General features: G+C 35.2%; 117 protein-coding genes and 1 tRNA gene (1 of these 118 cut by a window edge). 56 read left to right on the top strand and 62 right to left on the bottom strand.

Going from position 1 to position 115,343, the window contains the following annotated elements; translation table 11 throughout:
* Positions 1-54: 54 nt before the first annotated feature.
* On the top strand, positions 55-1,956 hold the full coding sequence (locus tag H7355_RS14590; protein ID WP_186649156.1) for a DUF6311 domain-containing protein: 1,902 nt from the start codon (positions 55-57) through the stop codon (positions 1,954-1,956).
* 77 nt (positions 1,957-2,033) lie between these two features.
* On the opposite strand, the gene H7355_RS14585 is transcribed toward H7355_RS14590, so the two are convergent.
* From H7355_RS14585 to H7355_RS14570, 4 genes are all read right to left on the bottom strand, one after another.
* Positions 2,034-2,978 (bottom strand): malate dehydrogenase, encoded by a 945-nt coding sequence (locus tag H7355_RS14585; protein WP_186649153.1) that lies wholly within the window; start codon positions 2,976-2,978, stop codon positions 2,034-2,036.
* Between the two features lie 96 nt (positions 2,979-3,074).
* Positions 3,075-3,815, bottom strand: coding sequence for a bifunctional demethylmenaquinone methyltransferase/2-methoxy-6-polyprenyl-1,4-benzoquinol methylase UbiE (gene ubiE, locus H7355_RS14580; protein WP_186649151.1), 741 nt, complete (start codon positions 3,813-3,815; stop codon positions 3,075-3,077).
* A gap of 19 nt (positions 3,816-3,834) precedes the next feature.
* Positions 3,835-4,476: a bifunctional adenosylcobinamide kinase/adenosylcobinamide-phosphate guanylyltransferase gene (locus H7355_RS14575; protein ID WP_186649148.1), complete on the bottom strand. Its 642-nt coding sequence runs from the start codon at positions 4,474-4,476 to the stop codon at positions 3,835-3,837.
* The gene (locus tag H7355_RS14570; RefSeq protein ID WP_186649146.1) at positions 4,466-5,470 is read right to left on the bottom strand and encodes a M28 family peptidase; all 1,005 of its coding nucleotides are present in this window, start codon (positions 5,468-5,470) and stop codon (positions 4,466-4,468) included. Before H7355_RS14570 ends, H7355_RS14575 begins: the two co-directional genes overlap by 11 nt.
* 1 nt (position 5,471) lies before the next feature.
* On the opposite strand from H7355_RS14570, the gene surE reads away from it, so the two are divergent.
* From surE to H7355_RS14555, 3 genes are read left to right on the top strand one after another with little or no spacing between them, the layout of a single operon-like run.
* Complete coding sequence (gene surE / locus H7355_RS14565) at positions 5,472-6,251, top strand: 5'/3'-nucleotidase SurE (RefSeq protein ID WP_186649144.1); 780 nt, start codon at positions 5,472-5,474, stop codon at positions 6,249-6,251.
* On the top strand, positions 6,248-7,345 hold the full coding sequence (locus H7355_RS14560) for a KamA family radical SAM protein (RefSeq protein WP_186649136.1): 1,098 nt from the start codon (positions 6,248-6,250) through the stop codon (positions 7,343-7,345). Before surE ends, H7355_RS14560 begins: the two co-directional genes overlap by 4 nt.
* Entirely contained in the window at positions 7,326-8,129 is an 804-nt protein-coding gene (locus H7355_RS14555) for an SDR family NAD(P)-dependent oxidoreductase (RefSeq protein WP_186649126.1), read from the top strand. Before H7355_RS14560 ends, H7355_RS14555 begins: the two co-directional genes overlap by 20 nt.
* A 90-nt stretch (positions 8,130-8,219) precedes the next feature.
* On the opposite strand, the gene H7355_RS14550 is transcribed toward H7355_RS14555, so the two are convergent.
* Positions 8,220-8,471, bottom strand: a complete 252-nt coding sequence (locus H7355_RS14550; protein ID WP_186649337.1) for a lipocalin family protein — start codon at positions 8,469-8,471, stop codon at positions 8,220-8,222.
* Positions 8,472-9,166: 695 nt separating this feature from the next.
* Between H7355_RS14550 and H7355_RS14545 the strand changes: the two genes are divergently transcribed.
* A complete protein-coding gene (locus H7355_RS14545) occupies positions 9,167-10,936 on the top strand; it encodes an amidohydrolase (protein WP_186649116.1) in 1,770 nt (589 codons plus the stop codon).
* Between the two features lie 89 nt (positions 10,937-11,025).
* On the opposite strand, the gene H7355_RS14540 is transcribed toward H7355_RS14545, so the two are convergent.
* Both H7355_RS14540 and H7355_RS14535 read right to left on the bottom strand, forming a co-directional pair.
* The gene (locus H7355_RS14540) at positions 11,026-11,904 is read right to left on the bottom strand and encodes a DUF4436 family protein (RefSeq protein WP_186649113.1); all 879 of its coding nucleotides are present in this window, start codon (positions 11,902-11,904) and stop codon (positions 11,026-11,028) included.
* Positions 11,905-12,040: 136 nt separating this feature from the next.
* Positions 12,041-13,318 carry an MFS transporter gene (locus H7355_RS14535; RefSeq protein ID WP_186649111.1) on the bottom strand — a complete coding sequence of 426 codons (1,278 nt, stop codon included), beginning with the start codon at positions 13,316-13,318 and terminating at the stop codon, positions 12,041-12,043.
* 321 nt (positions 13,319-13,639) lie between these two features.
* Between H7355_RS14535 and H7355_RS14530 the strand changes: the two genes are divergently transcribed.
* On the top strand, positions 13,640-14,194 hold the full coding sequence (locus H7355_RS14530) for a hypothetical protein (RefSeq protein ID WP_186649109.1): 555 nt from the start codon (positions 13,640-13,642) through the stop codon (positions 14,192-14,194).
* 8 nt (positions 14,195-14,202) lie between these two features.
* On the opposite strand, the gene H7355_RS14525 is transcribed toward H7355_RS14530, so the two are convergent.
* A complete protein-coding gene (locus H7355_RS14525; RefSeq protein ID WP_186649107.1) occupies positions 14,203-14,817 on the bottom strand; it encodes a hypothetical protein in 615 nt (204 codons plus the stop codon).
* A 299-nt stretch (positions 14,818-15,116) separates the two neighbouring features.
* Between H7355_RS14525 and H7355_RS14520 the strand changes: the two genes are divergently transcribed.
* Both H7355_RS14520 and H7355_RS14515 read left to right on the top strand, forming a co-directional pair.
* Positions 15,117-15,323: a hypothetical protein gene (locus tag H7355_RS14520; RefSeq protein WP_186649104.1), complete on the top strand. Its 207-nt coding sequence runs from the start codon at positions 15,117-15,119 to the stop codon at positions 15,321-15,323.
* A 526-nt stretch (positions 15,324-15,849) separates the two neighbouring features.
* Positions 15,850-16,257, top strand: a complete 408-nt coding sequence (locus H7355_RS14515) for a hypothetical protein (protein ID WP_186649102.1) — start codon at positions 15,850-15,852, stop codon at positions 16,255-16,257.
* A 63-nt stretch (positions 16,258-16,320) separates the two neighbouring features.
* On the opposite strand, the gene metE is transcribed toward H7355_RS14515, so the two are convergent.
* The 8 genes from metE to H7355_RS14475 all read right to left on the bottom strand — a co-directional run bounded on the left by metE (position 16,321) and on the right by H7355_RS14475 (position 26,868).
* Positions 16,321-18,618 (bottom strand): 5-methyltetrahydropteroyltriglutamate--homocysteine S-methyltransferase, encoded by a 2,298-nt coding sequence (metE, locus tag H7355_RS14510; protein WP_186649100.1) that lies wholly within the window; start codon positions 18,616-18,618, stop codon positions 16,321-16,323.
* A 318-nt stretch (positions 18,619-18,936) separates the two neighbouring features.
* Positions 18,937-20,298: a leucine-rich repeat domain-containing protein gene (locus tag H7355_RS14505; RefSeq protein WP_186649098.1), complete on the bottom strand. Its 1,362-nt coding sequence runs from the start codon at positions 20,296-20,298 to the stop codon at positions 18,937-18,939.
* 319 nt (positions 20,299-20,617) lie between these two features.
* Complete coding sequence (locus H7355_RS14500) at positions 20,618-21,037, bottom strand: hypothetical protein (RefSeq protein WP_186649096.1); 420 nt, start codon at positions 21,035-21,037, stop codon at positions 20,618-20,620.
* Positions 21,038-21,317: 280 nt separating this feature from the next.
* Positions 21,318-22,295: a murein tripeptide/oligopeptide ABC transporter ATP binding protein OppF gene (gene oppF / locus H7355_RS14495; protein ID WP_186649094.1), complete on the bottom strand. Its 978-nt coding sequence runs from the start codon at positions 22,293-22,295 to the stop codon at positions 21,318-21,320.
* Positions 22,292-23,257: an oligopeptide/dipeptide ABC transporter ATP-binding protein gene (locus H7355_RS14490; protein WP_186649092.1), complete on the bottom strand. Its 966-nt coding sequence runs from the start codon at positions 23,255-23,257 to the stop codon at positions 22,292-22,294. Before H7355_RS14490 ends, oppF begins: the two co-directional genes overlap by 4 nt.
* Before the next feature lie 20 nt (positions 23,258-23,277).
* Complete coding sequence (gene oppC, locus H7355_RS14485) at positions 23,278-24,204, bottom strand: oligopeptide ABC transporter permease OppC (RefSeq protein ID WP_222435730.1); 927 nt, start codon at positions 24,202-24,204, stop codon at positions 23,278-23,280.
* A gap of 14 nt (positions 24,205-24,218) precedes the next feature.
* Positions 24,219-25,139: an oligopeptide ABC transporter permease OppB gene (gene oppB, locus H7355_RS14480; protein ID WP_130607322.1), complete on the bottom strand. Its 921-nt coding sequence runs from the start codon at positions 25,137-25,139 to the stop codon at positions 24,219-24,221.
* 73 nt (positions 25,140-25,212) lie between these two features.
* A complete protein-coding gene (locus tag H7355_RS14475) occupies positions 25,213-26,868 on the bottom strand; it encodes a peptide ABC transporter substrate-binding protein (RefSeq protein WP_186649090.1) in 1,656 nt (551 codons plus the stop codon).
* 222 nt (positions 26,869-27,090) lie between these two features.
* Here H7355_RS14475 and H7355_RS14470 point away from each other — a divergent pair, with 222 nt between their 5' ends.
* The gene (locus H7355_RS14470; protein WP_186649088.1) at positions 27,091-27,471 is read left to right on the top strand and encodes a hypothetical protein; all 381 of its coding nucleotides are present in this window, start codon (positions 27,091-27,093) and stop codon (positions 27,469-27,471) included.
* 4 nt (positions 27,472-27,475) lie between these two features.
* Here H7355_RS14470 and metH read toward each other — a convergent pair whose 3' ends face one another.
* The 5 genes from metH to H7355_RS14445 form a co-directional block, all read right to left on the bottom strand.
* Positions 27,476-30,982, bottom strand: coding sequence for a methionine synthase (gene metH, locus H7355_RS14465; RefSeq protein ID WP_186649085.1), 3,507 nt, complete (start codon positions 30,980-30,982; stop codon positions 27,476-27,478).
* A 2-nt stretch (positions 30,983-30,984) separates the two neighbouring features.
* A complete protein-coding gene (locus H7355_RS14460; protein ID WP_186649084.1) occupies positions 30,985-31,275 on the bottom strand; it encodes a 2Fe-2S iron-sulfur cluster-binding protein in 291 nt (96 codons plus the stop codon).
* A 41-nt stretch (positions 31,276-31,316) separates the two neighbouring features.
* The gene (locus tag H7355_RS14455; protein WP_186649083.1) at positions 31,317-33,179 is read right to left on the bottom strand and encodes a bifunctional homocysteine S-methyltransferase/methylenetetrahydrofolate reductase; all 1,863 of its coding nucleotides are present in this window, start codon (positions 33,177-33,179) and stop codon (positions 31,317-31,319) included.
* A gap of 187 nt (positions 33,180-33,366) precedes the next feature.
* A complete protein-coding gene (locus H7355_RS14450; RefSeq protein WP_186649081.1) occupies positions 33,367-34,092 on the bottom strand; it encodes a response regulator transcription factor in 726 nt (241 codons plus the stop codon).
* The gene (locus tag H7355_RS14445) at positions 34,052-34,948 is read right to left on the bottom strand and encodes a sensor histidine kinase (RefSeq protein ID WP_186649078.1); all 897 of its coding nucleotides are present in this window, start codon (positions 34,946-34,948) and stop codon (positions 34,052-34,054) included. Before H7355_RS14445 ends, H7355_RS14450 begins: the two co-directional genes overlap by 41 nt.
* A 40-nt stretch (positions 34,949-34,988) precedes the next feature.
* On the opposite strand from H7355_RS14445, the gene H7355_RS14440 reads away from it, so the two are divergent.
* From H7355_RS14440 to H7355_RS14420, 5 genes are all read left to right on the top strand, one after another.
* Positions 34,989-37,364, top strand: a complete 2,376-nt coding sequence (locus tag H7355_RS14440; protein WP_186649076.1) for a lytic transglycosylase domain-containing protein — start codon at positions 34,989-34,991, stop codon at positions 37,362-37,364.
* A 33-nt stretch (positions 37,365-37,397) separates the two neighbouring features.
* Entirely contained in the window at positions 37,398-38,195 is a 798-nt protein-coding gene (gene phnC / locus H7355_RS14435; RefSeq protein ID WP_222435729.1) for a phosphonate ABC transporter ATP-binding protein, read from the top strand.
* Positions 38,195-39,487 carry a phosphonate ABC transporter, permease protein PhnE gene (gene phnE / locus H7355_RS14430; RefSeq protein ID WP_222435728.1) on the top strand — a complete coding sequence of 431 codons (1,293 nt, stop codon included), beginning with the start codon at positions 38,195-38,197 and terminating at the stop codon, positions 39,485-39,487. Before phnC ends, phnE begins: the two co-directional genes overlap by 1 nt.
* Entirely contained in the window at positions 39,488-40,144 is a 657-nt protein-coding gene (gene lipB / locus H7355_RS14425) for a lipoyl(octanoyl) transferase LipB (RefSeq protein WP_186649074.1), read from the top strand.
* Between the two features lie 443 nt (positions 40,145-40,587).
* Positions 40,588-41,124 (top strand): response regulator, encoded by a 537-nt coding sequence (locus tag H7355_RS14420; protein WP_186649072.1) that lies wholly within the window; start codon positions 40,588-40,590, stop codon positions 41,122-41,124.
* Positions 41,125-41,130: 6 nt separating this feature from the next.
* Here H7355_RS14420 and H7355_RS14415 read toward each other — a convergent pair whose 3' ends face one another.
* Complete coding sequence (locus tag H7355_RS14415; protein WP_186649069.1) at positions 41,131-42,309, bottom strand: cation:dicarboxylate symporter family transporter; 1,179 nt, start codon at positions 42,307-42,309, stop codon at positions 41,131-41,133.
* Between the two features lie 115 nt (positions 42,310-42,424).
* Between H7355_RS14415 and H7355_RS14410 the strand changes: the two genes are divergently transcribed.
* The 7 genes from H7355_RS14410 to H7355_RS14380 all read left to right on the top strand — a co-directional run bounded on the left by H7355_RS14410 (position 42,425) and on the right by H7355_RS14380 (position 49,161).
* Positions 42,425-43,204 carry an exodeoxyribonuclease III gene (locus H7355_RS14410; protein WP_186649067.1) on the top strand — a complete coding sequence of 260 codons (780 nt, stop codon included), beginning with the start codon at positions 42,425-42,427 and terminating at the stop codon, positions 43,202-43,204.
* Positions 43,205-43,224: 20 nt separating this feature from the next.
* A complete protein-coding gene (locus tag H7355_RS14405) occupies positions 43,225-44,019 on the top strand; it encodes a transporter substrate-binding domain-containing protein (protein ID WP_186649065.1) in 795 nt (264 codons plus the stop codon).
* A gap of 644 nt (positions 44,020-44,663) precedes the next feature.
* Entirely contained in the window at positions 44,664-45,074 is a 411-nt protein-coding gene (locus H7355_RS14400; protein ID WP_186649063.1) for a hypothetical protein, read from the top strand.
* A gap of 865 nt (positions 45,075-45,939) precedes the next feature.
* Entirely contained in the window at positions 45,940-46,344 is a 405-nt protein-coding gene (locus H7355_RS14395) for a hypothetical protein (RefSeq protein ID WP_186649061.1), read from the top strand.
* A 732-nt stretch (positions 46,345-47,076) separates the two neighbouring features.
* Complete coding sequence (locus tag H7355_RS14390) at positions 47,077-47,484, top strand: hypothetical protein (protein WP_186649059.1); 408 nt, start codon at positions 47,077-47,079, stop codon at positions 47,482-47,484.
* Between the two features lie 745 nt (positions 47,485-48,229).
* The gene (locus H7355_RS14385; protein WP_186649056.1) at positions 48,230-48,604 is read left to right on the top strand and encodes a hypothetical protein; all 375 of its coding nucleotides are present in this window, start codon (positions 48,230-48,232) and stop codon (positions 48,602-48,604) included.
* Positions 48,605-48,750: 146 nt separating this feature from the next.
* Complete coding sequence (locus H7355_RS14380; RefSeq protein ID WP_186649054.1) at positions 48,751-49,161, top strand: hypothetical protein; 411 nt, start codon at positions 48,751-48,753, stop codon at positions 49,159-49,161.
* A 43-nt stretch (positions 49,162-49,204) separates the two neighbouring features.
* Here the strand turns inward: H7355_RS14380 and H7355_RS14375 are convergent, their stop codons facing one another.
* Positions 49,205-49,702 carry a YajQ family cyclic di-GMP-binding protein gene (locus tag H7355_RS14375; RefSeq protein ID WP_186649052.1) on the bottom strand — a complete coding sequence of 166 codons (498 nt, stop codon included), beginning with the start codon at positions 49,700-49,702 and terminating at the stop codon, positions 49,205-49,207.
* A 232-nt stretch (positions 49,703-49,934) separates the two neighbouring features.
* On the opposite strand from H7355_RS14375, the gene H7355_RS14370 reads away from it, so the two are divergent.
* Complete coding sequence (locus H7355_RS14370) at positions 49,935-50,267, top strand: DUF4286 family protein (protein ID WP_186649050.1); 333 nt, start codon at positions 49,935-49,937, stop codon at positions 50,265-50,267.
* Here the strand turns inward: H7355_RS14370 and H7355_RS14365 are convergent.
* The 6 genes from H7355_RS14365 to H7355_RS14340 form a co-directional block, all read right to left on the bottom strand.
* Positions 50,249-50,584 (bottom strand): Rieske (2Fe-2S) protein, encoded by a 336-nt coding sequence (locus H7355_RS14365; RefSeq protein WP_186649047.1) that lies wholly within the window; start codon positions 50,582-50,584, stop codon positions 50,249-50,251. The two genes, H7355_RS14370 and H7355_RS14365, sit on opposite strands and share 19 nt — an antisense overlap.
* Positions 50,585-50,607: 23 nt before the next feature.
* The gene (locus H7355_RS14360) at positions 50,608-51,894 is read right to left on the bottom strand and encodes a SufD family Fe-S cluster assembly protein (RefSeq protein WP_186649038.1); all 1,287 of its coding nucleotides are present in this window, start codon (positions 51,892-51,894) and stop codon (positions 50,608-50,610) included.
* Positions 51,895-51,899: 5 nt separating this feature from the next.
* Positions 51,900-53,351, bottom strand: a complete 1,452-nt coding sequence (sufB, locus tag H7355_RS14355) for a Fe-S cluster assembly protein SufB (protein ID WP_186649036.1) — start codon at positions 53,349-53,351, stop codon at positions 51,900-51,902.
* A gap of 23 nt (positions 53,352-53,374) precedes the next feature.
* Positions 53,375-54,124, bottom strand: a complete 750-nt coding sequence (sufC, locus tag H7355_RS14350) for a Fe-S cluster assembly ATPase SufC (protein ID WP_186649033.1) — start codon at positions 54,122-54,124, stop codon at positions 53,375-53,377.
* A 33-nt stretch (positions 54,125-54,157) separates the two neighbouring features.
* The gene (gene sufU / locus H7355_RS14345) at positions 54,158-54,724 is read right to left on the bottom strand and encodes a Fe-S cluster assembly sulfur transfer protein SufU (protein WP_186649030.1); all 567 of its coding nucleotides are present in this window, start codon (positions 54,722-54,724) and stop codon (positions 54,158-54,160) included.
* Positions 54,725-54,850: 126 nt separating this feature from the next.
* The gene (locus H7355_RS14340; RefSeq protein WP_186649028.1) at positions 54,851-56,104 is read right to left on the bottom strand and encodes an aminotransferase class V-fold PLP-dependent enzyme; all 1,254 of its coding nucleotides are present in this window, start codon (positions 56,102-56,104) and stop codon (positions 54,851-54,853) included.
* Between the two features lie 154 nt (positions 56,105-56,258).
* Between H7355_RS14340 and H7355_RS14335 the strand changes: the two genes are divergently transcribed.
* Positions 56,259-59,144 (top strand): AarF/UbiB family protein, encoded by a 2,886-nt coding sequence (locus H7355_RS14335; RefSeq protein ID WP_186649026.1) that lies wholly within the window; start codon positions 56,259-56,261, stop codon positions 59,142-59,144.
* 3 nt (positions 59,145-59,147) lie between these two features.
* Here the strand turns inward: H7355_RS14335 and H7355_RS14330 are convergent, their stop codons facing one another.
* Positions 59,148-60,080: a DUF2797 domain-containing protein gene (locus H7355_RS14330; protein WP_186649024.1), complete on the bottom strand. Its 933-nt coding sequence runs from the start codon at positions 60,078-60,080 to the stop codon at positions 59,148-59,150.
* Positions 60,081-60,197: 117 nt separating this feature from the next.
* Between H7355_RS14330 and H7355_RS14325 the strand changes: the two genes are divergently transcribed.
* Positions 60,198-62,171, top strand: coding sequence for a lytic transglycosylase domain-containing protein (locus tag H7355_RS14325; RefSeq protein WP_186649021.1), 1,974 nt, complete (start codon positions 60,198-60,200; stop codon positions 62,169-62,171).
* 40 nt (positions 62,172-62,211) lie between these two features.
* A tRNA-Ser gene (locus H7355_RS14320) sits at positions 62,212-62,301 on the top strand.
* Between the two features lie 79 nt (positions 62,302-62,380).
* On the opposite strand, the gene H7355_RS14315 is transcribed toward H7355_RS14320, so the two are convergent.
* Together H7355_RS14315 and H7355_RS14310 are read right to left on the bottom strand one after the other, a co-directional pair.
* Positions 62,381-63,337, bottom strand: coding sequence for a tyrosine-type recombinase/integrase (locus H7355_RS14315; RefSeq protein ID WP_186649011.1), 957 nt, complete (start codon positions 63,335-63,337; stop codon positions 62,381-62,383).
* A gap of 931 nt (positions 63,338-64,268) precedes the next feature.
* A complete protein-coding gene (locus tag H7355_RS14310) occupies positions 64,269-64,967 on the bottom strand; it encodes a hypothetical protein (RefSeq protein ID WP_186649009.1) in 699 nt (232 codons plus the stop codon).
* A 227-nt stretch (positions 64,968-65,194) separates the two neighbouring features.
* Between H7355_RS14310 and H7355_RS14305 the strand changes: the two genes are divergently transcribed.
* From H7355_RS14305 to H7355_RS14280, 6 genes are all read left to right on the top strand, one after another.
* Positions 65,195-65,404 carry a hypothetical protein gene (locus tag H7355_RS14305; RefSeq protein WP_186649007.1) on the top strand — a complete coding sequence of 70 codons (210 nt, stop codon included), beginning with the start codon at positions 65,195-65,197 and terminating at the stop codon, positions 65,402-65,404.
* A 61-nt stretch (positions 65,405-65,465) separates the two neighbouring features.
* Positions 65,466-65,714, top strand: a complete 249-nt coding sequence (locus tag H7355_RS14300; RefSeq protein ID WP_186649005.1) for a hypothetical protein — start codon at positions 65,466-65,468, stop codon at positions 65,712-65,714.
* 8 nt (positions 65,715-65,722) lie between these two features.
* Complete coding sequence (locus H7355_RS14295; protein WP_186649003.1) at positions 65,723-65,974, top strand: hypothetical protein; 252 nt, start codon at positions 65,723-65,725, stop codon at positions 65,972-65,974.
* Between the two features lies 1 nt (position 65,975).
* The gene (locus H7355_RS14290) at positions 65,976-66,575 is read left to right on the top strand and encodes a hypothetical protein (RefSeq protein ID WP_186649001.1); all 600 of its coding nucleotides are present in this window, start codon (positions 65,976-65,978) and stop codon (positions 66,573-66,575) included.
* Positions 66,572-66,829, top strand: a complete 258-nt coding sequence (locus tag H7355_RS14285; RefSeq protein ID WP_186648999.1) for a hypothetical protein — start codon at positions 66,572-66,574, stop codon at positions 66,827-66,829. The genes H7355_RS14290 and H7355_RS14285 overlap by 4 nt, the downstream gene beginning before the upstream one ends.
* Positions 66,814-68,214 carry a terminase large subunit domain-containing protein gene (locus H7355_RS14280; protein WP_186648997.1) on the top strand — a complete coding sequence of 467 codons (1,401 nt, stop codon included), beginning with the start codon at positions 66,814-66,816 and terminating at the stop codon, positions 68,212-68,214. Before H7355_RS14285 ends, H7355_RS14280 begins: the two co-directional genes overlap by 16 nt.
* A gap of 7 nt (positions 68,215-68,221) precedes the next feature.
* Here the strand turns inward: H7355_RS14280 and H7355_RS14275 are convergent, their stop codons facing one another.
* Together H7355_RS14275 and H7355_RS14270 are read right to left on the bottom strand one after the other, a co-directional pair.
* Positions 68,222-68,560 carry a hypothetical protein gene (locus tag H7355_RS14275; RefSeq protein ID WP_186648994.1) on the bottom strand — a complete coding sequence of 113 codons (339 nt, stop codon included), beginning with the start codon at positions 68,558-68,560 and terminating at the stop codon, positions 68,222-68,224.
* A gap of 26 nt (positions 68,561-68,586) precedes the next feature.
* Positions 68,587-69,039 (bottom strand): hypothetical protein, encoded by a 453-nt coding sequence (locus H7355_RS14270; RefSeq protein WP_186648992.1) that lies wholly within the window; start codon positions 69,037-69,039, stop codon positions 68,587-68,589.
* A gap of 142 nt (positions 69,040-69,181) precedes the next feature.
* Between H7355_RS14270 and H7355_RS14265 the strand changes: the two genes are divergently transcribed.
* The 15 genes from H7355_RS14265 to H7355_RS14195 all read left to right on the top strand — a co-directional run bounded on the left by H7355_RS14265 (position 69,182) and on the right by H7355_RS14195 (position 85,323).
* A complete protein-coding gene (locus tag H7355_RS14265) occupies positions 69,182-70,003 on the top strand; it encodes a hypothetical protein (RefSeq protein WP_186648990.1) in 822 nt (273 codons plus the stop codon).
* Between the two features lie 19 nt (positions 70,004-70,022).
* Positions 70,023-70,520, top strand: coding sequence for a hypothetical protein (locus H7355_RS14260; RefSeq protein WP_186648988.1), 498 nt, complete (start codon positions 70,023-70,025; stop codon positions 70,518-70,520).
* 310 nt (positions 70,521-70,830) lie between these two features.
* Entirely contained in the window at positions 70,831-71,898 is a 1,068-nt protein-coding gene (locus tag H7355_RS14255) for a hypothetical protein (RefSeq protein ID WP_186648986.1), read from the top strand.
* Positions 71,899-71,964: 66 nt separating this feature from the next.
* Positions 71,965-72,348, top strand: a complete 384-nt coding sequence (locus H7355_RS14250) for a 3TM-type holin (RefSeq protein ID WP_186648984.1) — start codon at positions 71,965-71,967, stop codon at positions 72,346-72,348.
* Positions 72,345-72,587, top strand: coding sequence for a hypothetical protein (locus H7355_RS14245; RefSeq protein WP_186648975.1), 243 nt, complete (start codon positions 72,345-72,347; stop codon positions 72,585-72,587). Before H7355_RS14250 ends, H7355_RS14245 begins: the two co-directional genes overlap by 4 nt.
* Complete coding sequence (locus H7355_RS14240; protein ID WP_186648972.1) at positions 72,574-74,052, top strand: hypothetical protein; 1,479 nt, start codon at positions 72,574-72,576, stop codon at positions 74,050-74,052. The genes H7355_RS14245 and H7355_RS14240 overlap by 14 nt, the downstream gene beginning before the upstream one ends.
* A 15-nt stretch (positions 74,053-74,067) precedes the next feature.
* The gene (locus H7355_RS14235) at positions 74,068-74,349 is read left to right on the top strand and encodes a hypothetical protein (RefSeq protein WP_186648970.1); all 282 of its coding nucleotides are present in this window, start codon (positions 74,068-74,070) and stop codon (positions 74,347-74,349) included.
* On the top strand, positions 74,349-75,266 hold the full coding sequence (locus H7355_RS14230; protein WP_186648968.1) for a hypothetical protein: 918 nt from the start codon (positions 74,349-74,351) through the stop codon (positions 75,264-75,266). The genes H7355_RS14235 and H7355_RS14230 overlap by 1 nt, the downstream gene beginning before the upstream one ends.
* 1 nt (position 75,267) lies before the next feature.
* Positions 75,268-78,033 (top strand): hypothetical protein, encoded by a 2,766-nt coding sequence (locus H7355_RS14225; RefSeq protein WP_186648966.1) that lies wholly within the window; start codon positions 75,268-75,270, stop codon positions 78,031-78,033.
* Between the two features lie 68 nt (positions 78,034-78,101).
* Positions 78,102-80,006 carry a portal protein gene (locus H7355_RS14220; protein WP_186648964.1) on the top strand — a complete coding sequence of 635 codons (1,905 nt, stop codon included), beginning with the start codon at positions 78,102-78,104 and terminating at the stop codon, positions 80,004-80,006.
* Position 80,007: 1 nt separating this feature from the next.
* Complete coding sequence (locus tag H7355_RS14215; RefSeq protein WP_186648962.1) at positions 80,008-81,366, top strand: hypothetical protein; 1,359 nt, start codon at positions 80,008-80,010, stop codon at positions 81,364-81,366.
* A gap of 295 nt (positions 81,367-81,661) precedes the next feature.
* Positions 81,662-82,387: a hypothetical protein gene (locus H7355_RS14210; RefSeq protein WP_186648960.1), complete on the top strand. Its 726-nt coding sequence runs from the start codon at positions 81,662-81,664 to the stop codon at positions 82,385-82,387.
* Entirely contained in the window at positions 82,377-83,657 is a 1,281-nt protein-coding gene (locus H7355_RS14205; protein ID WP_186648958.1) for a hypothetical protein, read from the top strand. Before H7355_RS14210 ends, H7355_RS14205 begins: the two co-directional genes overlap by 11 nt.
* Positions 83,654-85,069: a hypothetical protein gene (locus tag H7355_RS14200; RefSeq protein WP_186648956.1), complete on the top strand. Its 1,416-nt coding sequence runs from the start codon at positions 83,654-83,656 to the stop codon at positions 85,067-85,069. Before H7355_RS14205 ends, H7355_RS14200 begins: the two co-directional genes overlap by 4 nt.
* A complete protein-coding gene (locus H7355_RS14195; protein ID WP_186648953.1) occupies positions 85,066-85,323 on the top strand; it encodes a hypothetical protein in 258 nt (85 codons plus the stop codon). Before H7355_RS14200 ends, H7355_RS14195 begins: the two co-directional genes overlap by 4 nt.
* On the opposite strand, the gene H7355_RS14190 is transcribed toward H7355_RS14195, so the two are convergent.
* From H7355_RS14190 to H7355_RS14090, 21 genes are all read right to left on the bottom strand, one after another.
* Positions 85,320-86,840, bottom strand: coding sequence for a DUF5906 domain-containing protein (locus H7355_RS14190; RefSeq protein ID WP_186648950.1), 1,521 nt, complete (start codon positions 86,838-86,840; stop codon positions 85,320-85,322). The two genes, H7355_RS14195 and H7355_RS14190, sit on opposite strands and share 4 nt — an antisense overlap.
* A gap of 87 nt (positions 86,841-86,927) precedes the next feature.
* The gene (locus tag H7355_RS14185) at positions 86,928-87,428 is read right to left on the bottom strand and encodes a hypothetical protein (RefSeq protein ID WP_186648948.1); all 501 of its coding nucleotides are present in this window, start codon (positions 87,426-87,428) and stop codon (positions 86,928-86,930) included.
* On the bottom strand, positions 87,367-87,891 hold the full coding sequence (locus tag H7355_RS14180) for a deoxynucleotide monophosphate kinase family protein (protein WP_186648946.1): 525 nt from the start codon (positions 87,889-87,891) through the stop codon (positions 87,367-87,369). The genes H7355_RS14185 and H7355_RS14180 overlap by 62 nt, the downstream gene beginning before the upstream one ends.
* Positions 87,888-88,115 (bottom strand): hypothetical protein, encoded by a 228-nt coding sequence (locus H7355_RS14175; protein WP_186648944.1) that lies wholly within the window; start codon positions 88,113-88,115, stop codon positions 87,888-87,890. Before H7355_RS14175 ends, H7355_RS14180 begins: the two co-directional genes overlap by 4 nt.
* A 299-nt stretch (positions 88,116-88,414) precedes the next feature.
* Positions 88,415-88,633, bottom strand: a complete 219-nt coding sequence (locus tag H7355_RS14170; RefSeq protein WP_186648942.1) for a hypothetical protein — start codon at positions 88,631-88,633, stop codon at positions 88,415-88,417.
* A 12-nt stretch (positions 88,634-88,645) separates the two neighbouring features.
* Complete coding sequence (locus H7355_RS14165) at positions 88,646-88,840, bottom strand: hypothetical protein (RefSeq protein WP_186648940.1); 195 nt, start codon at positions 88,838-88,840, stop codon at positions 88,646-88,648.
* Positions 88,841-88,861: 21 nt separating this feature from the next.
* Positions 88,862-89,227, bottom strand: a complete 366-nt coding sequence (locus tag H7355_RS14160) for a membrane protease subunit (RefSeq protein ID WP_186648938.1) — start codon at positions 89,225-89,227, stop codon at positions 88,862-88,864.
* 35 nt (positions 89,228-89,262) lie between these two features.
* Entirely contained in the window at positions 89,263-89,751 is a 489-nt protein-coding gene (locus H7355_RS14155; RefSeq protein ID WP_186648936.1) for a hypothetical protein, read from the bottom strand.
* Between the two features lie 2 nt (positions 89,752-89,753).
* A complete protein-coding gene (locus tag H7355_RS14150) occupies positions 89,754-90,041 on the bottom strand; it encodes a hypothetical protein (protein WP_186648934.1) in 288 nt (95 codons plus the stop codon).
* Positions 90,042-90,048: 7 nt separating this feature from the next.
* Complete coding sequence (locus H7355_RS14145; RefSeq protein ID WP_186648931.1) at positions 90,049-90,192, bottom strand: hypothetical protein; 144 nt, start codon at positions 90,190-90,192, stop codon at positions 90,049-90,051.
* A gap of 5 nt (positions 90,193-90,197) precedes the next feature.
* Positions 90,198-90,422: a hypothetical protein gene (locus H7355_RS14140; RefSeq protein ID WP_186648930.1), complete on the bottom strand. Its 225-nt coding sequence runs from the start codon at positions 90,420-90,422 to the stop codon at positions 90,198-90,200.
* 67 nt (positions 90,423-90,489) lie between these two features.
* Positions 90,490-90,837, bottom strand: a complete 348-nt coding sequence (locus tag H7355_RS14135; RefSeq protein WP_186648928.1) for a hypothetical protein — start codon at positions 90,835-90,837, stop codon at positions 90,490-90,492.
* A 39-nt stretch (positions 90,838-90,876) separates the two neighbouring features.
* Positions 90,877-91,356, bottom strand: coding sequence for a hypothetical protein (locus tag H7355_RS14130; RefSeq protein WP_186648926.1), 480 nt, complete (start codon positions 91,354-91,356; stop codon positions 90,877-90,879).
* A complete protein-coding gene (locus H7355_RS14125; protein WP_186648925.1) occupies positions 91,334-91,690 on the bottom strand; it encodes a hypothetical protein in 357 nt (118 codons plus the stop codon). Before H7355_RS14125 ends, H7355_RS14130 begins: the two co-directional genes overlap by 23 nt.
* Before the next feature lie 108 nt (positions 91,691-91,798).
* On the bottom strand, positions 91,799-92,596 hold the full coding sequence (locus tag H7355_RS14120) for a PD-(D/E)XK nuclease-like domain-containing protein (protein WP_186648923.1): 798 nt from the start codon (positions 92,594-92,596) through the stop codon (positions 91,799-91,801).
* A 40-nt stretch (positions 92,597-92,636) separates the two neighbouring features.
* Positions 92,637-93,041, bottom strand: coding sequence for a hypothetical protein (locus H7355_RS14115; RefSeq protein WP_186648921.1), 405 nt, complete (start codon positions 93,039-93,041; stop codon positions 92,637-92,639).
* Between the two features lie 51 nt (positions 93,042-93,092).
* On the bottom strand, positions 93,093-95,081 hold the full coding sequence (locus tag H7355_RS14110) for a DNA polymerase (protein ID WP_186648919.1): 1,989 nt from the start codon (positions 95,079-95,081) through the stop codon (positions 93,093-93,095).
* Positions 95,082-95,100: 19 nt separating this feature from the next.
* A complete protein-coding gene (locus H7355_RS14105; protein WP_186648917.1) occupies positions 95,101-95,373 on the bottom strand; it encodes a hypothetical protein in 273 nt (90 codons plus the stop codon).
* Between the two features lie 158 nt (positions 95,374-95,531).
* On the bottom strand, positions 95,532-95,669 hold the full coding sequence (locus H7355_RS14100) for a hypothetical protein (RefSeq protein ID WP_186648915.1): 138 nt from the start codon (positions 95,667-95,669) through the stop codon (positions 95,532-95,534).
* Between the two features lie 169 nt (positions 95,670-95,838).
* The gene (locus H7355_RS14095) at positions 95,839-96,300 is read right to left on the bottom strand and encodes a glycosyl hydrolase 108 family protein (RefSeq protein WP_186648914.1); all 462 of its coding nucleotides are present in this window, start codon (positions 96,298-96,300) and stop codon (positions 95,839-95,841) included.
* Positions 96,287-96,517 (bottom strand): hypothetical protein, encoded by a 231-nt coding sequence (locus tag H7355_RS14090; protein WP_186648913.1) that lies wholly within the window; start codon positions 96,515-96,517, stop codon positions 96,287-96,289. Before H7355_RS14090 ends, H7355_RS14095 begins: the two co-directional genes overlap by 14 nt.
* 1,926 nt (positions 96,518-98,443) lie before the next feature.
* On the opposite strand from H7355_RS14090, the gene H7355_RS14085 reads away from it, so the two are divergent.
* Together H7355_RS14085 and H7355_RS14080 are read left to right on the top strand one after the other, a co-directional pair.
* Positions 98,444-99,298: an Abi family protein gene (locus H7355_RS14085; RefSeq protein WP_186648912.1), complete on the top strand. Its 855-nt coding sequence runs from the start codon at positions 98,444-98,446 to the stop codon at positions 99,296-99,298.
* 396 nt (positions 99,299-99,694) lie between these two features.
* Positions 99,695-100,216, top strand: coding sequence for a GNAT family N-acetyltransferase (locus tag H7355_RS14080; protein ID WP_186648911.1), 522 nt, complete (start codon positions 99,695-99,697; stop codon positions 100,214-100,216).
* A 400-nt stretch (positions 100,217-100,616) separates the two neighbouring features.
* Here H7355_RS14080 and H7355_RS14075 read toward each other — a convergent pair whose 3' ends face one another.
* The 6 genes from H7355_RS14075 to H7355_RS14050 all read right to left on the bottom strand — a co-directional run bounded on the left by H7355_RS14075 (position 100,617) and on the right by H7355_RS14050 (position 106,402).
* A complete protein-coding gene (locus H7355_RS14075) occupies positions 100,617-101,537 on the bottom strand; it encodes a hypothetical protein (protein ID WP_186648910.1) in 921 nt (306 codons plus the stop codon).
* Between the two features lie 82 nt (positions 101,538-101,619).
* The gene (locus H7355_RS14070) at positions 101,620-102,288 is read right to left on the bottom strand and encodes a hypothetical protein (RefSeq protein ID WP_186648909.1); all 669 of its coding nucleotides are present in this window, start codon (positions 102,286-102,288) and stop codon (positions 101,620-101,622) included.
* Between the two features lie 569 nt (positions 102,289-102,857).
* A complete protein-coding gene (locus tag H7355_RS14065) occupies positions 102,858-103,301 on the bottom strand; it encodes an RICIN domain-containing protein (RefSeq protein ID WP_186648908.1) in 444 nt (147 codons plus the stop codon).
* 148 nt (positions 103,302-103,449) lie between these two features.
* Positions 103,450-104,304, bottom strand: coding sequence for an alpha/beta fold hydrolase (locus tag H7355_RS14060; RefSeq protein WP_186648907.1), 855 nt, complete (start codon positions 104,302-104,304; stop codon positions 103,450-103,452).
* Between the two features lie 5 nt (positions 104,305-104,309).
* Positions 104,310-104,693 carry a hypothetical protein gene (locus H7355_RS14055; protein ID WP_186648906.1) on the bottom strand — a complete coding sequence of 128 codons (384 nt, stop codon included), beginning with the start codon at positions 104,691-104,693 and terminating at the stop codon, positions 104,310-104,312.
* 134 nt (positions 104,694-104,827) lie between these two features.
* Positions 104,828-106,402, bottom strand: a complete 1,575-nt coding sequence (locus H7355_RS14050; RefSeq protein ID WP_186648905.1) for a methyl-accepting chemotaxis protein — start codon at positions 106,400-106,402, stop codon at positions 104,828-104,830.
* Positions 106,403-106,840: 438 nt separating this feature from the next.
* Here H7355_RS14050 and H7355_RS14045 point away from each other — a divergent pair, with 438 nt between their 5' ends.
* The 8 genes from H7355_RS14045 to H7355_RS14010 all read left to right on the top strand — a co-directional run bounded on the left by H7355_RS14045 (position 106,841) and on the right by H7355_RS14010 (position 115,101).
* Positions 106,841-106,999, top strand: a complete 159-nt coding sequence (locus H7355_RS14045) for a hypothetical protein (protein WP_186648904.1) — start codon at positions 106,841-106,843, stop codon at positions 106,997-106,999.
* Between the two features lie 319 nt (positions 107,000-107,318).
* Positions 107,319-108,380, top strand: a complete 1,062-nt coding sequence (locus H7355_RS14040) for a M12 family metallopeptidase (RefSeq protein WP_186648903.1) — start codon at positions 107,319-107,321, stop codon at positions 108,378-108,380.
* Positions 108,381-108,897: 517 nt separating this feature from the next.
* Positions 108,898-109,416, top strand: a complete 519-nt coding sequence (locus tag H7355_RS14035; RefSeq protein WP_186648902.1) for a hypothetical protein — start codon at positions 108,898-108,900, stop codon at positions 109,414-109,416.
* Between the two features lie 10 nt (positions 109,417-109,426).
* Positions 109,427-110,224: a dioxygenase family protein gene (locus tag H7355_RS14030; protein WP_186648901.1), complete on the top strand. Its 798-nt coding sequence runs from the start codon at positions 109,427-109,429 to the stop codon at positions 110,222-110,224.
* 149 nt (positions 110,225-110,373) lie between these two features.
* Positions 110,374-111,147, top strand: coding sequence for a hypothetical protein (locus H7355_RS14025; RefSeq protein WP_186648900.1), 774 nt, complete (start codon positions 110,374-110,376; stop codon positions 111,145-111,147).
* Positions 111,148-111,164: 17 nt separating this feature from the next.
* Complete coding sequence (locus H7355_RS14020; protein ID WP_186648899.1) at positions 111,165-113,036, top strand: S8 family serine peptidase; 1,872 nt, start codon at positions 111,165-111,167, stop codon at positions 113,034-113,036.
* Between the two features lie 25 nt (positions 113,037-113,061).
* Entirely contained in the window at positions 113,062-113,727 is a 666-nt protein-coding gene (locus H7355_RS14015; RefSeq protein ID WP_186648898.1) for a hypothetical protein, read from the top strand.
* Between the two features lie 339 nt (positions 113,728-114,066).
* Positions 114,067-115,101 (top strand): hypothetical protein, encoded by a 1,035-nt coding sequence (locus H7355_RS14010; protein ID WP_186648896.1) that lies wholly within the window; start codon positions 114,067-114,069, stop codon positions 115,099-115,101.
* Here the strand turns inward: H7355_RS14010 and H7355_RS14005 are convergent.
* A protein-coding gene (locus H7355_RS14005) for a peptide MFS transporter (protein WP_186648893.1) crosses the window boundary here: on the bottom strand, positions 115,098-115,343 show its 3' end. Its footprint extends 1,086 nt past the window's final position; the window shows 246 of its 1,332 coding nt (coding positions 1,087-1,332); the start codon falls outside the window, past its right edge — the gene reads right to left on this strand; its stop codon occupies positions 115,098-115,100. The genes H7355_RS14010 and H7355_RS14005 overlap by 4 nt on opposite strands.

Raw genomic sequence — 115,343 nt, 5'->3', positions numbered from 1 at the left:
AATTTACTGGAATTTTATTGCGAAAGTTATTAAAAAATCTAAGAAAGGTTTTCAATGTCAGCAATATATGATGTGAAATTTTTTTCTGTACTCGCAAAAATAAGAAGTAAAAAAGCTTTACTTTTACTGTATCTACTTGCATCAATTATTATTGGTTATGCAATTTATGTGAATCAAGTGTCTTGGTTGGATTTTAATTGCAATCATGGTCGTTATTCAAATTCCTGTATTTATAAAATACAGAGGCTTTATTTAGTACCAGTTTTAGGTATTATAGGTTGTATATTTTTTCTATTTATAGATAAAGTTTTGATATTTTTAATTATGTTAAATAAAAAATTAGAGAATTTATCGTTAAAAGTACATGCAAAAATACTTATTATTTATTCTCTTGTGCTTTCTATTTTTTTATTTGGATTTCGCTTTTCCTTTTATATATTAGATCCCAGACGTATTGAATGGATTAGTCATTTTGGCAGAGATTTAAGTCTTAATTTTTTAAGCTGGCATATATTTAGGGACTCTCCTTGGAGTTTTCCACTTGGTTATATTGAATCCATAAATTATCCGGATGGTATTTCAATTGCATATTCAGATCCAACGATGTTATTTTGCGTACTTTTTAAATTATTAAATCCTTTACTTCCAAGTTATTTTCAATATCTAGGCATTTGGTATTTTTTAAATTACGCTTTACAGGGTTTATTTGCAGCTTTGATATTTAAAAATATAAAATGCTCTCTAAAATTAAAACTCTTAGCAGTTCCATTTCTCATTTTTTCGACTGTTTTGTTGGATCGTGTCTCACATTTAACACTCAATGCCCACTGGCTTATTTTAGCAAGTTTTTATCTTTATTTATCCAGTGAAATGAGCAACAAGAAAAAAATAATATGGCATTCTATTATCGTCTATATAACGGTTTGGTTACATCCGTATCTAACGTTTATGTTATTTTCGCTTTTTTCAGCTCTTATTTTGAAAATCTATTTTACAGATAAAAAGCAATTCAAATTTTTATCATTCTTGTTTACTTTCACTTTTATATCTGTCTTCATTTCATGGTATATCATTGGATATTTTCATCTCGGACATATAGTGGATGATCTCAATTTATCTTATCGCTCAAATCTTAATACCTTTATAAACTCAATGGGGAAATATGCATTATTAAACCCTTTACCTTCTACAGGAGGTGATTATGAGGGTTCGGCATATTTAGGGTTAGGCCTTCTAATGATTTTAGTTGTTTTACTCTTTGAAAAATGGCCAAAGCAGAAATATATTTTTAATAAGGAAAATAAATATCTGCTTTGGATCATAGTTATTCTTACCTTATTAGCTACAGGATTGAATTTTAAATTTGGAAATATTACAATATTAAATATTTCAAAAACATTTTTAATTGATTATATTTTTATAGTCTATCGATCAATGGGGCGATTTATTTGGCCAGTTTATTATTTTATTATTATATTTAGTTTATTGTCACTAATCTTTCGTGAAAGATCGATCTATAAAAAATATATACTATTTATTATTGCGCTCATAATTCAACTTATTGATCTTTATCCTTTATATAAACCAGTAGCACTTAATCTTGCAAATGGATTTTCAGTTAAGCGAGATTTTTCACCCTGGGTAAAATTTATGGGCGCAGATAAAAATAAACTTATTTTTTATCCAAATCAAGAATATTTTTATGAAGATTTCTGGTTATTGTCTAAGGAATATAAATATTCAACAAATATTGGTTATTTTGCAAGAATAGATTTACATAAATTTAAAGAAAATGAAAAGAATGTTTATAAAAATATTGTAGGTGGATATATTCCAAGAGATACTGTTTATGTTGTCTTAAAAAATGAGATGAAACTTTTTCCGACCGATCAGAAAAATAAGAATTTAGAGTGTGAAATAATACAGGAATTTTATGCATGTAAGAATAAAAACTAAGAATAAAAAATTCTTGTTTTAAATAAAAAAAAGCTCTAAAATAAAGAGCTTTTTTTATTTAAAACTTTATAACTAAGTTAAATACTGCTCAAAGCAATTTTTCTCACTTCCAGATAAGCAGTGTGTGCCGCTTTTAAAGCTGCTTTTTCATCGGACGAGAGGTCGATTTCAAAAACCTTTTCAGCACCTTTATTTGTTAATTTAACCGGAACACATAGGCATGCACCTTCAGAAATATCGTATTCACCTTTGAGTTCTACTGAACAAGGTAAAATGCGTCCTTGATTGAGAACGATACTTTCAACCATTGCTGTCACACCAAAACCAGGAGCTACCCATGCGGAAGTGCCAATAAGTTCAGTAAGTTCAGCTCCTCCGCGTTTGGTTCTGCTGACGACATCAGCAATTTGTTCTGCTTTTAGCAATTTATTGAGTGGTACGCCGCCCACAGTAGCTGTACTTGTGATAGGAACCATATCTTTATCAGTGTGTGCGCCTAAAACTATTGCAGAAACATCTTTTATATGAACATTTAATGCACGAGCAATATTTGAGCGAAAGCGAGAAGAATCAAGAACTCCTGACATTCCTATCACTCTTTCTCTTGGGAAACCTGTTACTTTTTGTGCCACTGTGAGCATAGCATCGAGAGGATTTGAAACAATAATTACGATGGAATTTGGAGCATATTGTTTTACATTTTCACAGACAGTTTTTACAATGCCAGCATTAATACCAACAAGCTCTTCACGAGTTTGTCCAGGTTTACGTGGAACACCTGCTGTGATGACGACTATGTCCGAGTCTTGCATATGAGAAGAGTCGTCTGTTGAAGTAAAGCTAGCATTGAAGCCCGCAAATGCTCCTCCTTGTGAAAGATCCAAAGCACGTCCTTGCGCAACATTTGGTTTTAAGTCAATGAGAACGAGATCCCCAAGCTCTTTTTGTGCACACCATTGAACAACGGATGCTCCCACATTTCCACCGGCACCCACAACTGTAATTTTTGGTCTCTTAAGCATTTTTTAGCTCCTTGTTAAAGAAACAGGCAATTCGTAAGTTAACTCGTTTGGCATAATGCTCGCTTTTTTTAATCAAAACAAGCAGCGCATAAATTTTTAACTCTTTTTAACAGCTTTGAAAAGTCGTGTTGCGCCAGTGAGCCAGCATTTTTGCTCAATTTCTATAAAACCCATTTCTTTAAGAGTATTTTTAAATTCATCTCCATCAGGCATAGTTGATACACTATTTGGCAGATATTCATAAGCAGATTTATCTGAGAAAAGACCTGCAATTTTAGGCAATATTTTTTTAAAATAAAAATCAAATAACTTAGACATAAATGTATTTTTAGATGGAAAAAATTCGAGAATAAATAAAGTACCAGATGGTTTTAAAATTCTATGAAACTCTTGCAATGCTTTTTCTCTTTGATCGACATTTCTAAAACCAAAAGAAATGGTAACAGCATCCGCAGAGTTAGAATTTACCGGAATGCTTTCAGCTGAAGCTTGGATAAAATGTATATGTGAGAATTTTGCTTTCCCTCTTGCCTTTGCCTGCTCTAGCATTCCGTTTGAAATATCAAAACCAGTAAGATTGGTATAATCATTTCTAAGAATTGCTGTGGAAAATAATACATCGCCAGTTCCGCAGGCAATATCATATAAAGTTCCTGATTTATTTTCTACTTTAGGGAGTTTTTTAATCATATAATTCCGCCACCGGATGTCTTGACCAGCGGAAAGTAGACGATTTAGAAAATCATATTTCCTAGATATTTTATCGAACATTTTTTGAACTTGAAGGGATTTATCGCTTAAAATCATGGATTGATTGTTTTCATTTTCAACTTTCATAATTAACCTCAAAAAATATTTATTTAAAATTTAATTCAGAAAAAATATATTCAGCATTTATTATGCCTAGCGGCGAAAATCCATTTTGCATTTTCATGTTAGAATTTTTTAAAAGAAGATTCTGACTGGCAATACTGAATGAAATTAATTTTGCAGCTTCGGCAAACAATTGATTTATATATCCCATAGCCTCGCGAAAAAGTCTTCCACTTTCTGAGCTTGGTACGACACCTTCTCCCACTTCGTTCGAAACTACAAGTACAGGAAGGTTTAAATTTTGTATTTCTTTTAAAAGATGGATCGACTCTGTTTCTAAATGTTTTAACAATTGAATTTGAGAATAACTTTGGAAATTTTTGCTCAATTTCCAACCCATCCAGAGGGTCAAACAATCCATTATTAATACTTCTGGATTTTCTTGTTTACAAATAGTTGCTACATCATCAATTTCCATTGGATATTCAATAGTCAACCAATGGCTTGGTCTTCTCTCTTTGTGGCGAAGAATGCGGTTTTCCCACTCAGGTGAGTTTTCAATTTGTCCACCTGTTGCATAGTAAGCAACAGATCGCCAATGGGCAGCACAGTTTTCAGCGAATTGACTTTTGCCAGAATGGGCTCCGCCTAATAGAAGAGCAATAGTTGATTGATTATTTTCCATTTTCAATCCTTTTGCTAGAAAGAAAGGATAAAAGCGATTGGCCAAAATTTGCTAAATTTTTAACTGATATTATTTCTTCTGTATCTTTCATTGTGTGCCATTCTTTTAAATTTGTCCAATCAATAATATGGAGATAAGGAATATTTAGATCTTTAAAAGGAATATGATCATCTTCCATTGAAAGCCAAGATTTTTTTATATCAATATTTTTGGCTGTTAGAATAAATTTTTCTGCATAAGTATTATCAGAACCATTGGACATAAAAAGTTTTTGATTTTTATGTCCAATCATATCAAGAACAATTGTTAAATTGATGGGCTTATTTTCAAATAACTTTATATTATTTTTTGTTTGCACATATTGTTTTACAAACTCTCTTGATCCATATAGGTTATCTTGTATTCCTAAAATATAATTTCCTTCATCCCAATTTGGTAAAAATGCTTCTTCTCCATCAAAAAAAACGAGTGTTATAGAGCAACGTCCTAGAGTTCCTGATTTAAAGTTTTCTTTTTTAAGCATGCGAGCAAACTCTAACATTAAAACGGTCGAAGAACCTCCGTCATTTGCACCAATAAATTTAAAATCTCTAAAAAATTTTGTGTCATAATGGCCACCAATTATAATAGAACAATTTTCTTTACCGTTTAATGTTGCAATAATATTATATCCATCAACAAGTTTTAATTCTTTGTCATTTTTATTTTTTCCACCGAAACGTAAAGATTCTAGATTTGGTGCGTTTACCTTAAACCTCTGTTTTGTTGTTTTCCATCCAAGTTTTTTAAGAGTGAGCTCTAAACTTTGAGCAATTTTAGTTTGATTTTCACTTCCCATAGGGTGTGGATTTAAAGTATACCAAGCAAGCGACTTACTCATATTGTCTTCTGAGAATTGAGTCGAGTTTTGATAAGTTAGGGGTTGAGCTTTGGCAATTGCTCCTCCGAACGGAACCATCCATAATATTACCCAAAACAACGAGGTTTTTTTCACAATGCATCTTCTCCTCTCAAATGACGATGGTTATAAGGCAAAAGGTATGCAAGTTCTTATGAGCCATCTCAAATCCTTAGGTCACAAAATAACAGTTGTTGCTCCAAATGGCGAACGCAGTGGAAAATCCCATGCAATGACCTTTTATGAACCCATTCGCGTAAAGAAAATTTCTGAAGAAGTTTATGCAGTTGACGGCACACCAGCGGATTGTGTGGCTCTGGCATTAGGACAAATTCTAAAGGATGATAAACCTGATTTCGTCATTTCTGGTATCAACCATGGCATGAATGTTGGAATTGATGTCAATTACAGCGGCACGGTGGGAGCAGCAACTGAGGCAGCCATGATTGGCTACAAAGCAATTGCCGTGTCTGCTGATTCAGATAATCGAGGAGGCTCGGAACAGGATGTGGACGAAGCATTTTTAAAAGCTGCCCAGCTTGTGGGGCAAGTTTTAGAGCATGCACAAAAACTTGAATGGCCTCGGCTTGAAATACTCAATATCAATGTCCCTATCTGTGCAAAAACAGCGGCCATTGCGGACTGTGGTGGAGAATCCCTTTATGTCCCTAACTTCGACGAAATGACTCCTAAGGACAATAAGAATATAAAAATCTATCTGATAGGTGGTGTTTCTCGCTTTGAACCACAAGATATGTCTCAAGATGTTTCTTTAGTATCGAGTGGAATTGCAACCTTAAGCTTTGTTCAAGCGAAGCAAAGCAGTACAGAAAGTAACAAAAAACTAGAAAGGTTTCTTGGTAATCTGAAATTATGATATCTGAAAAAAACTGGGCAAAAGAATTAGCAAAATCTTTGATTAACTTGAATCAATTGGCAGAGAAATCTATTGTTCCTGCGAGTGATATACAAGATTTGCAAAAAGTAAAAGACACATTTGATATTCGTGTGCCGCATATTTTTATCGAAGATATTGTTAAGGGTAATAAAGCCCTTGCGAAACAATTTATTCCTTCTAAAAACGAAATTATATTTTTGCCTGAAGAATTAGATGACCCAATCGGCGATTCCCGTTGGTCGCCCGTAGAAGGGATTGTCCATCGTTATCCAGATCGGGTTTTATTTAAGCCCACTTATCTTTGTGGTGTCTACTGTCGATTTTGTTTCAGACGGAATAAAGTTTCTGACTCAGCAAACAATATCAAAAGTGATAATGCCAAATTAGCAATTGATTATATTAAGTCTCATCCAGAAATTTGGGAAGTTATTTTAACGGGAGGTGATCCCTTAGTCTTAACCGATAAAGTATTGCACAATTTATTAAAAGAAATTTCATCAATTGAACATGTTAAAGTCATACGTTTTCACACGCGTATTCCTTCCGTGCTACCTTCAAGAATTAACGATTCACTTATTCAGATACTTAATGAAACAAAAAAGAGTATTTGGATCGCTGTGCATATGAACAGTTCGGAAGAATTTACGGCTGAAGCAAAAGCTGCTCTCGCAAAATTGATTGACAACGGAATACCAGTGGTGCTCCAATCCGTTTTATTAAAGGATATTAACGATACGAATAATAAACTCGTTTCTTTATTAAAGACTGCCATAGAAAATAGAGTGAAACCTTATTATATCCATTATCCAGATTTAGCTAAAGGAACAGAGCATTTTCGTATTCCATTAAAGCAAGCAATTGATCTTATGAAAAGTTTGCGTGGGAAAATTTCTGGGCTTTGTATTCCTCATTTAATAATTGATATTCCAGGTGGAAATGGGAAAATTGCTATAAATACCCACACAGCAAGAGAAAGCGAAAAAAATACTTGGGAATTTGAAAGTCCGCTTGATGGTTCTATAATCACTGTTCAGTATCCTCAAGGAGAAGAACATGGCGAAAACTCTAAATGATATCTTTTTAAGCAACGAAACAAAATTAAAAAATAAAACGGCTCTTGTGACAGGAGCCAGCTCAGGAATCGGTCTCGCTACGGCTGCTTGGCTTGCTCGTGAAGGAGTGCATCTGAACCTTGTGGCGAGACGACGCGATAAATTAACAGAATTAAAAAATGAAATTCTCGATTTGTATCCTGATTTAAGAATAAATCTAATACCTCTCGATCTTATGCAGAAAGATTTTCTTTCTGTGCTTGAAAATGAAAATGCTCTTGATGTTGATATTTTTATAAACAATGCGGGTCTCGCACGTGGTCGTGATAATGTTTCTGAATTAAACTTCACAGATCTCGAAGAAATGATCGAAACAAACGTAACTGTGGCATTTAAATTGGCATCGGTTGTATCACGAAAAATGCTTAAGAGAAGCGGTGGACATATTGTAAATTTAGGAAGCATTGCTGGACATTACAGCTATACAGGTGGATCTGTATATTGTGCGACTAAATTTGCTGTGCGTGCATTTAGCGAAGCTTTGCGCCAAGAATTTCATGATAAAAATATTCGTGTTTCCTTAGTTTCGCCTGGGATGGTTAAGACTGATTTTAGTCTCGTGCGTTTTCATGGAGACAATGAAAAATCTCAAGCTGTTTATGATGGGGTAAAGGCATTGAATTCAACAGATATAGCGCGGGTTATCTTGCAAACCTTAAAGGAGCCAGAACATGTGAACATCGATGAAATTATTGTTTTGCCTTTGGTGCAGGCGCCTGTCAGTTATAAAGTAAAACGGGAATAGAAAAGAGTTTTGTAGTCTCTAATTTATTGCTCACACAGCATGAGAATGAGAAAGAAATGCCTGAGGATTTAAACTTATTATGCACGTTTATCATAAATAATCTTTGAAAGTTGTTATGAAATTAAAGCTAACAATTAAATTTCGCCCACTGGGATCTTTGGGGTCAATTTTTGCTTTTCCAATAATATCGTTGCTGCTGCCATCTATTCTGTTGAAAGTATTAAGCACTTTAATTGTCCCATCATTATTTAAAGAATAATGAGCTGTTGAAGAGTCACAATTTTTTTGAAATTTTGTTTCTAGGCGTGCTTGCTCATGCCAAGTTCCTAAATATTTATTTATATCAAATTTAAACTCCGATGCTTTTTGGTCATTTTTTACTCATTGATCGGAATAAATATTTTGAGAAAAAAATGTAATGAGTGGATATAGTGCTAATTTTAAATATTTAATCATAAAAGTATCCTACTTATGATATGCTTGTTAACTTTGAATTTATATTTACAGATTAAAAATTTTTTTCTTGCTCTCACAAAAACCGTCATAATTATTGTTTTTTTATAATTGTGGTTTTTCAATTTAAAAACCATATATTATTGTTTAAGAATTATGTGGTTATTTAAAAAATGCTCTGAAAATAAAACACATTTTATTGAATTGTATAGTTTGTCAAGTTAGATACATCGGAGATGTCATAGAATAAATTAAGTATGATTTCTTAACTAGGTATATTTTTGTTCAAAGAAAAACAATTTTTTGTAAAAAGCATTTATTTGAAAATTGAAAATTTCAGATTGAGTATTGACAAGATAGGTTTTGATATAGTTTATTGTTCTTGCTCATAACTTGTTTTCTGTTTAAGTAAACAGGTATTTAGTTATTATTTATATTAAATATCTATCATTATTTTTAGTGTTTTTTATTTATATTTCTTGATGTTTCTGGAAATTATTATTTTATTGTAAATATTATTTAAATATTAATATCAAGAGAGAATTTTTTAAAATACATTTCTGCGAATTATATGAGGAATTTTTATGAAAAAATTAAATTATGCTTTGATTGGATTCGTTGCTTTATTGCTAATTACTTATCATCCGCTCTCCTTCCCAAATAAAATTAAAAATGCTGATCTATTAATTTACAATGGAAAAATATTTACTGCACAAAGACAAAAGCCGTTTGCACAAGCCGTTGTGGTTCAAGATGGAAAAATAATTTTTGTAGGAACGGATACACAAGCAAAAAAATGGGTAGCCAAAAAAAAGATTAATTTAGAAGGTAGAGTCCTTCTTCCAGGCATGATAGATACTCATGCTCACCCGATTCAAGGTGGATTTTCAGAATTAGTTGGATTTTCTTTACATGGTGAGTTATTAACTATCCCAGATTTAAAAACTAAAGTAACAGAAGCTATCGCAAACAAAAGTGCATTTATTGATGATGTCATATATATTAATAGTGTATCTACAAATTATTGGTCTAATATTGACGATTTACATTCTCTATTTAACGCAGATGAATTTATTGGTACACCTATTGTATTAGCAGGTGATGATGGGCACACGGCATGGGTTAATCAAGCAATGCTAGAGAAATCTGGTATTTCTAAAGCATTTATTTCAGGGTTAACTGAGAGAGAACAAAAATTTTATGGAAGAGATTCACAAAATAATCCAAACGGTTTTGTGTCAGAAGAAGGATTTGATACAGTTAGAAAAAATGTTTCTTTACCTGACAATCAATTGATGCTTAAAGCAGGACAGGCTGCCATAAATTATTTCAACTCGCAAGGAATTACTGCTTGGGTAGACGCTATATCAAATGCTTATCCTACTGAACCTATGTTTACGATGAATCCTTCATTAAAACATTTAGGAGCTATTCCTATATATGAAAAACTTGCAGAAATTAAAAAACTGACCGTCCACGTTGGTGCCTTAGTTGCAAGTCCAAAAGCTGACTTAGCTGATTTAAAAACGATTGAATTAATACGTGAAAAATATAAGCATGTCGAAAATTTTTCCATACTGGGAGTGAAAATTTTTGCAGATGGGGTACCAGAATACCCAACACAAACTGCAGCTTTATCTAAACCTTATAGTAATAGCGGAGCTATTGTACCAACTATTATAAATCCTTCTACTTTTGGATTATTTGTGACCGAAGCAGATAAGAGTAATTTATTAGTACATATCCATGCCATTGGCGATAAGGCTGTTAAAATTGCGTTAGATGGTGTTGCTTCAGCTCGCAAAACGAATGGCAACAGTGGGATATATCATACTGTTGCGCACCTTCAATTTGTAGATCCAAGTGATTTTTCTCGCTTTAAGAAGCTCGGGGTCGCAGCTTCAATGCAGTTATTGTGGGCGGTACCAAATCCATCTACTGTAGATCTCCTTAAACCATATATCGATGCACAAATTTATCGATATATTTATCCAACTAAATCTTTAATAAGCTCTCAAGCTCTTGTAGTCGGCGGCAGTGATTGGCCAGTTTCGAGCGCAAATCCATGGGAAGCTATAACACGTGCCATAACAAGAAAATCAACAGGAAGCGCAGAACTTATTCCTGAAGAGAAAGTAAAATTAGAAGATATGCTTTATGCATATACAATTGATGCTGCCAATGCTATACGGATGCAAGATAAGATTGGTTCGATTGAGATTGGAAAATTTGCAGACTTTACCTTGCTAAATCAAGATATATTTGAAATATCATCTGAAGATTTATTAAATACAAAATCTCTTTGGACAATGTTTAATGGAAAAATTGTTTATATGGCTGATAAAAAAGTTTAAATTAATCATGACATAGTTGATGAAAACATCAACTTCTCATTGGAACTAGTGCCTGTCAAGTTAATAGTTAAACGAGAATAGGAAAAGATTCAGGTTGTTTCCAATTTATTACGCACAATCCAGTAATATGCTGTAAATACCATACAGAATGCAATAATAAATTCATTGATAAAAAATCCGATAAAATCGATAAAAACACCCATATATGGAATCATAGGTGAAATATTGCGAATAAGAGGAAGTGTAAAAAGAAGACCTGCAATAAAACCAAACGTACCTATTTCAGGTTTCATTTGACTTTTAGCAATACTAATTGTCATAAAAACGACTACTAAAGATAAAACCCACATCGAAATAATATTTATCATAGCAATTATTCTTGTGGATAAAGGGCGTTCAATATAAGTTTCTAATGTTAGAATATTTTGATTTGGTTTTGATATATCATGAGTTATTATATTATATCCGCGAATGGAGCAGAAATCGCAATTATATTTGAACGGAATATTTTCAATGGTGCCGTTTGCATTCACTCTGTCTAAAAAAAACAGTAAATTAATTTTGTATTTGTCAAAGGGATAGTAAAAGTGATCGACGATATCGTCCAATTGGTAACTTGCTGAGAGTCCATTGTCAAATGCCGCATAACGCTTGTTGCCTTTTATTGTTAAAATAGATTCGCCAAAGTTTAATAAATCTATAAAGTTATATTCATTTTTTAAAGTTCCGTTTGGAGATACAAGTTTTGGTGGGAAAAAAAGCTGAGTCTTTGAGCTGAGAACAGCATTCACATCATCAAATGACAACATGTTAATTTGTACTATTGGGAGATCTCCATTTTCGATATCAAGTGACTTTACCGCGCGGGTTTGCCCTAATAAAATAACAGTTAAGATTAGCAAAATACATAGTTTCGCAAATAGATTTTTATAAGAACAAAGCATATATGAACCTTTGCAAAATTTCATTTCATTGATTTACCTTAACTTAAGTATAATGGTATTTTTATTAAAAGAGGGAATGTGTCTGAATTTTGATAGGGAGGGAGATAAAGACGTTTTTCAGTACTCGTTTTTTATTAATTAAAAAAACATAGCTGTGAAGTTAATTTTCTTTATTTCCGATCTTATCAAAAGCCAATTCCAAAGGATTATTATTTTTCGTTTGAATGCTTGGCACAGAGCCAATAAAATAGCGGACACAAAAAATAAAGAGAGCGACTAGAAAAGAGTAAATTGCTACATAAAGCCAATAAGTGTTATAATTGCCAAATAAACTATAAATTTTTATGCCCAAGCCACCACCCAGAGACTCGCCCAAAGCTGTGCTAATAGTAACTAAACTAATCCAAACATTTCTGTTTTCATGACCACAAACTTGAATTGCGAAGACTTCAAGTGATGGGCCAAATAGGATTTCAGCTAAACTAAAAGTGATTATAATAGCTATAACAAAAAGAATATTTATACTGTTGAAGTAGATTAAAATAAATGAAATTGCGAATGCAATAGCAGAACGATATAGATTTTTTGTAGGATCTCCTTTATCAATTTTGTGAGTTAGATTCGTAATAATTAATTGAAAAGCAATTATCAATACAGACATAGCTACATAATAATTTCCAAGTAACATTTTATTGTTTAACTTAACTCCAATATGTAATGAAAAAGCATTATATAACTGGCCATAGAGAGACCAAATAAGGATATTGATAAGAACAAAAAGCAAAAATGATTTATTTTTCAAAAAATGGAGATAGGTGTGAAACCCGGTAGATAGAGGCGCCGTTTTTTTACTCGAAACTGAAATATCTTTTTTCTTAAAGAGATAACAAAAAATAATGATTGGGATAATGTAAAAAATAGCATAAGATACTAAAATTGTTTTCTCATAATTTCTATCTAACATATTTAAAGCAAAAGGTTGGGCAATTGCACCTGCAATATTGACAGATGTGATTATTATAGAAAATATTTCACTTTTGTTATCAGCTTTTTCGGAACTTTCTATAGTGAAAACCTTGCTCGAAATACTATTAATTGAGATGCCAAGCCCAGTAAGCAGAAGAGAGAGGATGATCAAATAATAATTATCCGAAATTGCAAAGCTTAGAAAACCAAAGGCTGCAAACAGACATCCAATGACGATCCCTTTTTCTGCGGCCAATTGATCCAAGTAGGGTGCAATTATGACCTTTAAAGCTCGATAGGAACTGGTGAAAAGAAAAATCACAATTGCAATTTGCGACGGGTCTAAATTGCGTTTCGTCAATATAATAGCGAGTGTTGACACAATTCCTATAAAAGGGATTTGTGATATAAAATAGTGCATAAATATTAAAAAATAGTTTTTTTTCGTTAATAAACTCTTTAGATATTCCATTGATTTTCCTTTGAGTTTTCTAAATCTATATAAAAATATTATATAGATTTAGAAAATTATAATCAACAGTTAAATATATATATTTATTATTAATATTTTTATAAAATAAAATTTATTAAATAATTTTATTTTATTTTTTTAAAAATATTATAAATAAATAGTAATAAATTTTCATATCTATTATTTTTTTCTGCTAAATTATGAAATATAAAATGGTAACCTATTGGAAAATTTTAAATTTATAAATTAAGAGATTTGATATTTTTTAAAATAAGAGTTATATAAATATTGTTAAAATTGAGTTTTGATATGAGGTATAATATGCTCGAGATATTATCAAATAAATATTCTAGAAACGATGGTATATTTTATATAACAGAAAAAACTGCTCCAATTTCAAACAAAATTTTTAATTCACATTACTCATATACAATAAATTCAATAATCCAATCAATTATCGATGACGTTGACGATATTTTTAAATGTGTAGGAAATCAAGAGCAATTGCTATATGCTAAATCAATTATAATACCTGCGTTAATAACGGACAGAATTATATATTTTAAAAATGGAAAATTCAAATGTGATCATAAAGCATTTCATGTTCATTGTGGAGAAAATAAATTTATAAATTCTAAATACACTGCTCAAGCAGCTACATCGATTGCTTATAAATGTTTAAAGGATGATGATCCAAATGATATAATTATAGGTTTCGATTATGTGCAAAAACGCTCAAAAAAATATATTCAAGAACGTAAAGAAATAATAAGAAAAGCTATTAATGAAATTATGACAGCACCTTATGCTGAAAGCGAGGATGATAAATGTTCTGTTGATTATTCAATTATAATCAGGATAGAAAGTTTTTCATAAAGTTATATTTATGAAAATTGATTTTTTACTTCTTCACTTAACTTAAGCATTTTAAAATGTTCTTTAATAATATTTAATTTTCCATCCAGCAGCAATTGCTCGTCGGATGGATCTAAATCTCTTCGAGCTTCTAAAAATAGCTTTACAAAGATTAAAAACTCATCCTCTTTTTTCAAAAGATTCTCATAGTCAAGTAAAAGCAAAAATTTGGCTATACGCAATATACAACTTAAATTCTTTTTAATATCCGAATGCAAAGCGGACTTCTTTCGGATCATTTCGAACAGCATTTTAAATTCTTCATCGAGCCCGTGACTTAGAAAATTTAAGACATCCAAATAGTCTTCTATTTTTTCATGATTTCGAAAAGTGTCTTCTTCTTCAATTTCTTTTACGAGATCAGAAACTTTTCTTCCCTGTAGACGCGCAAGACACGAGACGACACGGTAAGGTGGCGATTCGACATCGGCATTAGCATATTTTCCTGCATTTGCAGTCGAGACTTCAAGATATTTGGCAATTTGTGCAATGGTTAAATTATTTTCTTTACGTGTTTTATTTATTTCCTCTGCAATTTTAGTTTTTATAGGTGAGCTTTTAGCGCTAAAAACTTTTTTTTTCATAAATTTAAAACCTTAATTGACATAAAATCAACAATCTGGTACAAAATAAATATCATATTTCTGCAATTTATTTCTCATAAATGAGAAAAATCTTAATGGGGAAACTTTTGAAAAAAGTTTAATTAAAAAAAAGAGCACACTGTGTGTACCCTTCTCTGCAACCTTAGGATACATAGCTGTGCTCAAAATGTAAAGGAGTGCACATCTATTAACGATATAATTATTGTCTAGTAAAATAAAAAATTATTTATATATTGATATTAAATTATTTATTTATTAAAAAATCTTAAGGAGCTAAAGTGAAAGTTGAAAATTTTGAAATTATGAAAAGAGAAGCTTTAGATATGATTAAGTGTTTAAACAGTTCAGACTTAAGAATTAATGATCTAAATTTATATTATGAACTTGGAGCAAAAGCATCTTTATTTATAGAGTTGTTGAATGACGTTAGCGATGCAGAACAGCTAAATGAAGATTTAGACTTAGAAGACTTTAACGATCTTTGAGTGGATAATTCCACTCAAAATCAATTATGCAAAAACTCGATTTTCTTATGATTATAAATCTTCTAAATATAATAAAATAAATCTATCTGTCTATTTAATTTCCTTCCTTATTTTTAATTCAAAATGGTTCTTATCCCTAGAAGGAGTGAAATTTTTGACTTTGTTTTTTCGTAAAAAATAATAGCATCAATTAATCAGTCAATCAAGAAATTATTTTATAAATAAATAATATAAAAAATAAAAAATTAAATTAACAAATTAAACATTAACATCTATTACTTATGGTGTGTCATAAATAAAATAAAAATAATATAAAATTATATGTAATATTTTTATAGACTAGTTTGATAAAAATAAGATAAACATTTTATATTTATCTTGACAAAAAAATATTTTCAATTTATTTCAATTCATGAATTCAATCCTTTATTTAATATTTATTAGTTATTATTTTTATGATTGATTCACTTTGGGTTATAATATTTGTTAATCCTAAATTTAACTTTTTATGGTAGAGGAATTACTAATGTTAAAGAAAAGTATTTTATTGGCTCTGGTTGCTATTTCTAGTTCAAGTTTTGCAAATAATTTAGCAGAAGGTATCTGGCAAACTGAATTTGTTTCTTCAATTCATGGGCGTCCAGTAGTTGAAATTAAAAAAGATTCTGTCGATCTTTATATAGATAATCGTTGTCGTTTCAATCAAGTCGGTGACCCTGGTATTTGTACAATGAACTTAATTATTCCTACAACAACAACATTAGAATATGTCTACAGTTCACATGATGGAGCAAAAAAAGTTTATAATTTAAGAGGAACAAAATTTTCAATTGTTGAGAGCAAGGGAATTCCTACTCGTTTAATCGTTGAAGAAGGCGGCTTTATTAAATACTCATTGCCTGTAAAAAAGGCTTCGAGTGTCTATAGTTATTAATTTTTAAAATTAATCCTTAGAAACAAAAGCGAATCGATCTAATTGGTTCGCTTTTGTTTTTTGTCAAATTGCTTCGTATTTTTTTCTGAGATCTTTTGCAGCTTCTGTCATATTCTTTAAAGCAATTTCCACTTCAGGCCAATTTCGAGTCTTTAACCCACAGTCAGGATTTATCCAAAGTCTATCAGCTGGAATATATTTTAAAGCATTTTCAAGGAGATTTTTTATATCACTTTTCTCTGGTATGCGTGGAGAATGTATATCATAAACTCCTGGTCCAATTTCATTAGGGTATGAATAATTTTCAAAGGCTTCTAATAGTTCCATATTTGAACGTGAGCATTCAATTGTTATAACATCGGCATCTAAGTCAGCAATGGATTTAATAATATCATTGAACTCTGAGTAACACATATGTGTGTGAATTTGTGTGGAATCTTTTACTCCTGAAGAAGACACACGGAAGCAATTGACGGCCCAATTTAAATACTCTTGCCATTCTGATTTTTTTAATGGTAGGGCTTCACGAAAGGCTGGCTCATCGATTTGGATAATTTTTATTCCAGCATTTTCTAAATCATTTACTTCATCTCGCAAAGCGAAAGCAATTTGCAATGCTGTTTCTTGCGCAGGTTGATCGTCACGTACAAATGACCATGAGAGAATGGTAACAGGACCTGTGAGCATTCCTTTAACTGGTCGTTTTGTTAATGATTGAGAGTATTTTGCCCATTCTGTTGTCATTGGTTTTGGGCGGGAAACATCTCCAAAAATAATAGGTGGTTTTACACAGCGGGATCCATAACTTTGCACCCAGCCGTGTGAAGTAAATACGAATCCTTCTAAAAGTTCCCCAAAATATTCGACCATATCATTGCGCTCGGCTTCCCCATGCACGAGAACATCTATATTTAGGGTTTCTTGTTTCGTTATTGTTTCTAAAATATGAATACGGATTTCTTGGGTATAGGTTTCAAGATCTATTTTACCGTTTTTAAGTTTCTGCCTAATAGAACGAATATCTTGTGTTTGAGGAAAGGAGCCAATTGTCGTTGTCGGGAATAGTGGTAATTTAAGAATCTCTCGTTGCTTTAGAGCACGTTCACTATATTTGCTTTTTCTTTCAGAATCACTTAACGAAATTTGTGATATTCTTTTTTTAACTTCTTCATTGTGCACTCTTTTTGAAACACTTCTGCCTTTTAATGCTTCATTTATCTCGTTAAGTTTTATTTTACCTTTATCTGATAAGTTGTTACTTAAGATATCTGCGCAGAGTTTTATTTCGCCAACTTTTTGTTTTGCAAATGCAAGCCAATTTTTAATTTCGCTATCAAGCTTATTTTCTTGTTCAAGATCAACAGGGCTGTGCAAAAGGGAACAACTGCTTGCAAGCCATAATTTTTGCCCAAAAATTTTCTTAGCTTCTTGCAGCTCATTTGTGATTTTTAGAATATCTGCTTTCCAAATATTTCTTCCATTTATAATTCCAAGTGAAAGAATTTTATCATTGGAAAAATTTTTTAAAATAGCTTTCAATTGTTGTGGTGCTGAGCAAAGATCCACGTGGAGACCATGAATAGGTAATTTGTTTATTAGATCGAGATTTTCTTCAACTGATGAGAAATAGGTCGTCAACAGAATTTTGAAATTTTTAAAGTCTAATTTTTTATATGAAGTTGAAAAGGCATTTTTCCATTCAGCCGAAATTTCTAAAGATAAAATAGGTTCATCTAACTGAAGCCATTCGATATTTTTAAGAGATAGTTGTTGAAAAATTTCATTGTAAGCTTGGGTTAAGTTGCCTAAAAGATCAAGTTTATTAAAATCCTTATCAATTGCTTTACCAAGCCATAAATATGTAAGTGGGCCAATTAAAACTGGCTTTATTTTGTAGCCAAGTGAATTTGCGTGATCAATCTGATCAAACAGTGAATTTAAAGAAATTTTAAATTCTTGGCCTTTAATAAACTCAGGCACTATATAGTGATAGTTAGTATTAAACCACTTTGTCATTTCGCAAGCTCTGGTGCTCTTATAAAGTGGAGCTTGCCCACGTGCCATGCAAAAAACTGTATTTAAGTTTATATCAACATTTTTATCGATGAAACGTTCTGGAATATTACCCAATAATATACTGGTATCAAGGACGTGGTCATAGTTGGCAAAATCACCTACAGTTACATAACTCAAGCCTGCTTCACTCTGAATTTTCCAATTATTTTCTTTTATTTTTTTTTCAATCTCTTCTAATTGCAGTGCAGTTAATTCACGTTTCCAATAAGATTCGACCGCTTTTTTTAATTCACGTTGACCGCCAATTCTTGGGTATCCTAAAATATGCGTACAAATATCACTCATGACAAATCCTTCGTATATAAAATTTTATTTAATTTATTTAATAATCTTTATTGAATTTTATTATAAGAGACTATGTCGGAGAGTGTATAAATAAAGATTAAACATGTCTTTAAGGAATGATGAATAGGAAAGCAAATATGACATAAATACAACCCCGCTTTAGCTAAATTTTTTAAGCGCTTGCAAGCTGTTTTTCAAATGAGCGCTGTTATGGATCAGTCTAACAGAATTATTTATCTACGCAATAGCAAATGTTTTGTTTTTTCAATGAAAATTATTTTTGCGCCATTTTTCTGCAATGTAAAAAATATTTTTGTTTCATTCCTCAACGCAATAATTGATTGTACTTTGTTCTGATCTATTTTCTATTTTTGTATTATATTTAAAAATATCTTTTGGCAGACATTGTAAAGGATTTTGGGATATATTTAAACTTTCTAAGGAAATGAGCTGATCAAATAGACCTTTGGATAAGAAGTTTAAATTATTGCCACTTACATTGAGAAAAACTAAATTTGGTAATTTTGAAAAAATTCCTGATGGTAAAACTTTTATATTATTGCCAGAGAATCCTAAATTAACAAGTTTGGTATTCTCATCGAATGCATTTTCAGGGATTTCTCGAATAAAATTGTCATTTATTTCAAAGCTGATAAGTTCTTTAAAATGACTTAAATTTAATGGGAAAAAAGTAAAATTGTTATTTGATAATTCTATCGATTGAAGATTAGTTACGTTTTTAAATAATTCAGGATCTAAATAACTGAGTTCGTTATTGTATAGAGAAATCCAACTCAAATTTGGACTGTGATCAAATGTACCTAGAGGTAAATTTGAAATTCTGTTTTCCATAAGCCAAATCGTTTCGAGATTACTCAGATTGCGAAATGCATCCTTTGGAATAGTTCTAAGATAATTATTTCCAAGTATAAGCCAGTTTAAGTTGCTCAATTTATCAAATATTCCATGTGGTAAATAAGATATATTATTATTGTCTAAATTGAGAGTGCGTAAATTTACAAAGCCAGTGATAGGACTTAAATCAGATATTTTTAAGCCATATAAATTTAAGCTGCTCTTTGTAACTTTTTGCAAGTCACAAGTTTGTGAAATAGCGCGTGCTGTTTTGAAAGCTTCATTTGAGCTGTCAAAATAAGAACACCAATCTCTAAAAGTATAGTTTAAAAGAACTGTAAATTCCGAGATTTTTTTATCATCTATGTCAACGATATTATATTGACAGCTCGTTGCTGTGGTTAAGTTCAAATTATTGATTTCCGAAACTATGCTATTACTTTGGAATTTAAAGTTAATTTTCTTGCACATTTCATGGGAATCATTTGAGCTATTTATTTTAAAGTTTGTATTATAATCTTCAATGTTTGCAATTTGTGAAGAGTCAATTTGGATTTCAAAATTTTGCAATTCACTCAACTCACCTGTAACACCTCCTGTGGTAGAAAGTCCGTTGATAGTTAAAGCAGATTTTGCTTTAAAAAGTCCATCAGCATCTTTAACAAGATAAATATTACTGTCATATTTTTTTAGTGAAATCTTGTTTTCTTGAATGCTTTCAGTGGAAGTTAAATAGTATTGGTTTAATTGCTGAGCATAAGTCATATTTGAAAGGCAAAAAAATGGAAGTAAATAAACCATACGACTACGATTTTCTTTTTTCACGCTGAACTCCTCTTAAATATTCGATTAAGCACATATTCGTGCAAGAATTTGTTAAAGTATTAAAAATAAATTTTCAATATATAAGTATTTTAAAAAATCACTTCAAAATAAAAATTAATTTTGTAATTTTAGTAATTTATATATTTTTAGTCATTTTTTTTAAGATTTTATATTCTAAACTTACGAATTGGAATGGTTTTCAGCTCTATTTTAGATTCAATGTACATTCTTTTTATAATCTAAACTGAATTTATAAGATATATTGAAAAATAATTCCGTCAAATAAATAATCTATTTAACGGAAATTAATATCTTTGAACTACCTGTTTCCTTGTGATCCATTCCCAGTTTTAGTACTTCCGCTATCATTGCTTTGCCCGCTTCTTGAGTTTCCACTGCTATCGCTACTTTGCCCACCGCTTTGTCCGCTACTTTGTCCACCACCTTCGCTGCCTTGTCCACTGCCTTGTCCACCGCCTTGTCCACCGCCTTGTCCACCGCTACCACTGCCGCCACCGCCACCGCCGCCGTGGCCGCCACCACCGCCGCCGCTACCACCGCCACCGCCGCCGTGGCCGCCACCACCGCCGCCGCTACCACCGCCACCGCCGCCGTGGCCGCCACCACCGCCGCCGCCGCCGCCGCCACCGTGGCCGCCACCTGCAGCAATGACTTGTGTTATGTATCCAAACGTGAGTAAAAGTGCAGATACTATTAAAATTTTCTTTTTAATTTTCATAACCTCCCCCTATATGATCAATTTAGAAACAAGTGAGTTTTTTTATCGGCATTTTTTTTTGTTTTTAAATATAAAGAGAATTTGCCTATTTTTTGATTTTTATAAATGTATTTTATATAATAAAAAATTAAAATATATTTTATATTATTTGAGAAAATCTAAAAATATTTTTTAATTTTATTGAATTTTTTATATAAATAAATTTGATTATTAGAAATTCAAATTTATTTTATCGGATTCAGTTAAATTTTAGCTTTATGATATAGAAAATATACGTGAGTTAATTTACCTTTAAACAACTGACTTGTGCGCCACTAATGGATGATTTGAGTTCTGGCTCTATTTCAGAACATTTTTTTTCAGCCAAAGGACAGCGTGTCCGGAAGCGGCATCCACTCGGAGGGTTGATCGGAGAAGGGAGATCTCCCTGAAGGATCTGCACAACCTTTTTTCTTTCGAGCTCAGGATCTGGTATAGGGACAGCTGATAAAAGGGCAATCGTGTAAGGGTGTTTTGGATTTTTATAAATCTGTTCACGCGTGCCAATTTCGACAGGACGGCCTAAATACATTACTAAAATACGATCACTAATATGTTTAACTACACTTAAATCATGGGCAATAAATATAAGAGTGAGACCAAGTTCGCGTTGAAGTTTTTTAAGTAAGTTAACAATTTGCGCTTGAATAGAAACATCGAGAGCACTCACGGGTTCATCACAGACAATGATTTTGGGTTCCAAAATAAGCGCTCTGGCAATACCAATTCGTTGGCACTGACCTCCGGAAAATTCATGTGGATATTTGTTAATATGTTCAGGTATAAGTCCTACGAGACTCATCATATTGGCAACTTTTTCTTTGACCTCATTGTTTGTTAACTGAGGAAAAAAAGTTCTAAGCGGTTCTGCAATTATTTGTCCAGCTGTCATACGTGGGTTAAGTGATGCAAGAGGATCTTGAAAGATCATTTGTATGTCTTTACGTGCATTGCGTAATTGTGTTTTATTCAGCGCTAATAAATTTTTGCCTAATAGAGTTATAGTACCTTCAGTTGAAGGTAACAAACGCATGATGGCTCTAGCCAGAGTTGATTTACCACAACCAGACTCCCCAACGACCCCAAGTGTTTCTCCCTTATACACTTCTAAAGTAACACCATCGACAGCTTTTAAATTTACTTTTTGAAAAAAAGTTCCTTTTTTAGAAATAGGGAAATGAACTTTTAAATTTTTAACACTCAATATGGGTTGATTCATTGCGCATTCTCCCTATAGCATGCTTTTTTACGATCATGACTTAAAGTAACTAAAGGCGGTGGTTTTATGGAACATTTATCTGTTGCATATTCACAGCGCTCTTGAAAAGGACAGCCAATTGGTAAATTAAGTAAACTGGGAGGATTGCCAGGAATCGTTGGTAAATCAGTATAAGTTTCGTCAGTCAAACGAGGAATAGAACGTAGTAAACCTTGTGTATAAGGATGCTGAGGATTGTAAAATATATTATCTACAGAACCGTATTCCATGGTACGGCCTGCATACATAACCATGACATTATTGCAAATACCAGCAACAACACCTAAATCATGGGTGATTAAAATAATCGCTGTGTCGAGATCTTTTTTGAGATCCTGTAATAAGTTAACAATTTGAGCTTGTACGGTTACGTCAAGTGCAGTGGTGGGTTCATCAGCAATAAGAAGGTCCGGTTTGCATAAAAGACTCATAGCAATCATGACTCTCTGCCGCATGCCACCAGAGAACTCATGGGGGTACATATCAATTCTATTCTTTGCTTCAGGAATACGCACCATGTCGAGCATATTGATAGATTCTTTTTTGGCGTCTGCATAGCTTAAATTTTTATGCAGCATAAGCACTTCTGTCATCTGCTTTGAAATGCGCAAATAGGGATTGAGAGATGTCATCGGATCTTGGAAGATCATTGATATTTTATCGCCACGAATTTTATTTAATTCATTTTGCTTCAGACCTATCAATTCCTTATCATGAAATTTTACACTGCCAAAAGTCTTACCATTTTGTGCAAGTAATCCCATTATACCAAGAACAAGTTGACTTTTTCCTGAGCCGGATTCTCCCACAATACCAAGCGCCTCTCCTTTATTTAAAGACAGGCTTATTCCATTTACAGCATTTACAACTCCATCATTGGTTGAAAACGCAATACTTAAATTATGAACACTGAGCAAAGACATAACATTATTTCTCCAAATACTTAGCGATCTTTTGGATCGAGTGCATCGCGTAATCCATCCCCAATAAAGTTAAAACAAAATAAAGTAACAACTAAAAATGAAGCAGGAAACACCAATCGCCACCAAGCGACTGTCACGTTTTGCGCTCCATCATTGATTAGAACTCCCCAGCTTGTCGCTGGTTCTTGCACGCCTAAGCCAAGAAAGGAGAGAAAAGATTCAGTGAGAATGACTTGTGGAATGGTTAAAGTAACATAGACAATAACGATGCCTAAAATATTTGGAACAATATGACGGAAAATTATGATGGGGGAACTCACTCCACCTGCATGGGCTGCCTCTATAAATTCTTTACTTTTTAAGCTTAATGTTTGTCCACGTACTATACGTGCCATATCAAGCCAATTTACAGCACCAATTGCAACAAATATTAAAAATATATTACGACCAAAAAAGGTCATTAAAAGAATTACGAAAAACATAAAGGGTAGAGAATATATAATATCTACTATGCGCATCATAATATCATCGGTTTTACCACCGATATATCCAGATGTTGCGCCATAAGCAATCCCAATTACAATACTCACTACGCTTGAAATAATCCCGATCATAAGCGACATTCTTCCACCGTAAAGGGTACGGGCAAAGACATCGCGGCCGAGATCATCGGTGCCAAAAAAATGCAGAGTGGAAAAGTTTGGGGGAAGCCCAATGGAATCCCAATCTGTATCTGCCATTTGATAATGCGATAAATAAGGTGCAAAAATAACGGCTAATGCGATCAAAAATAAAATAATAAGACTGACAACCGACGCTTTATTTTTACTTAGTCGATTGAATGCATCTTTCCAGAGGCTACGCCCTTTTACTTCTAAATTTGTATTGAGAGCTTGCATCGTGAGAGCTTTTTTATTTAATCCTGCGGTTGTTGGTATGACTGACATAATTCACCTATTTCTTAATATTTAATTTTTGGATCTATAACAGCGTAAAGTACATCAACAATAAAATTAAATGCAATAATGATTGCAGCAAATAGGATAACGGTACCTAATACCAACGTGTAATCTCGATTTAATGCACCTTTCGTAATATAACTTCCAAGTCCTGGCAGACTGAAAATTTGCTCAATCACCACTGAACCTGTGATAATGCCCGCGGTAGCAGGTCCTAAATAGGAAACGACGGGGAGAATTGCTGGGCGAATAGCATGTCTAAAAATTATGACACGATTGGGAATCCCTTTAGCTTTTGCAGTACGAATATAATTGCTTTTTAATACTTCAATCATACTTCCACGCATAATTCTGCTGATAATGGCGATTTGTGGAAGTGCAAGCGCTGTCACAGGCAATATCATACTGGTCAATGCGCCATCATTCCAACCGCCTGCGGGCAGCCAATGCAAGATAACAGCAAATAAAAGTGTCATCATTGGTGCGGTAACAAAAGAAGGAATGGAAATTCCAGTCATAGACATTCCTGTTGCCATGTAATCGATCCATGTATTTTGTTTAAAAGCAGCTAGCGAACCAATAGCAATTCCAATAAGAACAGCTATCAAAATTGCCCAGCCACCTAACCACACAGAAACAGGAAAACCTTGAGCAATCAGCTGATTCACAGTCCAATCTGGATATTTAAAGGATGGGCCAAAGTCACCTTTCATCAACGACCAAATATAATCTAAATATTGAATAAAAATGGGATCGTTTAAATGATATTTTGCATCGAGATTTGCTTGCACCGCAGGTGTTAGAACTCTTTCACCTGAAAAAGGTCCACCGGGGGCAAGGCGCATAAGGAAAAAGGAAAGAGTGACTACGACAAGAAGAGTCGGTAAAGCACCAAAAAATCTTTTTATAGTATATGAAACCATAACTAACCAGCCTTTAGATAAATAAGATCAGGGTTTAATAGCTCGATTTTTAAATTAAACCGAGCTTATAGGACTAACGTTCTGCTGTTGTTTGCTTTTCGATAATATAAAAATCTTTCGATTTTTGTCTATCTTGAGCGTTTTTACCTGAATAACCACCTAAATGTGATTTGACTAAATGGCTCGACACATAAGTAAACAATGGAACTACAGGATAATCATTCATCATTATGGCAGATGCCTGACGCAAAATTTCTGCTCTTTTTTTCAGATCCATTTCAACTGCTGCTTGTTTAATAAGGGCGTCGTATTTTTTATTTGAATATTTTGAATTATTTTGTTTGTGAGTGGACTGAAACAAGTCAGTAAAGGAACTCGCATCATCGTAGTCAGCAATCCAGCCATCACGTGCCACTTGGAAATTGCCTTGAATACGGTCTTGAATAAAAACTTTCCATTCTTTATTTTCGAGAGTTACTTTAGCGCCTAAGGTTTTTTCCCAAATAGAAGCTAAAGCAGTGTATATTCTTTTATGATTAGCAGCTGTATTATATGTAATGGCGAATTTAAGTGGATTTTCCTTAGAATAGCCCGCTTCTTTATACAATCGCTGCGCTTCGGCAACTTGCTTTTCCCTTGGCCAATCTGCCCATTCGGGTTTGTTCTGTTTATAATCACTGGTGCCCCATGGAACAATGTCATAACTTGGGAGTTCGCCTCTTCCAGAAATTTTTTCGGTTAAGAGCTTTCTATCGATAGCCATCGACAGAGCTTTACGCAGTTTAATATTGTCTTTAAAAGGCGGTTTTTGCGTGTTAAAATCAAAATAATAAATACTTAAATAGGGGTTAGCTTGCACTTCCTTACCTACGGTTTTCTTGAGCAATTGGAATTTGTCAATTGGGAACTCTTTGGTGAAGTCGATTTGTCCTGTTTGGTACATTTGCAATTCGGTGTTTACGTCTACAATTGGCCAATAGTTTACTTTTTCGATTACCGTTTTAGCATTGTTCCAGTAGTGCGGGTTGCGTTCAGCAGTAATTTTGTCCCCAACTTTCCAATAGGTGAGTTTATATGAACCACTTGAAACTAAGTTTTCGGGTAGAGTGAATTGGTCACCGTGTTTAAGAACATTTTCTTTTTTTACAATAGATAACGAATGATAAGCAGTGAGTTTAAGGAAAAATGGCGTAATCCGTATGAGCGAGATTTGCACCGTTTTTTTATCCAATGCCTTTATACCGAGTTCAGTTGGTTTTAATTTACCAGCGTTGATAGCGTCAGAATTTTTCACCATGTTAATAAAATCAGCGTAAGTTGAACCTGTCTTAGGATCGGTTAAACGTTGGTAAGAAAACACAACATCATCAGCGGTGATTGGAGAGCCATCAGAAAATTTTGCATTGCTGCGGAGATGGAAGGTGTAAGTTAATCCATCTGCGCTTACTTCCCATTTGTCAGCGACGCCTGGTGCGAGTTCACCTGCTTCTGTGGTGGAAAGCAAACCTTCATAAATATCGTCCGCAATACGGCTGCTCACAACATCTTGCATTTTTTGTGGATCCAGTGATGGCACTTCATCACCAACTCCCACATTTAAAATTTGTTTTGCCGCTAATTTTGTTCCCGCAGGAACTTCTGCAGCAAAAACTGATTGAGAAAAAGTGGCAAGTGGAAGTAGGGCTGCGCTTAGTAGATAGCTATATGCAAAAGATTTATGTTGAGCCATATTGATTTCTCCAATAAACAAGGAACAATATTTGACGCGACCGGAACGCTAAAATTTTTACTTATTGACTTACTAGCCGATTTTTTTTCGGGTGTCAATGAAAATTCGCTGCATTAATATTCCATTTTTAAAGTTCTAGACAATTTAAACAGTATGCAAGAGAATAGAGAAGTATTTAAATAAGTAAAACTTATATTCTTTTATTCAATAAGGAGAAAACTAATGCCCATCCGTTTTTTTTCTTGTGTTGCTTTTATTTTCAGCGTCGTTTGTATTCATTTTGCAACCTTCTACTTTTTTGCGAATGACAGTCCAATTGCCTATACATTTCTAAGTTTAGTTAATTTTTTATTGTGCTTAGCTATTTCATTTGAATGCTTCGTTCATATATTTGTCTTAAAATTCTCAGTCACACGCAGTATAATTGTTGAGGCGTTACTCATTGCTATTTGTTCGATTGCTATAAATCAATGGTATGGTTGGGTTACATTTGCTGCAATGTTTGCAATTATTCTTTTGTCTATTGGGCAGCAAATTCTCGACTCGCATTATTTAAAAGAGGAAGAAGAATTAAAAGAATTAAGAAAAATGAATTTTAAATAAATTTTTAGGTTGAAAAGTAACGGGCTTGTGGGTGCCAGCACACTAGAGCACTTGTGGTCATCTCAGGAGCCATTTGAAATGCTTCAGAAACTCGAACAGCAATTCTCTCTGCATCTAATAACTTTAATAATGGAATATTGCTTTCCATATCTGGACAGGCAGGGTAACCAAAAGAATAGCGAGAACCTTGATATCCTTGACTAAAAAGTTGCCGCAATATTTTAGCATCTTTATTAACAATACCAAGTTCAGTTCGGATACGCTTGTGAATGAGTTCAGCATAAGCTTCCGTGAGTTCTGTACCAATACCATGCAAATAATAATACTCAGAAAATTTTTCTTGCTGATAAAGAAGGCTTGTTTCCTTTGAGAGTTCTTCTCCTAAAGTTACAATTTGTACAGCTAACGTATCTATTTCTCCAGAAGATTCATTACGTAAAAAATCGGATATGCACAGTCTGCGACCTGAGCTTTGGCGGGGAAATTCAAATTCTGCAATTATTTCTCTTTTTTGCGGTGGAATATTTGCATTTGTATTTAAGGCATAAACTAGAACTTTATTTTTTCGAGAACACGCAGGATAATATCCATAAATTGCTTTAGGCTGAATTTTTTTAGTTTCAATCAATTCCTGTTTCATTTTTTTATAAAGAGGATAAGCTTTTTCATTTAAAATTTGATCGAATTCAGCGTCGCTTTTGTTACCTTGTGAAAAGCCCCAACGGCTGCGAATAAGAGCAAATTCATCAAGAAACTCAAAAATATTTTCAAGCGGTTCTGTTATTATTTTTGTACCCCAGAAAGGTGGGGAAGGAATTTTTTCATTTTTACGTACCCAAGAACTCTGTAAATATTCATCAAGAGAGATTTTTGCTTCACCTTTTCGAATTATTTTAATCGTTGAATCGTTTTCTTCTTTATTTTCTTTTGGTGTTGCTTTGGAATTTTTGCGAATAGTGTTGATCTCTTCTTTTGTGAGATTTCCTTTTTTACCAGCCAGTCCTTCCATTATTTTTAAACCTTCAAAGGCATCAAACGCATAGAAGACAGCGCCTTTATAGGTTGCTTGGCAATCATTTTCAACAAATTCACGGGTGAGGGCTGCTCCCCCCAAAATAACCGGGATGCTAAATCCTTTATCGTTCATATATTCAAGGTTTTCTTTCATGATAACTGTTGATTTTACGAGTAATCCACTCATACCAATAGCATCAGCATCGGAACCGCGATATTTTTCAATTATGCTTTCTATGGGTTGTTTGATTCCTAAGTTAACAACTTCAAAACCATTATTGGAAAGAATGATTTCAACTAAATTTTTGCCAATATCATGAACATCCCCTTTTACTGTGGCAAGAATTATTTTTCCTTTGCTATAACTTGATTTTTTTTCCATAAAAGGTTCAAGAAATTTCACTGCTGTTTTCATAGCTTCAGCACTTTCAAGGACGAAAGGCAATTGCATTTCTCCTGCACCAAAACGTTCGCCTACCACTTTCATACCATCAAGTAAAATCGTATTTATTATTTGCAATGGAGAATATTTTTGCAGAGCATCTTGACAATCTTCAGAAATATACTGCTTTTCTCCATCTATAATATCGATTTTCAATTTATCCTCAATAGACATTGTCGAACGCTTGGAAATAGCTTCAGAAATTTCTTTTTTAACATTTGAAAATTTGGCTAATATTTTTTTCAAAGGATCATAGTCTTCTCTGCGATTGTCATAAATAAGATCGGTAAATAATTTTCTATCCTCTTCTTCTATTTTTGCAACTGGAATTATTTTAGATGCATTTAATATTGCTAAATCAAGACCATTTTTTACCGCATAGTAAAGCATCATGGAATTGAGCATTTGCCGTGTGAAGGGATTGAGACCAAAACTCACATTGGATAATCCTAGAATTGTTCTCACACCAGGAAATTTTTCTTTTATTTTTTTTATACCATCTAACGTTGCAATAGCTGATTTTCTAAATTCTTCGTCACCGCTGCCTAAAGTAAAGGTCAATGGATCGAAAATAAGATCACCAGGGTTTATTTTAAATTCACTAACAACAAGATTATATATTCTTTCTGCAATAGATAATTTTTTTTCAACCGTTTTTGCCATGCCTTCTTCATCAATCGTTAAGGCAACAACAGCGGCACCATATTCTTTACAATAGGATAATATCTTTCTTGCTTTTTCTTCGCCATCTTCAAAATTAATAGAGTTTACGATACATTTCCCAGGGGCAATTTGTAAGGCTTTTTCTATCACGCCGACTTCGGTTGAATCGATCATCAATGGAATATTCACTTGTGTAACAAGTTTTTTAAGAAATTTCTCCATATCTTCTGTTTCGTTACGAGATACATATGCGACACAGACATCAAGAATATGTGCGCCTTCTTTAAGTTGTCCTTTGGCTATTTGCACAAGTCCATCATAATCATTTTCTGCAAGTAAATCACGGAATTTTTTTGAACCATTGGCATTGGTACGTTCACCAACATAAAGTGGTTTTGGTTCTAAATTTAACGAAACAGAAGAGTATAAACTGCTCACGCATCTTTCAGGATTTATATTACGAATTCCTACAGGCAATCGATTGGCTAAAGTAACTAGCTCCTTAATATGTTCTGGAGTTGTACCACAACAGCCACCAACGACATTTAAGGAAAAATCCTTTGCCATATCTGTTACTTTTTTAGAAAAATCGATAGGGCCTAAGGGATATACTGTTTTTCCACCAATATTTTGTGGCAGACCTGCATTAGGCAGGACACTGAGTGCAAAAGGTGCGGCTTGCGATAAATAGGCAATATGGGAACGCATTTCGTCTGGGCCCGTTGCACAATTCATTCCAATTAGATCAATATCTAAACACTCTATAGCCGTTAATGCAGATTGAATGTCGCTCCCTACAAGCATTGTGCCAGAAGATTCAATTGTGACTTGTGTCCAAATTGGTACTTTAACTTTTAACTCACGCATTGCATTTTTTGCAGCACGCACAGCGATTTTTACTTGGTTAATATCTTGTGAGGTTTCAATTAATATTACATCAACCCCACCGATTAATAACCCTTTCATTTGTTCAAAATAACTTTTATAAAGGGTTGCATAGTCTATTTGTAAAAGTGAAATTAATTTTGTGCCGGGACCTACGCTGCCAATAACATATTTTGGAGTTTTGTAGCTATCTGCAACTTCCCGTGCGAGTTTTGCGGCAATGATATTTAATTCACACGTTCTATGGGCAATACCAAATTCTGCAAGAACGACTTCATTGCAACCAAAAGTATTTGTTTCGACTGCATCGGATCCCGCATTAAAATAATTATTATGAATGGTTTGAATCCATTCTTTTCGTCTTTCATTCAGTAATTCTACGCAACCATCAAAATCAATTCCGCCATAATCATCTATTGTAGGATTGTTCGCAAATATTTGGGTGCCCATTGCCCCATCAAGCACGAGAATTTTTTCTTGCATCAATTCTTTAATTATCTTTTTCATTTTTATAGACCTATATAACTTATTTTACAATTCCCTTTGATGCAGACTTGGCAACCAAGTCTTTCATTTTTTTCAGCATCGATTGATATTAAGAAATCTTTTTCTTCTCGCTGCATTTCTGAAAGATTATTTAGGCCTTCTTCAATTCTGATACGACAAGTTCCACAAGTTCCATTTCTACAACCAAAGGTAACATCTGCTTGACATGCATCTACGACTTCTTGAAATGGTGTTCCTATAGGAACTTCGACGTCCATATCTTCTAAAACAAAGTGGACTATTGGTTTTGACATATTTTGTTCCTAATAATGTAACAAAAAATATATTTAAATTTTTATAGAAGTTTTAATGCAAAATCAACCATACCAAGTGGAGCACTGATTTGTAACCCTTGTACTGATGATTTGATTTCTTCAATAAGTTCTCGAGCAATAAGGATTCCTTCTTGAGTCTGTTCTTCTGCAGTTTTACATTTACGCATGCGTTCTAAAACTTTATTTGGAATAAAAACTCCAGGAACTTCATTGGCCATAAATTCAGCATTGCGAATGCTTTTTAAAGGCCAAATTCCGGCGATAATTGGAATTTTGAATTGCGAAGAAAATTCTAAAAAACGAAAGAGTGATTCAGAATCGAAGACGGGTTGGGTAATGGCCCATTCCGCTCCCGCTTCTACTTTATAGCGGAAACGAGATTTTTCTTTTTCGAGATCAATTGCCACTGGATTTGCACCCACACCAACACTCATACTGGTGTGTCGACCGATACTCGAGCCACCCAAGTCATACCCAGAGTTTAATCTTGTTACCATATTAACGAGTCCTATGGCATCAATATCAAAAACGGCTGTTGCGTTGGGATAAGGTCCCATTTTAGGTGGATCCCCAGTGATACAGAGTATATTTTTTATTCCAAGACCGGAAGCTCCTAGTAAATCACTTTGAATACCTAATAAATTTCTATCACGACAGGCATAATGCAATATGCTTTCTATGCCGACTTCTCGTTCAATAATACAAGCTGTGGCTAAAGAACTCATGCGAGCCGATGCACGTGGTCCATCGGGAATATTTATGGCATCGATACCGTGCTTTTTGCATATTTCAGATCGTTCAATAATTTTTTCTGTTTCAAGTCCTTTAGGTGGTAAAAGTTCCATACAGACGACAAACTCGCCATCCGCTATTTTTTTAGCCCAGTTACTTTGTTGCACACGGGGCACTGTCGTTGGGTGCACAAGAGTGTGATCAATAATTTCGTGATGTTTTATTTCAACTTGATCAAATGCTTTTGCTTGCCGCAATGCGCCAGCCATGATTTTTATATGAGCAGGAGAAGTTCCGCTACTCCCACCTAATAAACGTGCACCTTTAAGAAAAGCCTGTCTAGCAAACTCCCCCATATATTCTGGACTTGCCATATAGATAAGCCGGCCATCGACCATTCGTGGTTGACCAGCATTGGGGCAAAGAATAATTGGTTTTTTTGTGGATGTTTTAAATTTCTTAAGCAGCTCAAGCATGGGTGTAGGTCCATTTCCGCCATCTGCACCTACGACATCTGCGCCCCATTCATCGAGTTTTCGGATGTACCATTCCGGTTCCGTTCCATATAAACTTTGTCCTTCTTCATTCACACTCATCATGGCAATGATGGGAAGATCTCCCAATTCTCGAACGGCACGAATAGCTTGTTGAATTTCATAAAGGTCAGCAAAACTTTCCATTATAAAAAGATCAACTCCCCCTTTGATAAGTGCTTCTGCTTGTGCTTTAAAAACATCGCGTGCTTCATCGAGTGAAGTGGGGCCCCAAGGTTCTATACGCACACCCAAGGGGCCTAAAGTACCAGCGACCCACGTTTGATTGTGTGCAGCTTTGCGCGCCAAAGCGGCTCCAGCGAAATTGATTTCAAGGAATTTATTTTCTAAACCAAATGCTTTTAATTTAAATGAATTTGCGCCCCAAGTATTTGTACCAATTATTTGTGCACCAGCAGAAATAAAATCACTGTGAATTTTGCTCACTAAATCGGGTTGAGATAAATTCACTTCATCAAAAGAACGATTGATAAAGATGCCTTTTTCATAAAGTAGAGAACCGGTGGATCCCCCAAGGAGAATGCAATCTCCATCGGCAAGGGATTTGCGAAAAGAACGACAACACCTTTGCGGTGTTTTATTTAAATGATCAGTCATATTAAGACCCACTCCATAATTTTTTGTCTCACAGTGGACAACCACACAACACAGCCTCAATGGGCGAGAGAACAAAAGAGTTTAGGCAATTCGCTGTACTTAAATTATTCATTAATTTTGAAAGTAACAACAGTCTATGATCATGACATGAATTTGATTTAGTGACAAGAGTGACCGATGAATGGATTTAATTTTTCTCATTGTTCTTAGTAACGTAAGAGTAGCCGACACCTCGTACAGAAATGATATGAGCAGGTTTCGCTGCATTTTTTTCAATATATTTTCGAAGTTTTCCAACAAATACATCTACAGTTCGTGTCTCAATTGTAGCTTCGTATTGCCAAACCTTTTGCAATAAATCTGTGCGAGTGAGAATTTTATTTTCATTTTCAATGAAAACTTGGATCAAAAGTCCTTCAGTAGGGGAAATCCTATATGTAATTCCTTCAGCTGATGTGATTGTCAATCTTTCTGAATCAAATAACGACTGGCCAAATTTTTGGATAGATTCTTTTCCATTGGGTTTATACCACTTTCTTCTTTGCACAAGTCGTTTAACTCTTAATATGATTTCTGAAAGACTAAATGGTTTTGTTACGTAATCGTCAGCTCCCAATTCAAATGCTTTAACGCGATCATTTTCAAGACTTTTTGCACTTAAAACTAAGATTGGAATCCTTTCGGCGAGTATCCGTGTTTTTTTTAAAATTTCATAACCATCAACTTGAGGTAACATGATATCAAGAATAATAGTTGATATTTTATCATAATGTTCTTTAATAAAATAAATCGCTTCTTTTCCGTCGGGGACTAAAGCAACTTCAAAACCTTCTGCTTCAAAATTAAACTGTAAACCTTCACCAATTGCTTCTTCATCTTCTACTATTAGGAGAAAGTCTTTGGAGTTCGACATAAAACGTTGTTCCTTTATTAAGTCCTTCACTCATGGCATATAATTTTCCATGATGTTCTTTAACAATTGAGTGGCAAACGGAAAGGCCAAGTCCAGAGCCTTGAACTTTGAGTTTTGAATTTCGCTCGACGCGGTAGAATTTTTTAAATACTTTTTTTAAATTATTTTTTTCAATTCCTTGTCCATTGTCTTTGATAAAAACTTGAACAACTTCTTTTTTTTGTAAGATTCCGGCGACAATTGATCCACCTTTTTCAGTATATTTGACAGCATTGTCAAGCAAATTATCGAATAGCATTGAAAGATGATAGGGATTTCCCCAAACAAAAAATTCTTTTTCATCATTAGGCGAATTTAATTGAAAGTCAAAAGATCTGCTTTCAGAAAACCGATCTTTAACTTGATTACAACTATTAGCAAACAGTTCACTTAAATTGACTCTTATATGTGCAAGTGATGATTTGTCTGATTCTAGACGTGCTGATATAAGCACAGTATCAATGAGTCTTTGCAATCTTTCCGTTTCACTGAGAGTACGGCGTAAAAATTTTTTCTTTTCATCCTCGCTCACTGAGCGAAGTAACATTGTTTCTGCATAAAGGCGTATACTTGCCAATGGAGTTTTCAATTCATGTGTCACACTGCTTAATATTGTATCTTGCATTTTAGTAATACGAGAGAGTCTACGTTGACTCACAAAGATCATATAGAGTGCTATGAGGATAAACCCCATGAGAATACAGCCTTGGGCTAGGATGACCCATTGTCCTGAGCTCGTTGTTGGTAGAGAAATTTTTTCGATAAGGCTATTTATTTCTTGGCTTCTAAGAATGTACCATCTGATCCAGACAAACATTAATAGTCCCCAACAAATTTGGGCAAGAATGAGAATAGATATGGGATGTAAAAGCCATTTTAGTTTTTTAATCATACGAGTCCTTTGTGTTGCAACACTTTTAAGCTGCATGACGAATATACAGTTTTCTTATGCGAGAGAAAACCTAAATTCAGAAATTATGGGCAAAAAGTATATTAATTTTTATCAAGATTTTCTTTCATCAAAAGATAGAAGAGAGAAAGAGTATTTAGAAGGATTAAAACAATCATTTTTAAAACTTAAGAAAAATGAAGAAAGAATATATACTCTTTTAGGAATGCTTAATTTATCAAGTGAAGGGGATCAAAAAATATATGCTGAATTTGCAATTTTAAATATAAAAAAGAATTTTAAATATTTAAATTCTGATGAAAAAGAAATATACAAAATTCTTTTTGCAAAATATTTAATAAACAAAAAAGATTATGCAGGTGGAGTTCTTGTTTTAAAAGCAATTGCTCACAAATCTGAATCGATTTTGTTTCCGATGATTGCTCCTCTATATATAGATGCTTTGCTCAATGCAAATTTAAAATCAGAATCAATCCAATATTATAATAAATTTAAAAAGGCGATCGATAAAAATACGAATTGGGAAAAGCTAAATGAAATTTTAGTTGGTTTAGCCAATGCAGCACTTAGCTTTAATGATCCGAATCTTTCCTTATCTTACTTAAAAAAACCTCTCTTATTTTATCCTTTAGAAAAATCGGGCAGAGATGCTATGGTTATTCTTTCAACCATTGAATGTTCTGGAGGAAGTCTAGGCAGCTTGTATTTTCGCGATGAAAGTATGCAATATCTATCGCGTGAAATTTTTAAAAGAATTGGTAAGCAACCTGATTCAAGAAATTATATTTTATCATTGATAGGAGTAAATCCTGACCGAGTACATCCTCAACAAGAAATAGATACTTTGCCAATGCCTGAAAAAGAAAAACTTCTTGAAATTGCAAATATGCTTGTCATTGCTAGAGAATACTATTTGGCCAATCAAATGTTGGATTATTTAATTGGTGCAAAATCGTATAATGCTAATTTTAGCAGAGATAAAATTCTTGATTTAAGAGGGCGGGTGCTTAATTCTCTTGAACTTCCAGTAAAAGCTGCTCAAAATTACAAAGAACTCTTTAGCGAATATCCAAATTCTAAATTTGCTGAAGTTGCACGAATTAAATACGGTACTTCACTGCATTTTGCCAAAAGGCACTCGGAATCGGCGCAATACCTCTCTCAAAATAATGTATTCCCAACAAATGATGAACAAAATTGGTCATTATTTTGGCAATATTATTTGTCTTCTCAGAAAAGAGAAGCTGAAAAAACTGCAAAGAATTATATTGAAAAAGAAATAAATAAAAGGAACAGTCCAGTTGCAAAATTTCAGTATTGGTTATCATTGCTAGATAAGAATAACTATTATAATTTAGAGTATAAAAATGAACTCAAAGCCATCAGTGAAAAAACAGATGAATACCCTTATCCTATTTTTTCACGTTGGAGACTCAATAAATTTAAATTGCCTGATATGCAAAAAAATCTTGAGAGACTTAATGGCTATAAAGACTATTATACAAACAAACTAAATCCCTTTATCAAAGGAAAACTTAGAAATAAGAAGTTCGAAAATATCCGTCGATTGGCACATTATGATCTAGCTAATATTGCTTCATTATATATTGATGATTTTAAGAATAAGAAGCTAAAAAGGAATGAAGCTATTATTTTGGCAAATTTGGCATATTCTTCGTATGACTATAAAAATGCAGGAGATCTTGCCCGCAATTCCTTTGCAAACCCTATTGATGATTATAGTTATAAGGAAGTGTGGACAGAAAAAACAAACTTTTGGAAGCTCAATTATCCGTTAGCTTATTGGCCAGATGTTATTTCAGCTGCAAAACTACTTGATTTAGATCCCTTTTGGATCCTATCTATCATGCGGGCCGAATCGCATTATATTCCACGTGCGGAAAGTCCAGTTGGTGCAATAGGATTGATGCAAATCATGCCTTATACCGGCATAAATATCGCGGATAATATTGGGAAAGATAACTTTAATATCAGCTTGTTAAAGAGTCCATCCCAGTCCATTGCATTTGCGGCTTGGTATTTAAAAATGTTGCTAACCATTTATAAAGGAAATTATTTATTAGCGACTGCGGCTTATAACAGTGGCCCAGAGGCTGTAAATCGTTGGATAAATCAAAATAATAGGTTAACTGTAGATGAGTTTTATGAAAATATTCCATATCAAGAGACAAAAAAATACGTTGCAAAAGTTCTAGGATACCTTGACATGTATTACAGAGTACAACTAGGAATAGGCGACGGCTATAACTTGGAATTTGGGGAGTCTGTACCGAGTCCTAATACAAGCTTAGACATTTTTTAGCTTAGATTGATTAGAAAACTGAGGAGTTTTTGCGTGACATTTCAGCCAGCACGAGATTACGAGTTTATTTTGCAAGTGAAAGACCTTGTTAAAACTTATCCTAATGGGACAAAAGCTTTAAAGGGAGTGAGCTTTAACGTTCCCAAGGGGGCATTTCTGGCTGTGATAGGGCTATCCGGTTCTGGAAAATCAACTTTGTTACGTTGTATTAACAGAATTCATGAGCCCACATCTGGATCCGTTATTTTTGAGGGTCGTGATATAACTCATGTTAAAGAGCATCAATTGAGAGAAGCTCGGACAAAAATTGGCATGGTTTTTCAACATTTCAATTTAGTGAATCGTAGAAATGTTTTAAATAATGTTTTAACTGGGCGTTTGGGACAACTCGAAAATAAATTCTTAGGTGGAATTTTTCAAAAATGGCCTGAAAAATGGATTGAAGAAGCTTATCAAGCACTTCGTATTGTTGGCATTGAAGACAAAGCTCTGATTCGTGCAGATGGCTTATCCGGCGGACAAAAGCAGCGTGTGGCAATTGCAAGAACGCTTATGCAACATCCAGATCTTCTATTAGCAGATGAACCAGTCGCATCTCTCGATCCTTCCACAAGTTATTCCGTAATGAATTATCTCCGTGACTTAAATCAAAAGCATAATATCACAGTCGTGTGCAATTTGCACTTTTTAAGTTTAGTTCGAGATTACTCCACACATGTTATTGCATTGAAAAATGGTGAGTTGGTTTTTGAGGGTAAACCGACCGACATCACTGAAAAATGGTTTAAAGATATCTATGGCGCTGACGCTCGTGAAGTGGAGATACACTAATGCGATTTCCTTCCTATATTCCTGTTATTGAATCTGAACGTCGTAAAAGACAAATTGCTGGTGTTGTTATTGAAATGTTTGTGTGGGGATATTTTTTAATATTCCTTTCGAAAGTTTTAATTTGTTCTATTATTTTACCCGGAGTTGAATATTTAGCATATAATGATCCTCCTAACGGAACAGCACTGAAAATTATTGAATTTCTTGAATATGATAGTCGTTACTTTGATTTTCCTTGGTCTTGGTTCTTTAATATCATGGCTCTTGGAGCAGTCATTGGCTTCACAATTTCTATGAAATGCAAAGGCTTTGGCTCATGGATAGCAAGCATATCTAAGCTGCAAGTAAACAATCCAGAAGACTCCTTAAAATTAACCAAACATTGGAAATGGGCTAGGATCGAAGCACTTATCCTCGTTATTGTTACAGTGATTACGGGCTGGGTTTTAACCAATGTAAGTATAGCGAAAATTTTCCAAATTGATGGGTTGCTTGGTGCAGGTCGTTTGAGTTTGCAATTAGCTTGTGGAATACCTGGAGTAGGGGAAAATATTGGTTCGTTTTCTATATACGATTCAATGCAATGGTTTCTTAATTTATTTGTAAAGTTACATAATATTTTCTTTGTAAATCAAGTCGATTTATTTTCAGTGTCATGTCAACCAAACGATTTAAGTTACTTTAGTAAAGCTCTCAGTAAACTAGCAGAGTCTATCTATCTTGCATTTATAGCAACATTTTTTAGTGTTCCAGTTGCATTTGTCCTATCCTTTTTTGCTTCACGTAACTTAACACGTCACAGCCGCATGATGCGTTTTGTTTATGTCCTTATTCGTTCATATATGAATATCACCCGTTCCATCGAACCACTTATTTGGGCGATTCTCTTTTCTGTTTGGATTGGCATTGGCCCATTTGCTGGATCCCTTGCTCTCATGATCCACAGTGTTTCAAGTCTTGTGAAACAGTACTCTGAGGCCGTTGAAGGCGTTGAAGAAGGCCCCATTGAGGCCCTCCAAGCAACAGGCGCTACGCGCGTAGCAATTGTTTGGTATGCTGTGGTACCGCAAGTTATTTTGCCTTTCTTAGCCTTTACAATTTATCGTTGGGATATCAACGTGCGTATGGCGACAGTGATTGGACTTGTTGGTGGAGGAGGTATCGGAAGTATCCTTATCCAAGAACAAATGCTTGCGCGTTGGACACAAGTAGGAAGTCTAGCTTTCCTTATTTTCTTAGTCGTTTGGTGCATGGATTTCCTTTCTGCACGTATTCGCGAGGCTATTCAATAAATGGAAATTCGTTACCTTGGTTTGTTATCTTATAGTGACGCCCTTGGTATTATGGAGTCACTCCATCAAGAAATCGTCGAAAATCCAAAACGTGAGGGGGTGTTGCTTGTTGTACAGCATCCACCCACCGTCACGATGGGTAAGCGCGAACTTTACGAAGATATGAAAATCCCCCCTGACCAGCTCAAATACAAAGGCATTGCATTTCATAAAATCGATAGAGGGGGAAGCGTGACTGTTCATGAACCTGGACAAGTTGTTGTTTACCCTATTGTGCATATGGATGAGCTGAATAAATCTGTGCGCACTTATGTGAATTTGTTGGAAGAAGCTATGATTTCCACAGCGGCACAATTTGGTATTTCTGTGAATCGTGATGCTATCAATCCAGGTGTTTGGGTGGGGCAAAATAAAATCGGTGCTGTCGGAATTCGTATTGCAAATAAAGTGACAAAACACGGCATCGCTTTTAATGTTACAAACTCCCTTGAAACTTTTTCTTCTATAGTTCCATGCGGTTTAAGAGGAAGAGGTGTCATAAATTTACAAATGGCTGTAAATGAATTTTCGTCATCGCAAAATGTCCCTCCGCTTAAGATTGAATACCAAATTGTAGAAAAAAAATTGGCTGAAGAAATCCATAAATTATTAAATTAAAATTTTAATATTCACAGATATAATATTCCTTTTGTTTTAAGAAGGGTAAAAATAAAGAAATAATATTAATCCTGCAATTTTTTCTTTCATTTCAATACTATCAATGCTAATAAAGACGTTTTAAAATTATCTATCCAAATTTAATAAGTTCTTTCTCATACGTAGAAATTTTATCCATTAGATTTTATAATGTTACTTTTCTATAAATTAGGAAGACTTTATGGTATAGTTAAAAGTCAATTTGGCTTGAAATCACAAGTGAGTTCTTTAAGGTTCTTAAGATATATAACGTTTCTATTAAATAATTAAAAAATATTTATATACACTGTGAATCAGTAAATAATTAAGTCAAAAATTTGACATTTTTTTAGATAGGTTTAGAAGACTTTAGTATTTTTTCTGCCGATATTAAGTTCATATGCATAATTATTACAGGTTTTTGTATGAACTTTGAAGAAATGGATATATCAATTCTTATAGCAGATGATGATGAAGATATTCAAAAACTTTTATCGCATTTGTTAAAGAAATTTTCTAAAAATATTTGTGAAGTTAGTGATGGGGTTGCAGCAAAAAAAGAATTAATTGAGAATAATTATTCTATAGCAATTATCGATTTAAGTTTACCTAAAGTATCTGGTTTAGAGGTGTTAAAATCGATTAAAAGTTATAAATTAGACACAGTTATTATTGTTTATACTGGTGAAGATAATTTAAAAGTTATAAAAGAATGTATGCGCAATGGTGCTTTCGATTTTCTCGAAAAACAAAGTGATAAAATCATCCTCGAAGAAACTGTGAAGCGTGCAATTGAAATGTATCATTTTTTATCAGATAGAAAAAAACTTCTCGAATTCATCGTTTGTGAATTTGGCAATATTACAATCGATAAATTCAGAAAAATGGATAATGAAAAACAAAGAAAAATATTTGAAACTGTACAAGCTCTTTTAAAACTTAAAATAGCGAATAAGTCTTAATAGGATTTATTGAGAAACTTTTTTTCCTAATAATTTTGTAGTCAATATAACAAATGCGCCGTTGCCCAATACGTTAGCAGAAGTGATGATAGGATCCAACAAAATATAAATAGCTGTGATCAATCCACTCATTTCCGGGGTAAAACCCATTTGAGTTTCTAGAATTGTGATCATGACCAGAATACCTCCGCCTGGTACTGCTGCAACCGCAAATTTAGCTAAGACAAAATAAAATGAAAATATGAGGAATGTTGATAAATCTGGAAAGCCTGTTCCAAATGTGCTCATAATAACGAGGGCAATCATAGGTATCGCTAAACTATCCCCAATTAAATGAATATTCACTGTTGCGGGTGCTATTGTCCTCGAAAGGTCGCGATTGCGAGTGTTTTTTTCTGCTGCTTGAATTGTCAGCGGCAGGGCGGCCATGCTCGACATTGAACTGAACCCCATTATGCCTGCAGGTAGGACATTTTTAACAAAATAAATAAACTGCTTAATATTAAAGCCTGCACCAATAAAATATAACAGAGAAATATATACATATTGAGTGATTATTATTGCAAGAACAAGCGGTAAATATGAACTTAATATCTGAGTTAAAACACCATCACTTTCGAGTTTTATAATAAAACCTAGAGCAAAAATAGGTAAAATGGGGATAAAAGCTTTATTTAAAAATAAAGTAACTGCGTCACGCATTTTATCTGCAAATACGTCAACCCTTTTGTTACGAAACTTCGAAAAGATAAGACCCGCGACTAAACCTGAAAATAAGGCAACATTGTTCGAAATGAGAGACGGAAGTGGTAAATTCCAATAAGGCTTAAGTATGGCATGGCCTTCTTGGTTTATATTCGAGAAATTGTCTATATTTGCAAGAGCTAAATGACTCACATTAAATGCAATAATTGTTGAGATAAAATTCGATAAGCAAATGCAAAGAATCAAGATTATAATAAATTTGAAAACATCTGATTTGAATGAAAGTAAACAAGAAAAAATACAACTGAAAATAATAAATGGTAAAATAAAGATAAGGATGTCTTTTAAGCTCAAACTAATAGAATAAAGGGTGGCTTGAACCTCTTGTGGTAAATATTTTCCCGCAAATAAGCCAAACAGAAGAGCGAGTACGAGTTTAAAGATGATACTATTTGCGACTTTTAAAATATGTCTTAGCATTTTGCAACCTTAGTCTAAATTTTATACTCTCAGGAGCATACCTAAAAGGAATTGAAGATTCCTAGGTAATAGGAAGAATATCTGTAGCTAAATCAATATTGGGAGTCAATAATTCATGTCGCTTAAAATTTATTCTTGGAATCTGAATGGTATTCGTGCTGCTGCCAAAGCCGGTTTTTTTAATTGGCTCGAGAATTCTCAGGCAGATATCATTCTTTTACAAGAGGTTAGAGCTTTGCCAGAACAGCTTAATCCTGAACAAATTGAACCATTTGGCTATAAAAGCATTTGGCATCCAGCGGAGAAAAAAGGATACAGTGGGGTCGCAATCTATACAAAGCTGCCTTTTTCTCATTCCGATATTCAGGTGGGACTTGGCGATCCTGAATTTGACAATGAAGGCAGATTTTTAGGTTTTTTTCATAATAATATATTCTATGCAAGTGCTTATTTTCCAAATAGTCAGCCTGAAGGAAAAAGACTTGCGTATAAACTTGCTTTTTGTAGAAAATTGCAAATAAAATTAACCGAGCTTAGAAAAAGTAATATATCTATAGTATTAGGTGGGGATATCAATATTGCGCATAAAGAAATCGACCTCGCAAATCCAAAGCAAAATCAAAAAAACCCAGGATTTTTACCTGAAGAAAGGCAATGGTATAGTGAGTTTCTTGCAGATGGATATTTGGATGCCTTTAGATTATTTGAAAAAAATGGAGGGCATTATACTTGGTGGAGCAACCGGAAAGGTGTGCGTGAAAAAAATATTGGTTGGAGAATTGATTCGCATTTTGTCTCAGAAGATCTTATAAACAACATATCGAAAGCAGGGATTCATTCAGATGTTTACGGTTCTGACCACTGCCCTATTTCGCTCGATCTCTCGTTCCCTTAAATAAGACAGGAGAAAAGAAATTGAAACGAATCACTTTATTGCTCTCATTGCTATGCACTTTTTCTCATTTTAACTTATATTCTCAAACGCTTGCACGGATTAAAAAAGAAAAAGAGTTGAAGGTGTGTACTTCGGCAGGCTATGCACCCTTTGAAGTAAAATCTTCAAGTGGTGAGTGGATTGGTTTTGACATCCGTATGTTTGAACTTTTTGCAAAGAAATTAAATGTCAAATTAAATATGATAGATATTCGCTGGGAAGGTGTTTTTCCTGCTTTATTATCTGGGAAATGTGATTTTATCACCGGTGGTATGTCTATTACCAAAGAGAGAGAAAAAGTCATTCGTTTTAGCACTCCTATTTACAAAAGTGGTAACTCTCTCGTTATCGCAGAAAAAAATAAAGATAAGTATAAAACTTTAGCTGACCTTGACAAAGCGGGAGTAAAAATTGCGGTTAAGACAGGCAATACTGCCGATTTCTTTCTCAAAAAAGAATTAATACATGCGAAAATCTACCGCTTTGATACCAATGCCGATCTCATTACTGCGGTTCTCGAAAACCGCACGGACGCTTTTGCGCAAGATTCCATTTTTTCTCTTATGGCTGAACAGGAGCACAAAGAAAAATTACATATTTTAACAGACAAATTAAACTATGAAGATCTTGCTGTTGGTCTAAGAAAAAAAGACACGGCTCTGCTTAAAGAATTTAATCAATTTTTAAGTGAATGGAAAAAAAATGGGGGTTATGCTGAAGCCGTTCAATATTATTTAGAAACCGATGCATGGCGTGCTGAATTGAAGCAAAAATAAGATTATCTTTTTAATCTTTTTTAAATTCAGCATAGAAATAAATACTATGAATAATCCCTTTATTAGAATTTGATTCCTTTTTTTGAGATGAAAATCTTTTATATATTCACTTAGATCATTAGTATTATCATAATACGAGATTAAGAAGAAATATGTGACTCAATTTAAAATAATTTTGTTTTAATTTAGAGTATTTAATTTTATTTTTGCATTTTATATTTCCAATATAAAAAAACATATTAAATATATTATAATATATTTAATATGTTAAAATTGAAATTTTTTGAAAATATGATATATATATTTTGAATTATTAAAAGTAGTCCTTTGTAAATCGAACTTTGGATGCTGTTTGAAAATCACTCTATTCAATTAACCAGTTGAATAGGATTTTATTGGTTGTCTATTTGAATTCATATTTAGAATATACTTTTTCATTGTATAAAAGAGTTTTTTTCTTCTCAATAATTTAATAGGAGTGTGCAATTTAGAGTTATTTCAATCCAAAAATTATAGAATTTTGGTTGAAGAATAACCGACCGAAGAAATTTCTATCACAGTGTTGTCTTTATAAGCTTTAAAACCTTTTGCCAAGTTAATTGGGAAAGATTTTATCAGAATAAAATATTTTGAGGAATTTTAATATGTTTTATAAGAAAAATTTTAAGCAAAAATTTGTATGCAAGCTATTTATGCTGACTTTCTCATTTTTTTTATATCAGCATAAGACTTATGCAGATGAAGCTTTTGTCTATTGTGCCCATAATAAAAACAATTGGAATTGGTTAAGTAATAAATCTGTCAAAGTAACAGGGGAGTGGCGACATATAAAATTCGAAAGTAAATCATATCTCAGATATTTTAAAATTGATGGTGGCTATAATGCTATTCAAGTTCTCCAAAATAAATGTAAAAAAGAGTTTGGTCAGAGTTATAAATATGCACAACCAGCTGATAGTTATTTTTCAGGTTGGTATTTATTTGGAATTGATGATGATGATGTTATAGCTGGATTATATGAAATTTATAGATTTAATCCTCGTATTGGTAAATAGATATTAAAACATTTTATATTTCTTTATTAAATTGACTAGGGTGGATAGAATTCAATAATTTCTTAGTCGATTGGAAAAAGAATGTTGGTTATGATGATGCTGTTAAGTATTATAGAGAAACCGATGCATGGAGTGCGGAATTGAAGTAGGGTTGAGATTATTTTTTCATTGGATAATACAGTCCTATTTCACGTATATAAAAAGCTTCGGTTTTTCTCTCACCATATAGAAGACCAGACTCATTTGGTTTATTCATATTTAATTCAAGTCGCTCGTACGATTCACGAATTTCTTCTTTGCACTTATCGTGCCGCTCTTTATTGCGGATCTCCTAAAATTTTCCTGCAAAGGGTTGGATAAAGTAATAACTTCTATTTCTTCCATAAATCAATTTTATACTTGTCCTTTTTTTATTAGAATAAGCATCACTTTGATAACATCAGTTGATATACCTACTTTTTTCCATTTATTTCCATATTAAATTGAGGCGTTTTCAGTAACCAAAGATAATTTATTCACAGCATGCGTATATGAAAATGAGAAAATCGTTATCAATAAAATCATAATTTTCGAAAAAATTTTTAAAAAAACTCATGGCTGTGTCCTTTCTGGGTCAAAAGTGGCAACTTGAAATGGCTTGCGATCAAATGCTTTATATACAATAAAAAGAAATTCTATCATCAAATTTCTCCTATGGTATTTTAAGAATCTAAAGTTTTGCTTTTTGGTTTTGCAAAGTGCTTTTTTTAAAATAATTTAATAACAATTTTGAAATTATAAAATAATGTGATAATAAATTTAATAATTATAGATATGACTTATTTGTCATTTTTACAAATATCAAAATTAAGAAAGTGTGGTTTTTATGCACTCTAAGATAAAACAAATAAAATATTTTATAACAATATTATCTATTTCAACTCTTATATGTGTTTTATTTAATGAAAAGGCATACGCTAGAAATGCTTTCGTGTATTGTGCTACGAACACTGGGCATTGGAAATGGTTGAACCGTAAAAATGTTATAGTCAGTGGCCATTGGAAAAAGAGAAAAATATCTTATCTTGTATATCAAGGTTATTTTGTAATTGATGGAGGAATTAATGCCATTCTTGATTTACAGGAACAATGCATAAGAGAGTTTGGAGCAGATTATAAATATGCTCAACCTGCAAGTAATAGTTTTTCAGGGTGGTATCTTTTTGGTGATGAAAACGGTTTCATTGCTGAGGGAATAGGTGTGAATTATGGATTATTCATAAGAATTTGATTGCAATTTCCACAAAATTTTAAAGCAATTCTTTTCTTTATGTTTTAGCAAATACCAACCATGAATTTTCTGTAGAAGTCACCCAAACAATAAAAAACATTCTGGTTGCACAATAAATCCGTCAAAATTTCTTGAGAATGGAAAATATTATTTTTAGATCAATCAAATTATTTTCGCTATTTCAAAATATATACAGATAAAAAAAGTATTTTACACGAACTTAAAAACCAGTGTAAAAATGAATTTGGTCAAGATTTTATATATGTGCAGCCTGCAGAAAGTTCGATGGAAAATTGGTATTTGTTTGCGTATGCGGATGGTACATTTGAGCCAGGAAATTATCAGTATAGAAGTGAGTTCCCGAGATTTCGTTGATTATTTCTAATACAACCAAATGCTGCAAGCGTTTTAAGTATAATTCATTAAGTTAATAGATATTAAAAAAAGTGAAAAAGTGTCTTATGATCTCCCCAAATACTATTTAAGATAATTTAAATACTAATGCCTGGATCATTCCAAAAGGTTGAGTCCTATTTCTATTGCGTAGTTTTATAAATAGACAAAATTTATTGCTTATTATTTTTGCATTAACATAGAAATAAATAATTTTCAAATAAAATTTGTAATAGAATGAAAATATGATATTATAAATTTAAGATATAATCGTATAATATTTGTTGAAGTATCTAAATTTTATTTTCCTAAAATTTATAACAGAGAAAGAAAAATTTTATGCATTTTGCATATAAAAATAAGATGATCTATAGTTCCATTATTTATATAATACTATTAACAATTTTGATTCCTGTGCAAAAAATATATGCTAAAGAAGCTTATGTTTATTGCTCAACAAAAGACAGACATTGGCATTGGCTTGAGAATAAATCTGTCAATGTTTCTGGTGAATGGGTTTATATTTATTTAGAACCTACAAAATATTATCAATTTTTTAAGGTAAATGCAGGGAAAGATTTAGTAATTGATCTAAAAAATCGGTGTAAAAAAGAATTTGGTCAGGATTTTATATATGCACAACCAGCAGAATACGCAACTGACTATTGGCATGTGTTTGGATATGCGGATAATTCATTAGAACCTGGAATTTATGATTACTTAGGAGATTTTCCTAGATTTCGGTGAATTGAATTTTAAAGGATGCATTTGAATTGTATTTTGATTATATCAATCAGAAAAAACTTTTAATAGAAAAATATTATTACATTTTATTATAGAAATTTATAAAATACTTTTAATTTTATTTAAAATATCATATCTTTCTTTTTAAGAGAATGAGTTTATGTGATCAATGTATTTTTTACAATAAAAATTCAGTGCAAAAATCATTATCATGTAAATTTCTCGCAGCTGTTCGAAATTAATAATTTTTTTCAAAAAAATTATTATTATAATTTGTCAAATTAAATTTAATTGTCGTTGATCATTAAACAATGGCTAAAAATTCAATCACAATTTATTTTAAAAAAACATATAATAAGAATAAATATCTGAAAATATTTGAGACACTTGGTTGATATATTGTAATAAAGATAGCTTACACAAAGCTAGAAATTATGATTATTTAATGTATTTACAAAATATTGTAGAATGTTTTACTGAAAAATAGATATTTTTTATTAGAATTATATTATTATAAATATTTGTTTTTGTGGTATAAGATAGTCATTAAAAAAAATATTTAATCGATTAATTTTTATTACCATTTAATTAAATTAAATAATTTTTAAAAATAAAATTTGTAATATTGTAAAAATATGATATTAATGTTTTAATTAGTATTGGTCACTAATTTATATTTTATATAAATTTTTATAATATGGAAGGATAAATCTTATGCGTTTTGCAATAAAAGTTATGAAAAACTATATTGCTCTTATATTTTTTTTTATTTGTGATAATATTAACGCCATCACAAAAGATTTTTGCTGATGAAACGTATGTCTATTGTTCCACAATAAAAAAACAATGGAATTGGCTTAATAATAAATCAGTTAAAGTTTCTGGTGAATGGAAAGTAAAAGAATTAAAAAATATAAGGTTTATTCGCTATTTTAAGATTGATGGAGGAGTAAATTTTGTTAAAGAACTGCAAAATCTGTGTAAAAATGAATTTGGTCAGCATTATTTGTATGCTCAACCAGCTAAAAGTGCATTGGAAGATTGGTATGTGTTTGGTTATGAAGATGGCTCTTTAGAACCAGGAATTAATACGTATATTAACTTCTACCCAAGATTTCGCTAATTGCCTTTGATAGAAAATTTTTCTAAGTAAGAAAATTATTTAATAGCAAAAAAAGATAAACAGAAATCATTATTAAATAATAAGTTTTTAATAATTTATTATTCGTGAAAATATTTATTTATAAGATTTTTTTAAGGAAATTTACCATGATATTTACTAAAAAATTTATACAAAAGGCTTCTTATCTGCTAGTTGTACTTTCTATGTCAATTTTTATCCCTAAGCAAAATGCATATGCAGAAGAAGCTTATGTTTATTGCGCAGCAGATAAAGACAATTGGTATTGGTTAAACAATAAAACGGTTAAAGTGACAGGCGAATGGCGCATTAAAAAAATCGGTTTTACCACCTACATTAGGTTTTTTAAAATTGATGGAGGATGTAAAGTTGTACAAGCATTACAACAACAATGTAAACAAGAATTTGGTTATGAATACAAATATGCTCAACCTGCAGATAATATTCTTTCTGGCTGGTTTTTATTTAGTGTAGAAAATGGTAAAATCATAGAAGGTATAAATGATTTTTCAAAACAAATTCCAAGAATAGGCAAGTAATCTTGTGGATCCAAAAAGAAATTATTTTATAAAAAAAACTGGATTAGCTCTTCATATTGACAAACTGCAAAGGTATTTTTAACTCTTGCTGTTTTTCTTTTAGGAGAGCAATAACACTCTGTAAGTCATCTATTTTTTTTCCCGTAACTCGGATTTGCTTATCCTGAATTTGGGTATCGACTTTTATTTTAGAGTCTTTTATGGTTCGGGTGATTTTCTTTGCCACATCTGTTTCAAGTCCCTGTTTGATACGAATGCTTTGGCTGAGCATCATTCCACCTACAGGCTTAATCTTATCGATATCAAGTGATCCTAAATCAATTCCTCGCTTTAAAAGTTTAGAATTAATAATATCTGCAATCGCATTTACGTGAGACTCACTGTCAGCCGAAAATTTCATTTCAGCTTTTTGCTTATCTAAACTGAGGTCATATTTTTTCCCCTTGAAGTCATATCGGGAAGATATTTCCTTTTGTGCTTGGTTGATAGCATTGTCAACTTCCTGGATATTCACTTCAGAAACAATATCAAAACTTGGCATAATAAATTCTCCTGCATGAAGTGAGTTTTTCTCTCACTCACTCATTAACTTAATAAATGATCATTCTATGACTTAAATAACTTTGTCAACATATACTTTACAGGCAATTTGATTGAATTGAAAAGTCAGATAAAGATCAAGTTCAATAATTGGATTAAATTTATAACTCAGGTAAAATTTGAAAGAATACATGTTTTCTCATTTGTAAAGAATCTCGTTTTGGAGAAAATTGATGATCATATACGAAGTCACTTATATTTTAAAGGATCTCGAATTTGAAAAAAGATTTTCTGATTTTATGATAGATGTTCATTTAAACGATCTTTATCAAACGGAGTGTTTTTTATCTATTGCTTTTGCAAAAACTCAAACCTCTGGCGCTTATAAAGCAACTTTTTATTTAAAAGATAAAAAAATGATGGATAAATATATAAACAAATACTCTGTTAATTTAAGAAAAGGTGTGATTGAGAAATTTCCAAAAGCAGGAATAGAATTTGTGCGTGTGTTTAGTTATTGTCTTTATTTTAAGTCAGAGCAATTTACTCAATCGAGAAAGACATAAACAATACTTTCATTATTTTCCAGACGAATTTCAGTTTGATAAACTGGCAAAGGAATGCATGCAGGTGCTTGTTTTACAGCTCCATTTTCAGCAATATTAAATACAGCTTTGTGAAAAGGGCAGGTGATTTCCGCTTTTTCTGGATCCCAGCGTCCTTTTTCGAGTGGTTTATCAGAATGATTGCAGTTATTATCGAATGCCCAAACTTTATTATCAGTTAATGCTTTTACCAAAAGAATTTCTAATCCATCGACTGTAAATTTCTTAGGTTTATCGATTGATAATAAAGAAAGAGAACAGACTTTAAAATAGGACATTTTAATGATTCTCTTTCTAAATTTTAAGCTTGTGGAAGCAAGTTGAGAGCTGTTTCTAGAGCATGTTCTGCAGCATTGAGTAACAAGCTTTCACTCTCAAGTTGAGAAAGAGTTTCTTGCACAAAACTTTTAATAATCATCTTACGTGCTTCGGCAGTTGAAAATCCGCGGGTTGACAAATAATAAAGCTGCTTTGCATCGATCTCGCCAGTGGCACTGCCATGTTTACACATAACATCATTGGGGAGAATTTCGAGGCGTGGGGAGGCGTCAACTCGAGCATTTTTGCTGAGCAATAAATTTTTATTCACTTGCATAGCTAGAGATTGTGGTGCTTCTTTGTCGATTATCACGAGACCTTGGAAAACACTTTTCGCACGATTGGCAACTATCATTTTAATATTTAAATGTGAGTTACATTGCGGTACTTTGTGTTCTTGAATAGGCTCATAATCAAAATTGCCATGGGTTGCAACAACTGCAGCAGATGAGTTTGCGCTTGCTTTTTTACCAGTAAAAACTACATTTGAAGTCACACGTGTGTTCCCATGGGGAGCCATAATTTGTGCGTCAATAAACTTAGAATTTTCTCCTAAATTCACTTCTCTTTCAAATAAAGAATTTGTATTTTTTTCATCGTCAGTCGTAATATTGATCCACAATTGGGAAAGCTGAGCATTTTCTTCGAGTACAAGTGTATGTCGTAAGATGCCAAATTGAGAATTACCTTCTGCTATTATGAGTTCTGCTTGGCTCCCTTTAGCAAGTATAAGCTTAAATGTGCTATATATCTGGGAGAAATTACAGTTTAAATGATTTGTCACAATAATAAGTGGCTTTTCATTACCCAGAGTTGCAAGCTTCATAATAATTTCGTGTGGTGCACTTGCTTTTAGTCTATTTGCCAAAGCAAAACCAATATCACTTTTTGGAGCGATTGATTTGACTTCAAAAGGTGCAGATAAAAATTCCACTGTTGATTTTAATGTGTCGGAAGAATAAATATCAACAATCCCATGACCTATTTCAACTAAAATTATTCTATTTAAATCATTTTGAAATATAGATTCACAAGCTTCGCCAAATTGTTTCTTTAAGGATGCCAAATGGGCAAGGGTTTCTTGTGGATTTCTGTATGAAACCTTCCAAGGTAAAAAAGTGGATAATTTTTCTTGTACGCTGTGGCCTTGAAAATTAAGCACTTCATCTTGTGGTAAAAAGAAAATTTCAGGATTTGTTTTGCGCCAACTTTCCTCTGGGTATTTTGGACAAAGAGCAAGTTTTTTACTTTCTAAGTGAATAACTGACATAAAAATTAACCCACTCCTTCAAATTCTATTTCAATCAAGCGATTGAGTTCTACCGCGTATTCCATAGGCAATTCTTTTACAAACTCTTCGATAAATCCATTGACTATCATGAGGGTTGCTTGTCTTTCTGAAAATCCACGGCTAGTGAGATAGTAAATTTGCTCATCGCTCACACGGCTCACACTGGCTTCATGCCCAACTTCAGTCCCCTCTTGTTCTTCAATTTGCATCGTAGGGTAAGTTATTGAGTTTGAAATGTCATCCATCAAGAGCGCATCGCATTGAACTTTGCTTTTACAACCCTTCATGCCTTTAGGGATTTTAACCAGACCCCTATAGGTCGTGCAACCTCCGTCCTTCGAAATCGATTTTGAAGTGATAACACTCGTTGTATGAGGAGCTGCGTGGATAATTTTGGCACCAGCGTCTTGATGCATGCCATTTCCAGCAAAAGCTACGGAAAGGATTTCTCCGCGGGCGCGTGGGCCAAGTAAGTAAACTGCTGGGTATTTCATCGTTAATTTAGAACCAATGTTTCCATCCACCCATTCAACTGAAGCATCTTCGTATGCATAGGCACGTTTGGTCACTAAATTGTAAATATTTTTTGACCAGTTTTGGATGGTTGTATAACGGATTTTAGCGCCTTTCATGGCTATCAATTCAACCACAGCAGAGTGGAGTGAATCACTACGATAAACAGGTGCAGTGCAGCCTTCAATATAGTGCACCGAAGAGCCTTCGTCGGCAATGATCAAGGTGCGTTCGAATTGGCCCATGTTTTCCGTATTGATTCTGAAATAAGCCTGCAATGGGATATCGACGTGCACACCTTTGGGCACATAGATAAAACTGCCACCACTCCAAACCGCAGTGTTTAATGCGGCAAACTTGTTATCTTCTGCGGGGATGACGGTTGCAAAGTATTTTTTAATAATTTCAGGGTGTTCTCGTAGGCCAGTGTCCATGTCGAAGAAAAGTACTCCTTTTTCTTCAAGGCTTTTTTGCATGCTGTGGTACACAACTTCGGACTCAAACTGCGCAGAAACGCCTGCTAAGAATTTTCTTTCAGCTTCTGGAATACCCAATCTATCAAAAGTGTCTTTTATTTCTGAAGGAACATCATCCCAATTCGTTCCCACCCTCTCAGTCGGACGTACAAAATAGTGAATATTCGTAAAATCGATTTCGTTCAGGGCTTTCGTGTCGCCCCAAGTTGGCATGGGCTTAGAATTAAAAATTTCAAGGGCTTTTAGGCGAATATCGAGCATCCACTCTGGCTCATGCTTAAAAGCAGAAATTTCTTCAACAATTTCTTTTGTCAAACCTTGTGCGGATTTTGCCCCTTTAAAGACATAGTTTTCTTTTACATGAAAGCCATATTTATAGTCGTCAAGGATATCAACCTGCGAGGCATCAAAATCTTCGATTAATGTTGGATCTTTATCGTTTTTCATATGCAACTCCTCTTCAAGTTTATTTATTGACTTGAAGAATTATTTTGACGAATGTGTTCATAACCCTCACGCTCGAGCACTTCAACCAAAGACATATCGCCAGATTGATTGATTTTTCCGTCTAAAATAACATGAATTTTGTGAGGATTTATAAAGTTTAAAAGACGTTGATAGTGAGTGACTATGATAAAACTTGTACCAATTTCTTTTGCGATATGTTTAATGCTTTCAGCAACAATCTTTTGTGCATCAACGTCAACACCTGAGTCAATTTCATCTAAAATTGCGACTTTTGGTTCAATTAACATGAGCTGTAGCATTTCTAAACGCTTCATTTCTCCGCCTGAGAAACCATCATTTAAATATCTCTGCAAAGAAGCACGTTCAATATTTAACAGTTCAAGTTTATTTTTTAAGATTTTTCTAAACTCTGACACACTCACTTGTTTAGAGTGACGTAAGTTGTAAAGGTTTCGTAAATATTCGGAGATCTTGAGACCTGGTATAGAAACAGGATACTGAAATGCTAGAAAAATTCCCTTTTTTGCTCTTTCTGCGGTGTCGAGTTCAGAAATATCTTCACCATCGAGTATTATTTTACCTGAATTTAATTTGTAATTTTTAGAGCCCATTAGAACATGACCCAGAGTGGATTTACCTACGCCATTTGGACCCATAATAACGTGGATTTCTCCTGCAGGAATTTCAAGGTCAATGCCTTTTAATATTTCCTTGTCACCTACGGATGCTTTTACTTGATTGATGGTTAACATACGAACTCTTCTCCTAAAGGACAAAACAAAATTTTAATTTTCTGTAGAAACAATTTTTAATTTCCGTTTATTTAAAGGCGACTGTGCACAATTTGTGAGTTTATCACAACCTTGTTTAGGCATCCCTGCTTCATCAAAATTTTCATTTAAGAGCAGACTTAAAGTTTTCCAAGCAAGAGCAGCGCACTTGACACGAACTGGGAATTTGCTCACTCCGTGCAACGCTTCTATATCTTGTTCAAGATCATCTGAATTAACTTGAATAATTCCAGTATATATTTTTTCAGCTTCTATTATTAAATCTCGAGCCTCAGCTAAAGTAACTGACTGCATGGAATTGCACATAATACTTGCGCTGGCTTGGCTAATAGAACACCCTGTTCCATCAAAGCCAACGTAAAGGGTTGGTTTGTCATCTTTCATTTCGACTTGGCAATAAATTGTGATGTTGTCACCACAAAGAGGATTTTTACCTTCTTGGCAAAAGCGGCAAGGCATGTTCTTAGATTTAAATCTAGGATTTTTTGAGTGATCGACAATGACCTCTTGGTAAAGGGCATTGAGCTCTACTGATTGTGAAGATTTTAGACCGGTCGTCATCCTCTAAACTCCAAAATGCTTAATAATAACGCGATCAACCGCGTTCTCTAAAGGAATACCACTAGATGAGCGTAAGATCGACAAATGCGACGGTAAAACAACAAACTATAAAAAAGAACGATGAACTTAAGTTATTTTTGAAGCTTTTTTTATAGCTGCTATAGCCAATTCGATATCATCTTTGTCTGAATAAGCTGCAAAACTACATCTGACGAGGGCATCAACCCCTAAAAAGCGAATGAGAGGCCAAGCACAGTGGTGACCAGCGCGCATTGCAACGTTTTCCGCATCTAAAATTGTAGCTAAGTCATGTGCATGTATTTTCTTATGACGAAAGGAAACGATGGTTTCTTGACCAGTCCCAGGAGCAAAAACTTCAATATCAGGTATTTCTTGAACTTTACTAAGAAATATTGCTGCTAAAGAAGCAGCATGGTCGTGAATATTGATTTTCCCTACTTGTGTTATCCATTTAATTGCTGCATCTAAGCCTGCTACTTCAGTTATAGGAGGTGTGCCTGCTTCAAATTTTGCTGGTCCCTGGGCCCAAGAACTTCCTTCAAGAGACACATCAGAAATCATGCCACCTCCAAAAGTGTATGGAGGTAAACGTTCCATGAGTTCATTACTCATCGCTAAAACACCTATTCCTGAGGGACCATAGATTTTGTGCGGGCTAAAGGCGATGGCATCGGCTCCAAGAGCAAAAACATCTTCTTCTATGCAAGTCATGCTTTGTGCACAGTCGAGCACTACGAGGGCTCCTACGCTTTTAGCAAGAGCAATCACTTCTTCGATTGGATTGATTTGCCCAATGACATTGCCGACATGGGCAAGAGAAACCACTTTGGTATTTTTTGTGATAAGTTTTTTTGCTTCAGATAAATTGAGTCTTAATTCTTTTCCTTTTTTTCCTTCAAGAGGAATGTAAGCTAATTCACAATTCTTTTTGAGTGCAACTTGTTGCCACGGGATTAAATTTGCATGATGTTCAGCTGCAGGAATCACAATTCGACTATTTTCATTCAAATACTCTTCGCCAATTCCATTGGCTAAAATATTCAAGCTTTCCGTTGTTCCACGGGTATAAACTATTTGTTCAGGCTGCACAGAATTTCCAATGAATTTTGCCACAATAGATCGTGTGTTTTCATACATCTGAGAGGATCGAACCGATACGCCATACGCTCCACGGTGAACAGAGCCATAGTCGTATTCTAAATGATGCGACATAGCTTTTATCACACTGATGTGTTTTTGCGCTGAAACGGCTGAATCTAAATACGAAAAAGGTTTGATTTGTCCATCTTCAATTTTTTTATTATTTTCGAAGAGAGGGAATTCATTACGAATGTGGGAACCAAGTTTCGTTGCTTTCATATTTATAGCCTTCCTCTGAGGGTCGGGTGAAAAATCCGCCATCAGTATTTATCTGACATAGGGCTCGCAAAATGCTAAGAGCATGTCAACAATTCTATAAAGGAGATGATACCCGTAAATAAAGGTATTGATCTTCATTTGGGGGCAAATACGTATGCAGAGTGAACGCAGTCGAAAAAAAAGACAAGCGCTCGAAAAAAAGAAAAGAAATTATAAAGAAAGTTTGGAAAAAGTTGCTGCAATGGACTACCGCTGGGTGGTACCATTGGCAAAAAATATTAGAATAAAGTCACAAATTCTAGCAAAATTTATTTCATATGTTTTTTCGGATATTGCAACGACTCCTCTGTTAAATAAAAAAACCTCAGTCAATCGCTTCGCACTCATGCGTGGTTTAACACGTATTTTATTTCCGCAAAGTGATACGATTTTAACAAAAATTGAAAGATCCATTCAAACATTACAAGAAAGTGTCGGAGAAATTTCTTCGGAAATTCTAACAGATACTGAAGTTACCCAAGAATTACTTGCACCATTTATTGAAATGGTCTGCACAGCGGTTGAAGCAAATCCACAGTTGATAGCACTTTTTGGTCAACCGCAAATTCTTGAAGATGCCTTCGGTCCATTGGGCGAACGAATAGGCGGATTTGTTTCTCTTATTCCTGCTTTATCTTCACAAGCAGCCGAAAGGTTTCCTGATCTAAAAGAGACTTTTTTTCATGCACTTTTTTCTTTAAATAAAGAGGAAAGAAATCAAATTTATCTATTAGCAGAAAATATTTTAGGAGAAGTGTATAAAGAAAAAGTTTTTCCACTTTTAAAAAGAACTTTGTCCTCCGATCCACGTGGCAAAGTCCTTGCACCTATTTTAAGTGGTGCTATTGAAGCTATTCCTGGAGAAAGCTGTATAAATGCACTGCTTTCGATCGCTTGTACACCACACAATGAAATTTCCAATGGGCGTGTTATTGCAATTGCTATACAGGAAATTGGTGGCTTATATGTAAAAATATCTCAAGTTATTTCTGAACTTTGTCCTCCAAGTTTAGCAAGAGAACTGAGAACAACTCAGGATGATGCAGGTGGAATATTTCCGAGTATCGAAAAATCATGGGATTATTTTAAAGAAACACTTAATCAAGAAGAATATGCATTTTGGCAGCCTTATTTGATAATTCCCAAAAATCCCATGCGGCATTTTGCAAGTGCCAGTGTTGGATCTTTATATAATATTCAACTCAATGCTGATGGTAAAGAGCGTTTTGGAGTTGATAACGTTTTAATAAAAATCCAGAGACCGAAATTAAGAGAACTTTTTTCAATCCAAAGTGAACATATTTTAAAGTTAACAGATGACGCACATAAAGCCCTGATAGAAGATCTCAGTTTGACAAAGTCTATTCGCTCAGAATTATTGGGGCTAGTTTCGACATTAAGAAGAGCAGTATTGAATTATCACAAGCAAAGTCAAGAAGAACTAAATTTTATTCTTGAAGAAAAAAATGCTGATAAAGTACGCTTTGCTTTAGGTGAAAATAACTCCATTCAAGTACCACGCTTTTTTCAATCTCATCCTACCATTGTTTTTATGGAAAAAATGAATGGTATTAAAGTTACAAAAATTATTCAAACAAAATATTTAGCAAGGCGTGAAATTGCAGATACAATTGCAAAAGTATATATTGATCTCGTTTTCAATAAAGGTGTGGTTTGGGCAGATCCTCATCCTGGTAATATTTTATATGATGATTTGAGCCATCAAGTCTCTATGATTGATTTAAATCCATGTTTTGTGTGGGATATAAAAACTCGAGAAGAATTTAAACATCTTATTTATCGTTTGTTGCTCCGCGATGCTGCAGGGGTTTATCGGACACTTTATCATTTGGTAGACAATCCTGAAACTTTGCATTCAAATACTATTTTAGACGACCTTGGGCATTTTCTAAATCTTTCTATGGGTAGCGCCAGTTTAACCCGTTTCGTGGGTGAATTTATAAAAACTTTAAGTGAGAATCAGATTGATTTAAAAGTCGAAGTACAAGCTGCTTTAAGAGGTCTCAGTCAAATTGCTTTGACGACTGCTTCTATTTCTGCGCGCAATAATTTCGGTAGAATTTTAAGGAAACAATTTACATTAAAAGAGTTAGTTGGCACTGTTTGGAATGTTGGAATAATTCGTGTTTCGAAAGTTATTTTATCCACTCTTTTTGAATTTACCCGACAAATGCCAGAATACGATATCGGTCCTGTTTTAGATGAACGAGATATCTCAATGCTTTCGAGCAGAACATATGAACTCGCTCAGGCAAATGTCTGTCATATATTATTTAAAAGAGTTTCACCAGAGGATCACCCAAATCTTAAAATGAGTCAAGACGGACAAATGCTTTTAACGACTAGTGATCTTTATATAGAAATCATTGAAAAGGTACGACCTGCGACCGTTCGCTATGTGATAGAAGTGCCTTCGCGCAAATGGCTTAAAGATCGTCAGGAGTTTGTTAAGTTAGCGAGTATAGCACGAAGCTTTTGCACAATTGAATGTCTTGAGCAATTGCGCAGAAATTCATTGGACGATTATTGGCGTATTGTTGAAGCTTGGAGTAAGGATCCGTTTCTAAAAACAGTCGAAGAAACACAACTTATTGGTGAAGTGCGTATTGCTGCTCGTAATTTATATTCTTTGCGTTTTGCTAATATCTGGGAATCAATTTTTTCTGGGTTACCTTATAGCGCAAAAATATTTTGGCGTTTTCTTATGCGAGTTGAGTTTTGGAAAGAAAGCTCAAAACAAAATTATTTGGTCTCACAAAAGAAAAAATTTGGTGATGTGCTTTTGGCAAATTTAGCTTATAGTAGCTTTTTTAGAATAAAAATATTGATACTTGAAGCAATTCTTTGGTATTTAAGAAAAAAAATGAGTCATTTAAAATTTTCTATGCATCTGTTGCCAATGTCGACACAAGATCTAGAAAATCTTATATTATTCGGTTTGAGTCGTAATTTTTCAGAATATAAAAGAAAATATAAATAAAAATTAATTATTAGATACTTCTATTTCTGAAATATAACCTTCGTGTTTTCTCATGTTAAAAACGTGATTACTAAAAAATAAATACTGGCCTTTAATTCCTGTTATTTTGCCTTCTATTTCGGGAGTTTTATCGAGTGAGAGTGATTTTATTGTGGCAATATCTACAGGGGAATCATAGTTGATTTCTACAATTGGAGATTCTGCAAAAAACTCAATTTCTTTTCTAAGCGTTAAATGCTCTGGGGTAGAGACTATCAGAGAGCCGTTTTTGAACTCCACTAAATTGATTAACCAGTTTTTTGCTTTGTTAAACATTATATTAAACTCTTCGTCTGATGGTCTCGTATTCGCACTTTTTAACATTTTCATCCAATGACTTTTATCAGCTAAAATTTCTTTCATTGTATTTTCTACAACTCCAGCTTGATGTCTTGATGTCACTTTAGCTAAAATCTTTGCACTCGTTGCTCCTTGATCGATCCACCGCGTTGGAATTTGCGATTCGCGTGTGATGCCAATTTTAAATTTATCAGTATATGATAAATAAACATAATGGGGCTTATAACAATAATTCTCACCCCATTTAGGCTCTCGGCACGTTCCATTCATATAATGGCAAAGATGTGGGCTCATAATACATGTATCTGCAGAGGCTTTTTTCTTTAAACACGGAAAGCAAAAACCTGAAAATAATTTTTTTACTGTTTTTTGGCAAGCAACACATTGGAAAATTCCATTGTGTTTGATTTTAATTGTCATTCCCTTGTTAATTGTCAAATTTGGCTTTAGCATATAATTAAAATCTATTATAATTTTATTTTTTTGTTGAGTTACTTTATTTTCAAAAAAGGTTAGATTGGTAGCTTCGTTTTGCAATTCATAACTGTTTTGCATTTTTAATATTTGGTGCTGCGGACTTTTGTAGAGGATATTCATGATTGACACTCTTTTCGTCAAAGACTAAACAGGATGGATTGATTGTGTTGATTACAACACCATTGCAAATTTTGTAGCATATTAACACGCGAGCGATCATGCCGATAAGGACAGATAATGCTGTCATCAAACGGAGCATTGAAGGTGAACGATAAGAATTTAATGAGAAAAGACAATTTGAGCCAAACTCCTTACTTAAGATTCGCAAGCGTTAAGCGTGTGCGTCCGTTTTTTCTTCCGCTGTTTCTTATGCCTCTCATTGTTGGTTGCCAAAGTGGTACCTATGAAAATTCAATAGCATTAAACTTAAAACATGAAAAAACACGGATAGTGAACACTTCTCCGCAGCAAACTGATAATGTATCCTTTGAAAAAGATGCAAGTGATTCTGACAAGAAGCGTTCCTCAAGTGAATCAGCTGGACAAAGAAAGCAAACAGATGCAGGAAAATCACCTGCTGTTGCAAATAAACAGGCAAATCAAAAAGCAAAAATCACTGCAAATATTCCAAATATCAAGACAAGTCATGATGATGAAAGCTTATTGATAGAATCATCCGCACTGAATCCAGAAGAAATTGATGATCAAGAAAATCTAATTCTGAATTCTACCGATGAAGCATTGTCCACCAATATCCCTATTGGCAGCCAAAATCCAAATGACTCAAGCTCTGCCAATGCGAATGAAGACAGTGCATTGTTGTGCCAGGACAGCGTTTACTATGCTTCATGGCAAGATCAATTCGATAGAATCTGGCTCGAAGAAAATGGAAAAAACTATAAGACCAACGCCAGTCGCAATAAAGCCTTGACCCAAGCACGGACGAATCGCTTTATCCAAATTGCCTATCCAACCATTGATCGGCTCGAGTTCGACTTTCCAATTGTAATCAATGCACAAGTGCTGCAGTGGATAAACTATTTTCGCGGGCCAGGACGTAAGAGTTTTGTCGTTTGGTTGAAACGCAGTCGCTCCGTGATCCCAGAGATGGAAAGCACTTTGGAATTGCATGGGTTGCCGAAGGATCTTGTCTATCTTTCTATGATTGAATCAGGTTACAGCCCAAAAGCTTTGAGTTCGGCAGGAGCAGTGGGGCTCTGGCAATTTATGCCCGCAACGGGACGTGAATATGGCCTTAAAATAAATGACTATGTCGATGAACGGCGTAATATTAAAAAATCAACCAAAGCAGCCGCAAGATATTTAACCAAACTTTATAACATGTTTGGTGGCTGGCATTTGGCGACCGCAAGTTACAATGTTGGTCCTGGGCGTGTGCAGAAGACATTAAGAAATTATGGTGAAGACTCATCTTTCTTTGAGCTCACCTCGATGGGGGTTGTCAATCGAGAAACTGCGGATTACGTACCGAAATTAATAGCTGCGATGATTATTTCTAAGAACCCAGATAAATTCGGTTTTGATATCACCTCTGCACCCATTCCTGCGCAAACGAAATCTATCGAGTTAGAACGTTCTATTTCGCTAAGCGATCTTGCGCGCTCTTTAAATGTCGATAAAAATATCCTCGAATCACTTAATCCAGAGTTGCGCTTAGGTATAACTCCGCCGCCACATGCCACCTCGGGTGGAAAATTTCAACTCGAAGTTCCAGCAAGTAAATATGATATGGCATTGGCTTCTATCGATATGCTTCCTAATGCGCCCACTCAATACATGCTTGCTGCTAAAATAAAGCGGCGCGAGTCGGTGGCTTCTTTTGCTGCGCGTTATAGAATAAAGACAGCTCTGGTGCTGAGCGCAAATTCTCACCTAAAAGCCAACTCCAATTTGCACAAAGGTCAAGTGGTCTATATTCCTGTTGCATTGGGCACAGGCCAGTATGCACGGCTTGCTTCAAGCAAATATTCAAAAGGTATTCAGAGTCAAAGTCGTAAACACAAAAGGCAATTGCTAGTTAAAAATAAAATAGGAAAAAAGTCAGTCACAAATTCCAACTTAAATAAGAAGAAAATTGTACTAAAATCTAAGAAAAATAGCCATTCAATTGCTCTGAAAAAGAAACAAAGCAAAACTAAAAAAATGGCAACTTCAGGACAAAAAAGAAAACAACAGAACAGCGTCCGTTGATTTTTATTTACAAAGTATGCTAGAGAGTCAAAACCGGTTTGGAGAGCTGGCAGAGTGGTTGAATGTACCTGATTCGAAATCAGGCGTGCTCGCAAGGGTACCGGGGGTTCGAATCCCCCGCTCTCCGCCATTTTAAAACCCTACTGTGGCGCTAACATCTCGCTGTCACAAAATGCCGATTTTTAACTAGCCCCCGTTCGCACTTTAGTTCAGTCGCCACCCACCGCCGTGAGCCGTCGGTCACTACCTAGCCGTCGCGCAATCGCTTCGGTTGCTCCCGTCGAATCCACTTGCCTTTTATCTATGTACTTTTCCGTCATCGCCGAAGTACTGTGTCTTGCGACAGCCTGAACCACAGCGAGAGGAATGCCTTCAGCGACAAGCCAAGTTAACGCGGTTCTCCTGAGTACGTGTGCGGTAGTGTGCGGCAATCCTAAGTCGTCTGATATTTTACCAATACGTTTAGAAAATACATCAGCACGGGCTCGCACATATGGGAATGCACAAGTACTTTCGTCTCCGGCGCGCTTTCTGCTTTTAAAAAAAAGCTCCAGCTTTTCGCCGAGGTGTGCGGGAATGGGTACGCTGCCATTGCTGCCCCATTTCGCCGACATCTGCATTTGCTTGCCTTCAGGGTCAAAAGCTCTACAGACTACAATGTGCGTAAGTGACACATCGTTTATCTCAAGCCCCGCAAGCTCACCAAGTCGAAGCCCAGTACACAGCAACGTTTCAGTAGCAAGGCCGAACTGGTAACCTTTACAGTATGCTCGCTGCAGTAATAGGACAGCGTGTGGGACACTCAGCGCGTACATTCGCTTTTGTACTTTGTCCCTTGCGGTTCTGTAATGCGCCCGCAGTCTCGAAAGTAGAGTTTCGTCTACACACGGATTCTTCTCTATCAGCCCTCGACAAAGTAAAAAATCACAGTAAGCCGAAAACGTTGACAGAATGTTTTTTGTCGTTTTAAACTTACGCTTATCCTGCGTTGCTTTGATAACCAGATATTTGAGGAGTAGTGCGGGACTCACATTTTCTAGTTGCATTTCTGCAAAATGTTTAAAGTGCTTCCGTGCTATTCTCGAATAACTTCGTATCGTCTGAGCCGAATACCTCTCGTTTAAACTTCCAATCCACTCCGTTACATAATCACAAAATAAATCCATAATATCTGTCTCCATTTTTTTTAAAGTGGCGACAGACGGCAACAAATCGTAGCAATTACCGCAAGCGTACGCAAGTCACATGCCGCCCTCGGTGGCAAACTTCCGTTATTCCGTCGTTTCTGCGGGCGTGTTATGGTGGTTGAGAGCGCGCAAACATGTGCGAAAGGGAGGCATCTGGCCGCAATACCATGCCCGATTCCGCCACAAACCGCAGCAATTCCCGCACGCTCCCACACCCCAAAATCGCCGAATCTCACACATCATAATCACAGTTATCATAAGTGAGTTTCAGAAACCCTCGTAACTACTGCATTCTGTCGCATGCGGAGGCGGGCTGTAGTGTTACCTTGGCGGGTGGCGGTAACCCCAAAACGGTTTCGCGGGACTCCGGCGCACGCTACAATCAGCATTTAAGCCCACATGTTCGTGTGCGGGCGAAACTATAACAGCGCAAGTAGCTGTAATTACAGGAGCCGAAAATTTTGCAGCCAGTGCGGTGGTGAACGTCAAGTGCATGAGATTGCGGCGGTTTATTCTCGCACTACAATTTCGCTAAAGTTCTGCTAGAGTACGTTAGAAAATGGCCGAGAATGGCAATATAACGCCCTTATGCGGCGGGTTTCTCTGCCAAGGTACGGCAAGCGGTACGGAAGAAAGACGGCAGTGTGGCGGGCGCGTGCTTCCGTCTGGCGGTTGAGTGGGAATACCCAACCCTAAAATTAAAGTTGCTATAATTTATAACAGCTATTTGAAGCGCTCTGCAGTTACTATAGTATACTTTAGAGTATAAAATATTATTAATTAATAATAATAAAATATAGGAGAGAGATAAGAGTTTGCAAAACACTGTTTTTATCGTTTTCTCAATTTTAGAACAAAAGAAGGGTTGAGTTTTTTTACTCATCCGCCGGACTGAAACTTTCCATTATTTTTAATCTGGAACACATTCACATTTTGTCGTTTCTACAAATTTTGAGACAGGGTTTGACTCAGAGTTTTTAAATTCCTCTTTGATTAGAGAACATTGAATGTGTGTGTCTGAGTATTTATTAAAATTACTCTTTACTCTGCAGGCGTCTATATTTATTAAATACCCCCCAATAATACCTAGCCCTAAGCTTACTCCAATAAACCAATAATATAATTTCGCAATATTTTTATCTGTATCTACTTTGGCATAATCCTTTTCTAATTTTATTAGCCCAGAATTTTCCTTAAACCCTAAGCTAACTTCTTTTTCGCTAGCCTTCTTTTCAAACTCAATTAAATAATTAAGAACTCCGTGCAGCCGAGGGCGGTAAACTTTAAATTCTATCTCTTTTGTAAACAAAACAAGTAAGGCAGACATTCCGCAGAAAACAAGTATAAAAGAAATTTTTAAATCGTGTATTAGAATATGGTTAAAATCTTTAACAATCAGAATAGAAGAAAGCAGTGCACTGTTGTCATTTGAGTTAACTAGAAAATCCTTTATTGACCCAATAACCACTAGAGCAATAGCAGCACCGAACGAAAGTTCACGAATATTTGTAATAGTGTCGTATATGTGCTCAGCTCGCTTTATTGCCTGAAAGTATAAACTCAAATCATTTTTATTTTCCTCGTTATTTTTCTCACTATCTGCTGCCATCTCTTCACTCCTTACTTTGAATCTTCTTCGGAGGTAAGGGAAAAAAATTGATTCATTTATAAGTTATTAAAACTTTTCTTTTATTATTTTGATATTACGTTTCGGCGGTAAAAACTATATATCAAAAATTTTTATACAAAAGTTGACTTTTTAAAATTATTTTGATATACTATAATATCAATGCTAACAAAAAAACTTTATAAAATTTGAATAATGCGGGAGGGCAATTGCACGCGCAAAAATACATAGAAGCAATGGGAACAATGAATCGGATTTTAGATTTGTACGTAGATATCGAAGCGCTAGGCTTTAGCCCTTTGGCAATTGACGCAGACGATGACTATATAAACGCTCGCCATTTTGCCCACGTTTTTCTAACGTCGTTGCTCGAGAAACTGTCGTTAGACGAAAATAAAGCGCCCGCAAATGCGAATTAATAAAAAAATGTTGATGGCGGGCAATGATAACCCGCTGTGGCATGTAGCGAAAGACGCGGGCGTGTACTCGCAGTATTTGCACGGCGATTATGTAGATGAAGGTAAGTATCTGTCGTCACTTTCTAACGTCGATAAAAAATGGCTCGGCGATTTTTGGAATGCATACTACAAAAGAACGACAAAATCGCTAAATAAATTAAATTTTTCTGTCGCACTCCGCCGTACACTTTACAATAACCATCGTGCCGTAGTTAACGATATTTATCATCGCCGCACAAGAGTATCCATATCAGAAAATAAAAATATTTGAGGGAATAAATGATAGAATTGTATTTACTAGGCGGAATTACGTCTGCCGTTCCGCTTATCGTTTGGTATATGCGTAGAGAATTTACAGCACATATAAACATGTGCCAGAAGCTAAAAGCAGAAACGACAGAAATTGTCGAGAAACTAAAAAGTTTACATAACAATGCTATGCAAGCAAATGCGGACATTTTAAAGCAATTGGAAAAAATTAACACGGATGTTGTCGTTTTAAAATCCGCTAAAATGCTCGCGAGACAATAAAATGAAATTATCGACCTCAAGTACGTTTGACGTTGCAACAGTTGCAAATACAAGAACGTATCAGGAAGCAAAAACATTTTTTGATTTTATGAACAAATTTGTTTCTGAAGTTGTGGAGGGATTCAGTAAAAAACTGACGCTTGGCGACAATTTTAATTACAGCGAGCGCGAATTGTCAGTTACCCATGCAACGCCCATGAACCTTGGCAACACACCGTACACAACAGTTTTTATACGCTCACGGCAAACAATACTCTCGCATAAAATTGAGCAAAATAACAAAGCCGATACAGTGCTTACAGTTTATTTTAAATCGCCGCACGCTGTAGCTGCTAAAAGTGCGATTTGGAGCTCCGGAAATACTGTTAAATATGAAGTACTAAATGCAAATTTGTACACGGCGGGCGATGGGGTTACGTTCGAAGGATTTTCAAACAGCGCAAATAACGGTACTTTTGTTGTTGCTGCAGTTAATCAAAACGCCAATATTTTATACGTTGTTAATCCGTTCCGCACAGATGCGAAACAGGATGAGCAGCGAACAGAGTATCTGAGTAAACCGCCGCAGCCGCAAAAAATTACATTAGGAATTTTAAATTGAACGATAAAACAAACTTAGAATTGGTAAAAGAAATAATAGACGAGCAGGTCAAAAAAGTACATTCGCTTTCAAGCCGCAGCCAGATGCCAATGGCTAAAGCAGACGCAGATATGCTTGCAGTACTTGTAAAAATCTTAAATGAATATGGCGACACATTAAATACAAATAAACAGTTAAATAAAATCGATGAGCTTTCACCTGAAGAATTGCTGATAATTAAAGAACACAGGCTCAAAAAATGTCAGACAAACTGACGGAATCGCTCTGGCTTTCTGGTGAATTGTCATACAAATTGCACGGCAACCAAAAAGAAATTTACAACCAAATGCGTAGCGCTAAAGCGGGCGAGGAAATTGTCATACTCGCAGCCAGACGATTTGGAAAATCTTTTTTAAGCGCAGTATACGCATGTGAGCTGGCAATAAAATTTAAAAATTCAAAAGTAATTTTGCTAGCACCTTCAAAAGACCAAGCTAAAGAAATCTATACGCCGATATTAAAATCAATTAGTGCAGACGCTCCAAGAGGTTTCATGCGTGAAACTAAAAGCGTAAATAAATGGGTTGTCGGAAGTTCCGAACTAGTATTTGCGGGGTTTGACACTATCTCGGAAGCTCTGCGCGGCCGTGGAGCTATAGCAATTTTAGTTGACGAAGCAGGATTTACTAGGGCAGACGAATACAACTATATTATAAAATCCGTATTAAGTCCGATGTTGTTGCCAACGTTTGGCGGAAAACCAAAGGGCGTTTTAATTTTTATATCTACGCCCGCGAAATTACCAGACCATCCGTTTAATATAAAATGCGAAGAACACGAGCTACAAGGGAAACTAAAGCGCTATACGGTTTACGATAACCCTGCACTTACGCCCGAGGATATTACCGCGATTATTAGCGAGTGCGGCGGTGAAGACTCGCCCGATTTTCTACGTGAATACATGTGCAGGAATGTCAGAGATAAAGGCGGCTTAATTATTCCAAAATTTGATTTAGAGAATGTAATAAACTACAGCACGCGGCCAAGTTTCGATTTTGTGAAATGGATAGTCGCAGATACGGGCGGAATACGAGATAAGTGTGTGTTGCATGTGTTCGGCCGCACTGTTAACGATAATAAATGTGTTATAATTGACGAACGCGTGCTTGACGAAAATACTGATGTGATGATTATCGGAAAAAATATATTAGAGTTATCTAAAGAGCACGAAGTAAATAAGAACCATATTTGGGTGGATGCACACGGCCAGACACGAGTGGATTTACTTTCACTCTGTAATATTTCCGCCCCGTGCCCGCCAAAGCAGGACAGGGACAGCGCAATTTCAGCATTAAATGCCGCATTTTTCCGTAAAGATATTTTCGTACTCTCTAACTGTGAGTTTACTATAAAATCACTGCTAAACTGCACGTTTAATGTGTCACGCACGGATTTTTTAAGAACTGCGGCATATGGACACGCTGACGCAATTATGTGCGCAGTTTATGGCTGGCGAGTGGAACAAATGGTGCCAAAATCAAAATATTTTAATGAGTACGGAAGCGGCTTTCAAATTAGCGGCAATAGCCAACGTAACGACAGCCAACTAAAAAAAATAGCCGCAAAACTAAATCCGTTTGCGGCAAGGAAAGCAAGTTAACGTCAGCTCAGCTCGGCGAGTACTTTGTAGAGAAATTCAGAAGAACCCCGCCGAGACCGTTCAAAGTGTCAGTCACGAGCTGAACTAAAGTTTTTTCACACTGCAATTGCTTCCGCATACGTGCGTTCTGCTTTTTTAAAGTAACTGAGGCCGACCAGTTTGACAGCAATACACGTTCGCCAAGCTTTTTAACGTACGTAGTAAAGACACACTGGTATGTTTTGAAGTGTGCTGCACATATTGTGAGCTTATCGCCGTCCGCTAAAGTTTCAATATTGTAAGTGTTTGGTGGTAGTTCGACCGTGAAATTCACGAGTTGATTTTCTATTCTGGTACTCTGCAGCACGACAACACTATTTGCATGTATTTTCATTAAAGCCCTTCTCGCACCCAACGCCCGACTAACATTTTTGCAGAAGTTTCGCTCAAGCAATCGTGTCTCGAGCGTATTGCTGCAATGCAGTGAGACATCGGCATGCGTAAATAATTTAGTAAATTAAAATCGTCTGGTTTCGCTTCTTTCATTATTTTTTTAATTTTTAAACGTTTTCGCCGTTCATTTTCAAGTTTTTTTTCGCGCGCCTCCATTTTTTTTAGTTTAATCGCCGTCGCCATCATTTTCGCGTCGGGCACAAAATTTGGATTTAGCGACGGGCAATTGTAAATAATTTTTGAGAGTTCTCGCTCTGTGAGCGTTGGATTTAATTTTAGCAATAATTTGCGAACAGCTGCGGCTTTAATTTTTGTACCATCTCGCCGCAGCAATCCGCCACTCCACACCACCCCAACATATTGTAAATTTATTTTAGATTTTTCAATTTCCATCCGGATAATATACCACAAAAATAAGAACATTTCAAGCTGCAGAAAAAATATTTAAGTAACAAAAAAAATAATTTCAGAAATTGTAACACTTATAGTTAGAGAAACTAACACACACGAAAAAACTAAGGAGGGCATTTATTTAATGTCAGAGATTGACACAACTGCCGCAGGAATTTCCACAACTACGGCCAGCCCAGAAACTTCGGAGTCTGCGCCCGCCGCGGCAGCAGAAAGGCGCACGTTTAAAATCGACGATGCCGAAATTTCTGAAGATGATTTAATTGCCGCGTACAAAAGCCATAAAAATGTAGCAAACGAGTACGGCAGCTACAAAGCAAAAGCGCACGAATTTCTGTCAGCAATTTCAGAAAATCCAGAATTACTTTTAAGAGAACTCGGGCACAACCCGCGTGATTTTTATCAATCTAAGCTTTTAGAACACCTCGAAAGTGAAGCGGCAGAGGCAGAACTCACCCCAGAACAGCGAGAGTTACGAGAGTTAAAAAAATGGAAGGACTCTATCGAGTCTGAAATAACAAACAGTAAAAAAGTGGAGGAGCAAAAAAGAGCAGAGCTAGAAGAGCAACGTATCGTTGAAGAAATAGATACCCAAATTGAGGAATGTTTCAGAAGTGCTGGAATTACAAAACCTACAATTGAAATGGTAGCAGATTTAGCAGAGCAGATGCTTGCGGAATACAAACATTCACAAACGAGCATTAAGGCTCCCGAAGCTTTAAAGCGGGCTAAAAAATCATTCGGGCGCAGATTAGAATCATACACAAACGCGAGCCCTGACGCAATTCTTGATTTACTGCCACAACAGTATCTCGACAAAATAGCTGAGGCATATTTAAGCAAGAAAAGCGGCGCACGAGTTCCAAGCGTTCGTGCAAATCCGGCAACTGCGGCAGCACCTCAAAGCAAACTAACACAAAGCCTACAAGAATTTTTATCAAAGTAATACAAATAGGAGAAGAAAATTGGCAACACATAATAAAATTTTACCAGACGAACGTTTGCAGCGCTCGCAGGTGGACACATTAGCATTACGATTTAAAATCACAGGGAAAAATAAAGCCGTCCAATGCGATGGATTTGGTGCGCCCGTGATTTTTGGGTTTACAAGTGCAGATTTATCGCAATCCGAGGTTGATAAATTTTGCGGCGAAGCGGGCGATGTACAGTGCAATAATACATTCGGAACTGTAGCACTCGCAGCAAATGCGTTCGCATTTTGTCTCCTTCACGGCTCTGCCCGCAGAGTTCTGGGCGTTAAATTTACGCAAATCGGAGCGAGCGGAAACGTAGATTATGTTGAAGGGTTAAATAAAAAAGCCCCGCTTCCAAATACAGCAACAAATGGGGCAGTAATTACAGGTAAAAATCATATCGTAGGAAGGTATGTTGACAGTACTGGAAAACTCTCGACACTTGAGAGTGGTTTTATACACGTAGATATTGAATATGAGCAATTATAATTAAATAAAGGATAATAAATAAATGGCAGGACAAATTTCGAATAGCTCAAATCTTGAGCTTTTTAAAACACACTACGGTAAACTAAATACAAGCTTAATCCCAACAGATGATTTGCATATCACAAAAGATATTCCTTTCTCTACGAAGGAGAAAGCAGGTAATAAATACGTTGAATCTATCACTCTAGGCAGCGAGGTGGGAATCACATTTGCCGGCACGGGCGACGACGTATTTAATATTAACCCTGCGGTCGCGGGCGCTATTAAACAATCCGAGGTTACGCCGTCTATTTCCGTATTACGTTCAATCGTGCCATGGGCAACTATCGGCAGAAGTGCTAGCAGCGAAACGGCGTTTGTAGAAGCAACTAAACACGTTGTTAAAAATAATTTAATTTCACACCGTCGTTTTCTCGAGATTGTAAAAATACACGGACAAAACTCCGACGTATTATTAGGAAGAGTTGCATATACTACAGGCGAGTATCGCAAACAAAAATTTGCTAACGGTACGGGTAAACTCACAAGCTCCCTCTATGGCGAACTGTCGTTTACAAACGGAGTTTGCAGTAACGCAAGCGGTAATTATATTTTATTACAAGCAGGCGACATGGCCTCTGGAATATGGGTTGGAATGCAAGGAATTAAGGTTAAACAATTGCAACAGCCAAATAGAGAAGTTGTAGCTGAAGGCCGATATATTTCGTGCGATACATCGCTCGGAATTTTAAAAGTCGATTTTAAACCGACAGCCGCAACTAAAATTGGCTCGCATGTTTTAGCTTTTGAGGGCATGGAATTATCCCAAGAAATGATTGGCGTTAAAGCAATACTTCAAAATAAAGGCAAGCAGTTTAATATTGATGCTCAGCTATTCCCACTCTGGTCTGCGAATGTGTTTGATTGCGGCGGAAAATCGCTGTCATTTAAAACAATAGAAATGGGCACAGCGGATGCAGTAAATGCAGGTGGGACGTACGGAACCCTACGCTGTTACGCTAACCCGCGCTCGTTTCATGCGCTCATGGCAGATGGGCTAGCTAACAGAAGTTTCGATTCTTCCTACAATAGTTCTGAATTAAAGAATGGAGCGAAATCGATTAAATTCGCGTATAGCGAAGGTGAAATTGAAATTGTCGGACATAGATATGTGATGGAAGGCGATGCAATTATTTTGAGACTCGATGATTGGATTTGCAGCGGTACGCAAGATGTTGCAACTTCCATAGAAGGCATGTCGGACGAAAAACTATTTTATCAGCTAGACGGACAAGGTGCATACGCATTTCACACATACGCAGATATGTATATTATGTGCAGAGCTCCCGCAAAGCAGGTATTAATTAAAAACATTAACGACGAAGCCCCTGCAGCTTAACTAAAGTAACGGCCGATATTATTACAATATTCGGCCGAAATACAACAATAAAATAAAGGCAAAAATATGTGGCCGGCATTAATACCGCTGTTGACTGGAATTTTTGACAAAATATTCCCAAACCCCGACGACGCAAATAAAGCGAAAATCGAACTCATGCGGCTAGAGCAAGAGGGCGCATTTCGACAGCTAGATGTCAATGCGGTAGAAGCAAAACATCAATCAATTTTCGTGGCCGGCTGGCGTCCGGCTGTTGGCTGGGTGTGTGCAATAATATTCGCGTACAATTTTTTAATTCAGCCGCTCTTGTTAATAATTTTAGAAGCGCTTGGGAAGCCTCTGACAGTGCTGCCGTCGCTCGATTTTGAAGAAGTTATGACGGTATTATGTGGATTACTCGGAATAAGTGGGTTAAGAACGTACGAGAAAATTAAAGGCGTGCAAAAATGAAATACTATGTTGAATATTTTAATGGCTGCAATTCAGAAATTAAGGAAATCGAGGCAGACAAGTATATTTTCAAAAATAAATTTTTAGATTTTCGCCTCGGAAAATCCTCGGTATTTTTAGTTGCCGCCGATGCAGTAGTAGCGATAGAAGTCGGCGAAAAAGCTAAAGTGCCCGCGAAAGTAAAAAACGAAAGTATCATACGAAAATTAAATCTAAGGAACAATCGTGGCATTAATTAAAAATTGGAATAACAATCAATATTCAATCCCAGAAGCTGGCGACGACGGCTGGCCGTCATTAACAGATTTTTTAGCGGATTTAGCTGACAACGCGCAAACAACTAACGGCCAAAAATACGCAGCGAGAACTTCTACGGACGAGACAACAACACTTTCGCAAAATGATTATTACATCGGAATTAATTGCAGCAAACCGTCGTCGGTAGTTTTACCGGCAGTCGACGAAGGCTCAACATTTATTATCGCGGATGAGAGCGGGAATGCTAGCAATCTGCCGATAAAAATAACAGCAACGGGTGCAACAATTGAAAGCGCGACAGAGTACATTTTAAGTGGCGATAATCAAAAAATCGGATTGCTGTATAATCGTGGAGATTGGCGAGTTATTTCCAATTTTTATGCTGTAGCGTTTAGCAAGAACAGCAAAGACGAACTTACAAATAAAACGATAGATGCGACAAAAAATAATATTAAAATTAACGGCAGTGATTTTGGCGAGTTTGTAACAAAAGAATTTAAAACAATAAATGAAAAAATTTCAAAAACGGTAAGTGAGAAATTAATAGACGCGGGCGAAAATAATGCGGGAATAATTACGGCAAGCTCCCAAATATTTGGCGGTGTTAAATCGTTCGCGAGTGGTATTTCAATTATTTGTCCTGTATTAACTATACGAGATACTGTAACTCCCGTGCACATAAATACTATAAATAAAGATGCACGTGAGATTATTGTTGATACACTTAACATGACTGCAGCCGGCGGCGTTATAGTTCCCGCGGCCGCGAGCTTGCGAAACGGCGAATCCATAATATTACGGCCGATAAACACAACAGCAATTACGAGGGTATTTTTTGGCGAAGCGCGCGAGTTTCCCGATGCTATTTTGTTCGGAAAAGGTTCGATTGTACTTACGAACGTTAATGGAAATTATATTGTTTCGTGCAATGGAATTTATGAGTATCGGCCGAACGTTGCTATCGAATCAATATTGACTGCAGGCAAATATGTTTTCCATATTTCAATGCTTGCTGTATCTCAGTGTTGTAATGCTATTACTGTGTCAGGGTGTGTTTACAGCATTCTAACGCACGATATAGCTACAACAGCTCCCGCAACATTGCGATTAAATGTCCCATGGCTGCAGGATATGGAATTGTATGCAAATCCCGCAGCGGGTATGAATCTAGTAACTAGTTGGGATTTTACAAAAACTTGGCTTCCTAATGCAACACTTGAGTATAGCGTACATAGCTTTGGCGAAATAAGCCAACGGTTGATGTTCGTAACAAAAACCCCTCCGCAATTAACGTCAATGTATTTAAGTGACGTAGGGTTACTGATTACAAGCAGCTCTATACCCATGCAGTCTACAATTATTAGCGAACTCTCGCAAAAAAAAGGATTTATAAATAAATTTTATATAAACTTATCTTACAATTTAAGCATCAAAAAAAATAAATAACAGGGAAAAACTAAAATGACTATCGCAAAAATTTTGGAAACGTTAATTGAGCAATTACATAAAAAAATGGCCGAAGGACACGGCGAAAAAACTGCAAAAGTTTCGGAGGAATTGAAAGAAGCGGCCGAAAATACGGCCGAATCCGCAGAAGAAACTGAAGCGCCGAAAGAAAATCTTAAAAGCAAATTTAACGAGTGGCTACAGTCTGAAAACGAACGCAAAGCAAAGCCGAAAGCAGCAAAATTGTCGGTGATTTCCATTGCAGCCGAACCAAAAAATAAGAAAATCAAAATATAATGGCATATACATCGAGTGATATTTTAACATCTATCAAACGCAATAATACAATATTTTCAACAGACTTCCGCTTTAGCGACGATGATATTTTAGCGATGGTTGACGAAGAAATAGAATCCACCATCGTGCCGATGATTCTGCGCCTGCACAGCGACAGGCTGCTATTTAATAGTAATGTATTTCTTGAAAATAATAGAAAACTATACCCTGTTCCGTATAGAGCAATTGGCTCTAATATTAAAACAGTGTGGCACGAAAATAGAGAACTCGAAAATATAGAATTTTCTAACGCAGATAGCGAGCATAACAAAGGCAGACCGTCGCAATATTATTTTGTGGGCGACGATATTGCGCTCGTTCCTACGCCTACAGCGAATTGCGGCGAATTAACATTTAGTTATTTTATTAAACATTCGCGGCTCGTATCAAACATTAATGTTGCCGTAGTTTCTAATGTAGACTACAGCACCGGCGAAATTACGCTAGCAACAAACGCAAACAAAAGTTTTTCCGGCCGCAGTATGTACGATTTTATTGCAGCAAATGCGAGATGCAAACCGCACATACTGGCAATAGATATTGCAGTCGCGAGAATTGACGGCAATAAAATGCAATTTAAGCCAGAGTTATTGCCAAAAAATTTGCAAGCAGGCGACAGAGTTTCGCTAGCGGGGCAAACAGATGTTTTACTTTTGCCCGATGAGTGTTACAAGTATTTAATCAAAGCGGCGGGCGTTAAAATTTTAGAAGCGCAAAAAGATTTGCAAGCTCTCGCGGCATTTAAGCCCGATTTAGACCGAGCTCGCAACATCATGGAAGGTGTTTTATCGCCGCGAGTTTCGGGAAAACCTCGGCCGTATGTGAACGGTAACCGACTTTTGAATAAACCTAGAATACATAAATCATTGAGAATATAGTATGCAGATAACAAAATTTTTTGGGTTAAATTTGCAAGATAATAGTTTTGAGACTGAGGGGTTTCTCGAGAAAGCCGAAAATATTTTAATTTCACGCGACAATATTATTCAAAAGCGAAATGGCTATCAAACGTTTATTGACGGGTTAATGTATGGAAGCCATACTGTTTTAAGCTATTTAAAAAATTTAATATTGCTCTCACCTACGTCCGTAACGGTAGTTGAGCAAGCGAGCGACGGCAGTTTTTTAAAAAATTCTGAAATTAAAACGAGAGTTGCTCTTGATATTCAAACATCACGGTATTGTCAAGCGGCAGGGAATTTGTATATACCTTCAAAAAAAGGCCTTTTAAAAATTGAAAGTATAAATGAGAATATAATTTTCGCGGGTGTTGAGAAAGCGCCAGACCTTGATTACATCGGAAGTGAGCCGGAGCCTAATTCAGGCATACATAACCCTGACACGCAAATAGGATATCGCATTGTTTTTGGAAGAAAAGACGCAAATCAATTGGTAGTTTTGGGGGCACCCTCAGAAATTGTCACACGCGGCAATATGCTACAGTCGCCAAAAAGCATTAAAATAAAAAATCATGAAATAACTATCACAGCTACAGAACCACTGCCAAAAGCGTTAAAAATTGACGATTTTGTTACTGTGAAATACTCGAATGGGGTAACGCCAATTCCTGACGGCGAATATGTAATCACGGCCGTTAATGCCACAAATAATGAATTTACTTTCTCAACGACGGCCGTGTTAACTACGCCGTCAACTGGCGTAACTACCGTTAAATTTGGATTTAGAGCAGAGCCAAAACTACAAGCGACAATCCCAAAAAATTGTCTTTATACTGATTATTTTTACAGAATTTACAGAACAAATGCGTCAATAAATAACGAAGTTGAGCCTGACGAATCAACGCTACAATTAGTTATAGAGAAAAATATCACAAAACCAGAGATTGAAAGTGGATTTATAACGTATACTGATAAAATTAATGACCTTTTCCGTGTTGGTTTTTTATATACAAACCCTAATACTGGCCAAGGAATTCTAGAGTCAAACATGCCGCCGCCTGTCTGCGAAGATGTGGCATTTTTTAAGGAGCACATGTTTTTAACTTGCCCTACAACTATAAACTCGACAGAAATTGATTTGATAAAAGCAAACGGCGATTTGCTCTCGGGCGATAGTTTTATTGTAGAAACTGGGAATATAAAACGCACGTATACTGCGGCAAATTCGGACGAATATTCTACGACTGATGGCGGCAAATTTAAAATATTTACATCTAGCAATTCTGTTGCTGTAAATATTGACAATACTGCGCGCTCAATATGCCGCGTAATTAATAGGGATAAAAACGGCACTATTTATGCAAGCTATGTAAGTTCTTCGCAGTCATTGCCCGGTAAAATGTATTTTTATTCACGCATTGCGTCTGTAAAATTTTCGTTGCGAGCGAGTACGAAAAAAATTGCCGCATGTTTTAATCCAAGTTTGCCTGTGGCGGCAACAGATAAGAGCGTTGATAGTATTTCTGACACAATTCCAAATGGAGTATACATAAGCAAATTTGGAGAAATCGAAGCGTTCCCTTTAACGTCGTATATTAATGTTGGCGCAAAACAAGCTAAAATATTGCGTATCGTTCCCTTAAAAAATAGTTTAATTATTTTAAAAGAGGATGGCGTTTTCAGATTATCCGGCTCAAGCCGTGCGGATTTTAGCGTATTTCCGCTTGATTTGACAATAATTTGCAACGCTCCCGAATCTGTTGTAGAACTCGACGGCAGCATTTATGCGTGCACTTTTGCAGGAATTGTGCGGATAACAGAAACGGAAGTTTCAATCGTTAGTCGCAATATTGAACCGCTGCTCACTGCAATTTTTTCGCAGCCTGATTTTTCGGCCGTGACTTTTGCAACTACAGTTCCAACAGAACGGCTGTATATGCTAACAACATATACGCCAAATGCCCGTAGCTTTGTTACGTATGTTTACAATGTTTTAACGAATGTGTGGACAACGTCTTCGATTTTGTACCGCAGCGGTGTGGTAAACCCCACAGACAATCTGCATTACGCAATAAATAATAAAAATAAATTAATTAAAATGAGGCGCAATAATAACAAAACAGATTTTTGCGACGAAAGCACGCCCGTAATTTCAGCAACTCCCGTCGATGCAACATGCAAATGCTGGCTAATAAATAGCCAGCTAAAAATAGAGGTGGGCGATATTATTGCTACAGGTGATGTTATTAACCGTGTCATTGCTGTTAAACCGCAAAAAAAATTGACAGAGTGTCATTTCTCTCGCAAAGCAAACATTGACAATAAATCAGAGCATTTTAAAAGTATCACGAGTGAGATTATTTCAAGCCCGATTGGGCTAGACGAAAATGTGCTAAAACAATTTTCGGAGTTTCAGGCTAGCTACCGCAATAACTCTTGCAGCAAGCTCGAGCTTGCTTTCATTTCGGATGCAAGTGACTCAAGCTATCGCGAATGGCAAGCCCGCGGTAATCAAAGCGGCTGGGGTAACAGCCCTTGGGGTTTTTTTACGTGGGGTCTCGGCGAAACCATCGATATACAGTATCAGACGTATTTGGCGGAACCTACGCGGGTTTTCGTACCTTTGCAGAATCAGATGACAACATGGTTGAAAGTAAAACTCAGGCACAGCCAAGCGGCTGAACAAATTAACATACAGTCGCTTGCCTTCGCTGTTCGCAACATTTCCAACCGAACTTCAAAATAAAAATCTACAGTAACAAAAAAATAATAGCGGAATCTGTAACACTTATAATTAAGAACATAAGAGGTGCAATGAATAACCAATATTATGCCGCAGCAGATACAAAAACTGCTACAGCTAAAATAATGCAATTAATAAAATCAAGCGGACAATTTAACGACTGCTTTTCTTCGGTTTGGAAGCGGAATATTGAACTGTACTATAAAAATGCTTTGTCAGAAAATTTAGGATTTGCGGGTCGCCAAGGCGAGCTAATTAAAATGAGCGTGCCTCAAGCTCGTTCCCTCGTGAGGCAAACTATTTCAATAATTTGCAAACAGAAATTATTTTTCAAATCAATAATGCGCTCGACTGACTACGCGAGTTTCGCAAACGGTAAAATCGCGCAGGCTATCGCAAATAAACTCGTACGCGATAAAAAAATTGACGTAAAAATGGATAGAGCGGCCGAACAAATTTTTATTTATGGCCAGAGTTTTTGGCACTGCACATGGTATTCGGACGGCGGAACGCTCGTGCATTCCGAAGACGGCGAACCTAAAATGACAGGAGATGTTAAGGTATCCGTAGTAAATCCAAGTTATGTTTTTTACGATTTACAATATGATGACTGGCAAGACCTGCCATGGGCTGCGGTCGCTGAAAAATATAACCGCCACGACCTTATTGCACTACATCCAGAACTCAGAGATGAATTGCTAAAAATTAATAGGTTTAGCGGGACTAAAGTAACAGAAGTTTCTGCAGAAAATGACGACACAATTTTAGTTTATCATTATTATCACAAACCGTCGCCGGCCGTCCCCCGCGGAAGAATGGCAATTCTCTGCAGCGAAAGTTGTGTTTTATATGACGGTGAAAATCCGTACGAGTGCATTCCGATTATTCAAAATCTACCCGAGCAAATGAATGACCAGCTTCGAGGCTATCCATTATTTTGTAACTTATCCGCGACTCAAGAGATGCTCGACGTGTCTTTTTCGACAATGGCGACAAATCAAGCAGCGTTCGGCGTGCAATCAATTTTAAACCCCCGCGGAAGTAACATCGATATTGCGCAAGTAGAAGGCATGCAGTTCATAGATTACACGCCGCAAAATATAGACGGTGGCGGGAAACCTGAAGCGCTACAATTAACTAAAACACCGCCCGAGGTTATCGAAAGCATTCGTATTTACACCGAACATATGAGCGTTATTGCTAACGTTAACAGCGCTCTAAGGGGACAGCCGCCTACGGGAGTAACTGCAGGAAACGCAATCGCAACACTATGCGCAAATTCTGTCGAATTTATGTCAAGTTTGTCTAGGTGCCTATACGTAGGAATTGAAGAAGTTGTTACGCTATCAGTAAAATTTTACCGCATGTTTGGAGCTGAAAGACAAATAGTTTCTATAGCAGACGGCAATACTTCGTACGTTAAAGAATTTAAATCTAGCGAATTGGCGGATTTTGAAAGGGTAAAATTAGATATAGTTAATCCTATTATGAATACTATTTCCGGCAGAAGAGATACCGCCGAATTAGCCCTGCAGCATGGCCTAGTTAAAAATCTCGGCGAGTATTTTTTAGTACTCGAAGGCCAAGCGCCAGAGCAACTTTATAGCAGTCAATTAAACGAAAGTGCACTTGCACAGAAAGAAAATGATGATTTATTGGCGGGTATTGACTGTCCAGTGCTTACATTTGACGACCATCAGGCGCACATTGAGAAACATAAAGATTTGCTACGGAACCCAGAAATCCGCCGCAGCAGCGAACATGTTGCGATAATATTACAGCACATTGCAGAACATGAGAATCATCTGCAGCAACAGCAGCAACCGCCGCCTCTGCCTGAGCAGCCGCCATCACTTGGCGGAGCTGTCGAGTCTGGCGGCGGTAGCGTAGCGCCACCTCTTCCCTCTCAACCGCCGGACGGGAGCACTTCAGCAGCGCAACCCGCTTCTCCCGCCCAACCTATAGTGAGTTTATAATATGGCTTACATTTTCAGAAAAATTTCTAATCTAATTGACGAACAAAAACCAGCATTACGTAGGCCACAAGGGCAAATAATCGGCCAAACACCTACGCCGTCGGGCGAAACTGGAGTTAAAAATGCGCCAGAAAATGCTTCGGCCGCACATGAAAGTACATTTAAAAATCCTAATGCGATTTACGATGCAAATTATGGCGCCAACATGGGACAGCTAAGCTCTGGAATAAAACAGAGCCTCGACGACGCCAACACACAGCTGCAAAATTCGACCAAAGAATACAGCAGAAACGTTGGCGATATTGCAAAAAATTATAATTATAACGGTCGCTCGGATGTTGAAAACATCGAAAGAAAAGATGTTTACGACCGTTTAAGCACTCTCGCAACTCCAGATGTTGCTAAAAATACATTAGGGGCAATTGAATCTAAATCAAAATATTACAATGCAGATACGTCAGCGACAGCGAATTTATCGACGATTGATGGCCTTACAAATCAGTTACAAAATCAAAACGGAAGTACACGCGGCGGTAGTAGATTAGACGCACTATTGTACAGAAATTCGGGGCAAGCCGGTCGCGCAATTCGAAACGATTTGACACAAATTGACGGATTTAGAGCAGGAAAAGAGCAACTTTTAAATAACGAGAAATCGTTGTTAGACAACAGTAAACGCACGGTCGACGAAAATTCAAAACGATTATATAGTGACGGCGATATGTTCCGAAATGAATTAATGCGTAGTGCGCAATCTGCCGCAAGCGAAAGACAAGCGCAATTTAATGCACGCCGTAGTGCAGAATTACAAAAACTCGCAGAGTGGAAAAAAAGCCAAGATTACAAAAACATGTTTGCTGAAAAAATCATGGAAGGCGCGGGCGATAATTACATTAAAGCAAATCAAGAAGCGGCGCTAAATGTAAAAAATAAATTGCTGGAAAATACATTAAAAAATTTCACGTTAGATGACGTTCGCGAAAACGATTTTGTTTCGCCAATGCAAACATATAACGAAAATATGTTTCTCGACGGCCGATTTAATAAAATTGGCGCATTGCTTGGAATGCAACAGCGCGCTAGAGAAAGTGCGCCAGAAATTAACGTATCAGCTCGCGAGAGTGACTACCGTAACGCAATAAATTCGTTAATTAATGCACGAGCAGAGCAAGCAAAAGCCGCAGCGGCTAAAGCCTATACTCCAGAATATACTGCCGAAACCGGAGGCGGCGGAGGAAATAATTTACTGCTAGACGGCATAACCGGTGGTATGTATTCCATGAATAAGTCCCTATATAATGGCGCGAATAAAGTTGGAAGGGAAATTGAGCGTGGAATTAAAAAATTAAAATTTTGGTAGGAGATATTTATAAATGGTTTTACCTATAGCCGCCGCAATTCTCGGCGGCAGCCTCCTCGGAGGCGCACTACAATACAAAACATCGCGCGACGCTAACAAAGCAACCGCCGCAGAACACGCACGTATACAGCGATTAATCGACCAAATTTCAGACCCTACGTTCGATATGACGCAAATAACTCCCGAAGAGTTTGCGCTTGTTGGCAAATACGAACCACAACTTGCACAATATATAGAAGAGCAGGCACCGCATTTAGCTCGCCGTTCTGCGGTTGGAGAACAGGGGCAAGAAGCAATGCTGTCAGCGCTTCAGCGATTGCGGCAACTGGGAAATACAGGCACTGACAGTGTTTCCCAAGCATTAATTGAACAGTCGATGCGCGAGTCAGCAGCTCAAAATGAATCGCAACAAGCGTCGATTTTAGACGAATATGCACGCAGAGGCGCGGGCGTCGGTAGTGGGCTAGGGTTTGCGAAAGCTTTGTCAACACAACAGAACAACAGCCAAAATGCGAGTAATTCCGGCACGACCGCCGCACTTACAGCGTATGCAAACAGACTGCAGGCTTTGCGGGATTCTGCAAATTTAGGCGGGCAGATAGAACAGTCAGAACAGAATATGTCGTTTAAGAATGCTGATATTATTAACAGCTATAACGCCCGCAGTGCAGCAAATCGCAATAATTACAATCAACGCAATGCAGATGTTTTAAATGACGCACAACGCATGAATTTAGCAGCACGACAGAATAACTCAGACAGAAATACAGAATTGCGGAATAATTCAATGTATGAGCGCCGCAATTTTAGAAACAATATTGAGCAGCAAAAATACGACAATGCAATGGCTAAAATTACTGCACAAACTGGAAATTCTAACAATAAAATAAACAGTATAAACTCGAACGCACGCGACCAAAACAGCGCAATTCAAGGAATAACAAACGGAGTAACAACCGGTTTAATGTATTTAGATTCGCAACGGAGAGAAGACGAAAGGTTAAAACGCTATGGCTACTGATAAATACATTTCCGCGCTAGAGAAACTAATGCAAAAATACGAGAGCGAAAATAGCGAGGCGGACAAATTTGCGAACGCTAGCGATATACATGGCGCACGTTCTGCAAATAATCTTGCAATTTTTGCAGATAATCTTCTACGTGCGCAATCGTTGGTCGGAAGCGTTGGCGGCCACACAGCGCCAGTAAATACAAATTTAAAAGAATTCGGAGATTCTGCTCTGCGAAATTTGAACGACGATATGCAACTGCAGCAACGTAAAAAATCGCAGGCAGCTCAAAATTTAGCGCTCGGCCGTGAAAATATTTACGACGATATGAAATTTAAAAAATTCGGCCAAGATTCTGCGCTTTCGGATGTACAACTGCAGCAAAATAAAAAAGGGTTGTTGTTGAGTGACCAACAAATTAAAAGAGGCGAGCAGCAACTAAGGCAGGGTGAGCAAGACTTATACAACGGCCAGATAGACTCGCAGCTAAAAAAATTACAGCTATCTGACGCACAAAGCGACAGAACATACAATCAATCTGCCGCGCTTGCTAGATTTTCTGCGTTAAAAAATCAACAGCGGCAAGCGGAAATTCTCGGCAATTATGATTTATCCGCAGCTATTGGCGAGCAGCTAAAACAAATCGCAGACGCGGACGTAATATATAAAGCCGCGCAGACGTACAGAAGTCGCGGCGAGCTACAGAAAGCTCGGGAACTCGAACGTAAATTGAATGCTACAGCTTTTAATGCTCGTGACGTTAGTAAATATAATGGTTTAGATTCTCACAATTTACAAAATATCGGAGCGGGAGTAGCGAAAGAAAAAGAAACAAAAGAGGACTCTCAGCGGAGGGAAGCGGCGTACAGATATAATATTTTAAAAACTAATGCTAACGAATTAAAGGAATTAATAAAACAAAATGGAACTGTAACGCCATTCGGAGATGCGGGCACAAAAATGGACGCAAAAATTTACCAAATGGCGGTAGATTTTGCAAAATTAGTTGACCCTGAATCTGTTGCGAGAGAAGGAGAAGTTGCGTCTGCTCAAAAATATATGTTGCCGTTTCGCAAGTTTGGCGGGGTTTTATACGCAAATAAAACAGCAGACAAAATGATAGATAATTATCTGCATGACCTCGATACTCGACTGGACGCTTTTAATTCTGCAAAGAGTATGAAAAAAACTGAATTAAATAATTTTAATACAAACGGTGGCAACATTACAGCCAACGCGGCGTTAGAGGAGCTAAAACGCAGAGGTGCGAAAATTCAATGAAAAATATACGCGAATATAGTAATGAAGAGTTACTAGAGATTGTAAATAACTCAAATAAAAAACCTGCAAATAATAATATAGAAAATATGTCTGATGATGATTTATACAGAATTGCTGGCGTAAAACCTGAAAATAAAACAAACACGTTGGAAGCCCTGCTTCTGGGTGCGGCTGACGGTGCGACGTTTGGGTTTACTGATGAAATAAATGGAGCGGTGGGCGGGCTAGGAAGAGGAATTGGGTATTTGTGGGGCAACGGAAAAAAAGATAAAAGCTTACTCGACGCAATACAGAACGGCTACATAAAAGACCGTGATGTTACGCGGTGGCTGCAGAAAAATGCCGAAGCTGAGCATCCAGTTGCAAATTTCACTGGAGGTATTGCCGCAGCTATTCCAAGTGGCGTCGGCCGCGGCAGTATTTCACTTGCACGAATGGCCGCAGAAGGGGCTGTCGGAGGGTTCGGAGGTTCCGAAGGCGACACGTGGGAAAGGCGGGCGCAAGACACTGCGTTAGGGGCGGGAGTTGGGGGTGCGCTTGGAGTTGCCGCCAGGGGAGTCGGGAATATTCCGAGAGCTCTGGATAGATTTAAAAAAAATCAAACGTTAAAAGCGCTGGGCGCAACGCGGTCGGATTTTACAAAAATGGGCGAGAATGCTGACGGAATTGCACAGTTTGCGTTAGATAATGGCTACATAAATCCGTTAAAAACATTAACGCATAAAGAAGAGTTAGCGACTAAAAATTTAAAAAATATAGGTATGCAATTATCGGATGCGCGCGGCAGATTGCCTGTAGTTTCAACCGACGATGTGCTTGCGGCAGTTGATAAACGAGCGAGCCATTTAACACCAGGTCTAAATTTGGACGCGAAACATGTAAATCAAGTAAACAATTTGCGCGACGATATTAAATTATTATCTAACGCTAACAATAACATGGATTTTAAAACGTTAGTTGACCTAAAATCGAAAATCGGACGGGAGACGCGAGACGTGTTTGGAAATGCCGAAAAATCTAAAATTGGGTTGGATTTAGGTCGCTCAGCGCTGCGAGATGTTGAAATAAAAACAGCAGCGACGGCAGAGCCGCAATATGCAAAAATGCTGTCAGATTATAGCAACACAACGATGGTTGACGAATTATTGTCGAGGAAGGCCAGCATGGGCGGCAATTCCGCAATTGGATTTTTAGGTGCGGCGGGAGCGGCGGCGGGGGCTGCCGCGGAAGGAAAAACTGGCGGCGCGATAGGAGCACTATCACTAATTCCGGCAATGCGAACCAAGGCAGGAGAAACCGCAGCGCTAACTATAAATGCCGCGCAAAAATCTAAAATATTAAAAGCGCTTTCGACGTCTGGAATCGACCCGCGAATTGCTGCGTATCTTTTGTCGCGAGGGATTAATAGATGACAGACCGCGATTTAATTTTAAAAATATTTGACAAACTTGATAGAATTGACATGAATGTTTCAGAATTGCGCGCAAGTTTCGCGAGCCTCGACGCTACCGTTGAATCATATAAAAACAAACTGTCATCTTTCGAAGCGCGAATAACCGCACTTGAAAATGCTGGGAAACGCTGGAAAACATGGGCATTAATGCTAGTTGTTGGGGCAATTGTGAGTGGTGTCGTGGCGTGGGAAGTGCGGAAAGTTCTTTCCTAGCCTGCAGATGTTGCGTCAAAATACGTACCTTCGGGCGCAACCACAGAAATGCCTTTAATGCGGCCTTTTTCTCGTACAACGCCGTGCTGCGTACGTAGATATGAGAATAAATCACGGTCTGCGTACGATTTTCGCAACTCACGCAAATTGCCGCACGTCGATAGTGCTTGATAAAATCCAGCTTCGTCAACTGTCCCATGGCTGTCTAACTCGTAATGTCCTGCTTTTTTAACCTGTCGCCATAAGTTTTTACTCGCAGTAATTGCGGCAAGGTCTTTAAGACTGCCGAACTCTGCAATTTGCGCGGGAGACGCGGGCACTGTATTTGCGCCGCCCAGTTTTTCGTAGCATATGCGGCAGTGATTTAAAAAGTCATTAAAATTTTCTGACAACATATTTTCGTATGTTTCTTTGTCAATTTCTGTATTGCATTTAAATTGACTAAAGCGAAACAGCCTCAATCTGCGGAATTCGTAATTTTCGCCTTCAAGTAAAGGTAGCGTATTACTATCAACCATAAGCAAGCCTGACAGTTTTGCGCTAAATCTGTCTTTTCCTTTTGGTTCTATGCTAACGTAGCTATCGCCCGTCAGCGCTTTAACCTCAGATTTTTGCAGTAGGCGACAGTTCACATTTTCGCTTAACAATATCAACGCTTTATTGAACATCCCTATGTTGCTAAAATTATTATTACTATCAAATGTAGCGGTAATAGCTTCACCGAGCATGCGAGTTAAAAATCCCGTGAATGAAGATTTACCCTCCCCACCTTCGCCGTACAAATACACTACGTAAGGCGTCTTTTTACCGCAAAACATTAACCATAAAATCGCACATAAATATTCGGAGTCTGTGCAACGCGACAGCAACTCTTGCAATGTTGGATTTAATTGCGGGTTGTCGTTGGGGCTGTAGTCTATTTTTTGCGAACTCAGTATATCGTCTGTACTTAACGAAACTGGTCGCGGGGCTTGTTCAAGTTCTAAAAACGCGTCTTCGTCCATATACATGTCTATAGATAATTGGTTGATAATCCTCTCCGCCGTACACTCTATTGTGACAGCGTTTGGCCGTTTGGGGTTGATTTTATGTGCAAGTTGTTTGTGTACTGCAGCCAATTCTCGAGGCTTGCTGTTGCGCAAAATCTCAACCCACTCTTGCGTTTTAGGGACTCCTGCTTGAATTAATCGGGCAATACGGCCGTTATAAAAATACGTAAATGTCTCTAGTTGGCCGCGTATTTTAACCAAACGATAGTCTGACATTATTGATTTATTATTGTTTATTATTTCTAAAATTTCATTCTCAATATCGTCGCTGTTGTCTGTAAATTTTTTAGAGCATGCACTCGCGAGGGCATTAAGTGCTTCAGGAATTTCTTCGATAGTTACACCCGCGTCTATTAATTCTTTTTGTATTCTTTTTTGGTCTACTGTGTCACCGACGTAACGGCCGCTATTTTGAATAAAATTGCCGTTTTCGTAGCGGTATTTTCGGGATAAGCGCGAGATATCCATGTTTTTAGTTCTCCAACAAAAAAAAATGCAGGCACTAAAAGCAGCGCCTGCAAGTTGAAAGTTAATTAAAATTACTACTATATTTTTTTATAGTCTTGAGGGGAGGTATGCGCCTGCGTAAAAATTTACTCGGGCATATGAAATAGGGTTACCCGTAGAAATATGTATAAACGTTTCCTTGTCCCATCGTAATACACTCAAAGCATATTTACCGTTATTACATTGTTCTAGAGGTATTGTCTGAACGTCGTCAACTAATTTTATACCTGAGTATACGCATGTAGTTTGGTCTATATCGTTAAACTGCACAGTTATTTTTTCGTCTTCCAAGTCCCCAAAATATAGTTCTAAAAAGGGAGGTAGCTTATAAAAATCGTTGGAATTAGGTTTAGCAAAGGGTACAGTTTTAAAAACCCACTGAGCTCTAGAAAAAGGAACTTCAACTTTCACGATATCCTTAGCAGCTTCAATGTATCCTTCCTCGTCAACTGCAGCAGCATTTTTACTATCGCTTTTTTTACCGCAACTAATTACCGCCGCTATCAAACAACTGTATATAAACATCGCCGACAATTTTTTTAAGTTCATCCAAGCCTCCGTTATTATTAATAACAGCATCGAAACTTAAATCATCATAATTGTCAAGCGCGACCTCCGTACTGTGATTTAAATCGCGGCCAGCGCTATAATGTGCTCGCAAATTTTCATCGCGAACAATTTTTATAATTTTAATATTTTTCCGTTTCGCATGCTCAAACTCATCCGGAAAGCGTAAATCTGTGATGCAGAAATTATCGCTATTTTTCACTCTCGCAACCAGCCATTTGGCGAAAAAATCACTGCCGCATTTTGCTCTGTAGTGCTCGCCAAGCAATTGCAACAATCGGCCGTCTTTATGCGGCGTCTCTCCAAAGAGTTGCTGCACTTCAGAAACTGCGACGTAAAGCGGCGCTGCGAATTTTTCTTCCCGCAGCTCACCGTGGATTTCTTTCAAAATTTCAAAAACTGTATTTTTTCCTGCACCTAACTTTCCAGCTAAAGCAACTCTCATTTTATTTCTCCAGTTTTTACAGTTGTTAGGATAGTTGTATTTTCGCGCAAATGTTGCAATTTTAAAATGTAGCCGACGCCAAAAAATCCACCGAAATTGCCATTTACGTACGGCCGTGTCTGTGATTTACGTCCATGTTTTTCAGCAATTTGTAGTAGTTTCTCGGCTGGAATTTCAAAGCATTCGTACGTCTCGTTGTCAGAATTCGGGAGTATGTACAGCATTCTGTAGTTGTGCTTAGCTGCTAAAGTAACGCCCGAGTCTGTGATTTTATCGCCACGTTTTGTCGCGGTTTCTACAAAAATATTTCCAGTTTTTGCGGCTGCAAAATCAATTTTTACTTCTAAACAGTAACTTTCACTTATGAGATAATCGGCGCAACTTCCGCGCCTCTGCCGTAAAAAAGGCTCTACATTTGAGTAGAGCCGAGCGACAATTGCGTTAGTTAAATTTTCGTATGTGTTCAGCTAGCACCTCCTTTTTAATGTTTATTATTTTATTTTAGAGCTTTGTTTGTTTTTATTTACGTGGGGTATATGTAGTGTGCTTGTAATATTTCTAACGCGATTTCCAGCTCATCCTGAACTTCGATTGCTCTGTCGTCTGAATATTTAAACGTCTGGCCGTGCTTATTTCGTCCAATGTAAACTTGGCTATCTGAAATAAAAACCATCCCATTATTTAAAACGTACTCAACGGCTTCGCGCGGAGTTATGCAGGTAAATTTTTTATATTCTTTCAATTTAAGCCTCCGTTAATAAATATCAATAACATTTAAAAATATTCTAATCGTTCCCGTCTCATGGCTGTAGTTAATTTTTCTAATTTCAACATCTACGCTCTCTCGCACAATAATTTCAACATCTGGAGCGTGTTGATTTTTTTCTGCCTCTGCAATTGCGTATTTTAGTTGTGCTAGAATTGTGCTGTTTTTATCTGCGAATTCCATAGGGATTTCTCCATAATAATATTACCGTTTGCCCGCTTCGAGTATGGGTAGATTTGCCTCAGTCGGTATATAAATAACTTCTTTATTGTTGCCATTTAAGTTAGATATCCAAAGATAACGTAAGTAACTCTCATTATTTTTTAGAGAGTTCCCTATAATTTCGTTGGCTTTTGCAACGCCTTTAGCTCTCTCAATTTCTGATTGAGCTTCGGAAACCGCAGCATCTTTTTTTGCTTCTGCTTCAAGTACTCGAATTTTCCTATTTGCTGTTGCTCGTGCCAGTTCAGCTTCTCCCTCCTTTTCTTGCTGCCAAACTTTGTAAGGAGGAAAAAAGGTGCAACTACTTATTAAAAAAGAGCTTAGTATAATAATAATATTTTTTTTCATTTTTAATTCTCCGGTATATTTTTGATTAATTGCGCCTAAAAATTATCAACAATTATTTGCGTATTTTTTGCCCGTTTAGTTTTGCTCACTTCTTTGAATTTAAATGGAAACCTTAGAAATAATTTAAGCGCAACGGGCGAGCGCCACTGTTTACTTGTTTGTATTTTTCGCCCGTCCCACCAAAATTTGTCGCCGTAAACGCTTTCTACTTTGCGTTTTATATACATTAAATCAAACGCCTCGCGCGGCGTTAACGTATGTTCTGCGCTCGTGCGTACGTCCATTTTAACAGTTTCCGGCTGCGGTACTTTCGGTTTTTTACTCCAGCCGCCTGCGTTTTCTGCTTCACGGAATTTTAAAGACACGTACGCATTTATAAAGCACTCAAATGCCATATTATCGATATATTCATTATCCGAACGTACGCTTGAGTTATTTATTACAAAATGATTTCCAATTTCGTCTGCAACATATTTGCTTGCAAGCATTATATTGAACGCCTCTTTGCTACTTAAATTAAACATATTTAACCCTCGATTTTTTGAGCTTTCGAATTTACGAGCGTTTCTATTACCGTACATAGAGATTTTATTGCAGCGTTGCGGGCATCCAGTCTGTTGTATTTGCGGGGGTTGTATTTTGTATTTATTAGTGCTTTTAAAATTATTTTTTGCGGGTTTTTCCAACGTTTTTCTATATTTTCGCATAGTGCAAATAGTGTTGCGTCGCGTGCAGTAATTTTATCTGCTTCGTTAGTTGCTCGTTTGTCGTATTTGCGAAAGTCGTCTAGCAGCGCTTCGTGTAGTAAATTCATTTTTTTTTTATTCCTCCGAGATAATAACAATTTTTCTACCTTCTTCATCCTCAGCAAGTCTAACTTCCGTGATACTAAAATTATCCCCGTAAACCTGTGCATCATCGAGGCAGAGGTCGCTTAAAATATCTATTAATTCATAGACGTTCATTTTTTTTATTCCTCGATTTCTTCTTTAATTAATACAAATTCTTCGCCATTTTTGCCGGCATCATATGCTAATTCCATCAGTTCGGTCACTGAAAAACAGTCATTAAAATTTCTATATAAATTATTGTCCTCCGCTTCGCCGTCTCGGACGTAAAACATTGTTTCACCGTCCACCTCAATTTCTAAGAATATTCTGCCGTCTCTTCTTTCACATATTTGCTTGACTATCATTGCTTTGGGGCTCCGGCATTTTTAAATTAAATTGTGATTTATATTTTCGACGAGGGCGTTTTTTTTTTTACCATAATTCTTCAATTGTTACTTTATATCGTTTTACTGTATCCGGAGCGTTTGTATAACTAGTGTAGTAATTAATAGACGAGTCTTTTTTTTCTTTAGTACAATTTTCAATTTCTGCAGGGTTTAATAAAACGGTAAATTCGTAGCAATTATATTCTTTAAATTCGGAAGGCTGGGGCTTTAAAAACGTGAAATATTCCATTTTATAAGTTATAGGGCTATCGCAGGGCTTGTATAAAACTAAACTGTCAATTTTGTGTAGCCAATACACGCACCCCGTCTCGTCAACCATTTTTTTTCCGTCTAGCATCATTTTAAACGCTTCAACTTCTCTAACGCCAGTCATATTTTACCCTTCTACTGCGGCAATGCAGCTAAATAATATTTAAATTAAATTGTGATTTTTTAACTGTGATTTTAAATCGTCAAGTGACGTAACTACCAAAACTATCGCACCGCACGCCTGTAAATCCGCGTGCATTTTCTGCTGTTCTGGCGACAAAACTCCGCCAAAATTGCGTTTATATTCAACCCAAAACACGATGCGTTTAAATTTATTAAAAACCAAGGTGTCGGGAATTCCGACGGCGGGATTAGGGGCAAGGTAGCCGCTTCGTGTAGGTATCCCCCCTGTAAATAACGTAACGGCGGTAAATTTTAGAAAATCCCGCATATATCCGTTACAGGAGGCGCGCACATCTCGCTCAAGTTGTCCGCCGCTCTGCGGCTTTGAAAGTTTAATGCCCGCCTTTTTTTGCGGGCGAATGTGTTTGTTTTTGTCGCGAGTTTCCTGTGCCAGCCATTCTTTTTGCGAGACTGCAGTTGCTAAAATTTGCTCGTACTTACTGAGTTTTTTTGCTGTCATATGTTTTTATTTCAGCAAGTTTAGCGATAGTGTCTTTTATTTCAGAAATACTTTTATTATGAAAATTACACCAAAGTGTGTGCAAATTAACTTTTAAATCTGTGAGTTTCCCATGCGCTGCATACATGTCGTCCATCTCTGGGCTGTTATCCAGAAAATGAATATACTCTAGATTTTCTTTATTAGATTTTTTTAGCCATTCGTGCTCTTCTGTTAAAGATTCGAGTTTTTTAACATTGCGTTCATTTGCTTCTTTTATCTTTTGTAGTTGTTGATTTAATTTTGCATATAAATCCGATAATTCACAATATTTTTCCGAATAATTTGTATTCATTTTTTAACTCCGTGTATTAAATTTTAAATATAATTATTACTAAACGATAGATTTAATGTAGTTAAACTGTAGTAAAATTAAGGATAAACCCGCAGATAATGTGAGTATTTAAACTACAGCTAATCTGTTATAAATTTTTTCGCCTGCTAAAATCTGGCTGCGGTACAAATCAATTGCGGTATTTAATTTTCGCAATCCCTCAGTAATTACCGCTTTTGAAAGCTGGTAAACATAGGTATCGTACGGCGCAAACGTTTCTAAAAAAACCATATAATACGGAATTTCTAAAATAGGAATTCCCGTCTCCTCAGATTTGCCGACAAGATACGTCGCTGCCTGCATGTCATAGTGTTTACTTTTAATAATACTATAAACATTTTCCCTACTCGCGTCTGTGCTAGTCGACTTTAAATCGGTTACAAAATCGTCGCCTTCTTCGTCGAGTCTCGCCTTAAATTTTAAATCGTCATACGTGAAAATGTGTGTTCGCTCTATGTGCGTTATTTTTTCGCGCAACCGCTGCACGTCGTCGTTTTCCTGCCAACTTTTTTCAATGCCTGTGAGCACTTCTAACGCGTCTGGTGGTACGATAATAGCCCCCGCGGGTAGCGACTTTTTAAATTCTGCGAGAATTCCTTTCCCTTCCGTCGTGTTTCGGGGGTTTTTTGCGTCACTGCCCGCCTTTGTTTTTATGCCTGATAAATCGGGCTCAAAATGCACTTTATCTTTGTCATTTTGCAGCCATGCGTGCGCAGCACTTCCAAGTCGGGTTGCGTCGTTGCCTGCCCACGGATTCTCTTTTTGCAGTAAATATTTTTTTGTCGAATGTAAAATGTATTTGAATGTTGAAAAATTTAATCGGTCGAGGCTGCGATATTCGTTCTCGCCCATGATGATAGCTGTCATAAACGTCCTTGTTTATTAGAGTTAATTTTTGAGAGTTTTTTTACGGTACTCGGGTTGCTTCAAATTTAAATAATGTTTTTTTAGAGTCTTTAGGGCTCGGTTTTCGGCCGAGGTATTTAATTTCAACCTTCGTTTTTTTCTCAAAACCCCTTAATTTATATTCTAAATCTGTATGCAGCGGAATCATTACATCGTCGCCACTTTCTAGAGTTAAAAACATCAGTGTACCGTAAGAATTTTCGTGAAAATTTGCAATTGTGCCAGTTATACTTTCGTTTTCATATATTAAATGAAATTGTTCGGGAAATTTTTTCTCGATTTCTTCTTTATTTAAGAAGCGTTTCTTTATTTCAAAATTACCGTCCTCTTGTTCGAATTTTACAATTTTGCAGTGTTTTTTCTCAGGTTTTTTAGCAACGAAAGTCGTAGATGATGTGTTTGTCATTTTATTTTCTCCATTATTATTATTACGTTTTTTTTATTTTGCTGTGATTTATTAAAGTAGGGCGCTAATCTTTTGCCAGTCCTTTTGGCCTTTTTTATCTATCCAAACATCCCCGTGAGATATAGTTTTCACATCGACACGTATGTCAATACAATTTTGACCTAGAATGTTCTCAGTTGCTTGTCTCATTATTTTTCTGAGTTTCGCTTCCTCCTCTTCTTTTTGTTCAGCTTTCGCATACACATAACATGCATCATGCAGCGAACACATAAAACGTACGTTTTCAGCAGTACCCAAAACTATAGATTCTCTTGTGATTGCTGCGCCAGTGCCTTGAACGGGCGCATTACTTACGCTTGTTATCCGAGGATTATCACACCACAAAACCCACTGGGGCATGACCACGGGAACTCCCGCTTTGTATTTTTCACGCAACTCATGCACCCATTTCCAGTACAACTTAAATACTGTTTTATGGTGGTTAATTAGCTCAAGCGTTTCTTCTAACGTAACAGAGCGCTTACAATCATACGTTAATTTTTGCTGCAGCAAACCTGCACCCATTCCAAACTGCAGACCCAGTACGGTGGATTTGCACAAATCGCGCTCAGCTTCGTGAGACGCTTTAGTTGCGTCTTGCGGGACCATTCCTGCCATTTTCGCGAATGCTAGATAGACATCTCCGGAGTTGTACGCGTCTATTAAATTATTATCTTGAGAAAGCCATGCGGCGACTGCGACTTCTTGCTGTGAAAAATCCGCGCCGATTATTACGTACCCTTCGGGCGGTTGAATTATCGCACGCAACCAGTTTGACATTGCAAGCGGAAATGTTTTTGCCTTTGCAGCATTTCTTCCTGTTTGTGTGCCAAAAATTCCGTAGAATGGCCGCACTCTACTGTCGCGAAAACTGTACGCATCGAAAAAACCGTTGCTATTTTTACCGGAAAACCATTTCAGTGACGCGTCTAGTTTATTGTATTTATAAAGAGATTCTACAAAAGGTAAATGACGGTACGATTCTAAAGTTTTTTTAGCTGTGCTCAAAATCTCCTTTTTGGGTTTAGTTGTTTTGGATTTATCTTTCTTATTTTTACTATCTGTTAAAGGCCAAGAGCTTAAGTTAAATGATTTAATACACTCTTGAATCGCTTTTGTGTCCTTTCTGGGAGGCTCAGGTTTGTACGTGTGCACACGGCCATTTTTGTGTATTTTATCAGGCTTTTGATACTCTTTTAAAAATACGTCGCTGCTGATTAATTTTTGAGATTCATTGTTGACCTCCAATTTACCGGACTGCAGTAATTCTGGCGTTTTTTCTATGATACGCTTCAATAAATCATAATTAATGCTAATGCCTTCGCTTTCGCACATTGCGGTTGCTGCCGCATACCGCCCCCGCTTTAACATATCACTTTCAAAATTTCGCAGCCCTAGGCTGTAATACTCGTGCGTTATTTGTTCGTACATGGGGATTAAATTGTGCACGTCACTGTAACAATACTCTAAAATTTCCTCCTTATATTCACTTATAAGTTCAATATCTTTCGATAAAATTATATCGCGCATTTTATTTTTGCGCTCTGTATCTTCGACAACCCCGAGTAATTTAAAAGCCGCATTAACATAATTTGACGGAATTTTTGCATGACTTTCGTCATCCTCGCCTTCGTCTTCGTCCGCTACATCTCCGTACTCGGACGCAGGCGGCGGAGTTGAAAATGTGCGTACGCCCTTTTTGTTAATGTAACTACCGTAACTAAATTTATTGTTAGAATTCTGCAGCATGCGAAACTCTGCGTATAAATCAACCCACTCATAATCATGAAAAGGCTCTAATCCGAGCGCTTGCAGGCAACGGGCTTCAGCAATCGCGTAATACGCTGTAAGTCTTTTAATGCTGCGGAGTTTATCAATGAGTGCGTGCGTATCGCTGCCATCTAATAGCCAATATTTTGTAGTGCCAACTACTGCACAAACGAGAGTAGGGTTGCGCTCGTTTGCGTTAAAAAATTCAAAATCTATTGGAGTTAGTAGCATTGTTACTCCTTAATTATTATTATTGTCGTGAGTATATGTTCTGGCGGTGTGTACCAGATGAATAATGCGCGTCTATGTTAGCTATTAGTGATTTTATTTCTTCCACAAATTCGTTTAAATCCGCTACAGATTTTTTGTGTCTTTCAATTAAATTATTTATGTTTTTTATTTTAATTTCCGCTTGCTCGATGTAGTAATTATATCTGTTTAAATCTTTTTCTTTGCTTGCAGTACGCGTTCCTACATAACCGCGATAAACTATAGCTTTAACGATGGGTTTTATTTTGCTCATTTAACCGCCTCGTTTTTAAATTTTCGACTGTATATTTACTACATTTTTTTCTTCGTGTATTTTCGTGACATATTGCACAAACGCATATGCAAATTACAAACCCCGCCCCAATTAAAAATAGAGTTGCGATTGCTGAAATAATATCTACGAAGCCTCCTTTAACCGTATTTTTTCTTTGCAAACATGCACATAATCCACACAAAAATAATAAAAATTACGTACAAAAATAGAGGCAGAAGGTTACTTAAAAAACTTCCTACACAGAGCACAATTCCGACCGTTTCCGCTGCGTTCATTCAATCGCCTCCTATTTAATTTAACCGCCGCAAAACGGCGGCTTATTATTGCTGTTAAACAAAAAATACACACATAATGCCGTGACGGCTGTAAATACTAAAAATACAACCGCCGTGAGTGCCGAGGTTTCCAAAGTAGAGCCTCCGTTATTTAATTTTAATGTGATTTTTATACTATTTTTAACCCTGTCTCAAAATATGTTTTAATAACGTCCAGTCTGTTGAGCCAGCCGCGTAAAAAAACTTTTTGTGAACTATCATTCTCTGCAATTTTACTGAAAAAATCCTTGCGGTACTTGTAAATATCTGCGGGGTTTTCAATCTGCATTTTTTTGTAATTTCTGTAACCGCTATTTACGCACATATCAAAATAATTATAGTGGCGTTCGATGTTGTCACAATACTCGACAGGCTTGTAAAACTCTTCACGATATACTAGCCGCGCGCCTCCTGTAGTAAGTCCAGCCACAGACGCATGAGGCTTTTTGTATTTATCTCGGTGTTTGTCATATAATTTCTGCGTAATTCCAAATTTTGTGTGCCCGCCGCGGTCGTTGCTGTGGTTGCTTTCGCCGCCTTCCAAAAACATCAGCAATTTAAAAAATTCGTCGAATCTATCATTTGTGCTCAAGTTCGCCTCCTTTCTCGAGAATTTGCGCACCGTCGCTCTCGAAAATTCGCGCAAACTGCTCTGCTCTTTCTAATGTTTTAAAATAACCGAGCGTTTTATCGCCGACGATAACTGCAAATTTATAACCGTATCGCATAAGTAGCTCCTGCTTTTTATGTGGGTATTTTTCTAGCAAATCGGAAATATCGACAAACGAGTGCGGGTCGTCGCCGCGCATGTGTTCCTCCTATTTTGTTGTTGTGTTGGCTGGACGGTAGAGGAGAGCTCAAGATTAGGCTCTCCGTTTAGCGCGGATTCTGTGGGGATGTATAACGGTAAATTAGAGCATTTGATTTCTCCTTTGTTCTTCAGGTTTTTGCTGGCCTAGTGGGAGCATTTATAGATTTTAGAGAGCTATTGATACTTTAATTGTAGTATACCCTCCTACCCTATTTTTGTAATTTTAAAAATTTTTAGGTAGTGATTTTAGTGATATACAAATGTATGGTAGTACCCTGCGGTAAAAATATTTTACCGATACGTGCTGGTAAACCCTTGACTTAAATTTATGTATAGCTATAGTAGTTTTAGTGCCCGTCATGTACGCGCGCTGGAGTGTGTGTTTCGACTGGTAATCGAAACGTTAAAAACACATTCGCAAAATAGAATATCGCCACCATCTCTTGTGTTTTTCTCGTAAACTAACAAAAAATGTGGTGGCGAAGGCTCTCGTAATTTCGATGTAATTATTAAGTGCGCTGGTATTTTATAGCAATATTGGCGCATAGCCTTTTTATATATATATATAATTTTATTAAAAATGCAATAATTGAAAATATAGCAATATCTGTCCGCAACTAACGTGTTGTGGTTTTTTTATTTAAATTTAGTAGTAGGGTAAGTATCGCTCATTACTGTGCCCATAAAATTTGTTTATAAACACATTAATGAGAGGACTAAGCTCTCTCATTTTCACATCTCCTTGCGGGAGTATACTTTTTCCTCAATTGTTGGTGCAATTGGGCTTCCTCGGGGGTTTTTATAGCAGCCGCCGAGTAGGTCAGTTAGGCTATATCCTAGCATTGGTAGTGCGACGGAGTGCTTACCTGCCTGAGGTTTGTCGCACTTGGGCAACAAAGTCTCTTGTGTTTTTCTCGTAACCAAGTTTTATAACTTTTCCCTAGGCATGTCAATCTGTTGCGATAGATTTTTTCTCCAAAAACCATAACCTGCTATAATAATTTTTATATGGCCAAAATTTTTGCAAAAACTAAAATATAACCAAAGAAATCGGCCGCTCAACGATTGGTAAGCTGCAGACACTACAGCGTATTGTAAAAATCGCCGATTTTAGCATGCTGTTATACATTTCCAAGGGCTGTAGTTAACGGCGGGAGAGTGGCAGGCTTTTCAGGCGAGGTGCGGGAGCTGCTGCGGTGTGCGGCTGTGTGCTATAGTCTGGCGGTTGAGTAAAAAGCCCAACCCTTCTCTATAAAATTGAGAAAACGATAAAAACAGAGTTTCTCAAACTCCTATCCTCTCTCTATATTTTATTATTAATTAATAATAATATTTTATATATACTAAAGTATACTATAATAAACGTACCAGCCTCAAATAACTGTCTTAAATTATAGCAACTGTGATTTTAGGGTTGGGTTCTTTTCGCAACTGCCAGACACAGTAAAGAAGGCCGTAGCGGAGGCAACAAAAGGCACCGCCGTCTGCCATCACTTCTGTTAGTGTATCTGTGCCTTTGTTTTATGGTGGGTTGTCGTGCGGCCTCCGAGTAGATGACCGCTTTCTAAAGTAAGGCAGCGAGTGCCGCCGCAAAAACCGCCGCAGGAACCGCCGCGAGCCGTCGAGTACCGTCGTGTGCTCCGGAGGGGGTTCGAATCCCCCGCTCTCCGCCATTTTAAATGGCTGTGAAATAAATCAGGGTGTTGTCAGATATATTAATTTTTTTAATTAATTTGACAGTTATAATGACGATTTATAATATGAAGTTAACAATACTTCCCAAGCCTCTCGAAGAAGCTCAAAGCGGGGAGTCTTTTTTTGTATATATCTAAAATCTTATAAAAATTGAATAAAAAACTTAAAAAATTATGAAAAAAAACCTCTTAATTTGAGTGAAAAGGTAGATCTGCTCAAATCTAGAGGTATGATAATTACAAATGAAGACTTTGCACAAAATACACTTAAACACATAAATTACTATAGATTAAGTGGGTATTGGAAAATCTTTGAAGAAAAAATTGATAGTGAAAATCATAAATATCATAATAATACGAGTATAGAACGGATTGTAAATTTATATTTATTTGATAAAAAATTTAGATTATTAATATTAGAAGCAATAGAATCATTCGAAATTTCATTTAGGACAATATGGGCTTATACTTTAGCGATAAAAAATAATGACTCACACGCTTATATCGATACAAAGAATTTTGAAAAAACGGATAAACATATAAGTCATCTGTCTGATATTATGAAGAATTATTCTATCAGCAAAGAAGATTTTCTAGTTCATTATAGGACAAACTATAGCAGTCCTATTTTTCCACCAATATGGTCAATTTGTGAAAGTTTTTCTTTTGGTACATTGGTGAATTTATATTCAAATCTAAAAATAAATTTAAAAAAAGATATAAGCAGAGAATTTCACTTAGACGATGAAGTTTTTGAATCATGTTTAAGAAATATAAATGTTGTTAGAAATATATGCGCTCATCATGGACGTCTTTGGAATAAAAAGCTAACATCATGTCGAATGAAAATTCCTAAGAAACCAGAAAAATTATATGATTTATGGGAAAAATCTAAGAACGAAGATTCTAAAATATATAATACCATTTTAATTCTAAATTATTTTTCAAATATTATAGATTATAAATCTAAATGGATTTATGAATTAAACAAGTTTTTAATAAAATCTATAGATAATAAAATAATATATGTAACTGATCTAAAAATGATGGGTATAAAATCTCTTTCAGAACTTAATAAATTATAAAATAATTATCCTGAGTTGCTTGTTTTCACGGATTCTTTATTTTTTGGTGAATTTGTTCTAAAATATTATTTAATTTATTTAGAAGACTCATCGCAAAAGATCTCAATCCGAATTGCACCTTGAAAAGAGCGTATTTTTCTATAAACTAAAAAAATTTATTTTATGTGAACATATTTTTTTTGATCAATTATAAGTTTCATCAAAAAATAATAACAATTCAAATTTATAATAGCATTGATTAAATGAGAATAAAATTATATCATAATTTTAAAAATATATCATGAATAATATCTATTTATATATATAATAATATTATAAAAATTTAATAAAACTTGTTTTAAATTAATTTTTTTGTCACTATGATTTTTCTTTTATACCAAAGACGGGAGTCTGTGCATGCAATTAAATATTAAAGAATTAAACAAAATATTCACACTTAGAACATTAACATTGAAGGATTTAACTGATGTAATGCATTTACACGACTGTGCTTGTCAAGAGTTGGGTGAAAATAAATATTATGTTGATATAAAACTTACAAAAGAATCACTTGCACAAAAATATAGTTGTGGAATTTTTACAGAGGAAAACAAAATAATTTCAATGAGACTGGTACATGTTGGAGTTATTGGGGATAAGTATTTAAATCTTTTACCAATTTTGGAAAAGTCTCCAATAGGCGCTTACTTTCCAGGATCTTATGTATTTAAAAAATATCGAGGCCTTAAGTTGGCTTCTAAAATGACAAATAATGTAATATTTAATTTAAAAAATAATGATATAGAGCATATCTATGCGACTGTCCATCCGGAAAATATTTCAAATCAATCTCTTCTAAAGTCACAAGGATTTATTGAGGTTTATCAAGGTGTTTTTCATAATTCAAAGCCTAGAATTTTGTTTTATAAAAAAATTTGAAAATATAAGAATAAAGTTAATTTTAAGACTGTTATATTCAAGAATTTTATTGCTATTAAAAATATTACAAAGAAACTTATTTCTATTAGCCTTCAAATAAATAATTTTTATCAATCTCATTGAAAATTTTTATCAACCTGCTAAGATGCCTAAAAGTTCTTTTAAATTAATTAATCAAAAGCTTTCAGAAAAAGGAGAAAACAAGGATTAATAAATCAAAAATTGAATGATTTATGCTATATGCTAAATTTATTATTAAAGTATTAGAAGTTCACTAATAATCTTAATATTGGGGCATCAGTAATTGCCTCTTGGCATCATTTAAACAATAGTAATTTTAGTAATACTCAGTTTGATGCTATTTTAGGTTATGATATTTAGAAATAATCTAGATTTCTAACTATTGAAGAAGCGTTTCGAGCGATTGCATTGGTTCAGTGGTCGAATTAAAGTGGGGGTGTCTTTTTAAAGTTTCGATAAGTGTCCGCAAAGAAGTTGGTGAATGAGTACTGCCATTAATATGTTGTAAAGAGTGCATAAAATTAGTTGGATTTCGAGTATTATCCATTATAAAATCGCTTGGTTCTATCATCCAATGCAATGTTACTACTGCTCTTTTTGTTTGAGCGTCAATGACTAAAGAATAAAATGAAAAATTAATATGGGGTGCGGCTGCTATTGCAGTGTGTGCATTATCAGGTGAAATAAGATTGTCATGAATATTGACATTAAATGGTATCAGTTTTTTTTCTAATATTTGATTACTTAAAGATATATTTGAATTACTATAAACAGTCATCAAAATATCCCTATTAAATATCGATCCACTATACGTTGATGGAATATATGGATAGACCCAATTATGAACTCTTAAAACGTCTACTCGAGGCGCATCATACGTTTGATGTTTATGTTGAGCAATAAAATACAAATCCAATGAATTTAAATCATGCGAAATTATTTCCTGTTTAATTTCGATTGGTATATTATTTCGAAATTCCTTTGGAAGTTTTAAACAATAGACTTCTTGTCCAGCATTTGGATAATCATAAGTGGCTATTCTTGGTGACGGGCAAGTACTCCCTTGATTAAGTTCCGTGTCATTAAAATTGTTAAATCTACTTTGCAATCCTCGTGGATGAATCAATGAGTTTGTTTCTAAAAATCTTCTTTTTCTTTCAGCTAACTCTTGAGGGGTTAGCGCAAGCTCAAATAGGGCACTCGAATTGTTCTTCGATTTGGAAGATTTAGAATTATCACAGCCATTGGCAGCAATTAAAATCATTGGGATATATAATGTTAGCTTATAATAAATACTCATAATTCCTTATAATATTTACCGAAACCTTTTAGTATTTTTTTTATCGGTCAAAAAATGGAAAAATTAAGTATAGTTTTTCTTGTTACTTTTTAGTGTGAGCCTTTTCATGAACGCCTGATTTCACTGGCAAAAATCTAATCAATAATGCTTGTGAAGGAATGTCTGTAGATTCGCAGAAATTTAATCCTTGGCAGGTTAAAAATGTCGAAGAATGACTTGAAATATATTGCAGAGCATAGGCAGATCCAACAGATGTATTTTTAAATTTAATAAACTGAAAAATATGATCTTTATTTGAAATACTTTCTTTGTGAACAATTGGAAAATATATTCCGTTGTCATCCATTTTAACAAAATACGAATCAGTCTGTTCAGAATTTTTAAGATTAATAAAAATAAAATCTTTTTCTCGAATTTCACGATCACAAGGAATGTTTTGAGCTGAAAGGAATTGAACAAACCCTGTCGCTCTTTTTGACTCATAAATAGTTCTTGCAAGATATTTTGTAAAACCAAATAAAGAGTTTTTAGGAATTATAATCCCATCACTTGTTGAAGCATTATATATATCAGCCGTACCCATTGAGTAGGTGTTACAATATTGTAGGGGTGTGCCGAAGTGATCTAAGACTATCGGCTCAAGTTGCGCAATATTATTAATTCCTTCGTCAGCATTATTAATTCCTTCGTCAGCAAAGGAGACTGTAAATGGAAAGCAAGATAAGATTATAGAACAAAATAATTTCTTCATTACTTTTTCCTTATTTATAAATTTTTTAATTTATTTAAATTGAGCTATATAATTTTAAATTAATTTACTATTACAGAGTCAAAATAAAAAAAAAAATCTTCCTTGTCAAGATAATAAATTAACTTATTACGTTGACAAAAGAATGTTGGATAAATAAAAGAACTAAATTTTGATTTTTAAATGATTTTCTAATGGATAAAGTGAATAAATGAAAATTTTATTTCTGCCCAAACTCATCATGACATGTCTTGAAAGTGGTGCGTGTTCTAAATTCTCTCTTACCCTCTCAGCTGGCAATTATGAGTAAACAGAATCTCTTTTAAATATGCACAAAAATGACGCATATATCTCAAGACAAGAAGAGGTGTTTAGAACCATAGCTTTGTCATTGAGAAATGTAATTTTTCTAATGTATAAATTCGTTGTTTAGGTTGAGCTGCAATTTCTTTGCTCTGTTCAAAATATTGGTTATTCCGTAATATTAATTAAAACACCGATGACAATAATAATGACTTATAGTTATAGGTGTTTTTATGGGGATGCGAGATGGTTAAATAATCTACTTTAAATTAATTGGTTGGATAGATAGACCACTTTTGGTAGTGTCCACCATTATACGGAAGTGAGTAAACAGAGCCATTATAATTGCTATCAAGGTAACGACCAGTAGCTTTATTTTGTAAGTAATATCTATCTTGAATTCCGCTAAAATAAATATACCACTTTTGAAAATCGCCTCCATTTTCTTGAAGAGTATAGGCATTCCCATTAGCATTGCTATCAACAACTAAGCCTGTTTGTACATTTTTAATGACGCAAAGATTTTGAACGCAATTTAAGTTCCATTTTTGATAGTTTCCACCATTTTGGGGGAGGGTATAAATATTGCCATTATAATTGCTATCGAGCAGTCGACCCGTTTCAAAATTTTGTAAAATTACCATAGCATTTGCTAAAAATGGGCATAAGGCACTTATGATGGATGCTATAAATAAAGCTTTTTTTAATAACATATATACTCCTTAAAAAGGTATTGTTTACGAAAATAAAAAAATATATTACGCATCAAAATTTGACAAGTTTGATCGATTTTCTCCGTCAAATAATTGATGGTTATATTCAGTAAATTTATAAAATTTTTATAAGTTAACTTTGCTCTGTTTAGTTGATCAAAAACATTTGAAAGAAGTCCAAAATCTTTTTATTAACAGCTTGACTTATAGTAAATCCATCGCCTGTTCCTAAAAATTGATCAGATGGATTTTTACTGAGCATGGATTGAATAGCTAGTTCAATTTCTGGATGGTATTGTAATGTTGAATAATCTGTAAAACTCAAATGCATACTATATGAGTCATCATTATATATATTGTTCACGACAAATAAAAACTCATCAGGCGAAGGTCGTTTATTTTTTGGGGGGCAATAAAATGGAAAGCATTTGTCATTGCTTTGTTTATAAAATTGAGATGAAAATATGTGCATAAAAGGAATATTTACTAGGTTCGGACAATTGTTTTGACATAGTAAATCGATTGTTAGATCGAGAGTGACAATAGCTTTCACCTTTAATTTTGTTTTCTGAGCGAAATGCGCGATCGTGGAAGAACCTAATGAATGTCCAACTAGCGCAATTTTATTCCAATCTATTGAATTTAAAATTTCTTCTTTTGTATTTTTAATTTTTAAATGTGAGACGCTAAAGGCAAGATCACTTATAGAATTGTTAAATAGATCATTTTTTTGTTCGTCTGAATCTGGTGTTATTATATTTGCGATGAGACCACTTGGCATTTGCAAATCACCACTTATAAAAACACTATTGAGTCCAATAACTATATAACCATTACTTACTAGATGGATAATAATATTTTCATACTCTTGAGCAGGAATACCATATCCAGGTACGAAAAAAATCACGGGAAATTTTCCAGGTGCTTTTTCAGCGTGATGAGTACTATGACTTTTTAAATTTTTTATTTGTGCAAATTCTTCATTTTTTTTATTGCCAGACATTTCTTTCATATCAACAATGAGATTGGGTAATAGGATGATGTTTTTTGATCGAGCGACGGATAATAAATTCGGAGTAAAATTTCATTGCAGTGTTTCAGATTGTGTGGGCTAAAATATACTTTAGTTTTTTCTAAATAGTATGGGCTCGGGCACATTGAGGTATTTATAATATGTTTATCAATATATCCTACAAAAAATTCTCCAGATGGGGGAAGGAGATAGCTTGTATCTGGATGCATTTTTTTGATTGAAATTTTTTTATAATTGTCTTCTTTTTCAACTTCAAGAAGAGTATGGAGGACTTGTTCTGCTTTTGGAGTAGTCTTATTTTTTAAATCCAGGGAACTACAACCGGTTAAAAATGAAAGAATGAATAAAAATCTTAGCAATTGCATTTTCCTTTTTATATATTTTAAAATGAATTAAAAACTTAGGGCATGATAACTTCTTACTCTTTACTTGAAAGCAAATAAAAAAGCAATTAAAAGAAAGGTAGAAATCAAACTTCATTGCCAAAAAATTTCTAAATGCGTTTTCCATAAACGTTGGTTATAAGATTTTCTACTACTTTATTTAAGGCATCTGCCTGTTCAAAAAGTTCTTCAGAAATATTTGCAGCTTCTTCACTTGTTTTAGAATTTATTTGAGTGACAGAATGAAGTTGATTGATGGCCTTATGTATTTCGCTTGCACCCCTTGATTGTTCTTTAGTGCCGAGTGATATTTCGTTGGCTAACTTTGTAACTGCTGTAACATTTTCTACTATATCATTAAATATTTTTGCACAATTTTCAGATACCTCAACTCCGAAATCAATTTTTTCTTTACCAATTTCGGTAATTGATTTGATTTTTAACTTCAATTCAGAGGTTATTAGCTCTACTTTTTTTATACTATCATTTAGTATTTTTGCGATATCTTTAGCTGCATCTCCACTCATGCCAGCAAGATTTCCAACTTCCTCCGCAACAACAGCAAACCCTTTGCCTTGTTGGCCTGCGCGCGCTGCTTCTATAGAGGCATTAAAAGAAAGAAGCTTTGTTTGAAATACAATTTCATTGATGACTTTTGTTTTATTTTGGATTTCGAGAATGAGTTTTACTATTTCACCCATTTCTTTATTGCTTCTGTCTGCTTGATTTATAATCGAGCTATTACTTTGACTAATTTCTTTCATCGCATTAAGCATTTCGTTGATCAGATCTTTTCCATTATCTACTTTTTTCTTTGACTCTCTAGATTTTTGTTCAGCATTGGAGGCACCATTAGCTAATTGTTCTGTCATTGAGCTTATCTGTGTTAAGGAACTCACGGTTTCATGTAAAGATGAAACCTGTTCAGAATTCGTACTTGCTATTTTTGTAGCAATCGTTTGCATTCTTTTTGAAGATGTCTTTAATTTAGTTGAGACTGTTAATATTTTATTTACTAGTAGATGTAATAAATTTGTAGATTTATTTATGAAAATAATTATAAAAAAAAGTGTAAATATAGAAATTACAAACATGAGCAGTGATGCATAAGTAATTGTGTTCTTTATAGTACGGGAATTTTCGTTCGAATTAAGTTCAAAATCGTTGTTTGCCATATTGATAAGATTTTTTAGACTGTCCAAAGCATTCCGATCTATACCTTTTACAGCACGATCAGCCTCAGACATTAAAAACTGATTTTGCGTGAGATAGTTATATCTAGTGGTTATATATTTTTTTTCTAGTTCATTTAAATCACTGATAAATTTTTCAATATTTGGTAACTCAATCTCTCCGAGAAATGGCTTTAAGCTATTTGCAATTTCTTTTTGCTTATTAATTGCATCATCCATTCCTTTGCTGTGTTTATTTAAACTTTCTAAGTCTTTTCCTCGTATGAGTATATTCTTCCATTCTTGAACCATAAGGCCGAAATTTCTTTCAATTTCTGCAATTTTTCTATATTTATTTAGAGAAATTTTACTACTTTCAGCTAATGATTCGTATACACTATAAGTTTTAAAGAAACCAAAAAGACTTATGCAAAAAATGAGAAAAGTTGATATTACAACAGGAATTATGATTTTAGATTTCAAACTGAAATGATCGTTAATCATAGAAGTCATTTTAAGCCTCCAATCTATCAGTCTACTATAATTGCATAAAAAATTTTTGTCCTAATTTATCAATTGTGATTGTTTTGAAATACGAATGCATATTTTCCAGTGTTAGCTGACTGGAAGCAAGATTGAGGTTTTCTCTAAAAATTTTTATTAATTGTTTTATTTTGGTAGCTTATTTTGGAAATAGCAATGCCCAGATAATTTTTTTTGGATGGAAAGCAAATATTTTGTAACTATATGATTTATATTATATTGTTAAATTTTTTAAAAAGTAACACTGAGACAGAAGTTAGTAAAAATCCTTATTTTTCAGTTGGTTATGGCTGTTCGCCTGTTTTACGATATTCTCTCATTTTGTTTTGCTATTTTCAGCCATTAAATTTTTTCTATTATAAAGCTCAGAAAAAACTCTCCGATAAGTGGTTTGGGGAGGAATCCATTATGAATATGAATCCAAAAAAAGAAAGAGTCACGAGTGAAAAATATACTCGTGATGGAGCGAAATATGTATGCACTCGCTGTAAGAAAAAATATTTTTCAAAAGATGAAGTTGAAAAATGCTACGACGGGCATCCAGTAAAAAAAGAAGAAACAGTTTGATTCCTCAATGCAAAAATCACAGCTCAATGATGTTAAATTATTGAGCTGTGGAGTAATTTTTTGTAATTTATAACGAATATGATTTACTAAATAATTAGCTCTAATCATTATCCACCTTAATCTCTAGAACAATAATTAAAACTGTCTAAAAAATACGCATATTTTTGTTAACTAAACACTCTTTTTATTAAATGAATTGAAATAACTAATAAAAATATATATATATTTGCATAATAAAAAAAAATAATTTATATATTTAAAGTGTTTTGTAAATTTAGCATTTGTGTAAAAACATGCTTTCATAAAATGGAGAAATTTTATGTTTAATTTTTTGATTAAACAAGTATTTTTATTTGCTCTTTTTCTAGTATACACTCCCTTTTTGTCAGCTATTGAAATAGAGAATACGCTGAATGAAGATTTAGCAGAATTGCAACCCATATCCGATGTTCAGCGTGTAAAAAGAAGCGCTCCAACTTACCCAGAATTATTATGGCCTGATGGGATCGTCCGTTATATGTTTGAAGAAAATAAATTTACAGAAGATGAAAAATCCAGTGTGAGATCGGCTATGCAGACTTTGGAATCTTATGCTAATGTTTCTTTTATTGAAAAGACAAATACAAGATATTCAAATAATCATGTTATGATTCAAAAAGGTCAAACTTGTAGCAGCAGTATCGGGAGTAACCCAATAGTAAAGCGAGATGTTACGTTATCAAATGATGTTCCATGTTTCCGCCATAAAATTCTTTTGCATGAGTTAATGCATACGCTTGGATTTCATCATGAACACGTCCGCTTTGATCGGGATCAGTATGTTGAAATTGAAGTAAAAAATATTAAGCCTAATGGACTACATAATTTTCATAAAGTTGGAGAGATGTCAGTACGATTTGGTGAATATGACTATGATTCTATTATGCACTATAGTTCAAGAGCTTATAGCAAAGATGAGTTTAATTTTAGGTCTGACTTAACCGTGAAACCCCTTAAGGAAGGTGTGAAATTAGGTTACAAGGATCAGCTAAGTGCTGGAGATATAGATGGGCTAATTCAAGCTTATGGGCCATCCTTAAATAGAAATGCAAAGTATATTGAATTTAAAAATAGTGCAGGCTTTAATGCGCAAATTGAAATTAAATATTATTATGATCAGACCAATTCAAAACAATCAGATTATTATTCTTGGTGGGGAATGATGGGTGATAAAAAAACTTACACATTGCCAAGCAATGTTGATTTCGCTGAATTGAAAGTTTCTTTCCGTAGTATATTTGATTGGTATGACTTGGAATATATTACTGTCTTAAAAGACGACTTGCCGATATGTTTGGAAACTTGGGGAACATTGTTTTCACCCCAATTGAGTCGTTGCTAAATCAGTTTAGGATTGCTTAAGAATACCAGTCTATGTTTGAGTAAATGAATGATTAATACCAGTGCATTTTAGTCAATTAAAAAAAATCTCATTTGAGTTTTCATTTAAATATTCAGATGGATTTTTCACAATCTCCTAAAAATTTTTTGGTACTTTATTATCATACTTAGTTTCTACCTAATTTCGAAATTCATAAGGGGGATCGTCTTCGCTCCCATTTAGCCAATTTCTTCAGGTATAGGTATTGTGGTAAGAAAAGATGATTTAAATTTGTCCATAAACTTTTGCATAACTCGTCGCAATTCACATTTTAGAAATACGTTCACTTTTTCTAAAAATGAAGATAATTTAATTCTGGCATTGCTGGCCATGAATCTGATATCATTATTCAAAACATGTTCATTCGCGATTGTTAAACTTCATTAACTGACTTTTGCAGAAAACATGCTTGAAAAAAAGTTCTCTATATTTTTTGGTATATAATCTAAAATTCATAATCTATTGGATTGGAGTTGATATGCGGATCATATTTATTTCCGGTGATGGACATGGTGCGGGGAAAACATATTTAGCAAAAAGAATAGCCAGTGGAAAAGAACAGATTTATTCAATTGCTAATATGATTCGCAAAGAGCTTTCATTGGTTTATCCCAAATATGATTGGTATAATAAGACTCCTCGTTTTAAAGACACAACAATTGTTAAAGAAACAGGAAAAACAATTCATCAAATGCTTGATGAATTGGGAAAAGAAAAAAAAAGTTTAAGTAACATATATTGGGCTAAACAAATAGTTGAATTGATTACTTACAGTAGAGATAGTGAAAATTTAGACATAGCAATTATAGATGATATTCGTTTGATTGATGAATATCTTTATATTAAAAGCCAATTTCAAAAAGAACATATTACCCATTTTCATGTGATCAATGCCAACGCAAAACCAGAGCCAATGTATCAAAATAAAGAATTACGAGAGCAAGCAGACTATCATATACTTTCTCGGATGGTTTTGTCTTCAATGGGTGTAAAATAAAGGGAACTATATGCAAAAACAACCTGTTCTTTTTATCGGGCATGGTTCGCCTAGGAATGCTATTGACGAGTCTGGATTTAGCAAAGCTCTTAAGGAATATGGCAGGAGTTTGCGCCTGAATACTCCTAAAGTGATATTATGTGTATCTGCGCATTGGTTTGTAGATCGTTTTTTCATTGCTAAAAATGAAAACTCAGATATTATTTACGATTTTTTTGGATTTAATGAAGACTTATCGCAATTCAAGTATAAATATAAAGGATCAAAGATCTGGGCACAAAAAATAAAAGAGGTTTTTCAGACTGAGCCGTTAGAATATGATGAAGAGAGAGGAATAGACCATGGAGTTTGGAGTGTTCTCGCACACCTGTTCCCAGATGCTGATGTGCCTGTGGTCCAAATGAGCATGAATAGAAAATTTAGCATAGAAGAGCACTATCGCTTTTATGCTAAACTAAAACCTTTACGAAATGAAGGTGTTCTCATGATTGGCAGTGGAAATATAGTCCATTCATTTGCTGGATTGAGAGAAGAAATAGATGCAAAACCTTACGATTGGGCCTATGACTTCGATGCAAAAATAAAAAAATGTATTCTAAACAATTCAATAGAGGAATTACTGCATTACGAAGCATTTGGTGATTGTGCACGACGTGCAGTTCCAACTATTGAACATTATTTGCCTCTTATTTTTTCCATGAGTTTAAAAGAAGAAAGCGATAGGATACTTTTTATATATGAAGGCTTCCAATATTCAACTATGTCTATGCTATCTTTTGCAATCGCAGACGGGTTAAAAAATTTTTAAAATAAAATCCGGGTAAGTTCATTATTTTTAACTAGGAAAATAATTATATATTTGTCAAGAAATAGACTTTTAAGGTAAAACTATAAATTTATAATGGGACTAAGCGGATAAAAAATAAAATTCAAAAACTATAAATATTGGGGATAGAATTGAATTACAAAATTATCATAACTGTATTAAGTGTAATTTTATTTGTCTTTATTGGAATTAAATTATTAAAAAAAAATGAGAAAATCGAGAATATAAAATTAGAAGAAAAAATACTTGAACAGCCCATACAGTCAAATGCTCAAAGTGAAATAGAGATTAAAAATAATCCAGGGGAATTGAATCAGGATCAAAAAAGAATATTAAGTAAAGCACCTAAAAATCGCTTTGAAAGAGATATATTAATTCTAGAAGAAAAATATAATATTTTGCATAAGAATGTTGAATTTAAAGAAAGTGAATTTAAAGTATTTTTAAAAAAATCAACAAATAAAAAAATTCCAGCTACAAATAATTGGTCTTTTGTAAAAAATGTTCTAGCAATTGACAAAAAATATTTAAAGGATCCAAATAAGAAAATATTATGGGAAGATGATAATTTTTATTATGTTCGAACCAATTCATCAAATATGAATGGTTCATATGAACATTTCAATCCTAATTTTTCATTAGTTGCTTTCCAGAAGGAGACATCTTCTGTAGGAATTTTTAATGGTTTTTTTATTGTAGAATTAAAACAAAAAATAAATGATTTACTTGCATTTGAAACTCAAAATAATGTGAAAATAATTTCTTCTTATCCAAAAAGCAATATTCTTGTACTTCGTGCAAGAGAAAAAAGCAATATTTTACAAACACTTGATACATTAAAAATAAATCCAAATATTAAAAATTCAAATTTAGAAATAATTACAGATTTTCCAGTGCCGAATTAATGCTAATGAGGTTTTAAATGTCTAGTAAAAATATTTATTTATTTTTAATTTTTCTATTCGTAGGATGTGGAAAAGAAGGAAAAAATCAAAATATTTCATTATTTGATAAACAGTGGCATTTAAAAAACACCGGTCAAAAATTATTTATCAATGAAGTTGGCAAGCCAGGTGTGGATATCAATTTAACATATCCAAGTCAATATACAGGAAAAGGGGTTAATGTGCTCGTTACAGATTCAGGAGTTGATTTTTTTCATCCTGACCTTGAAAAAAATATGAAACCGAACTCATTTATAGATATTACAAATTCATCTGCTCCAAGGGTTTTAAATAAATATAAATTGGAATTTGGAGAATCCCATCACGGGACAAGCGTTGCCGGGATTATTGGAAGTTCTATCAATCCAAACAATCAATTTAGAGGTATCGCTCCCGATGTTAAAATTGCCTCTGCAAATTATATGTCTACTTTTAGACTCAACTATATTTCTTCACTAATGAATGCACAAATGTTTATATATGTCTATGCTGCTAATAATGATATCAAAGTAATTAATGAGAGTTATGGTGCTCCAGCTTTCAGTTCGACTTCATTTTCTTTAGGAACCTTAAAACCATTAAATGATATAATAAAGGATAATATAAAAAAGGCTGGAGCTGGATTTATAATTGTTAGAGCTGCTGGAAATGATGCATGCAGTCAAGCTTATGCAGAAAAAATATTGAAAGCAAAAGGATTATCTTATCGGCGTGTATATGAAACTTTAGAATCTTTAACTCCGAATTCATTTTCATCTCTTGATTCTGATATGATTGAAATATTGAAAGCAATTCGACCCACATTATCGCAAATGGATTCTGATAACACAAATCCCTATAGAATTGCAGTGGCTGCATTAAGCGCTAATGGTAATATCGCAAATTATTCAAGCATTGGTGCTAATATTTGGGTGACCGGATTATCAGGCAGTGAAAGTAGTGTGCGTGCAAACGATGGGATTTTTCATTCACCTATTTTTAAAAAAGATTATCCTGAAATCCTTACAACAAGAATTGCGGGCATGCCAAGCAAAGGAGATTATTCTTTATTTGACCTGGGCTTTTTATCTGAAAATAAAAAACTAAATTACACAGCAAATTTTAATGGAACTTCAGCAGCTGCGCCAACGGTCAGTGGTGTTATTGCGCTTTTGCTAGAGGCAAATCCAAATTTAAGTTTTCGCGATGTGAAACATATATTAGCCAAAACTTCGAATAAAGACAAATTAACAGCAGATCCTAAACCATATTGTATAAAAATATTGGAAAAAATTGGTAATTACAATGCTAATTTTTCACAGCTCTGGAACATAGGTTGGGTACAAAATAAAGCTGGAAATACTTTTCATAATTTTTATGGTTTTGGTTTGATAGATGCGGATAGAGCGATTGAAATGGCTAAAAACTTTCATTCACCATTTGGAAGTGGAAATCAAGTCGAAGTTATTGATATAAAACCTGAAAATATAGATGTTGGCGCAGGCATGTCAGCAAGTTCTAGCTTAAATATGAATCGTAATTTAAGCATTGAAGCTGTTCAAGTGACTCCTTTCATAGAGGCTGATTGGCCAGATGGATTAGGAATTGTTTTAGAGTCACCAAGCGGTACCAAAAGCACATTATTATATCCTGGAAATTCATTGATAGCTCTTGAAAATGATAGCAAAATTAAAAATCTTTCATATCCTATAAAAAATTATTCAAAAGTGAATTCTACTACTGGTGGTGTTTATCTCTCCAACGCTTTTTATGAAGAAAGTTCGAATGGGGATTGGAAATTGACACTTTTAAATAGCAGTCATTCTCCCGCAAAATTAACTGGATGGAGAATTAAAATATTAGGGCATTAATTTTGATTTATGAATGAGGTTATTCATGGATTTAAAAAGAATAATATTGTTATTATTTATGATTGGTTCTTGGCAAAGCTCATTTGCTTTGGGAAGTAATTCAACATTAGATATTATAACAGGCATAGGTATTACGCGATATAATGAAAGCAGTGAAGATCACTCTCCCATTTCTAAGGTATCCCTTACAGGATTAAATTTAAATGGTTCTCTCTTATTTCCGTTAACTCAGGGACAATTTTGGTCTCCTATTTTGGGTGGAGGAATGACATTATCAGCTTTGTTTGGTAAAGAAAATATAGGACAGTATAACTCCTCTTCAGTATTTATGTCATCTTTGTTTTTAGTTGCAAATGGTGGATTTAAATTTGGTTCTACTCCTGAATTTTCTTTATATACACTTCTCAATCTTGGCTATTCTTTAAATGATAAACATACGGCTTCTATAAATACAGCTTTTAATGATTATCAAGTGGATACAGAAATTAAAAACCATTATTTGTATGGAATAAATATAATTGCGATGTTTGAAAAATCAAAAGATTTTAATATGGGTGGTGGCTTTATTTTTAATAGACATTCTATGAGATATGATAGTTTTATTCTTCTTGGTAAAGAGCCAACAAATATCGGTTTTGATACCAGCTTTGATGAATATTCTTTTAACTTTTTAATAAGTTTTAATTTCTAACTATAAATTTATGTTTAAAAATTATTAAATTCTTGAACGAGATCCGGATGCGGATTACAAAGTAACATTTTCAGCAGGAAAGTCTTGTAGAAGTATACAATAGCAAAGTAACGTAAATTCTATAGATATCCTAAGAAACAGATAATACAAGGCTTTATTTAAAGCGATTATGGAGTTTAAAAAGTTGTTAGAAATCTTGCTATTACAATTTAAGTTACAATGAGCTTCATCCGCAGCTTGACTTGATAAGATCTGTGCAGTATCAGAACTCACATTCATAATGTGCCAACGAAAAATGATGGCTATTGAATAAATTGATCACCTATTGAGTTAAAATACATGAAAAATTCCATATATATCACTGTAAAACTGTTCATATGCTCATTCTTTTTTATATTTTCACAAAATGTTTTTGCAACAAAGTTCAATGTTAAGTTTGAAAAGAATAAGGAACATAAAGCAAAATGTTTTGAAGATGATAACTCTGTTTTTGAAAAAATAAAGCATAATCCAAGAGATGTTTGCGTTATTATCAATGAATCCCTACAGTGTCAGAAGAGAAATGCTATTTTATATCATAAAAAAATAGATACATATTATTTAAATAAAGTTCTGAAAAATTATTCTTATTGTTTGGATCATAGTACTGTGAGCAGCTTGTACAGCATATTTATTCCTAAAAGAAGTCAAGTAAAAAAGAAATTTGCTGATCAGTTCGAAAAGTCAAATTTTATGTATTTTCATGATTATGATGCAGCAATATCTCTGTATAAGAAATTTCCAAACCACTTAAGCGATGAGCAATTTTACTCTCTTTATGGGTATGCATTATTAAAAGATCCGGTTTTTGCAAATGAAATTCGTGCTAATATAAATGCAAAGATACAGAGTGAAGAAGGATATGTTTGTAACTTTGCTAAGACGTCTCTCATGGCAAGTTTAACGACTGCCCGTGATTATAACACTCCTGTTGATCTTAAATATCTTGAAAATATGCTCACGCGATACAGGGTTTGCTATAATAAAAAGCAGTCAGAAAATATAATTCACGTGCAAAAACTTTTTGATATTGTTCTATCTGCTGAAAATCGACTGGAAAAATTAGTACCCTTATTGAGTAAAAGAAAGTCAAAGACTTTTCCCTATTCAGATTTTTCTGCCGCTAAAATTATTTTTAGCAAGTATCCTGATTATTTAAATGACGATCAGCTTTCACTTTTATATGAATATGCTCTCGAGTTTGATCTTGATTATGCAGAAGAACTTTTTAATTATTTTAAAAATGAAATTGAGGGAGCTCATACTTTTATCTATCATGAATCGAGTAAAGAGGAAAATTCAGAGCTCATTCAAAGAATAACCTCGATACTTTAAGCTGCACTTTGTTTTAAAAGTGTCTTCTTTTCAGTGTGCGCAGCTTCAACTAGGGAAATCATTTTGGGTTTTACAATAAAATACAGTAAAGCTGCACAGAACATAAAGATTGTTATGGAAAGATATATATAAAAAGGCTTTTCTATAGCATATGATCCGATCTTCGCTGCAATCAAACCCGTAATTCCATAGCAAGATAAATAAATAGATTGAAAAAATGATTTGTAATTTTGTGGTGCAAT

Origin of the sequence: Fluviispira vulneris, assembly GCF_014281055.1 — a bacterium.
GTDB classification, from domain to species: Bacteria; Bdellovibrionota_B; Oligoflexia; order Silvanigrellales; family Silvanigrellaceae; genus Silvanigrella; species Silvanigrella vulneris.
The sequence above is the reverse complement of the archived record's forward strand: the minus strand, read 5'-3'. Positions and strand labels throughout refer to the sequence as shown.

What these genes read in the sequence shown, in the direction of transcription:
- H7355_RS14590 (WP_186649156.1), top strand. Translation starts at nt 55, where the DNA reads ATGTCAGCAATATATGATGTGAAATTTTTTTCTGTACTCGCAAAAATA.
- H7355_RS14585 (WP_186649153.1), bottom strand. Translation starts at nt 2,978, where the DNA reads ATGCTTAAGAGACCAAAAATTACAGTTGTGGGTGCCGGTGGAAATGTG.
- ubiE (WP_186649151.1), bottom strand. Translation starts at nt 3,815, where the DNA reads ATGAAAGTTGAAAATGAAAACAATCAATCCATGATTTTAAGCGATAAA.
- H7355_RS14575 (WP_186649148.1), bottom strand. Translation starts at nt 4,476, where the DNA reads ATGGAAAATAATCAATCAACTATTGCTCTTCTATTAGGCGGAGCCCAT.
- surE (WP_186649144.1), top strand. Translation starts at nt 5,472, where the DNA reads ATGCATCTTCTCCTCTCAAATGACGATGGTTATAAGGCAAAAGGTATG.
- H7355_RS14560 (WP_186649136.1), top strand. Translation starts at nt 6,248, where the DNA reads ATGATATCTGAAAAAAACTGGGCAAAAGAATTAGCAAAATCTTTGATT.
- H7355_RS14555 (WP_186649126.1), top strand. Translation starts at nt 7,326, where the DNA reads ATGGCGAAAACTCTAAATGATATCTTTTTAAGCAACGAAACAAAATTA.
- H7355_RS14545 (WP_186649116.1), top strand. Translation starts at nt 9,167, where the DNA reads ATGAAAAAATTAAATTATGCTTTGATTGGATTCGTTGCTTTATTGCTA.
- H7355_RS14540 (WP_186649113.1), bottom strand. Translation starts at nt 11,904, where the DNA reads ATGAAATTTTGCAAAGGTTCATATATGCTTTGTTCTTATAAAAATCTA.
- H7355_RS14535 (WP_186649111.1), bottom strand. Translation starts at nt 13,318, where the DNA reads ATGGAATATCTAAAGAGTTTATTAACGAAAAAAAACTATTTTTTAATA.
- H7355_RS14530 (WP_186649109.1), top strand. Translation starts at nt 13,640, where the DNA reads ATGCTCGAGATATTATCAAATAAATATTCTAGAAACGATGGTATATTT.
- H7355_RS14525 (WP_186649107.1), bottom strand. Translation starts at nt 14,817, where the DNA reads ATGAAAAAAAAAGTTTTTAGCGCTAAAAGCTCACCTATAAAAACTAAA.
- H7355_RS14515 (WP_186649102.1), top strand. Translation starts at nt 15,850, where the DNA reads ATGTTAAAGAAAAGTATTTTATTGGCTCTGGTTGCTATTTCTAGTTCA.
- metE (WP_186649100.1), bottom strand. Translation starts at nt 18,618, where the DNA reads ATGAGTGATATTTGTACGCATATTTTAGGATACCCAAGAATTGGCGGT.
- H7355_RS14500 (WP_186649096.1), bottom strand. Translation starts at nt 21,037, where the DNA reads ATGAAAATTAAAAAGAAAATTTTAATAGTATCTGCACTTTTACTCACG.
- oppF (WP_186649094.1), bottom strand. Translation starts at nt 22,295, where the DNA reads ATGAATCAACCCATATTGAGTGTTAAAAATTTAAAAGTTCATTTCCCT.
- H7355_RS14490 (WP_186649092.1), bottom strand. Translation starts at nt 23,257, where the DNA reads ATGTCTTTGCTCAGTGTTCATAATTTAAGTATTGCGTTTTCAACCAAT.
- oppC (WP_222435730.1), bottom strand. Translation starts at nt 24,204, where the DNA reads ATGTCAGTCATACCAACAACCGCAGGATTAAATAAAAAAGCTCTCACG.
- oppB (WP_130607322.1), bottom strand. Translation starts at nt 25,139, where the DNA reads ATGGTTTCATATACTATAAAAAGATTTTTTGGTGCTTTACCGACTCTT.
- H7355_RS14475 (WP_186649090.1), bottom strand. Translation starts at nt 26,868, where the DNA reads ATGGCTCAACATAAATCTTTTGCATATAGCTATCTACTAAGCGCAGCC.
- H7355_RS14470 (WP_186649088.1), top strand. Translation starts at nt 27,091, where the DNA reads ATGCCCATCCGTTTTTTTTCTTGTGTTGCTTTTATTTTCAGCGTCGTT.
- metH (WP_186649085.1), bottom strand. Translation starts at nt 30,982, where the DNA reads ATGAAAAAGATAATTAAAGAATTGATGCAAGAAAAAATTCTCGTGCTT.
- H7355_RS14460 (WP_186649084.1), bottom strand. Translation starts at nt 31,275, where the DNA reads ATGTCAAAACCAATAGTCCACTTTGTTTTAGAAGATATGGACGTCGAA.
- H7355_RS14455 (WP_186649083.1), bottom strand. Translation starts at nt 33,179, where the DNA reads ATGACTGATCATTTAAATAAAACACCGCAAAGGTGTTGTCGTTCTTTT.
- H7355_RS14450 (WP_186649081.1), bottom strand. Translation starts at nt 34,092, where the DNA reads ATGTCGAACTCCAAAGACTTTCTCCTAATAGTAGAAGATGAAGAAGCA.
- H7355_RS14445 (WP_186649078.1), bottom strand. Translation starts at nt 34,948, where the DNA reads ATGTTTGTCTGGATCAGATGGTACATTCTTAGAAGCCAAGAAATAAAT.
- H7355_RS14440 (WP_186649076.1), top strand. Translation starts at nt 34,989, where the DNA reads ATGGGATGTAAAAGCCATTTTAGTTTTTTAATCATACGAGTCCTTTGT.
- phnE (WP_222435728.1), top strand. Translation starts at nt 38,195, where the DNA reads ATGCGATTTCCTTCCTATATTCCTGTTATTGAATCTGAACGTCGTAAA.
- lipB (WP_186649074.1), top strand. Translation starts at nt 39,488, where the DNA reads ATGGAAATTCGTTACCTTGGTTTGTTATCTTATAGTGACGCCCTTGGT.
- H7355_RS14420 (WP_186649072.1), top strand. Translation starts at nt 40,588, where the DNA reads ATGAACTTTGAAGAAATGGATATATCAATTCTTATAGCAGATGATGAT.
- H7355_RS14415 (WP_186649069.1), bottom strand. Translation starts at nt 42,309, where the DNA reads ATGCTAAGACATATTTTAAAAGTCGCAAATAGTATCATCTTTAAACTC.
- H7355_RS14410 (WP_186649067.1), top strand. Translation starts at nt 42,425, where the DNA reads ATGTCGCTTAAAATTTATTCTTGGAATCTGAATGGTATTCGTGCTGCT.
- H7355_RS14400 (WP_186649063.1), top strand. Translation starts at nt 44,664, where the DNA reads ATGTTTTATAAGAAAAATTTTAAGCAAAAATTTGTATGCAAGCTATTT.
- H7355_RS14395 (WP_186649061.1), top strand. Translation starts at nt 45,940, where the DNA reads ATGCACTCTAAGATAAAACAAATAAAATATTTTATAACAATATTATCT.
- H7355_RS14390 (WP_186649059.1), top strand. Translation starts at nt 47,077, where the DNA reads ATGCATTTTGCATATAAAAATAAGATGATCTATAGTTCCATTATTTAT.
- H7355_RS14380 (WP_186649054.1), top strand. Translation starts at nt 48,751, where the DNA reads ATGATATTTACTAAAAAATTTATACAAAAGGCTTCTTATCTGCTAGTT.
- H7355_RS14375 (WP_186649052.1), bottom strand. Translation starts at nt 49,702, where the DNA reads ATGCCAAGTTTTGATATTGTTTCTGAAGTGAATATCCAGGAAGTTGAC.
- H7355_RS14370 (WP_186649050.1), top strand. Translation starts at nt 49,935, where the DNA reads ATGATCATATACGAAGTCACTTATATTTTAAAGGATCTCGAATTTGAA.
- H7355_RS14365 (WP_186649047.1), bottom strand. Translation starts at nt 50,584, where the DNA reads ATGTCCTATTTTAAAGTCTGTTCTCTTTCTTTATTATCAATCGATAAA.
- H7355_RS14360 (WP_186649038.1), bottom strand. Translation starts at nt 51,894, where the DNA reads ATGTCAGTTATTCACTTAGAAAGTAAAAAACTTGCTCTTTGTCCAAAA.
- sufB (WP_186649036.1), bottom strand. Translation starts at nt 53,351, where the DNA reads ATGAAAAACGATAAAGATCCAACATTAATCGAAGATTTTGATGCCTCG.
- sufC (WP_186649033.1), bottom strand. Translation starts at nt 54,124, where the DNA reads ATGTTAACCATCAATCAAGTAAAAGCATCCGTAGGTGACAAGGAAATA.
- sufU (WP_186649030.1), bottom strand. Translation starts at nt 54,724, where the DNA reads ATGACGACCGGTCTAAAATCTTCACAATCAGTAGAGCTCAATGCCCTT.
- H7355_RS14340 (WP_186649028.1), bottom strand. Translation starts at nt 56,104, where the DNA reads ATGAAAGCAACGAAACTTGGTTCCCACATTCGTAATGAATTCCCTCTC.
- H7355_RS14335 (WP_186649026.1), top strand. Translation starts at nt 56,259, where the DNA reads ATGCAGAGTGAACGCAGTCGAAAAAAAAGACAAGCGCTCGAAAAAAAG.
- H7355_RS14330 (WP_186649024.1), bottom strand. Translation starts at nt 60,080, where the DNA reads ATGAATATCCTCTACAAAAGTCCGCAGCACCAAATATTAAAAATGCAA.
- H7355_RS14325 (WP_186649021.1), top strand. Translation starts at nt 60,198, where the DNA reads ATGCTGTCATCAAACGGAGCATTGAAGGTGAACGATAAGAATTTAATG.
- H7355_RS14315 (WP_186649011.1), bottom strand. Translation starts at nt 63,337, where the DNA reads ATGGATTTATTTTGTGATTATGTAACGGAGTGGATTGGAAGTTTAAAC.
- H7355_RS14310 (WP_186649009.1), bottom strand. Translation starts at nt 64,967, where the DNA reads ATGGCAGCAGATAGTGAGAAAAATAACGAGGAAAATAAAAATGATTTG.
- H7355_RS14295 (WP_186649003.1), top strand. Translation starts at nt 65,723, where the DNA reads ATGATAGAATTGTATTTACTAGGCGGAATTACGTCTGCCGTTCCGCTT.
- H7355_RS14290 (WP_186649001.1), top strand. Translation starts at nt 65,976, where the DNA reads ATGAAATTATCGACCTCAAGTACGTTTGACGTTGCAACAGTTGCAAAT.
- H7355_RS14280 (WP_186648997.1), top strand. Translation starts at nt 66,814, where the DNA reads ATGTCAGACAAACTGACGGAATCGCTCTGGCTTTCTGGTGAATTGTCA.
- H7355_RS14270 (WP_186648992.1), bottom strand. Translation starts at nt 69,039, where the DNA reads ATGGAAATTGAAAAATCTAAAATAAATTTACAATATGTTGGGGTGGTG.
- H7355_RS14265 (WP_186648990.1), top strand. Translation starts at nt 69,182, where the DNA reads ATGTCAGAGATTGACACAACTGCCGCAGGAATTTCCACAACTACGGCC.
- H7355_RS14250 (WP_186648984.1), top strand. Translation starts at nt 71,965, where the DNA reads ATGTGGCCGGCATTAATACCGCTGTTGACTGGAATTTTTGACAAAATA.
- H7355_RS14245 (WP_186648975.1), top strand. Translation starts at nt 72,345, where the DNA reads ATGAAATACTATGTTGAATATTTTAATGGCTGCAATTCAGAAATTAAG.
- H7355_RS14235 (WP_186648970.1), top strand. Translation starts at nt 74,068, where the DNA reads ATGACTATCGCAAAAATTTTGGAAACGTTAATTGAGCAATTACATAAA.
- H7355_RS14230 (WP_186648968.1), top strand. Translation starts at nt 74,349, where the DNA reads ATGGCATATACATCGAGTGATATTTTAACATCTATCAAACGCAATAAT.
- H7355_RS14225 (WP_186648966.1), top strand. Translation starts at nt 75,268, where the DNA reads ATGCAGATAACAAAATTTTTTGGGTTAAATTTGCAAGATAATAGTTTT.
- H7355_RS14220 (WP_186648964.1), top strand. Translation starts at nt 78,102, where the DNA reads ATGAATAACCAATATTATGCCGCAGCAGATACAAAAACTGCTACAGCT.
- H7355_RS14215 (WP_186648962.1), top strand. Translation starts at nt 80,008, where the DNA reads ATGGCTTACATTTTCAGAAAAATTTCTAATCTAATTGACGAACAAAAA.
- H7355_RS14210 (WP_186648960.1), top strand. Translation starts at nt 81,662, where the DNA reads ATGCTGTCAGCGCTTCAGCGATTGCGGCAACTGGGAAATACAGGCACT.
- H7355_RS14205 (WP_186648958.1), top strand. Translation starts at nt 82,377, where the DNA reads ATGGCTACTGATAAATACATTTCCGCGCTAGAGAAACTAATGCAAAAA.
- H7355_RS14200 (WP_186648956.1), top strand. Translation starts at nt 83,654, where the DNA reads ATGAAAAATATACGCGAATATAGTAATGAAGAGTTACTAGAGATTGTA.
- H7355_RS14195 (WP_186648953.1), top strand. Translation starts at nt 85,066, where the DNA reads ATGACAGACCGCGATTTAATTTTAAAAATATTTGACAAACTTGATAGA.
- H7355_RS14190 (WP_186648950.1), bottom strand. Translation starts at nt 86,840, where the DNA reads ATGGATATCTCGCGCTTATCCCGAAAATACCGCTACGAAAACGGCAAT.
- H7355_RS14185 (WP_186648948.1), bottom strand. Translation starts at nt 87,428, where the DNA reads ATGAACTTAAAAAAATTGTCGGCGATGTTTATATACAGTTGTTTGATA.
- H7355_RS14180 (WP_186648946.1), bottom strand. Translation starts at nt 87,891, where the DNA reads ATGAGAGTTGCTTTAGCTGGAAAGTTAGGTGCAGGAAAAAATACAGTT.
- H7355_RS14175 (WP_186648944.1), bottom strand. Translation starts at nt 88,115, where the DNA reads ATGCTGTACATACTCCCGAATTCTGACAACGAGACGTACGAATGCTTT.
- H7355_RS14165 (WP_186648940.1), bottom strand. Translation starts at nt 88,840, where the DNA reads ATGGAATTCGCAGATAAAAACAGCACAATTCTAGCACAACTAAAATAC.
- H7355_RS14160 (WP_186648938.1), bottom strand. Translation starts at nt 89,227, where the DNA reads ATGAAAAAAAATATTATTATTATACTAAGCTCTTTTTTAATAAGTAGT.
- H7355_RS14155 (WP_186648936.1), bottom strand. Translation starts at nt 89,751, where the DNA reads ATGTTTAATTTAAGTAGCAAAGAGGCGTTCAATATAATGCTTGCAAGC.
- H7355_RS14150 (WP_186648934.1), bottom strand. Translation starts at nt 90,041, where the DNA reads ATGAATTTACTACACGAAGCGCTGCTAGACGACTTTCGCAAATACGAC.
- H7355_RS14145 (WP_186648931.1), bottom strand. Translation starts at nt 90,192, where the DNA reads ATGAACGTCTATGAATTAATAGATATTTTAAGCGACCTCTGCCTCGAT.
- H7355_RS14140 (WP_186648930.1), bottom strand. Translation starts at nt 90,422, where the DNA reads ATGATAGTCAAGCAAATATGTGAAAGAAGAGACGGCAGAATATTCTTA.
- H7355_RS14135 (WP_186648928.1), bottom strand. Translation starts at nt 90,837, where the DNA reads ATGACTGGCGTTAGAGAAGTTGAAGCGTTTAAAATGATGCTAGACGGA.
- H7355_RS14130 (WP_186648926.1), bottom strand. Translation starts at nt 91,356, where the DNA reads ATGACAGCAAAAAAACTCAGTAAGTACGAGCAAATTTTAGCAACTGCA.
- H7355_RS14125 (WP_186648925.1), bottom strand. Translation starts at nt 91,690, where the DNA reads ATGAATACAAATTATTCGGAAAAATATTGTGAATTATCGGATTTATAT.
- H7355_RS14120 (WP_186648923.1), bottom strand. Translation starts at nt 92,596, where the DNA reads ATGACAGCTATCATCATGGGCGAGAACGAATATCGCAGCCTCGACCGA.
- H7355_RS14115 (WP_186648921.1), bottom strand. Translation starts at nt 93,041, where the DNA reads ATGACAAACACATCATCTACGACTTTCGTTGCTAAAAAACCTGAGAAA.
- H7355_RS14110 (WP_186648919.1), bottom strand. Translation starts at nt 95,081, where the DNA reads ATGCTACTAACTCCAATAGATTTTGAATTTTTTAACGCAAACGAGCGC.
- H7355_RS14105 (WP_186648917.1), bottom strand. Translation starts at nt 95,373, where the DNA reads ATGAGCAAAATAAAACCCATCGTTAAAGCTATAGTTTATCGCGGTTAT.
- H7355_RS14100 (WP_186648915.1), bottom strand. Translation starts at nt 95,669, where the DNA reads ATGAACGCAGCGGAAACGGTCGGAATTGTGCTCTGTGTAGGAAGTTTT.
- H7355_RS14090 (WP_186648913.1), bottom strand. Translation starts at nt 96,517, where the DNA reads ATGCGCGGCGACGACCCGCACTCGTTTGTCGATATTTCCGATTTGCTA.
- H7355_RS14085 (WP_186648912.1), top strand. Translation starts at nt 98,444, where the DNA reads ATGATAATTACAAATGAAGACTTTGCACAAAATACACTTAAACACATA.
- H7355_RS14080 (WP_186648911.1), top strand. Translation starts at nt 99,695, where the DNA reads ATGCAATTAAATATTAAAGAATTAAACAAAATATTCACACTTAGAACA.
- H7355_RS14075 (WP_186648910.1), bottom strand. Translation starts at nt 101,537, where the DNA reads ATGAGTATTTATTATAAGCTAACATTATATATCCCAATGATTTTAATT.
- H7355_RS14070 (WP_186648909.1), bottom strand. Translation starts at nt 102,288, where the DNA reads ATGAAGAAATTATTTTGTTCTATAATCTTATCTTGCTTTCCATTTACA.
- H7355_RS14065 (WP_186648908.1), bottom strand. Translation starts at nt 103,301, where the DNA reads ATGTTATTAAAAAAAGCTTTATTTATAGCATCCATCATAAGTGCCTTA.
- H7355_RS14060 (WP_186648907.1), bottom strand. Translation starts at nt 104,304, where the DNA reads ATGTCTGGCAATAAAAAAAATGAAGAATTTGCACAAATAAAAAATTTA.
- H7355_RS14050 (WP_186648905.1), bottom strand. Translation starts at nt 106,402, where the DNA reads ATGACTTCTATGATTAACGATCATTTCAGTTTGAAATCTAAAATCATA.
- H7355_RS14045 (WP_186648904.1), top strand. Translation starts at nt 106,841, where the DNA reads ATGAATATGAATCCAAAAAAAGAAAGAGTCACGAGTGAAAAATATACT.
- H7355_RS14040 (WP_186648903.1), top strand. Translation starts at nt 107,319, where the DNA reads ATGTTTAATTTTTTGATTAAACAAGTATTTTTATTTGCTCTTTTTCTA.
- H7355_RS14035 (WP_186648902.1), top strand. Translation starts at nt 108,898, where the DNA reads ATGCGGATCATATTTATTTCCGGTGATGGACATGGTGCGGGGAAAACA.
- H7355_RS14030 (WP_186648901.1), top strand. Translation starts at nt 109,427, where the DNA reads ATGCAAAAACAACCTGTTCTTTTTATCGGGCATGGTTCGCCTAGGAAT.
- H7355_RS14020 (WP_186648899.1), top strand. Translation starts at nt 111,165, where the DNA reads ATGTCTAGTAAAAATATTTATTTATTTTTAATTTTTCTATTCGTAGGA.
- H7355_RS14015 (WP_186648898.1), top strand. Translation starts at nt 113,062, where the DNA reads ATGGATTTAAAAAGAATAATATTGTTATTATTTATGATTGGTTCTTGG.
- H7355_RS14010 (WP_186648896.1), top strand. Translation starts at nt 114,067, where the DNA reads ATGAAAAATTCCATATATATCACTGTAAAACTGTTCATATGCTCATTC.